We start from the raw sequence: 112211 nt of genomic DNA, 5'->3' as shown, positions 1-112211 counted from the left end.
CTCCGGGGTGCCGTTCGGCTGCTTCGCCACGACCGACGGCTCCGAGTGGAACAGCGCCTGCTCCGGCGGCACCGTGATCCACACCCCGCAGGAGTGGGGCGACCTGGTCCGCGGCGCCTACCCCGGGTACACCGGATCCCGGCCCCGGATGCAGCTGTGGCACGGCACCGAGGACGACGTGCTGCGCTACGCCAACTTCGGCGAGGAGATCAAGCAGTGGACCAATGCGCAGGGAGTGAGCCAGACCCCGGCCGCGACCGACTCGCCCGCCTCCGGCTGGACCCGCACCCGCTACGGCGGCACCGGTGACCAGGCCCCCGTGGAGGCCATCAGCCTCCAGGGCGTCGGCCACAACCTGTACGCCTGGGGCATGGCCGCCCGCGTGCTCACCTTCTTCGGCCTGGACACCGCCGGCCCCGGCGGCCCGCAGCCCCAGCCCGGCAGCTGCAAGGTGACCGCCTCCACCAACGCCTGGAACACCGGTCTGACCGGTTCCGTGACCCTCACCAACACCGGCACGGCCACGGTCAACGGCTGGCAGCTCGGCTTCACCCTGCCCGCCGGGCAGACCATCACCAACGGCTGGGGAGCCACGTACACCCCGGCTTCCGGCGCGGTGACCGCGACGAACGCGTCGTACAACGGCACGCTCGCGCCGAACGCGAGCGTGACGATCGGCTACCAGGCGAATCACACCGGGAACAGTGCGGCGCCGACCGCATTCACCCTCAACGGGGCGACCTGCAGCTAGATGTGATGGTTCGTCATCAACCCGCCGGTCCGGGGACGGTCGTGTCCCCGGCCGGTCGCGGAAAATGGTGAGCGGACAGCGAGGAGCGGAGAGTAGCGTCGGCGCGGCCGGGGCGGCCGCCGTCCGCCCTGCCCATGGACGGGACCGGGGACGGACAGGACGGGGGAGCGGGACATGACGTCCGACGACGTGGTCAGGCTGTTCGCCGAGGAGAACCGGGTGCGGGCCTTCGCCGCCGTGGCGCTCGGCGCCAGAAGCCCGGCGGAGGTCGTCGACCGGACCGGACTGTCCGCCAAGGACGCCGTCATCGCCCTGCGCCGCCTCGAGGACCGCGCGATCGTCGTCTCGGACGGCACAGGACTCGCGGTGGCGTACGACCGTCTCCGCGACCTCGCGCGCGAGACCTCCACGCCTCGGCCGGCGCGGGACCACGGCACCGGGGACGAGCGGACCGAGGCGGTGCTGCGGACCTTTCTGCGGGACGGGCGTCTGGTGCGGCTGCCGGCCCAGTGGGAGCGGAAGAAGCTGGTGCTGGCCCACCTCGCGGAGCGGACCTTCGAGGAGGGCCGGGACTACGCCGAACGCGAGGTCGACGACCTGCTGCGCCCCTGGTGCGAGGGCGGCGCCACCGACCACGTGACGCTGCGCCGCCTCCTCGTCGACCTGCACCGTCTGCACCGGCGGGACGGCGTCTACCGGCGGCCGGCCGAGGCCCGCTGACCAGCGTGCGCTCGGGTCACACGGAGCGGAGGTACTGCTCCGGCACCCGCACCTCGTCGCCCAGGGTGCGCGCCGCGTGCCGGGCCCACGAGGGGTTGCGCAGCAGCTCCCGGCCGAGCAGCACCGCGTCCGCCTCGCCGTTGGCGACGATCTTCTCGGCCTGCTCGACGTCGGTGAGGAGACCCACGGCGGCGACGGCCAGCGGCGTCTCGGCCTTCACCCGTGCGGCGAAGGCGACCTGGTAGCCGGGGCCGACCGGGATGCGCACGCCGGAGGCGTTGCCGCCGGTGGAGACGTCGAGCAGGTCGACGCCGTGGGTGTGCAGATCGCGTGCGAAGCGGACCGTGTCGTCCGCCGTCCAGCCGCCCTCCGCCAGCCAGTCGGTCGCCGAGACGCGGAAGAACAGCGGCTTGTCCTCGGGCCACACCGCCCGGACGGCGTCCACCACTTCGAGGGCGAAGCGGGTGCGGTTCTCGTACGAGCCGCCGTAGGCGTCCGTGCGGTGGTTGGAGTGGGGCGAGAGGAACTCGTTGATCAGATAGCCATGGGCGCCGTGGATCTCGACGATCTCGAAGCCGGCGGCGCGGGCCCGGCGGGCCGCGTCCGCGAACTGCCCCACGATCTCGGAGATCTGATCGGTCGTCAGCTCGGTGGGGATCGGGTGGACCTCGTCGAAGGCGAGCGCGCTCGGTGCGAGCGGCTGCCAGCCGTGTGCCTGCGGGCCGAGAGGCGCTCCGCCCTTCCAGGGGAGGTCGGTCGACGCCTTGCGGCCGGCATGGGCGAGCTGGATCGCCGGCACGGTGCCCTGCGCGGAGAGGAGGCGGGTGATCCGGCGGAACGCCTCGACCTGGGTGTCGTTCCAGATGCCGAGGTCCTGCGGCGAGATCCGGCCCTCGGGGGCGACGGCGGTGGCCTCGACGACGATCAGTCCCGTGCCGCCGGTCGCACGGGCCCCGTAGTGGGCGAGGTGCCAGTCGGTGGGCGCTCCGGCGTCCGGACCCTCGGGCGCGGCCGAGTACTGGCACATCGGCGGCATCCACACCCGGTTCGGGATCGTCACCTCGCGCAGGGTGCAGGGCTCGAACAACGCGCTCACGGCGGACTCCATTCGTCACGGGACCGATGGTCGACTCGTACGATAGGCATCGTAGTACGGTGTATGTCAAACTACGAAGAGTCTCGTACAATGGGATCCCGGACGGGACCCCGAAGGACGACGGGGCCCGACGCAACGACGAGGATTCCCGGAACTGGAGCCGCCGTGACCGCCCCCGCTCCCAGCAGTCGCGACCTGCCGCACCCGGCGCGCGCGGAGATCCGGCTGGAGGCCGTGCTGCACGCGCTCTCCGATCCGATGCGCCTGCGGATCGTGCGAGAGCTCGCCGCCGAGGGCGACGAGCTCTCCTGTTCGCACTTCGATCTGCCGGTCACCAAGTCGACCACCACGCACCACTTCCGCGTGCTGCGCGAGGCCGGGGTGGTCCGGCAGGTCTACCGGGGCACGGCCAAGATGAACGGCCTGCGCGGGGACGACCTAGACGACCTCTTCCCGGGGCTTCTCGACCGCGTCCTCGCCGCCGCCGGCCGGCAGGCCGACCGGCTCGGGAGCGGCTGAACCGCCCTTCGCGGCAAGGTGGTTGAACAGCAGGTTGAGGACGATCGCGGTCACGCAGCCCGCGCTGATCCCGCTGTTCATCACCGTCTGGAACCAGTCGGGGAACTTCGCGTAGATCGTGGGCACGCCCACCGGCAGCACGCCCATCGCGACCGACACGGCCACCACCGTCAGGTTGTGGTTGCCCTTGAAGTCGACCTCGGCCAGGGTCCGCAGACCGCTCGCCGCCACCGTCCCGAACATCACCAGCCCCGCTCCGCCGAGCACCGGCGCCGGCACGGCGGCCACGACCGCGCCCAGCTTGGGCAGCAGACCGAGCAGGACGAGGATGCCGCCCGCGGTCGCGACGACCCAGCGGCTGCGTACCCGCGTCATGCCGACCAGGCCCACGTTCTGCGCGTACGCCGTGTACGGGAAGGTGTTGAAGACGCCGCCCAGGACCGTTGAGAGGCCGTCGGCGCGCAGACCGTCCGAGAGCGTGCGCGGCTCGATCCTGCGACCGGTCATCTCGCCGACCGCGATCAGGTCGCCGGTCGTCTCGGTCATCGTCACCAGCGCCACGACCAGCATCGAGATGATCGCCGACGCCTCGAAGGAGGGCGCGCCGAAGTGGAACGGCGTGCTGATCCCGACCCAGCCGGCGTCCCCGACCCCGCCGAAGTCCGTGAACCCGAACGGCACCGCCACGGCCAGACCCACCGCGATCCCGATCAGCACCGCGATCCGGCTCAGGAAGACCGGCGCGAACCGCTGCACGCCCAGCACCACCACGAGGACGAACGCGGCGAGCGCGAGGTTCTTCGGCTCCCCGAAGTCCTTCGAACCGACGCCTCCGGCCGCCCAGTTGCCCGCGACCGGCAACAGCGAGATGCCGATGATCAGGATCACGGTGCCCGTGACGAGCGGCGGGAAGAAGCGCAGCAGCCTGCCGAACACCGGCGCGAGCAGCACGATCGCGAGGCCCGCGACGATCACTGATCCGTAGATCGCGGGCAGTCCGCCGCCCGTCGTCCCGATCAGCACCATCGGCGAGACGGCCGCGAACGTACAGCCCTGCATGATCGGCAGCCGGACGCCGAAGCGCCAGAAGCCGATGCACTGGATCAGCGTGGCCACGCCGCAGACCAGCAGATCGGCGGTGATCAGATACGCCAGGTCGGCGGGCGACAGCTTCATCGCACCGCCCACGATCAGCGGCACGGCCACCGCGCCGGCGTACATCGCGAGCACGTGCTGCAGGCCGAAGGCGGCCAACTGCCGTACGGGTGGCACCTCGTCGACGGGATGAACGGAAGCGGTCGCGGTCATGGACACTCCAGAGCGGCGGAGGGGTGAAGGGGGTGGCGAGAGGCGGCGGGGGGCGGCGACATCCCAACAGCACGAGACCGTACGACCGTTAAACAGTTTGTTGATTGCCGGGGTGTTGCCGCTGTGTGTACTGCCCACCGGGTTAGGTGCCGAGTCCTGCCCGGCCGGCCGCCGCCAGCAACGTCTCCCAGTCCGGCAGCTTGACCACGCCCCGCCCCAGCGAGGCCCCGAGCTCCGCCTCGGCCCGCTCGATCGCCAGCCATCCGGCCCACCCGACGGGCTCGGCCCCGGCGGCCCGCAACAGGGGCAGAGGATCGGCCGGCACCTGCCTGCGTACGAGTCCGGGCGCGTCCGCCAGCAAGGAGGTCACCGTCTCCTTGGCGCACGGCCGGTTGGTGCCGATGACCCCGGTCGGGCCCCGCTTGACCCAGCCCGCCACGTACTCGCCCGGCGCGGCCGCGCCCTCGCGCAGCACCCGGCCGGCGAGCTGCGGCACCGTGCCCCGTTCCGGGGCGAACGGCAGCCCCTCCAGCGGCACTCCGCGATAGCCCACCGACCGCAGCACCAACTGCGCCTCGACCTCCTCGAACCGGCCGGCGCCCGTCACTCCGCCGTGTCCGTCCGGAGCGGTCCGCTCGAAACGCACCGCGCCCACGCGGCCCTCGTCGCCGGGGAGCAGTGCGACGGGCCGCAGGAAGAACCGCAGCCGGATGCGGCGCCGCGCGCCTCGGGGCGGGGCCGCCGCCCAGCCGCGCAGCACCTCGACGTTACGGCGCTGGGCCGCCGGCAGTTCGGAGGGGTCGCCGTAGGCCGGATCCGCCGCCAGCTCGGCCTCGTCCACGACCACCTCGGTGTCCGGCAGTCCGCCGAGCTCCCGCAGCTCCTTGGTGGTGAAACGGGCCTGCGAGGGGCCGCGCCGACCCACCGTGCAGACCTCGCGCACCCCGCTCGCGGCCAGCGCGGTCAGCGCCGCCTGAGGCATGTCGGTGGGGCTCAGCTCGGCTGCGCCGCGCGCCAGGATGCGGGTGACGTCCACCGCCACGTTCCCCACGCCGATCACGACGGCCGAGCGGACGCCCCGCAGGAAGTCGTCGCCGGGCGCGTCCGGATGCGCGCTGTACCAGGACACGAACTCCGTCGCCGACCAGCTGCCCGGCAGCTCCTCCCCGGGGATCCCGAGGTGACGGTCGGCCGCCGCGCCGACGCAGTAGACGACCCCGTGGTACAGCTCGCGCAGCCGGGCCACGGACACCCCGCCCGCGCCGACCTCGACCCCGCCGAGGAAGCGCACCCGCTCGTGCTCCAGCACGGTCCGCAGATTCCGCTGAAGGGACTTGATCTTCTCGTGGTCCGGGGCCACGCCGTAGCGCACCAGGCCGAAGGGGCACGGCAGCCGGTCCAGGACGTCGACGCACACCTCGGGGTCCTGTTCGACCAGGCTCTGGGCGGTGTAGACCCCACTCGGCCCGGAGCCGACGACGGCGACACGCAGCACGGTCGGACTCCTTACCCCACGGGACGGAGGAGATCGCCGGCATCGCCGGCGTCGTACCGCTGTCTCCAGCATCGCACCGCCCGGGCTGCGCTGACAGGGTGCTGTGCGCCCTGGGTGCGCGCGTGTCCGTTCGTATGGAAAGTGATCATGCGGTTACTTTGCGTGTGTGCTAGAAGCATCGTTTCTTAATCTTTCTGATCGCTGCGCCGAGGACGGCACGGTGTCCGTGCGGCCCGCGTGGGAAGTGCAGGAGGGCGACGACGGTGCCACGACCTGGTTCGACGTCCGGCTGGCCTTCGCCGACGGGGCGTGCGTCGAACTGCTGGCGGTCGTGTCCGGGGGGTGCGTCTCCATCGAGGACGTGCGTGCTCAGCCGGCGCTCTCCCTCGTCGATCTGACGGTGCTCGCGGACTGGATCGAGGGCCCGCTGTTCGAGCGTTGCGACGCCCAGGCCCCCGGGGAGACGGACGGCGAGGACCGCCAGGACCTGGAGAGCGAGCCCTCCGGACCGCGCCGCGCCCGCCCGCCCTGGCCGCGGGGCGCCGAGGGACGCTGGCTGATCGCGCAGGAGTACCGCGCGGCCCAGGAGGAGGGCGTCGACCCCGTCCTCGCGGTGATGTGCGCGACCGGCCACAGCCGCCGCAGATCCCTGCGGCTGATCGCCCAGGCACGGGACGCGGGCTACCTGACGCCACGTCACGCCCGGCGCTGAGCAAGGCTTTCGCCCGACGGCCCCCTTGGCTCCTCGGTCACTGCATCCCGCGCATCCGGGTGATCTCGCTCGTCTGCTGCGCGACCACGTCGTCCGCCATCTCCTCGATCAGCAGGTTGTTGCCCTGCGCCTTGACGTCCGTGGCCATGGTGAGGGCGCCCTCGTGGTGGGTGATCATCAGGGTGAGGAAGAGCGCGTCGAACGCCTTGCCGCGCGCCGCGCGCAACGTCGTCAGCTGGGCCTCGGTCGCCATCCCGGGCATCGCGGCGTGCTCGTGCTTCTCGCTCGTCTCGTCCTCGCCGTTCGTCCTGAGCCACCCCTCCATGGCCTCGATCTCCGGTCCCTGAGCGGCGGAGATGCGCAGGGCGAGGCGTTTGACGTCCGCCGACTCGGCACGGTCCGGGACGAGTTCGGTCATCTCCAGGGCCTGGGTGTGGTGCTCGATCATCATCCGGGCGTACGCCACGTCCGCCGAGTTGGGCGTGTCGTCCTCGGCGCGCTGCTCGGCCGCGTCCTGCGCGGACAACGTCCGGTTCGCCTCACCGGGCTTGCCGGGCGCGATCACCGAAGGGCCGCTCGCCGCACCCGACTTGGTGTCCGGTCCGGAGTCGCAGCCCGCGAGGGTCAGCGCGAGCGCGAGCGCGGCCGCGGCGGCGAGGGATGCGCGGCGGATGGGCACAACGACCTCCTGTGGCAGGCGTGTTGAGGGTCTGTCGAGGGTTCCACTGCTGGATCTTCGCACTACTGATCGGAAAGACTCATTACGAGTGCGTTGCCAACCTTTGATCTGTGCATGATGAAGACGATACTTCGGAGCACCGTGAACCGTTCCCTTGCGAACGGCGACTAGGGAGGATGCAGTGACCCTGTTGAACGATCCCCGAACGCGGCGCAGACGCCTGGGCGTCGTCGCCGCGTGTACCGGACTCCTGGCCGCGCTCCTCACAGCGGTCCCGGCGGCCGCGACCCCCGACCCGGGGGACGGCCGGGCCGTGGAGCGTGGGGTCTCCCAAGGCGCGCAGGCCGAGGTGGCCGCTGCGATCGCCGACGGCGAGATACCCGGGCAGGACGAGATCGTCCACTCCGCCAACATCGAGCACCTCGCGAACATCCCCAAGGAAGCGCTGCCCGGCACCAATTCGGATCTGGCCTTCCAGGGCAAGTACGCCTTCGCCGGCAACTACGACGGCTTCCGCATCTTCGACATCAGCAAGCCGAAGGCCCCCAAGACCGTCGCCCAGGTGCTCTGCCCCGGCTCGCAGAACGACATCTCCGTCTCCGGGAACCTGCTCTTCCTGTCGACCGACTCCTCGCGCAGCGACAGCAGTTGCAACAGCACCACACAGCCCGTGACCGAGAAGTCCTCCTGGGAGGGCATGAAGGTCTTCGACATCAGCGACAAGGCGAACCCGAAGTACGTCGCCGCCGTCGAGACCGCCTGCGGCTCGCACACCCACACCCTGGTGCCCGAGCGCAGGAACGTCTACGTCTACGTCTCCTCGTACTCGCCCAACGCCGCCTACCCCGACTGCCAGCCCCCGCACGACGGCATCTCGGTCATCAAGGTGCCGCGCAGCGCCCCCGAGGAGGCGGCGGTCGTCAACTTCCCCGTCCTCTTCCCCGGTGAGGGTCCGGACGGCGGCGGCAACCCGGGCAGCCCCACCAACCCGGGCGTGTCCAAGACCACCGGCTGCCACGACATCACGGTGCTTCCGGAGAAGGACCTCGCGGCCGGCGCGTGCATGGGCGACGGCATCCTGTTCTCCATCAAGGACCCGGAGAACCCGAAGGTCATCGACCAGGTTCAGGACAACGTCAACTTCGCGTTCTGGCACTCGGCGACCTTCAACCAGAAGGCCAACAAGGTCGTCTTCACCGATGAGCTGGGCGGCGGCGGGGCGGCCACCTGCAACGCGGCGATCGGCCCGAACCGCGGCGCCGACGGCATCTACGACATCGTCGGCAAGGGCGACCAGCGCAAGCTCGTCTTCCGCAGCTACTACAAGATCCCCCGCTACCAGGCGGACACCGAGAACTGCGTGGCCCACAACGGCTCGCTGATCCCGGTCAAGGGCAAGGACCTCATGGTCCAGGCGTGGTACCAGGGCGGTGTCTCCGTCTGGGACTTCACCGACTCCTCGAACCCGCAGGAGATCGCGTACTTCGAGCGCGGCCCGGTGAGCACCAGCGGTCTCACGGTCGGCGGCTCGTGGTCGGCGTACTACTACAACGGTTACATCTACTCGAACGACATCGCCAAGGGCTTCGACGTCCTCAAGCTCAGCGACCGGCGCACGGATCCGGCCAAGCGGGTCCACCTGCGTGAGCTCAACGTCCAGTCCCAGCCGGACTACTTCGACTGATCCCCGGTCGACCGATCTCCGATCGGCTGCCCTCCGGTCCGCCGGTCCCCGATGGGCAGACCGGTGGAGAAGAAGCGTGACAGATCAGTCTCACAGGGCCCGTCGGACGCTCCGGCGTCCGGCGGGACCCCCTGCTCCCAGTCGAGCCGGTAGCGCTCGAACAGCTCGGCGCGCAGTGTCGGCAGCGGCAGCGGCACATGGGGCAGGACCAGCGCGTAGACGGCGCCCATGAGCTGGGAGCGCAGCATCGGGTAGTCGTGGTCGACGTCCTGCGACCCGTGCCGGGCCGCGGTGTCCCGCAGCAGCTCGGCCAGCCGCTGCTGCTCCGGGCACTGCACGAAGCCCTCCGCCTGCAGCAGCCCCGCCATGTGCTGGCGCATCAGCACCGTACGGTCCCGGGCCAGCCCCAGGATCGCGTCGATGGCCCGCGCCATCCGCTCCCGGCCGTCCTCGGTGCGCGGCTCCCGCTCCAGCGCCTCCTCCAGCGTGCGGTGCATCAGCCGGTGCACGGCCGACTGCACCAGCTGGCGCTTGCCGGGGAAGTAGTACGACACCAGACCGCGCGCCGAACCGGCCCGGTCCGCGATGTCGCCGAGCGTCGTCGCCTCGTAACCGCGCTCGCTCACCAGTTCCAGCGCAGCCTGAAGAAGCCGTTCCCGGGAACGCCGCCGCAATTCTTCATTGACCGAGGCGCTGCGCGGGGACATGCTGTAACTCCTGCGTTGACTGGCTATCAGCCAACTATACTCAGGGCATCCCGGTCGGCCCGGTGTTCGGAGCCGCTCCGGGCTGGCGCCTGCTCTGGGCGACGCGGGGGATCGTCCAGGGCGGGCGTGCTTCTCCCCTGATGGTGGCCTCGGGCTACCGTCCGGCCGGCGGCCGCGGCGCCGCCGTCACCGTCGCCCGTCGTCGTCGCAGCCGCTGTCGCAGCCGTCGTCGCTCTCAGTTCACCAGGTCCAGCACCGGCCGCAGCCCGTCGGGGCGTTCGGCCGCCGGCAGATGGTCCACGAAGTGCACCCCGCAGCCCAGCGCCGCCGCCCCGCCGTCCGCCCGCCGGTCGTCGCCGACCATCAGGGTCGTCCGGGGATCGGCCCCGAGCGCCTCGCAGGCGGCCGTGAAAAGCCGTGGATGCGGTTTCTGCACACCGTGCTCGTACGACAGCGCATAGGTGTCGACGAACGGGTCCAGGCCGTGCTCGCGGAACACCGGCCGCAGGTCCCAGCCGATGTTGCTGACCACACCGACCCCGATCCCGCGCTCGCGCAGCCCGCTCAGCACCTCGAGGGCGTCCGGGTAGGGGGTCCAGGCCTGCGGGGTCATGTGCCGGTCGTACAGCGCGTCGTGCAGGGCCGGATCGGGCAGCGTCACCTGACGGGAGAGCCCGGTGTACGCGGCCCGGTGCGCCTGCGCGCTCTCGTCCCGGACCTGCCAGGTGTCCGCCAGCTCCTCGGGCAGCCGCACCGGATTCGCCCCGCCCGCCAGCGCGCCGGCCGTCTCCAGCGCCCGCGCCTTCTCGGCCAACTCCGTCTCGGACAGAGCGACGCCCGCGTCCTCCAGCACGGCGCGCAGCCAGGACTCGGTGGACTCGATGCGGAACAGCGTCCCGGAGAAGTCGAACAGCACGGCGGTCATGCGGACGATCCTATGAGCCTCGCGGATCCCGCGCGGGCGGTTTTCCCGGGGCAGGTTCCATACGAGCGGAAGATCGCCGTCGCAGAACACGCAGACGAAGACCCCCTCGCGCACCACGTTGTTCTCCTCGCAGCGCTCGCAGCGCCGGAACACCAGGGCGTGCGTGAAGCCGTCGGGCCGGGCGACCCCGGCCCGGTCCAGGGCGGCGGCGACCGCGGGCCACGAGTCGGGGTCGGGGCAGTAGCCGGTGGACTGGTTGCTGATCTCGTGCACCTCCCAGCCGTCGGACGTGCGGCGGAACGCGATCTCGCCCGCGCCGAGCACCTCCTCGCCGCCCGCGCAGGCCACGTGCTCGCTGCGCCGGGGCGCCAGCCGCAGCAGACCGTCCAGCCCGACGACGTACGTGAACGGCTCCCCGTCCGCCGCCGCGCCCGCCTCCAGGTCGGCGGTACGGCGGATCACCCGGCCCCCGGCCCCGGGAAGGACCGCCAGCCGTATGTCCTGCGGCCCCACATAGCCGTACCGCCGCCCCGGCATGCTCACGGACGCCACCGCAGCTGGGCCGCGATCGCCAGTGCCACCAGGAGCGCGCCCAGGAGCCAGCCGCCGAGGACGTCCGAGGGCCAGTGCACGCCCAGCCAGATCCGGGTCAGCCCCACGCCCGCCACGGAGACCGCCGCCGCCGCCACCGCCGTGCCCCACACGGCGCGGCTCGTGCCGTGGCGGTGCAGCAGCCACAGCAGGAGGCCGCACATCACCGTGGCGGTCATGGCGTGACCGGAGGGGAACGCCGCGTAGTGGGCGGAGTCGACCGGGTCGGGCCAGTGCGGGCGGGCGCGGCCGATCGCGGCCTTGAGGCCCTGCTGGACCAGCGTGCCCAGCGTCACCGTGGCGATCAGCCACAGCGCCGTCCAGCGCGCTCTGCGCCGCCACACCAGCCACACCGCGACCGCCGCGCCGAGCAGGCGCATCGTCAGCGGGTCCCAGACCCAGTCGGTGAGGACGCGGCAGACGTGCGTGAGGTCGGGGTCGGCGACGGCCCAGCGGTGGGTGGTGCGGGCGACGTCGCCGTCGAGGGAGACGAGGGGGTCCCACTCCACCGCGACCAGGACCAGGAGCACGACGGAGCACACGGCGAGGACCAGGGCTGCGCGTACGGTCCTGCGGAGGGCCGGGGTGCGGGGCGGGGTGTCGACGAGCTGGGTGTGCATACGGCGATCCTCGCCGACTCCCGGCGCCGGAGGCCAACCCGGGGGGCGCCTGCGCCTGTACGGCCCGGTGCGCGCTCGGCCCACCCCGTACGCGGGGAACCCGCCCGGTGTGCGCCCGGCTCGCCCCGTCGTGCGCTCAGCCCAGCGCCCGCAGCCCCGGGACCAGTGCCACGAGCACCGGGATCACCGGCACCAGCGAGGCGGTCGCCGTCAGCCGCAGCCGACGGGCCGCCGTGAGCCGGTCCGGGGGCGTGAGCAACCGGTGGACCCGCTGGGGGACATGGGCCTGCGGGGTGGGTGCGGGGCCGAACACGCCCCGGTCCTCGTTGAGTTCGACCAGGGCGAGGGCGGTCGTGAGGCGGCCGAAGCGACGGGAGGCCATGTCGTCGGCGGCGAGTTCGACCAGCCGGTGCATCTCGTAGCGGAACGCGGCGAACACCGGCACCTGCGGAAACCCGACGGCCAGCGCGGCCGAGCAGTGCAGCAGCCAGTCGTGCCGCGCCTGGGCGTGTCCCTGCTCGTGCGCGAGCACGGCATCGAGCTGACGCCCCTTCAGACGCTGCAACGCGGCTGTGGTGACCACCAGTTGGGGTGCGGCTCCCGGCAGCCACCAGGCGTCGGGCCGCTTGCCCTCCAGTACCACGAGCCGCCCGGCCGCCGCCTCCTCGCCCGGCAACAGCGGGGCCCGCAACCGTAGTTCGGTCCGCCGGGTCCGACGCCGGGTCCTGGCCCGCACGATCTCGCGCACGAGCATCGCCCCGCTCCACAGCCCGGCGCAGGCGAGCGCCACCGCGGTCGCCGCCGCCCAAGGGCCGGTCGCCCCCAGCGCGTAGGCGTCCACGACCCCGCGCGGCGCGGGCGCGAAGACCGGCCCGCGCACCGCCTGCCAGGCCGCCGCCGCACTGAGCGTCATCGACAGTGCGCAGCACAGCAGCACCGCCGCCACCGCGCACTGCCACGCCCACAGGGCGACCACCGGTTCGCGGTCCGTCCAGTCGGCCCGGGCGATCAGCCGGGGAGCGGCCACAGCGGTCAGGACGCCGAGCATCAGCAGGACCGCGGGGACCATCATGAGCAGCACCCTATGAGCGGCGCACCGCTCGGGGGTACGGCTTGTTACGGCAAAGTGACGCAGACCACGGGCGAGTGACGTGGGCCACGGCCCCCGCCGGGTGTTCGGGCGTCACATGGTCAGCAGCATGGCGAGCATCCCGATCCCCATCGACAGCCGGCACGCCCGCGCCAGTTCGGGCCGGTCGCTCCAGCCGAGGGCGCCCACCCCTGTCCTGGTCCCGTCCCCGTCCCCGACCCCGGCGACCGGCACCAGCCGTATCCCGGACAGCAGGACGTACCCCGTGAAGTAGAGCAGCAACGCGCCTGTCAGCAGGGGGAGTCCGGAGCCGCCGTACCCGTGTGCGTGAGGGTGGGGCGCGGGCGACGCCGTCATGGCGACGGCCATGTAGACCATGGCCCCGGCCCCCACCAGATGGTGCAGATGGTGTGCGCTCGACCGGGTCGCCCACAGGGCCCACAAGGTCCGCAGCGCCGCCGCGCCGAAGACCGTCGCGTACACCGGCCAGGCCCATGAGGGCGGGCTGAGCGCGGCCGTCGGCACGGCCATCACCGCCATGCCGAACCCCATGAGCGCCTCACCGCCCGCGGCCCGGCGCTGCTCCTCGACATGGCTGCGCATCCGCAGCAGGCAGTAGGTCCCGGTCGCCGCACACAGCGCGACCAGCAGCCAGCCGGGCGAAGCCGGTCCGGGCATGCGCACCTCCCCGCTCGACGTTCGCGATCGATCGAGAGATGCGATGCCCAGGGCGCGCGGCCCCCACGCGAGCGCACGCAAGCGCAAGGGAGCACTTAACGGGGCGCGGAATTCATTTACAGATAAAACACCTGCTAAATTAATACCCATGCCCGGACGACCGCCCCCGCCACCCCTGTCCTCACGACCGGCCCTGCCCCTGGCCGGTGCGCTGCGCCTCGGCCGGCCTTCCGACATCTGGTTCAAGCCCGCCCTGAGCGTGGTCGCCGCCGGCGCCCCGCCGAACCTGATCCTGCTGGCGCTCGGCCGCCTCGACCTCGCCATGTACACGATGGCCGGATCCCTGTGCGCCCTGTACGCCCACCACCGCCCGTACGCCGCCCGCGCCCGGGTCCTGGCCTGGGTGGTGCTGGGCATGACCGCCGGACTGGCCGTAGCCCTGCTCGCGGCCTCGCTCACTGCGAACGCCGTCGTCCTCGTCACCGTCGGCGCGCTCCTCGCGGCCGCGCAGAAGACCCTCTGCGACGCGACCCGGCTGGGCCCGCCCGCGAACGTCGTCCTCACCTTCATCAGCTCCGCCGCGCTGTTCGCGCCGCAGACCCTCGGACAGATCCCCGGCCATCTCGGGCTGGCCCTCGCCGCCGGCGCCTGGGCCTGGCTGATCGGCATGGCGCCGGGGCTGCTGCGCCCGCACGGCCCGGAGCGCCGCGCCACCGCCCACGCCCTGAACACGGCCGCCGCGTACGCCTCCCCGGCCTCCCGCGCCACCGACTCCACGTCGGACGGCGTCGGCGTGGGCGACGGCGCCGGATCCGCCCGGACCCGAGCCGCCGCGGCCGCCGCCGTCCACGCCGCCTGGCAGACCCTGCTGTCCGCGCCCGCCGGCCCGTCGCGCCGCGCCCTGGAACGGCTGGTCGTGCGCGCCGAGGTCGCCCTCGCCGCCCCCGCCGACACCGACCCGGAGCGGCTGCGCGGCTGGGCCCGCGAGCTGCGCGGCGCGGGTCCCCTGCCGCACCCCGGCGACCTCGTGGACGACGGCGAACTCCTCGGCGTCGACGTCCAACGGGCCGCCGGACAGCCGCCGTTGCGGCGCAGGCTCGGCCCGCTCACCCCGATCGCCGTCCGCACCGCCCTGGGCTGCGCCCTCGCCGGATACGTCTCCCTCGTCCTCGGCGTCGGCCGTCCCTCCTGGGCCCTGGTCACCGCCGCCTCCCTCTACCAGGCGAACGTCACCCTCACCTGGAGCCGGGGCGTCCAGCGCGTCGTCGGCAACCTCGTCGGGGTCCTCGCCTTCGCCGCGCTCGTCCCGCTCGCCCATGTCCACCAGGCCGCCCTCGTCCTGGTCTGCCTCGCCCTCAACTTCGGCGCGGAGGCGCTGATCGGCCGCAACTACTGGCTCGGCAGCGTCTGCGTGACCCCGATGGCCCTGCTCATCACCGAGTTCGCCCAGTACCAGGACGCGGGCCGGCTGATCACCGAGCGGATCCTCGACACCCTGGTCGGCGCGGTCGTCGGCTTCGCCGCCGCGGTCGCCGTCACCAACCGCCGCGCCGGCGACCGCCTCGGAGACGCCCTGACGGCCGTCGAGCGCGCCCGCGAGCACGCCGCCCGCCTCCTGGCCGACCCCCGCCCGGCCCCCGGCGCCCTGGACTCCGCCCGCCGCTCCCTCGCCGCCGCGCTGGTCGACCTGCGCGCCACGGCCGACGCCGCCTCCGGCGAGTGGTGGCCGCGCGCCCTGCCCCAGGAGCGGGTCGTCGCAGCCGAGCGGACCGGACACCGTACGCTCGCCGCGACGGTACGGAGCCAGGGGCTGCTCCTGGACGGGGACGCGAGCGCGAGAGCGGAGGGCGTACGGCGATGACGTCGACGCAGGGACGACCGACGGCCGGAGACGGGACGAAGGACGGGGAGGTCGTCGACGGGGCGAGTGGCGAGGCGGGCGCCACGGGGGTCGGTGCGGCGCGAGCCGATGTCGTCGCTGCGGTCGCCGACCGGGGGAAGGCCGATGAGCCGGCGGCCGCGGCCGCCGCCGGGGAGAGGGCCGACACGGTCGCCGCGGTCGTGCGGCAGTGGCAGGCCGTGCGGCCCGACCTCGACACCGGCCCGATGGAGATCATCGGCCGGGTCAACCGCTGCGCCGCCCTCCTCCAGCAGGCCGAGGACGCGCCGCTGCGCCGGGCCGGGCTCAGCCGCCCGGAGTTCGACCTGCTCGGGGCGCTCCGCCGTACGGGACACGAACTCACCCCCGGGGAACTGGCCCGCGAGACCTTCTCCTCCGGGGCCGCCGTCACCAAGCGCCTCAAGCAGCTCACCGAGCGGGGGCTGGTGGAGCGCCGCGGCGACACCCGTGACCGCCGGGTCGCCCATGTCCGCCTCACGGACGCCGGACGCGAGCTCGTCGACGGCATCCTGCCGGAGCAACTCGCCTACGAGAGCGCTGTGCTGTCCGCCCTGGCCGGCGATCGGCAGGGCGAACTGGCGGATCTGCTCGGCGAGTTGCTGAGCCGCCTCGAAGGGCGCATGCGGACGCTCCGGGTCTGAGCACTGAGCACTGAGCACTGAGCACTGAGCACTGAGCACTGAGCACTGAGCACTGAACGCCGAACGCCGAACGCCGAACGCCGAGCTGCGAGTGCCGGGCGCTGCACGGCCGTTGACGCCGGCCAGTCGATCTCCTTACGTTCTAGCAGGTCGATTCGATGGACCGACCGCCGCTCGAAATCCCGAACGAAGGATGGTGCCGTGCCGGTCGAGACCCCCCACGAGGCCGCCCCCGAGACCCTCACCGTCGACCTCGGCGCGGACACGGGTCCCTTCCACGGCGGCGCGAGCGGCACGCTCTACGGCCTCTACGGCGAGGGCGTGCCCAGCCGCACCCTCATCGAGGGCATGGCTGTCCGCACGGTCGCGACCAAGGCCCAGGACGGTGTCCAGCACCCCGGCGCGGACGCCCTGGAGATCCTGCCGTCGTTCGTCGCCGCGGGCGGCCGGGACGTGTACGTCTACGTCCCCGACATCTACCGCGGCTTCCCCTACGAGTGGCCCGGCGCCACGGGCGAGGAGCGCCTCGCCGACCTGAAGGAACGCGTCCGCCGACAGGTCGCGCACGTCGGCACGCTCGGCGCGCTGCGCTCCCACGTCGTGTACGTGCCGTTCAACGAACCCGAGGGCAACATGTTCGGCGAGGGGGAGTGGAGCCACGACCGGGTCTCCTGGCGCACCGTACCCGGCCCCTACTTCACGGCCTGGCGGGACGTGCACCGCATGATCAAGAGCCTCGACCCCGAGGCGCGCATCGCGGGCCCGAACACCTGCCTCCTCTACCCGGAGGTCAGGGGATTCCTGGAGTTCGCCCGGGACCACGACGTCCTGCCCGACGTCGTCACCTGGCACGAGCTGTCCTCACCCGACGAGATCCGCACCAGCGTCGCCCGATACCGGGACCTGGAAAGGGAGTTGGGGATCGGCCCGCTCCCGGTGAACATCAACGAGTACGCGCACAACTACCACCTCTCCGTCCCCGGCCAGATGATCCAGTGGATCGCCGCGATCGAGGAGTCGAAGGTCGACGCCGACATGGCGTACTGGAACATCGCCGGCAACCTCAACGACTCGGCGGTGGGCTCGCACCACGGCAACGGGCAGTGGTGGCTCTTCAACGCCTACGGCCGGCTGACCGGGAACACGGTCCGGGTGACCGCACCCCACCCCAACGTGCAGTACACCCTCCAAGGCGTCGCCGCACTCGACCGGGACAAGCGCCAGGCCCGGGTACTGTTCGGCGGCTCGGGCGGCACGGCGCGGATCGTCGTCGAGCACGCCGACCTCCTCGGCGCAGTCGTGCGCGCACGACTGGAGGAGATCCCCTGGACCGGCCAACTCGGCGCGAGCGCACAGCCGTTGCTGCTCCAGGAGACCGAACTGCCCTTGACCGAGGGCACGGTGACGCTCCCCCTCGCCGACCTCGACGAGATGTCCGCCTACCAGCTCACCCTCTCGCCCGGCGGCCACGGCGCCGCTCTCCGACCGCCCTCCGTCCTCTGGCGGCGCGCCTACGAAGCGGAGGACGCCGTGCACACCGGAAGCGGTCGCGTGCTGCACGGGCCCGAGGGATCCCCGTCCGACGTGGGGAAGTTCGCCACCTCCGGCGGCCACCACGTGGGCGGTCTGCGCACCGGCTCCGACCTCGTCCTCGCCTTCGACGTCGAGGTCCCGCGGGACGGCGCGTACGACGTCTCCGTCTTCGCGGGCTCCCACAACGAGGCAGAGCTGGTCCGGGAGTCGGGCCCCGCCAACGTCTTCCTGCGCGTCGACGGCGAACGCCCGCAGGAGCTGCTGCTGCCCGTCGGCTACCAGTGGGCCGTATGGGGCCGCACCGACACCCGGATCGCCCTGACCGCGGGACGCCACACCCTCACCCTGGCCGCCCGCGACCCCGAACTCGGCGTCACCCGGGGCGACGCGGTCGTCGACCGTCTCACCCTGGCCCTGTACGAGGACTCCTGCGACGCCGTGTACGACGCCGTGCACGCCTCCCTCGGCGGCGACGCCCGCATCGACCACACCGGCCAGGGCGCGGTCGTTCCGGCGCACGGCGGCGATGTGACCTTCTGGGTGCACGCGGCCGACGACGGCGAGGCGAGCGTGACCGTCGACCGACTCGGCGTGGGGGAGGGCCGGTTGACGGTCAACGGCGAGGATGCAGGAAGCCTCGGCGAGGGGGCCGTACCCCTCTTCCTGAACGGCGGAGTCAACAAACTGACCGTCACCGGGACGTCGTCGGAACACCTGGTCGTACGGCGGCTGTCGGTGGGCCCCTCCCGTGGGCTGCTGCCGACGCGCACCTACCCGGCCGAGGACGGCGTCCTGACCGGCGCCGCCCGCGTGACCGGAGCCCTCTCGTACGCCACCGGCGGCAAGGCCGTCTACGGGGTCGGGGCCGGACCCGCGAACGCGCTCGCCCTCACGGTGACCGCCGAGCGCGACGGCCGGCACGCCCTCACGATCCGCTACTCCAACGGCGAGCAGGCGCCCGCCACCCACTACAACCCGGACCCCCTCTGCCGGCACGCGGACCTCCGGGTCGGCGCCGCAGCCCCGCAGCGCGTGCTGTTCCCCACCACCTTCCACTTCGACAACTTCGCCCAGCTGTCCGTCCCCGTCACCCTGCGCCGCGGTCCCAACACCCTCACCTTCACCGCCGACGAACTCACCGACTTCGACGGCGTCACCCGCAACCCGCACGGCCAACGCTCCGCGTACGCCCCCGTGTTGGACCAGGTGACGGTGACACCACTGGCCTGAGACCGGCCCGGGAACGCCGTACGAACCCGGCCCGCCCCCTCGTCACCCCTCGTCGCCCGCCCGGTACACGCCGAACACCGCGCCCGGCGGATCCCGCAGCACCGCGATCCGCGGGCCGTCCGGCACCGTGGCGGGCTCCATGAGCGCGGTCCCGCCCGCCTCCACCGCCGTCCGCGTGGTCGCGTCCACGTCGGCCACCGCGAAGTACGGCAGCCAGTGCGAAGGCACCTCCGGCGGGAACTTGTCGTCCATCGTGATCATGCCGCCGAAGTCCGCGCCGCCCACGCCCCACTGCGTGTAGTTCTCCGAAGGGCGCACGGTCCAGCCGAACACCGTGGTGTAGAAGGCCTCCGACCGTGCGGCGTCGCGGGTCAGCAGCTCCACCCAGCCCAGCGAGCCGGGCGCGTTGAACAGCCCGGCGCCCGGAAAGGCCCGCGCCTGCCACAGCTGGAACGCGGCGCCGCCCGGATCGAGGGCGACCACGAAACGGCCCACGTCGAACACGTCCATCGGCCCGACCAGCACCTTCCCGCCGGCCTCCGCGACCAGCCGGGCGCTGACATCGGCGTCGGTCACCGCGAAGGACACGTTCCAGGCGCACGGCTGCGCCTCCTGGTACAGGGGAGTCAGCGCGGCTACGGCCGCCTCGCCGAGGTGCGCGACGGTGTAGCCGCCCGCCTCCTGCCGCGGATCCGTCTCGGCCCGCCAGCCGAACAGTTCCGCGTAGAACCGCTTCGCCGCCTCCAGATCACTGGTGCCCAGCTCCGCCCAGCAGGGCCCGCCGGGCACCGGCGCGTCGAGCTTCATGGCGTTCCTTCCGAAAGGGAACAACCCCCTCCAGCACGCTAAGCCCGGCCCCGCGCCCCGGCATCCGGTGAGGTCACAGACCCGGCCGGTACCGGATCGGATGGTCAGCAGGGACCTCCACCAGCACGATCGGCGTCCCGTCCGGATCCTCGATCCACATCTCGAGAAGCCCCCACGGCTCCTTCACCGGCGCCCGCACGATCCCGACCCCCTTCGCCCGCAGCTCCTCGTGCGCCGCCGTCACGTCCGCGACCTGCAGCCACAGCCGTACGGCGGGATCCGGCGCCGTCGGCGACCGTCCCGACACCTCCAGGAAGCCCCCGCCGAGGAAGTAGACGACCCCGCGCTCCGGCCCCGTACCGAACTCGCGGTAGACGGCCAGGCCCAGCTGCTCGCCGTAGAAGGCACGCGAAAGCTCGGGGTCGGTGGGGCGGAGGAGGGTTCGACTGCTGAGTACATGCACCATGCAGCCGAGCCTAAGGACCTGTCCGGCCGATCATGCCGAAGACGCGGGGTCTGGCACGCACTCCCCCAGAGGGGGGACCCCCACGGCGTTGTCGTCGGTTGCCGACTCCCCCACTCTCGACTTCGCTCGAGCGGGGGGACCCCCATCGCGTCGACGTCCTCCTCCGCCTTGCAGCTGCACGCACCAGACCCCGCTCACCCTCGCTTCAAGGCCCCGCCCGTTTCCTGCGACTTGATCGGCCGGACAGGCCCTAGCCAGGGGGTTACCCTGACCGGTGCCCGAGCCGCACCGCAGACGCAGACACAGACGCCGTCGACGCAGAACCGGAGAACCGCCCATGGACACCGCCGCCACCGGACTCACCTTCCGCGACGCCACCGACGCCGACGTGGACGCGCTCGTCGCGCTCGTGGAGTCGGCGTACCGCGGGGACGACAGCCGGGTCGGGTGGACGACCGAGGCGGACATCCTGGAGGGGCAGCGGACCGACCCGGAGGGCGTTCTCGACGTCATCAAGTCGCCCGACAGCCGGCTGCTCATCGTGGAGCAGGAGCGCCGGATCGTGGCCTGCTGCCAGCTCGAACACCGCGGTGACCACGCCTACTTCGGCATGTTCGCGGTCAGCCCGACGGCACAGGGCGCAGGGCTCGGCAAGACGGTCATCGCTCAGGCCGAGCGCCAGGCCCGCGAGACCTGGGGCGTCAGCGAGATGCACATGACCGTGATCTCCGTACGCGACGACCTCATCGCCTGGTACGAGCGCCGCGGCTACCGCCGCACGGGACGCATGACCCCCTTCCCCTACGGCGACGAGCGGTTCGGCATTCCGCAGCGCGACGACCTCCAGTTCGAGCTGCTGGTCAAGCCGTTGGTCTGAGCCGCGTTCGGGAGCTCACGCCGTGAAGCGGCCCGTGCGCCGGATCTCGGGGTAGTCGGTGGTCGCGCCGTCCAGCTCCAGGGCGCGTACGAGCCGGAGCTGGTCCTGGGTGTTGACCACCCAGCCGATGATCCTCAGGTCCCGCTTGCGCGCCTCCTCGACGATCTCCAGGGTGAGCCGCCGCAGGTTCAGGCACAGGGTCGCGGCGCCCGCGTCCACGGCGCGGTCGACGATGTCGAGGCCGTAGCGGCTGCCGATGAGTGCGGTGCGCACCCCGGGCACCAGCCGGGCGATCTCGGCGACGGCCTCGTCGTGGAACGAGGACACCTCGACCCGTTCCGCCAGGTTGCGCACGCGCATCACCTCGGCCAGCGCCCGGGCCGCCTGCACGTCCTTGATCTCGGCCTGGATCGGCATCGTCACGGCATCCAGGACCTCCTCGAAGACCGGCACGCGCTCCCCGCGCCCCGCGTCGAGGGTGCGCAGCTCCGCGAGCGTCTGGTCCGCGACAGGGCCGGTCCCGTCGGTCGTGCGGTCCACGTCGGGATCGTGCATGACCACGAGGGCGCCGTCCTTGCTCAGATGCAGATCGAGCTCGACCACGTCGAGGCCGGCGTGCTCGGCGGCGACGAAGGAGCGCAGCGTGTTCTCGGGCTCGACGCCCATGACTCCGCGGTGACCGATGGTGAGGAAGTTCAAGTCCGGACTCGCTTCCGTCGACTGCGGGGGGTGGAGAAGCCCGCAGCCTAACCGTCCCGGGCCGTCATGGACACGTGTCCGCGCCATGGGGCGCCCGGCCGCGGGTCCGTTAGCGGAAGCGCTCGCCCCATCGATGTCCGACAGGAAAAAGTGCCGTGAATATGTGGGTGCACAGGATAATTTCCCGAGGGCCGCCTTGCAGGAGGAAACCCCGTATGCATACGGTGTCCATACGCGAGGTTCTCCCGTGGAGGATGGGACATGACAGAAATTCTTGTGCAGGCGGCTGTGGAGGAGCGGGTTCCTCCCGCGAACAGGGTGGTGGAGCACCCGGCGTGGCCCGTGCTCAAGGATGCCGTGGAGCGGATCCGGCCCTGGCAGTCGAAGGACGGGTCGATCGACTTCACGGCCGAGAACGCCCCCCGCCGGGTGGAGGCCGAGCAGACCGTCCGCCAGGTGATCGAGGCGGTCGAGGGCCTGTCCGGGCTGCTCCCGCACGACACCGGCTACCACGGGGCCCTGGTCGAGGACCTGCGGGCGTGGGCCGAGGGCGGCTTCGGGGTGCCGGACTTCCTGGACTCCCTGCTGGCCTTCCAGCCCGCCGCGAACCGCCGGGACGGCCTCCAGCACCTGGTCGTCTTCCCGATGTACACGCAGAACGGCAACCCGGACCGCAACCTCGAGGCGGTCGTCCTGCGCATGGTCTGGCCCGACTGGCTGGCCGAGCTGGAGGCGACCCGCTACGACAACCCGCTGTTCTGCGGCATCACCTTCGAGGACTTCACGGCCGGCTACGACACCAACTCGGCCGTGCTCTTCCCGGAGACCATCGCCGTCAGGGAAGCGCCGGAACGTTTCTCCTGGGGTGGCATCTTCTGCGACCGCGAGGCCGCGCGCTTCCGCCGGGTCACCGACGCCGCCGTCGGCATCCTGGGCCTCCAGCTCCCCGAGGACATCGCCGCCATGGTCCACGACCAGAAGCGCTGCGAGGAGGCCTTCGTCCTGTGGGACATGGTCCACGACCGCACCCACAGCCACGGCGACCTGCCCTTCGACCCGTTCATGATCAAGCAGCGCCAGCCGTTCTGGATGTACGGCCTGGAGGAGCTGCGCTGCGACCTCACCGCCTTCAAGGAGGCCGTGAAGCTGGAGGCCGACGGCGTCCCGCAGGCCCGTGACGTGCAGTACGCGGTCCTCTTCGACCGCATGTTCCGCTTCCCGGTCACCGGCGAGCGCGTCCGCAACTACGACGGACTCGGCGGCCAGCTCCTCTTCGCCTACCTGCACCGGCACGACGTCGTCCGCTGGACCGACAACAAGCTGCACATCGACTGGCAGCGCGCCCCGCAGGTCACCAACCAGCTGTGCGCCGACATCGAGCAGCTCTACCGCGACGGCATCGACCGCCCGAAGCTCGTCCACTGGTTCGCCGGCTACGAGCTGGTCTCCGGCTACCTCGCCCCGCACCCGGGATCCAAGTGGGCCAAGGGCCCCGACGCCCTGGACCTGACTCAGCCGCCGCGGAAACTCGTGGATGACGTGCTTCCGGACGAGTTTCCGCTGAGCATGTTCTATGAGGCACTGTCCAAGAAGCTGAAGAACGTGATCGCCTCCACCAAGGGCATCACGGCGGACGGCGCCGAGCGGATCGCCGCGTGAGCGACCTGCGTACCGAGAACACTGCTCAGGAGGCGAGGAACATGGGGAACGGGGCTCTCAGCGGTGCGGTGATCGCGGTGGCCGGCGCGGGCGGACCCGCAGGCCGTGCGGCACTGCTCAAGCTCGCTCAGGAAGGCGCGACCGTCGTCGGCTCGGACAACGACCCCGAGCGTCTGGCGGAGGCCGTCGACCACGCCCGCTACGAGGCCGGCGGCGCCACCGTCACCGGCGACACGGTCGACCTGCTCGACCTGAACTCGGCCCGTGACTGGGCCACCCGCATCGAGAAGGACTTCGGGCGCGTCGACGGCCTGGTCCACCTCGTCGGCGGCTGGCGCGGCGGCGAGACCTTCACCAAGACCAGCCTCGACGACTGGGACTTCCTGGAACTGCTGCTCGTCAAGACCGTGCAGCACACCTCCCTCGCCTTCCACGAGGCGCTCCAGCGCAGCGAGCGGGGCCGGTACGTCCTGATCAGCGCCGCCGGCGCCAGCAACCCCACCGCGGGCAACGCCGCCTACGCAGCCGCCAAGGCCGCCGCCGAGGCGTGGACGCTGTCGATGGCCGACTTCTTCCGCAAGGCCGGGGGCGCCGAGGGGCCGACCTCCGCGGCTGCGATCCTGGTGGTGAAGGCGCTGGTGCACGACGCGATGCGCGCCGACCGCCCCAACGCGAAGTTCGCGGGCTTCACGGACGTCAGCGACCTGGCCGAGGCCATCGCCGAAGTCTGGAACAAGCCCGCCGCCGAAGTGAACGGACAGCGTCTGTGGCTCACCGAGCAGCCGTGAACCCCGTACATCCCGTGAACCCCGTGAACCCCCCGAAAACCGACGCCCGCCGTCATCACGACCCGGAGGTCCGCGGTTTCGCCAGCGACAACTACGCCGGGGTCCACCCGGAGGTGATGGCCGCCCTGGCCCTGGCCAACGGCGGCCACCAGGTGGCGTACGGCGAGGACGACTACACGGAGAACCTCCAGCGGATCGTCCGCAGCCACTTCGGGCCCACGGCGGAGGCCTTCCCGGTCTTCAACGGCACCGGCGCCAACGTCGTCGCGCTCCAGGCGGTCACCGACCGCTGGGGCGCGGTGATCTGCGCCGAGAGCGCCCACATCAACGTGGACGAGGGCGGCGCGCCCGAGCGCATGGGCGGCCTGAAGCTGCTCACCGTGGCCACGCCCGACGGCAAGCTCACCCCCGAGCTGATCGACCGGCAGGCCTGGGGCTGGGAGGACGAGCACCGTGCGATGCCGCAGGTCGTCTCGATCACCCAGAGCACGGAACTGGGCACCCTCTACACGCCCGACGAGATCCGTGCGATCTGCGACCACGCCCACGCCCACGGCATGCGGGTCCATCTGGACGGCTCCCGGATAGCCAACGCGGCCGCGTCGCTCGACGTGCCGATGCGGACGTTCACCAACGCGGTCGGCGTGGACATCCTGTCGCTGGGCGGGACCAAGAACGGCGCGATGTTCGGCGAGGCGGTCGTCGTCATCGAGCAGGACGCGGTCCGCCGGATGAAGCACCTGCGCAAGCTGTCCATGCAGCTCGCCTCCAAGATGCGCTTCGTGTCGGTGCAGTTGGAGGCGCTGCTCGCCAAGGACCTGTGGCTGCGCAACGCCCGCCACGGCAACGCGATGGCGCAGCGGCTGGCGGAGGGCGTGCGGTCCGTGCACGGGGTGGAGATCCTCTACCCCGTGCAGGCCAACGGCGTCTTCGCCCGGTTGCCCCACGATGTGAGCGAGCGCCTGCAGAAGAGGTTCCGGTTCTACTTCTGGGACGAGGCGGCCGGCGTGGTGCGCTGGATGTGCGCCTTCGACACGACCGAGGACGACGTGGACGCGTTCGTCGCCGCGGTCAAGGAGGAGATGGCGCGCTAGCGGCGGGGCGTGGTCGCGGGCCCAGGCATTCATGCATAGGTATGCGATCATCTGGAAAGTCATTGACTCCCAGGTGATCGTTTTCCTATGCTCTCCCGACATGGAGCTGATCCAGGAGAACCCCGACCTGTCCGCCTATCTCTGCGCTGACGATGCCATCGACCACCACCACCCGCTCGTCCGACAGACGGCCGCCCGTCTCGCGCAGGACGCGCAGGACTCGTATGCCTATGCACGCCTGGCGTTCGAGTTCGTCCGCGACGCCATTCCCCACTCGCAGGACTCCGGAGACCTGCGCGTCACCTGGCGCGCCTCCGACGTGCTGGAGCAGGGGACGGGCGTCTGTTACGCCAAGGCCCACGCCTTGACCGCGCTGCTGCGGGCCGAGGACATCCCGACGGCCCTGTGCTACCAGCGGTTCGCGCACGACGGCGGCGAAGGACACGCCCTGCACGGGCTGGTCGCCGTGCGCTTCAACGGGGCCTGGCACCGCCAGGATCCGCGCGGCAACAAGCCCGGCGTCGACGCCCGGTTCTCGCTCGACGGCGAACAGCTGGCCTTCGTACCCGAGGCCGAGGCGGGCGAACGGGACTACCCCGGTCTGTACGCCGTACCGCACCCGGCCGTGCTGAACGCGCTGCAGGCCGCCGTGGACCGCCCGCACCTCTGGCAGACCCTCCCCGCCGCACTCTGAGCACCCCGCCGCCCGCCCGTCCGATCGCGGTCGCTAACCTCCCCGGCATGCGCGATGGGGGAGAGGCCCGCGAGGCCGATGCGGACGGAAACACGGACGGAAAATCTGACGGAAACGACGAGACGCAGGGGGCGGAACGGCCGCCGGAGCGCCAAGAGCATCCGGAACATCCGGAAGGCCGGTCCGAGGACGCCGCGGAGGCGGTCGAGGGTGCGGCACACCCCGGTGAGCGGCCGGCCTCCGTGCCCGCGCGCCTCGCCGCCCGGCTGCGCAAGCACTGGCTGATCGCCTCGGCCGTCGCCCTCGCGCTCCTCGCGACCGGCGCCGCCGTGCCGATCGTCCTCGCCGACTCCGGGGACGGCGCCCCCTGCCAGGAGATCCCCGCCGCCACCCGTGCCCTCGCCGAGGACCCGGCCGCCGCGACCCGCGCCCTGGACCCGGGCGACGACCTCGACCGGTTCGACGCGGTACGGGAGTTGCTGGTGCACGAGCATCCGTGCGGCGACGGCGCGAAGGCGCTCGGCGAGGTCGTGGACGCGGCCACCCGGGCCACCGGGAGCGGCAGGACGCACACCCTGGCCCAGGCCCGCGGCGCCTTCGCCGTCGCCGCCGCGCTCGACGGGGTCGAACTGCCCGAGGGCATGGCGCCGGGCGTGGCCCGCATGCTCGCCCAGTACGTCATCGACCAGAACCGTTTCCTGAGCGCCGACGACCACGCCGTACGCCCCGCCGTCCCCGCCGACCTGGCCGCGCTCGACGACCAGGGCTGGACGACGTACGGCCGCTTCCTCGCGCCCGGCGAGGCGCACGCCGACTTCGAGCACACGCAGCCCTACTCGGACGTCGAGGCGGACCCGGAGCGGCTGATCGGCGAACTCGCCAAGGACCCACGGGCGTTCGCGATCCTCTACGACTCCGAGCGGGCCTGGCTCGCCTACTGCCTGGAGCGGCTCGACGACCGGGGCGGCGACCCCGACTACCGTCCCGGGCCGGCCGAGAAGGGGCTCGATCCCGACTCCACCACCACCTGGGTCGACATCGACCTCGAGCACATGACCGACCGGATCGGCGTCCTGATGAAGTACCGCGCCCGCTACGCCCGCGACGGCACGATCCCCGACCTCGCCGCCTTCGACGCGACCGTGCGCCGGTCCACGCGCGGCAGCTTCCAGCCCGCGGCACGGCAGCTGAGCAGCCGACTGCCGATGGGCGACATCGCGCGGCGGCCCGTCTCCGGACCGGTGAAGGGCGATCTGATGGACGCCCGGCATCAGTTGCTCACGGTGGTCGACGCGTGGGCGACGGCGCGGAAGACGCCCAAGACGCGCGCGGCGGCGATGCGGCAGCTCATCGACGACCGGTACGTGCGGCAGCTCTGGCTGTCCGTCTACTGACCGCGCGGCGGCGAGAACCCGGCCGGGATCGGCGGGACTCGGCCGGGCTAGGGCCTGTTGCGAAAGCCACGGACGGCTGGGCTCGACTGCCCAAGCAAGCCTCTCGAGGGGAAGCCGACGGTCAGGGTCGGCGGGATGGTGAGCGCGGGCGTTCAAAAATGGCCGTCTTCCGCCGGAGCACGGAGATAGCGTCGGCGCTGCCATCATCCAACGGGAGGGGTAGAGGTATGCAAGGACAGGGCTGGATCGAACGTGCGGGAGAGCTGTTCGAAGCGGCGATGTTCGGCGGGGACACGTCCGCGCTGGACCGGTCCGATGACGTGCTGGACGCGGTCGAGGCGCCGCTTTCCATGGCGCGGGGCAAGGTACTGCACGTCCGCTTCCTGAACGACCGCGAGGAGAATAGCGAGGAACTGGTGCTGTTCGAGCGCGCGGCCGAGTTGTACGAGCGTCTGGGGGATGCGTCGGGTGAGGCGGACGCGCTGTTCTGGGTTGGCTGCTGGCACCAAGTGGTCAAGGGCGACGGTGCCACTGGCAGGCCATACTTCGAGCGGTCGTACGCGCTGGCGAAATCCGTCGACGACCGGATGACGATGTCGTATGCGATTCGCCACCTGGGCTTCGCCGACAAGGACGCAGGCCACTTCGATCAGGCGCGCGAGCGGCTGACCGAATCGGTGACATTGCGCCGGGAGATCGGTTTCAGGCCAGGGGAAGCGGCTGGTCTGGTGGCGCTGGCCTACCTCGCGGCCGAAACCGGCGACCCATCGGCGGCGTTCCACCACCTCGACGAGGCCCAGTTGGTCGCCGAGAGCTGTGGTGCCAAGGCCGTGTCGGGGTGGATCGACAAAGCCCGCACACTCATCCACTCCTAGCAACTGATGGGAAACTGCTGGTCACAGCCACTCGTTGAGGACTGCGACCAGCACGGTCGCCTCGTAGCGGACGGCGAGCTTGTCGTACCTCGTGGCCACGGCCCGATGTCGCTTTAGGCGATTGATCCCGCACTCGACGGCATGCCGCTCGCGGTAGTCGGTCTTGTCGAACGTCGGCGGCCGGCCGCCTCGGGAGCCGAGCTTCTGACGGTTGCGGACGCGATCCGCCGGGACTGGGATGGTCGCCTTGATTCCGCGCCTTCGCAGGTAGGCTCGGTTACTGTGGGAGTCGTACGCCTTGTCGGCCCGCACCCGGTCCGGGCGTCTGCGGGGTCGGCCCCGACCGAGCCGGGGCACCCGGATCGCTTCCAGGACCGGTTCGAACTGTGGCGAGTCACCCCGCTGACCGGCTGTGATCACGATGGACAGCGGCTTCTGTCCCTGCTCGACGGCAAGGTGGATCTTGGTGGTCAGCCCGCCCCGGGAGCGTCCGAGACCGTGGTCGGCCGGCTCGGCGGCGATGCCGCCGGGCGGCTCCTTTTGAAGGTCCCCCTTTTCGCCGCCCCGGCGGCGTGCTGGTGGGCCCGGCAGACGGTGGAGTCGACGTTCACGTCCCAGGTGATCAGGCCCTTCGCGTCGGCCTCAGCCTGGAGCTGGGTGACGATCCTGGCCCAGGTGCCATTGCGCTGCCAGCGGCGGAACAGGTCATAGACCCGGTCCCAGGGGCCGTAGCGTTCCGGCACGTCGCGCCAGGGGGCACCGGTCCGGATCCGCCACCGTATGCCGTCTATGAGCTGCCGCCGCGTCCACACCGGCGGGCGGCCCGGCTTGATGCCCTGCGCCAACAGCGGCTCCAGCCGGGCCCACTGCCCGTTCGTCAGATCACCACGTCCCACAGGACCTGATCATCTACGACCAAGATCCACTTTCGCAACAGCCCCTAGCCGTTCATCCGGAGATCCGAGCAGTCCCGCCGCTTCACCTGCTCCTCTGCGAACGCCTCCAGCAGGGCACGCCGTTTGTCCGCGTCGACGCCCGGCACCTCGTCGGGCGCGTCGACGGCGAAGTGGGCGGCCTCGCCGTCGCAGCGGGCGCTCGCGCTGAGGGGCGGTGCGTCGTCGTTGTCGCCGGAGACCAGACGGGTGCTCCAGTCGCCGAACCAGGCGGCGAAGTCCAGCCGTTGCTCGCCGTCGTCGGTCGACTCGTCCCCGGCGGAGGCGCTGCACGTGCCCGTCGGGGCCGCGTCGTCGAGGCCGACCGCGACCTTCCAGCGCGTCGGGTTCGGCAGCCCCGCCCCGGCCAGCCAGCCGCAGGCGGTGTCGCGGGCGGAGTCGAGCGGGACGGTCTTCGGGCTCTTCTCGGGATCCGCCGGACCCACCCCGCTCGGCGCGGTGAGCGGATCGGCGCCGCAACCCAGGCGCTTGGCGGCGGTGTTGACGAACGCGACGGCCGTCTCGTACGAAGCGGGACGGATCCAGGAGGCGTTGCGGCTGATCGAGGCACGCACCAGCATCTTGCGCGGCCGTCCGTCTTCGTCCTTGCCCAGGTCGGGGCACCGGAGCAGGAATTCCAGGACGCCCCGGCCCGTGACGAACCCGGGCAGGCCCGCGGACATGGGCGCCTGAGTCTCGAAACCGTTCCGGTTGAAGGCCCACATCAACTCGCGGTCCTGGTCGTCGCGTTGGGTGTAGGCCTCCAGGACCAGCATCTTCCAGTCCGCGCTGTGGTCGCCGCCGACGGTGACCGTGCACGCGTAGTCCCCGAGCTCGGGCACCGAGCCCGAGCCGGTGTCGGTGACATGGGAGCCGTCGGGGACCAGATCGCGCAGCGCGTCGTCGGGCAGCGCGCCGTCGCAGGCCGAGCGGATCAGCCACCACTCGTGGACGTACGGCTGGGCGATCCAGCCGCCCAGTCCCAGTACCGTCGCAGCCGCCACCGACACCTTGATCCAGCGCCGCATCTTCGCCCCCGTAGCGCGTTCGGCAGACAACAGCCGGGGACGACAGCGGGACGACGGTCACCCGAACGGCCCCGGACCCCCGGCTTGGTTATGGCCGGGACCCTATCGGCCGCCACAGCGCGCCCGGGGCGCGGGGTCGCACAAGCGAACGTCAGCCGGCGCGGACCGCCGGGCAGAGGTCAGCGGGCCTCGGCCGCGCGCACCTGCTCCGGCGTCGGGGCCGTACCGCCCAGATGGGCCGGCATCCACCAGGTGTCGTCGGCGTCCTTGGGGCGGACCGGGTAGGCGCGCTGAGCGGCCTCCAGCAGCTCCTGGACGCGCTCGCGCAGCTGCCGGGTGATGGCGCCCGCGTACTTGTCGCGGGAGGCCTCGATCGCCTCGCCGACCCGGATGGTGATCGGGGTGTGGCTGCGCTTGAAGTTGCGCGGGTGCCCCTTCGTCCACAGGCGCTGGGTGCCCCACACGGCCATCGGGATCAGCGGGACGCCCGCCTCCTGGGCCATCCGGGCGGCGCCCGACTTGAAGCTCTTCAGCGTGAACGACTCCGAGATCGTGGCCTCGGGGAAGACCCCGACGATCTCGCCCGAGCGCAGCGACTGCAGCGCGTGCGCGTACGCCGTCTCGCCCTGCTTGCGGTCCACGGGGATGTGCTTCATCCCGCGCATCAGGGGGCCGGAGATCTTGTGCCGGAAGACGGACTCCTTCGCCATGAAACGAACGAGACGTTTCTGCGGGAGCGCGGCCAGGCCGTCGAAGATGAAGTCGAGGTAGCTGATGTGGTTGCTCACGAGCACGGCTCCGCCCGAGCGCGGGATGTTCTCCGACCCCTTGCAGTCGATCTTGAGGTCCCAGACCTTGAACAGGGTCTGGGCGAGGCCGACGGCGGGACGGTAGACAAGCTCTGCCATGGGCGGGGCGGACCCTTCCTTCTCTCTGCCCGGGAGGCGAATCCCAATGGGCAAAGTTACGCAGCCGTAGGTTTACGGCATCTCGCAGATCGTGCCCGAAGAACGGCCGGGGAGCCAGCCCTGACGCTCCACAACGACGAGATCCTCGTCACTCGCCCCCTTGATCCACCTTGTGCTTTTAAGTCGCCTTTACTCCGCTCGTACCGTCACCCGCCGCGCGAGCAGGTACATCTCGCAGCCGAGGCAGTACCCGAAAGCGGCATTGAGGAAGGCCGCCGCCAGCGCCGCGCCGGTCGCCGCCAGCCCCAGCCAGTCGGGTCCCAGGGTGAAGCCGACCAGCCCGAGGGCCGCGAAGGCGAGTCCCACCGCCTGGGCGAACCGCGGGGGCTGCGGCGACTCGAACTCCGTCGGCGGCCCGATCCGCGGCCGCACCGCCGTCCGGAACACCCAGGCGTACGGGGAGCGCCCGACCCCGCCCGCCGCGCCGAGCGCGAACGCCAGCGTCTGCCAGGCCAGCAGCCAGGCGCTCCCGGTGACCAGCGCGACCGCGAGCACCAGGGTCGTCAGGGCCGCCGCGAAACGCGGGCCCCTCGCATCGATGTCCATGAATCAAGCATTCCGCAACCGTCACGCTTCCGGGGGCCGGGAATCTTTGCAGTCTCGTGAACGGTTGTGCGGGAGATGACCGGACTGATGGTGTGCGTGGCGGTGCTCGCGGCGGCGAGCGTGTACGGAGTGCTGCAACGGCGGCGGAGCGGGAGGGTACGGGTGGGCGGGCGCGACGACGGCAGACGACTCGGAGCGGACCGGCTGGGCGGTGAACTCGGCGAGCGCGCCACGCTCGTGCAGTTCTCCAGCGCCTTCTGCGCGCCCTGCCGGGCGACCCGCCGGGTCCTGGGCGAGGTGGCGGACGTGGTCCCCGGCGTCGCCCACATCGAGATCGACGCCGAGGCGCATCTGGACCTCGTTCGCGAACTCGACATCCTCAAGACGCCGACCGTGCTGGTCCTGGACGCCGACGGCCGGATCGTCCGGCGCGCCACCGGCCAGCCCCGCAAGGCCGACGTCATCGCCGCCCTGGGGGAGGCCGTGTGAGGTCCTTGCGTACGCGCGGCTTGGGTGCGGTGAGTCAGCTCCCAGATGCCGGAACGTACTTGACTGCGCGCACCACCTATCGTCAGCCTGACCGTATGTCTGAGGAACTTCTGGAGGAACTCCTTCTCCACGGACGGGTCCACGTCGACCTCGTCCGTACCGCGAGCGCGCGCTGTCCGGGCCGCTGAGCAGTCCCGCCCCCGCTCGTCGTCTCTCGCAGAAGGACAACTCCATGACGGCCACGCCCGACCTCGGCACCTCCCAGCTCGCCTCGCCCGACCTGCTGCGCTCCGTCTTCCGGCGGCACGCGGCGGGAGTCGCCGTGATCACCGCCGCCGGCGCGTCCGGTCCGGTCGGCTTCACCGCCACCTCCCTCTCCTCCGTCTCCGCCGAGCCCCCGCTGCTCTCCTTCGGCGTCGGCACCGGCGCCTCCAGCTGGCCGGCGCTCTCCGGGGCCGACCACGTCGGCGTGCACATACTCGGCGAGCACCAGCGGGAGCTCGCCGCCACCTTCGCCAGGAGCGGCGCCGACCGCTTCGGCGCGCCGACGGCCTGGCGCGAGGGCCCCGAGGGGGTCCCCGTGCTCGACGACGTGCTCGCCTGGCTGGTGTGCCGGGTGGTCGCGCGCGTGCCTGCGGGAGATCACCGCATCGTGCTGGCCGAGGTCGTCCTCGGAGACCCGGCCGGCACGGGCCGCCCGCTGCTCTACCACCAGGGGCGGTTCACCGCCTTGCGGGATTGATCACTGCCCGGCCCTCCTGCGAAGCCGTCGAGTTCCGATTACGCTGCGTTGCAAAGGTCACAGTTCAAAGCGCTTGCTTAGCGGGGAAGAACTGGGTGTACTGACGAGTAATATTTCGGTCGGAGCGCAGGCCGCCCCGATCGGGATCGGCCGCTTGTGACGCCTATGCTGCCTGGAAGAAGGCAGCCGAGAACTGACGATGCAGTAGGAGAGCCGGCGTGAGCTTGAGGATCGTTGTCACTGTGAAGTACGTGCCCGACGCCACTGGCGACCGGCACTTCGCCGATGACCTGACCGTCGACCGGGACGACGTGGACGGTCTGCTCTCCGAGCTCGACGAGTACGCGGTCGAGCAGGCGCTGCAGATCTCCGAGAACGCGGACGACGACGTGGAGATCACCGTCCTGACGGTGGGCCCGGAGGACGCCAAGGACGCGCTGCGCAAGGCGCTTTCCATGGGCGCCGACAAGGCGATCCACGTCGAGGACGACGACCTGCACGGCACCGACGTCATCGGCACCTCCCTGGTGCTGGCCAAGGCCATCGAGAAGGCCGGCTACGACCTGGTGATCTCCGGCATGGCCTCCACCGACGGCACCGCCGGTGTCATCCCGGCCCTGCTGGCCGAGCGTCTGGGCGTCCCGCAGGTCACCCTGCTGTCCGAGGTCTCGGTCGAGGACGGCGCGGTCAAGGGCCGCCGCGACGGCGACGCCGCGAGCGAGCAGCTCGAGGCCTCCCTCCCGGCGGTCGTGTCGGTCACCGACCAGTCGGGCGAGGCGCGTTACCCGTCCTTCAAGGGCATCATGGCCGCCAAGAAGAAGCCGGTTCAGTCCTGGGACCTGTCCGACCTCGACATCGAGGCGGAAGAGGTCGGCCTGGAGGGCTCCTGGACCGCGGTCGACTCCGCGGCCGCGCGTCCGGCCCGCACCGCGGGCACGATCGTCAAGGACGAGGGCGAGGGCGGCAAGCAGCTCGCCGAGTTCCTCGCGAGCCAGAAGTTCGTCTAAAGGCTCGACCCGCCGACCGCCTTCCCACCTCGTTTCGCAGGAGAGCAATCCCATGGCTGAAGTCCTCGTCTACGTCGACCACGTGGACGGCGCCGTCCGCAAGCCCACCCTGGAGCTGCTGACGCTGGCCCGCCGCATCGGCGAGCCGGTCGCCCTCGCCCTCGGCCCGGGCGCCGAGAACACCGCCGCCGCGCTGGCCGAGCACGGCGCGGTGAAGGTGCTGACCCACGACGCGTCCGAGTACGCCGACTACCTGGTCGTGCCGAAGGTGGACGCGCTGCAGGCCGCCGTCGAGTCGGTTTCTCCGGCCGCCGTCCTTGTCCCGTCCTCCGCGGAGGGCAAGGAGATCGCCGCCCGTCTCGCGCTGCGCATCGGCTCCGGCGTCATCACCGACGCGACCGACCTCGAGGCCGGCGACGAGGGCCCGGTGGCCACCCAGTCGGTGTTCGCCGCGTCCTTCACCACCAAGACCCGTGTCTCCAAGGGCACCCCGGTCATCACCGTCAAGCCCAACAGCGCCGCCGTGGAGGCCGCTCCGGCCGCCGGCGTCGTCGAGGCCCTCGCGGTGACCTTCTCCGCCCAGGCGACCGGCACCAGGGTCACCGGCCGCACGCCGCGTGAGTCGACCGGGCGTCCGGAGCTGACCGAGGCCGCGATCGTGGTCTCCGGCGGCCGTGGCGTCAACGGCGCCGAGAACTTCGGACTCATCGAGGCCCTCGCCGACTCCCTCGGCGCGGCCGTCGGCGCCTCGCGCGCCGCGGTGGACGCCGGCTGGTACCCGCACACCAACCAGGTCGGCCAGACCGGCAAGTCCGTCTCGCCGCAGCTGTACATCGCCAACGGCATCTCCGGCGCGATCCAGCACCGCGCGGGCATGCAGACCTCGAAGACCATCGTGGCCGTCAACAAGGACGCCGAGGCCCCGATCTTCGACCTCGTCGACTACGGCGTCGTCGGCGACCTCTTCGACGTCGTCCCCCAGCTCACCGAGGAGATCAACGCCCGCAAGGGCTGATCGCCGCCTCAGTCGCCACGAGGCCCCCGTGACCGTCTCGGTCACGGGGGCCTCGGTCGTTCATCCCAGGCTCACCGACGCCAGCACCGGCAGATGGTCGCTCGGATAGCGGCCCTCCACGGTGAACGTGTCGACCCACGCCCGGTGGACCGTGACGTCCGGCGTCGACAGGATCCAGTCGATGCGCTCGCCGTCGGGCTTCAGCGGCCGCCAGCTGTTGAAGGTCCCGAACACCGGTCCGGTCCGCTGTGCGGTGTCCCAGGTGTCGACGAGGCCGGAGTCCAGCAGGGTGGCGTAGGCCTGGTCCTGATGGGCGACGGCGTTGAAGTCGCCGGTCAGCAGCGCCGGGCGGGAGGTGCCCAGCCCCCTGATCCGCTCCGCGATCAGGGCGGCGGCACGCACGCGTGCGTACTCGCTGCGGTGGTCGAGGTGGGTGTTCAGGACGTGGAACTCCCGTCCCGTGCCCAGCCGGTCGCGGAAGAGCACCCGGGTCACCAGCCGGGGGAAGGCCGCGCCCCAGGTGTCGGAGTCGGGCACGTTCGGCGTGTCGGAGAGCCGGAACACGTCGTGCTCGAGGGGCTCGAGCCGGCGGACGTCGTAGTAGATCGCCACCGACTCCTCGCCACCGCCGCCAGGCGTGCCGATCCAGTCGTAGTGCCGGCCGAGGTCGGACCAGACGGCCTGGATCTGCGAGAACCGGCCCTCCTGGGTGCCCATGACGTGCGGGGCGGTCCGCTGTAACAGCGCCCGCATCACCGGGCGTCGGTGGACCCAGCTGTTGCCGCCCCGGTCGACCGGCACCCGGAGGTTGAACGTCATGATCTTCAGCGGAGGAACAGACCTCGGCTTCGGGGGCGGGGGAGGGCTCGCGCGGTGCGGCTGGTCGGCCCCGACCGCGCCCAGCAGGGGTAGGGCGACGGCTGCCGCGACCATCGTTCTCAGTCCCGCCCGCCGGGTCGGCCCCGCAGTGCCTGTCATGTGTCCCCTCTCGCCCCGTGAGCCAGGATGGAGGTGAGGCGGGGCGTGCGGAAGAGGAAACGGATGCGTAAGTGATCACACAGGACCAGGGCGTGGACAGGGTGTTGACCTCCGGGAAGACCGACGGATAGCTTCATTGGACGGATTACTTATTCCGTAAAGCGGAAAACAGGAGGGTGTGGGATGGGGCAAGGGCAGCAGGAGACGGTGGCGACGAGCCTCGCGGGCGCCGTCAGCGAGCAGATCAGCGCCTCCCTCGCGCCGGTCGACGCCGAACTCGACCGCCGCTACCCCGGAGACCCGGGCACCCGTCAGCCCGTCCACACCGTCTACGTCCCCGGCGACGCCTTCGACGCCGACACGATCCGCTCCTGGGGCGACAGGGCCCTCGCCGCCCTCGACGAACACGCCCCGGACGCCGCGTTCTTCGCCGCCGTCCTCGGCCTGTCCGACGACCTCGCCGAGCCCGTGTACGCGCGCGTGCGCGCCAAACTGGAGCGCGAGCCGATCGAGGACCTGCGCGTCGACTTCGAGGACGGCTACGGCCCCCGCCCGGACGCCGAGGAGGACGAGACGGCCGCGCGGGCGGCCCGGCTGATCGCCGAGGCGTACGCGAAGGGCACGGCGGCCCCGTACATGGGCATCCGCATGAAGTGCATGGAGGCCGCCGTGCGCGACCGGGGCATCCGCACCCTCGACGTCTTTCTCAGCGGCCTGATGGAGGCCGGCGGGCTGCCCGAGGGGCTGCTCCTCACCCTCCCGAAGGTGACCTACCCGGAGCAGGTCACCGCGATGGTCCGGCTCCTGGAGGCCTTCGAGGAGGCGCGCGGACTGCCGCCCGGCCGGCTCGGGTTCGAGATCCAGATCGAGACCAGCCAGTCCATCCTCGCCACCGACGGCACCGCGACGGTCGCCCGCATGATCCAGGCCGCCGAGGGCCGGGCCACCGGCCTGCACTACGGCACCTTCGACTACAGCGCCTGCCTGGGAGTCTCCGCCGCCTACCAGGCCAGCGACCACCCGGCCGCCGACCACGCCAAGGCGGTCATGCAGGTCGCGGCGGCCGGCACCGGCGTCCGCGTCTCGGACGGCTCCACGAACGTCCTGCCGGTCGGCCCGACCGCCCGGGTCCACGACGCCTGGCGGCTGCACTACGGCCTCACGCGCCGCGCGCTGTCCCGCGCCTACTACCAGGGCTGGGACATGCACCCCGGCCACATCCCCACCCGCTACGCGGCCGTCTTCGCCTTCTACCGCGAGGGCTTCGCCCAGGCCGCCGAGCGCCTGTCCCGGTACGCCAACCGGGCCGGCGGCGACGTCATGGACGAGCCGGCGACCGCGAAGGCCCTCAGCGGCTATCTGCTGCGCGGTCTGGACTGCGGCGCGCTGGACCTCGTCGAGGTCACCGGCGCGACCGGGCTGTCCCGGGAGGCCCTGGACGCCTTCGCGGCGCCCCGCCGGGGCGATCTGACGGCCTCGGCGGGGGCCGGCTCCGAGTAGGCGGTTAGTGCTGGGGAATCACGTACGGGTGGGTGATGATCTCCATGCCGTGGCCCGCGGGATCCATGAAGTACAGGCCACGGCCGCCGTGATGGCGGTTGATCTCACCCGGCTGCTTGCGGTGCGGGTCCGCGTAGTACGTGATCCCGGCCTGCTCGATCCGGTCGAACGCGGCGTCGAACTCCTCGTCGGAGACGAGGAACGCGTAGTGCTGCATGACGATGGACTCCGCCGGGACGGAGACGAAGTCCAGGGTGACCTTGTTGCTCGTGTCGACGGGGACGAACGGGCCCCACTCGGCCCCGACTTCGAGCCCCAGGACGTGTGCGAGGAACTCCGCGGACTCCCGGTTGTCGCGGGAGTGGACGATGGTGTGGTTCAACTCGACTGACATGTGTGGAATGCCTCCGTAAGGCAAACTCACGGGCACCTCCATGCCTCACCCGGTCGGTGACCGACACGCGATGCCGTCGCCTCGATCCTAACCGAGGCGTAGATGCTCCAGCCCGGACGCGGTCACCAGCTTCTCTTGTGCGAACAGCCGGGTGCCTTGCGCGCAGCGGCCTGCGTCGGCCCGGGCACGGGTCACGAACTCCTCCGGCGTCTCGCCGAACAGCTGCCTCAACGCCGGTGATCCCGCCAGGAGTTCGGTGATGAGGGCGCGCTGCCCCGGGTGGCCGCGCGGGGCGCCGGCGCCGTTGTGCAGGACCCCGTGGCGATTGACGTACGCGAACACGTCCGGGAGCGTCTCGCCGTTCGGCAGCTCGAACCGTGCCTGGGGTGCGGGCAGTCGGACCCGGTCGTAGTGGGGCTCGGTGCCGTCGACCCCGGCGAGTTGGTCGGCGTCCAGCCAGATCAGGAACAACTCCCGTGTGACGTCAGGGGCGTTGACCGGGGAGGCGGACACGTACCCCAGGCGGCTGACATGAGCGGAGACGCCGACGTCGATGCCCGTGACCCGGGTTCTGACCATCGGAACGGGGGAGCTGATTCCGAACTCGGCCATCTTGTAGCGCAGTTGGGCGGGGCTGGCGTTGGAGCCGACGGCCAGGACCGGCGTCCGGCCGGGGAACGTCAGACGGTCCAGCGGCAGGAAGCGGTCCCCGTCGAGCAGCCCCGACTCGGCCGGCCAGGCCCCGGGATAGAGCAGCGGACGGTCGCGGGGCGCGTCCGCCAGGCCCAGCTCCTCCAGCGTGCGGTGTTCATGGCGTTCGGGCACGACTCCCCGCCTCCCTCACTCCGCCGGGGGCAGCTCGCCCGAGCCGCGCATGATCAGCCGGGTCGGCAGCTCGATGCGCTCGGGGACGATCAGAGCGCCCTCCAGCTGCCCGAACAGGCGCTCCGCGGCGGTGCGGCCAAGTGTGGCCGCGTCCTGGGCGACCACGGTGACGCCCGGCTGGAGCAGGTCGGCCAGCTCCAGGTCGTCGAAGGCGACCAGGGCGATCCGGCGGGTCTGCTCCGCGAGCACCCGGATCACGGTGACCGTCACCCGGTTGTTGCCGGAGAAGACCGCCGTGACCGGGTCGGGCCCGGACAGCATCGTCTCGGCCGCCCGGCGCACCCGCAGGGGGTCGGTGGCGCCCAGGGACATCCAGGCGTCCTCGATCGGTATGCCCGCGTCCTCCATGGCGGTCCGGTAGCCGCGCAGGCGCTCCGCGGCCGTGTGGATGCGGGGCATGTCGCCGATGAACCCGATCCGGCGGTGCCCGTGCGCGATCAGATGGGCGACCCCCTCGCGGGACCCGCCGAAGTTGTCCGACAGCACGCAGTCGGCGTCGATCTGGCCGGCCGGCCGGTCGACGAAGACCGTGGCCACGCCCGCCTTGATCTCCGGCTCCAGATAACGGTGGTCGTCGCCGGCCGGGATCACCACCAGCCCGTCCACCCGGCGTGCGCACAGCGCCAGCGCCAACTCCTGTTCACGGTCGGGGTCCTCGGCGCTGGAGCCGTTGATGAGCAGCGCGCCGTGGGCGCGGGCCACCTCCTCCACCGCACGGCTGAGGGGGCCGTAGAACGGGTCGGCGAGGTCCTCCAGGACCAGGCCGATGCTGGCGGTACGGCCCTTGCGCAGGACCCGCGCGCTGTCGTTGCGGCGGAAGCCGAGCGCGTCGATGGCCTCCTGGACGCGGCGCTCTGTCTCCGGGGTGACGCCCGGCTCGCCGTTCACCACCCGGGAGACGGTCTTGAGTCCGACTCCGGCGCGTGCGGCGACGTCCTTCATGGTGGGACGGTTGCCGTAACGGCTTTCGGGGCGGCGCGGCATCTCGGGCACGAAGCGGGGTCCTGTCCTGTCGTCCACGAGGGGCGTCACGCGGTCCGTCCACAAAATGTTGCGCAACGGGGTGCGTGAGTCCCCGGGGTTGTATGAGGATGTGGCGTCGAGCATAGAGCCTGGACAACGTTGTCAGCTGCGCGAGAGACTGTCCACCGCAATCTCCGGCCCACGTCCCCACCGCTGGACCGGCCAGCCCTTTTTCCACTGGTTGACGGGGAGTACCGAGACTGATGCACACCGACTTCGTGGCCGCGCTCGACATCGGCGGCACCAAGATCGCCGGCGCGCTGGTGAACGGCGACGGCGCGATCCTGGTCCGCGCGCAGCGGCCCACGCCCGCACAGGAGAACGGCGACACCGTGATGCGGGCCGTCGAGGAGGTGCTGGCGGAGCTGACCGCGGCGCCGCTGTGGGCGCGCGTCCGCGCCGTCGGCATCGGCAGCGCGGGTCCGGTCGACGCCTCCGCGGGCACGGTCAGCCCGGTGAACGTGCCCGGCTGGCGCGACTATCCGCTGGTCGACCGGGTCCGGGCCGCGACCGGGGACCTGCCGGTCGAGCTGATCGGCGACGGCGTGGCGATCACGGCGGCCGAGCACTGGCAGGGCGCGGCGCGCGGCCATGACAACGCCCTGTGCATGGTGGTCTCCACCGGCGTCGGCGGCGGCCTGGTGCTGGGCGGTCGGCTGCACCCCGGCCCCACCGGCAACGCGGGGCACATCGGTCACATCAGCGTCGAGCTCGACGGCGACCTGTGCCCGTGCGGTGCGCGGGGCTGCGTGGAGCGGATCGCCAGCGGCCCCAACATCGCCCGCCGGGCCGTGGAGAACGGCTGGCTGCCCGGCCCGGACGGCGACGCCTCCGCCGCCGCGGTGGCCGCCGCCGCCCGGGCAGGCGATCCGGTCGCGGTGGCCTCCTTCGAACGGGCCGCGCAGGCCCTGGCGGCCGGCATCGCGGCCACCGCGACCCTCGTCGAGATCGACATCGCCGTGGTCGGCGGGGGCGTGGGCAAGGCGGGCGAGGTCCTCTTCGCCCCCCTGCGCCGGGCCCTCGGCGACTACGCGACCCTCTCCTTCGTCCAGCGCCTGACCGTCGTGCCCGCCCAGATGGGGACGGACGCGGGCCTGGTGGGGGCGGCGGCCGCGGCGCTGGCGGGAGGAAGGGCCGGGGCGAGTGCGGCTGGAGTGGCGGGCGTGGCGGGCGTGGCGGGGGTGTGAGGCGGTGTGAGACGGCTCTGAAGGAACGTTCCGGCATGGGTGGGTCGTAGGCACGCGGCGGGGCACCGCGAGGCCCTTGCGCCCCTTGCGCCCCTTGCAGCCGTTGCGGCCGATCCGGGGCGGAACGTCCTCGCGGCCCGCTCAGGACCCGACGCCACCCGTGCCCGCCCGGGTGGCGTGGCCGCCGAAGACCGGGAGGTCCTCGCGGGCCTGCCGCCAGGCGGCGGGGACGGCGCCCGTGCCGGTGCGGGCCGCGACGGTGCCGCCGACGATCGCACAGGTCGTGTCGCGGTCGCCCCACCCGGCCACGGTCTGCCACAGCGCCTCGGGCAGGTCGTCCAGGTGACCCGCCGCGGACCACAGGGCGAACGGCACCGTGTCCGCGGCCGAGATCAGCTTCCCCGAGCCCAGCACGGACGCGGCGTGGCGCACCGACGCGCGCTCGGGGAGGCCGGCGGCCACCAGCAGCCCGGACCGTACGTCGCCGTCCGGCACGTGTGCGGCGACCTCGCGCAGGAACCCGGCGCGCGGTGGGGCGTCGAGGCCCTCGCTCGCGGCTGCCAGCGCGGCGGCGACGGCCACGGCCACCGCCCCCGCGACGGCCTCCGGGTGGGCGTGGGTGGTCAGTGCGGACAGTCTGGCCTGCTCGACGGCGGCCGCCGGGTCGCCTCGGAACCAGGCCCCCAGCGGGGCGACCCGCATCGCGGCGCCGTTGCCGTGGGAGCCCTGCCCGCCGAACTGGCCCGTGGTGACCGTCCGCCAGTCCTCGCCGTCGTGGATGCGCCGCAGCACGCCGTGCATGGACGGGCCGTACTTGCGGGCCGGGTCGCGGTGGTACTCGGCGGCGAACTCCCGTGCCAGGTCGTCCGGGCGGATCTCCCCGTGCGCGGTGAGATGGGCGAACAGCACGAACGCCATGGCCGAGTCGTCCGTCCACGGCCACGGCGCAGGACGCAGCTCCCGCGCGGCCCACAGCTCCTCGGCGGGCTCGTCGGAGCGCGTGAACCAGGCGTCGCCGAAGGCGTCGCCCAGCGCCAGCCCGTCCAGGGCGGCGTGGGCCTGCTGCGGACTGCTCATGGCGAAACTCCTCCGAACCGTCGGTGACCACGGCATTCTCGCCGCAGCCAGGTGGGGAGGGCGAGCGGATTTGTCGGGGGCGCGTGACCCCGGGACCGGTCGTGCAGTTGTTCCGGGCATGAAGAAGCGCAGCATGCTCGCCATCGCCTCCCTGGCCACCGGGTTCGTCGTCGCGGCGATCACCCCCTCGCACGGCCTGGGTGGGGAGGACCTCGACGGGCTGAACGTGGGGGACACCCTCAGCACCCTCGACCACACCGTCATCGCCAGCGACAGCCTGGCCGTCGACGACAACGCCCTGGGCCAGGGCGACTGACGAGACGCGCGGGAGGCCGTGGCGCCTGCGCCCTCGTCCTGGGGCGTCGGTGGCACGGCCTTCGTGCGCCCTCAACGGGAACTGGTTTCCGTGGCAGGGTGGAGCGGGCAAGCCTCAGGGGGCCGACAGAAGAGGGGGAAACGTGACCGTCGTCTGGATCAACGGCGCGTTCGGTGCGGGCAAGACGACCACCGCACGGGAACTGATCGACCTGATCCCGAACAGCACGCTTTTCGACCCCGAGGTCATCGGCGGCGCGCTCCCGTACCTGCTGCCGCCCAAGCGCCTCGCCGAGGTCGGGGACTTCCAGGACCTGCCGATCTGGCGCCGGCTCGTGATCGACACCGCGGCCGCGCTCCTCGCCGAGCTCGGCGGCGTCCTCGTGGTGCCCATGACCCTGCTGCGCCAGGAGTACCGCGACGAGATCTTCGGCGGCCTCGCCGCCCGCCGGATCCCCGTCCGACATGTTCTCCTCGCTCCGGCGGAAACGATCCTGCGCGAGCGAATAGCCCACCGGGAGGTCCCCGCGGACCTCCCCGACGGCGAGATCCGGATCCGGCAGTGGTCCAACGACCACATCGAGCCCTACCGTGCGGCGCTCGCCTCCTGGCTCACCGTCGACGCCCACCTGATCGACAACGGCGTCCTCACCCCGTACGAGACCGCCGTGCGGATCGCGGGGGCGGTGAGCAGCGGGGCCGTCGCCCCCTGTGACATCGTGCAGACCCCCGAGCCCGGTGCGGAGACGGTGGCCGCCGGGGTGCTGCTCTTCGACGAGCGGGACCGGGTGCTGCTGGTCGACCCGACCTACAAGCCCGGCTGGGAGTTCCCCGGCGGAGTCGTGGAGCCGGGGGAGGCGCCCGCGCGCGCGGGCGTGCGCGAGGTGCAGGAGGAGACCGGCATTCGGTTGGACGACGTACCCCGGCTGCTCGTCGTCGACTGGGAGCGGCCCGCGCCGCCCGGCTACGGCGGGCTGCGCCTCCTCTTCGACGGCGGCCGACTCGACGCGGCGGCCGTCGCGGGGCTGCTGCTGCCCGGACCCGAACTGCGCGGCTGGCGCTTCGCCACGGAGGAGGAGGCGGCCGACCTCCTGCCGCCGGTCCGCTACGAGCGGCTGCGCTGGGCGCTGCGGGCCCGCGAGCGCGGGGCGGCGCTGTATCTCGAGGCCGGCACACCGGTCGGGTGACCGATGCTTCTCACCTTCTCGCGACCGCTCCTTGCCCTTTACGGCCGACTCTCGCCCTTTTGCGACCGGTCCGCGCGCCGCAGCGCGTCCGCCGGGAACGGCGTCGACCTGCTCTCCTCCCGGAACCGTCGCTCGAAGCGCTCCATCACGGCGGCGACCGGAGCGTGACGGCTCACCAGCGCGGCGGCCCCGGCCGGGACGCCCTGCGGCCGCAGACCTCCGGCGCAGGCGCGCACGAAGGCCGCGCGTTCCTCGCCGACATACCCGTACAGGTCCGTGACGAGCCACTTCACCAAGTAGGAGCCGACGTAGGCGCGGTCGTAGCCGCGATGCAGGTCGAGGAAGGCCCGTTCCGGCGGGGTGAGGTCGAAGCGGGCGGAGAGCGCGAGTCCGTGGTCGGCGAGGTAGAGCCGGCGTCCGTCGGTGAGGACGTTGCGGAAGTGGCCGTCGAAGTGGAGGAGCCGGCGGTCGTGGAGGAAGGAGACCAGGGCCGCCAGCTCCCGTTCCACCAGGGCGCAGGCGGCGTCCGCGCCGTCCGTGCGCAGGCGCGCGCCCAGCCAGTCGTGGAGCGTGAGCGGAAGGTGCTCCAGGAACACCGTCAGGCTCGCCGACGCCGAGCGCAGACCGTCGAGGCGCTCGCGCAGCCCCGGACGCTCCGGCCCGCCGCCCCAGTACGTCACCGCCCGGTCCACGTCGGCCAGTTCGACCGGGAGCGGGCGGGGCGCGTGGGGCAGTACCCGCCAGTGGTACGTCAGCGGAAACCCCGGGAACCGGCCGGAGAGCACCCACTTCGTGGTCATCGTGTGCACGGCCAGTTCCCGCCACGCCCCGAAGCCCGGGCTGCCGACGTCGCCGACGCCGTAGTGGCAGTAGGGCGGGAGCCCGAAGACGTTCGCCGTGGAGCCGAGGTGCTCCGTGCGCCGCTCGACGTCGGTGAGCCGGATCTGCTTCACGAACACCGGGCGGCCCGCCGCCTCGACCCGCGCCACCTGCCCGCCGATCCCGGCGCCGAGCGGCACGCCGGACTCCACCAGGTCCGCGAGTGCGCGGTCGCTCAGCCGGCCGAGGGCGGCGGCGACGGTTCGATGGGCGGCGAGGCGAGGGGACGCGATCCCCATCTTCAGCGTGGGGCCCGACAGTTGTCCGCCCCTTCGCGCAGGACCGTCGAGGCCCGCCCGGTCACCGGGTCGCCGTGACCGAAGCAGGCCAGGTCCGTGTCGAGGGCGGCCAGCCGGTGGAAGGAGGCGAGCGCCTGTGTCCGGTCCAGGTGGAACACGCCCGGCAGCACCGCGCCGTCGACGGGCGAGGCGGCGACGGCGTCCCCGGTGAACAGCACGCCGTGGCGCGGCAGATGAAGGGCGATGCTGCCGTGCGTATGGCCCGGGACATGGACCACGCGCGCACCGCCGCCGAAGTCGAGGAGGGTGTCGTCGTGCACCTCGGTGACCCGCGTGGGCCGCGCGAAGTCGCCCTGGGGCAGCCGTCGGAGCGCCGCGGCGTGCAGGGGACGCTCCCAGTCGGCCAACACCGGCGGCGGGCAGGGGACTTCACCCCGCACCACGGCGGCGTCCGCGGGGTGCGCCAGCACCTCGGCCCCGGTGCGCGCCGCCAACTCGGCCGCGCCGCCCGCGTGGTCCTCGTGGAAGTGGGTCAGCACGACCCGTCGTACGGCCTCGGGAGGATGGCCCAGGGCGGTGACCGCGTCGGTGATCGCCGCGGCGGAGCCCGCCGGGCCGGCGTCGACGAGCGTCAACTCGGCTCCGTCGCGCCAGAGATAGGCCTGGCCGACCGGGAAGCGCAGGAGGTGGAGGCGGGGCAGGAGGGCGACGACGTCCATGGGACGACCGTAGGCAGGGCCCCGCCCGAGCGGCGAGGCCCTCTGCCGACGGCAGAGCGGACGTCGGAGCGAATCGGCCGCGCGAATCCGCCGCGCGAAACGGCCGCGAGGCGGCCGAGCGGACGGCTCAGCTCGTCGCGTAGTTGCGCAGGAACAGCGCCTCGGCCACCGAGAGCCGCTCCAGCTCCTGCGGGGACACGCTCTCGTCGACCGCGTGGATCTGGGCCTCGGGCTCGCTCAGGCCGATGAGCAGGATCTCCGCCCGCGGGTAGAGGGCCGCGAGGGTGTTGCACAGCGGGATGGAGCCGCCCTGACCGGCGTACTGCATCTCCTGGCCGGGGTAGGCCACCGCCATCGCCTCGGCCATCGCCGCGTACGCCGGGCTGGTGGTGTCGGCGCTGAACGGCTGGCCCACGCCGATCTGCTCGGTGCTCACCCGGGCGCCCCACGGTGTGTGCGCCTCCAGATGGGCCTGGAGCAGCTTCGTCGCCTCGGCCGCGTCCACGCCCGGCGGCACCCGCAGGCTGATCAGCGCGCGGGCGCCCGCCTGCACGGACGGGGTGGCGCCGACGACCGGCGGGCAGTCGATGCCGAGGACGGTGACGGCGGGGCGGGCCCAGATCCGGTCGGCGACCGTGCCCGAGCCGATCAGACCGACCCCGTCGAGGACCTTGGCGTCCTGGCGGAACTGCTCCTCCTCGTACTGCAGCCCTTCCCAGCGCGCGTCGCCCGTCAGCCCGTCGACGGTCGTGGAGCCGTCCTCGGCGCGCAGCGAGTCCAGTACGCGGATCAGGGCGCCCAGCGCGTCCGGCGCGGCCCCGCCGAACTGGCCGGAGTGCAGATTGCCCTCCAGCGTGTCGACCCGCACCCGCATCATGGTCATGCCGCGCAGGGTGGCGGTGACGGTGGGCAGGCCGACGCGGAAGTTGCCCGCGTCGCCGATGACGATGGTGTCGGCCGCCAGCAGCTCCGGGTGCTCCTCGGCGTACCGCTCCAGACCGCCCGTGCCCTGCTCCTCCGAGCCCTCGACGATCACCTTCACGCTCACCGGGACGCCGCCGTCGGCCTTCAGGGCGCGCAGCGCGAGCAGGTGCATGAGGAAGCCGCCCTTGCAGTCGGCGCTGCCGCGGCCGTACCAGCGGCCGTCGCGCTCGGTCAGCTCGAACGGCGGACTGGTCCAGGCGGCCTCGTCCAGCGGGGGCTGCACGTCGTAGTGGGCGTAGAGCAGGACGGTCTTCGCACCGGCGGGTCCGGGCAGGAAGCCGTAGACCGACTGGGTGCCGTCGGGCGTGTCGAGGACGGCCACGTCCTGGAAGCCCTCGGCGCGCAGCGCGTCGGCGGCCCAGTTCGCGGCGGCCTCGCTCTCGCTTCTGGGGAACTGGTCGAAGTCCGCCACCGACTTGAAGGCCACCAGTTCGGTGAGCTCCGCCTTCGCCCTGGGCATCAGGGAGGCGACGGTCTCGGCGACCGGATTCGACGACATGGGCACGCTCCTGGTGGGTGCGACGTTGTACAGGGTGAAACTGGTTCGTACGGGTGACCGTGCGAGCGTACGCGCTGCCGGGATGGGGCTCGCGTACGCCGCCGATCTTCCCACAGCGGACCGTCATCGGACCGTGACGATCTCCGCCGTAGGATGCGGGGGACAGGTGCGGCAGGCGGCTTGATCGGGAGCAGTAGACCATCGTGAGCAGCGAGAACTCTTCGGCGGACGACGTGCGGCAGGTGTGGGACGTCGTCGTGGTGGGCGCGGGACCCGCGGGGGCTTCGGCCGCCTATGCGGCGGCGGTCACAGGACGGCGCGTGCTGTTGCTGGAGAAGGCGGAGCTGCCCCGCTACAAGACGTGCGGCGGCGGCATCATCGGCCCTTCGCGCGATGCGCTGCCCCCCGGCTTCGAGCTGCCCTTCCGGGACCGGGTGCACGCGGTGACCTTCTCCAACAACGGGCGCTTCACCCGTACGCGACGCTCCCGGCAGATGCTGTTCGGGCTGATCAACCGGCCCGAGTTCGACCAGCAGCTGGTCGAGCACGCCCAGAAGGCGGGCGCCGAGCTGCGGACCGGCGTCACCGTGCAGCGCGTCGAGCAGCACGGCTCGGCGGTGCCCGACCGGCGTACGGTCGCGGTGGTCTTGCAGGGCGGCGAGACGGTGCTGGCGCGATCGGTCGTGGGCGCGGACGGCAGCGCCAGCCGGATAGGGGCGCACGTCGGCGTCAAACTCGACCAGGTGGACCTCGGTCTGGAGGCGGAGATCCCGGTGCCGGAGACGGTCGCCGAGGACTGGAAGGGACGCGTCCTCATCGACTGGGGGCCGATGCCCGGCAGCTACGGCTGGGTGTTCCCCAAGGGGGACACGCTCACGGTCGGCGTGATCTCGGCGCGCGGCGAAGGCGCGGCCACCAAGCGGTATCTGGAGGACTTCATCGGGCGGCTCGGCCTGGCCGGCTTCGAGCCGAGCGTCTCCTCCGGCCATCTGACCCGCTGCCGCGCGGACGACTCGCCGCTCTCGCGCGGGCGGGTGCTCGTCTGCGGTGACGCGGCCGGCCTGCTGGAGCCGTGGACCCGCGAGGGCATCTCCTTCGCGCTGCGCTCGGGCCGGCTCGCCGGAGAGTGGGCGGTCCGCATCGCCGAGGCGCACGACGCGGTGGACACCCGACGGCAGGCGTTGAACTACGCGTTCGCGGTCAAGGCGGGCCTCGGCGTGGAGATGAGCGTCGGCAAGCGGCTGCTCACCCTCTTCGAACGCCGACCCGGGCTCTTCCACGCGGCGCTCACCGGCTTCCGCCCGGCCTGGCGGGCGTTCACGGACATCACACGCGGCCGGACGACCCTGGGCGAGCTGGTCCGCACCCATCCGCTCGCCCAGCGGGCGCTGGGCGCGGTGGACCTGCGGCCGGCGGCCGAGCCTTCGGCGGTCGAGGAGGACGGTTCCTGACCGTGGCCGGGCCCGTCATCGCCGGTCGGTGACGGTGATCCGGAACACCGGGTGGTCGGGGGCGATACGGCGCAGCTCGGCGTCGGGGGAGTCGGGACCGACCCCGCCGAAGAAGACGCCGACCTCGGCCTTCCAGCGCTTGAGGTAGGCGCGCAGCAGCGGGGTCTTGTCGTCGTCGGAGACCTCGCTCGCGCTGAACTCCTCCACGTGCTTGCCGAGGTGCAGCTCGCCGCCGCCCGCCGCCCGCATGTTGTGCGTCCACTGGACGTGGCCGCGCGGGGCGACCAGGTACTGCTGCCCGTCCACGGTCAGCAGGTTCACGGGGGTGGTGCGCCACTGACCGCTCTTGCGGCCGCGGACCGCCAGGACCCGGGATCCCCACACGCTGAGACCGCGGCGGGTCATCCAGGCGACGGCACGGTTGAAGACGTTGACGGTGAACCAGCCGGGCTTCTGGACGTGAGTGGACATGGCTACTGCCTCCTGTTGGCCGCGCGAGGGGGCGTGCCCCCCGAAAGTGTGAGCACTGCTCTCGCTTGAGAGCAGTCTGCACGAGATTGGCGATCCAAAGCAAGAGCGGTGCTCTCTAATTTAGGCACCGCTCTCCATTGTGTGCACCGCTCTGTTTTCGTGGAACACTGAGCCCCATGAGCAGTGCCACCCAAGGGGCCCGGGCCCGCGCCAGGATCGAAGTCACCGCCGCCATCAAGGACGAGGCGCGCAGACAGCTCGCGGCCGAGGGCGCCGCCAAGCTCTCGCTGCGGGCCGTCGCCCGGGAGCTCGGCATGGTCTCCTCCGCGCTCTACCGCTACTTCCCCAGCCGCGACGACCTGCTCACCGCACTCATCATCGACGCCTACGACTCCCTCGGCGAGCGGGCGGAGACGGCGCACGCTGCCGTCGCGGACGCCGACCCCGTACGGCGCTGGGTCGCCGTCTGCGAGGGGGTGCGCGGCTGGGCGCTGGCGAACCCGCACGAGTACGCGCTGATCTACGGCTCGCCGGTACCCGGCTACAGCGCGCCCCAGACGACCGTCCCGGCCGCCTCACGCGTCGGCCTCCTCCTCATCGCCATCGTGCGCGACGCGCAGCAGGGGCCCGGGCTCGCCGCACCGCCGCTCTGCGCCGCACTGCGCCCCGAGGCCGAGCGGATGGCCGCCGACCTCGCCCCCGACCTCCCGCCGGAGGCGGCCGTGGCGCTGGTCGCGGCCTGGGCGGAGCTGTACGGGCTGGTGGGCTTCGAGCTGTTCGGCCAGTTCCACCGGGTGGTGGAGGACCGCGAGCCGTTCTTCCACCATGCGGCGACCCGGCTCGCCCATGGGGTGGGGCTGCGGTAGGACAGGGACGGTGCGGAGGCGGTGCCGGCGGCCCGCCGACACCTCGCGCGCCTCACACGCGGCAGGGCACCTGTGCCTCACACACGGCAGGGCGCCCGTGCCTCACACACGGCAGGGCGCCCGTGCCTCACACACGGCAGGGCGCCCGTGCCTCACGCCCCGCGAACGGCGGCCCGCGTACTTCAGGGGGAGTACGGGTGATCACCTCGCCCGGCGGACGTCCCGTGTGGTCGACGGCGTCTAGCGTGGCGGGCATGGACGAACAGCGGGTGCGCGGGGGCGACGGCCCGGGGCGATGGCGGCCGCACGGGCCGCCGTGGCTGCGCCGCTGGGCGGGCGAGGAGCCGGGCGGGCGATGGCCCTGGCGATCCACCGCGCTGCTCGCCGTCCTCGTTCTCGTCGGCTCGAACTTCGCGGCCCATGCGCAGGACGGCGAACGGGCCGGCCTCGACCTCTTCGCCCACGTGCTGCTCCTCGTCGCCTGCGGTCTGCTGCTGTGGCGGCAACGGGCCCCGGTGGCCGTCGTGTTCGGCACGGCGGCCGCGACCGCGGTCTATCTGGGCGCCGGCTACCCGTACGGCCCGGTCTTCCTCACCGTGGCCGTGGCCTGCTTCGCCGCCGTCGTCGCGGGACGCCGACGGGCCGCCTGGACGGCGCTGGGGATGCTGTGGGCGGTGCATCTCCTGGTCGCGCACTGGCTGTACCGATGGCTGCCGCCGTCCGGGGACGCCCCCGCGTCCTTCGCCCAGGAGATCGTCGTCGCCGGCTGGGCGGTGGCGATCGTGGCGGTCGCCGAGCTGGCCCGGATCCGGCGCGAACAGTGGGCCCGCGAGCGGGCCGAACGCGCCCAGGCCGCCCACCGCCGCGCCGACGAGGAGCGGCTGCGCATCGCCCGCGAGCTGCACGACGTCCTCGCCCACAGCCTCTCCGTCATCAACGTCCAGGCGGGCGTCGGACTCGCGCTCCTCGATTCCGACCCCGAGCAGGCGCGCACGGCGCTCGGCGCCATCAAATCCGCCAGCAAGGAGGCGCTCGGCGAGGTGCGCCAGGTGCTCGACAGCCTCCGCACGCCCGGAGCCGCGCCGCGCGCTCCGGCCCCCGGCCTGGACCGACTGCCCGAGCTGGTGGAGCAGGCGGCGCACGCGGGCCTCGCCGTCGACGTGGAAGGAACCCCGCCCCGACTGTCCCCCGGCACGGACCTCGCCGCCTTCCGCATCGTCCAGGAGGCCCTCACCAACGTCGTACGGCATTCGGGCTCGCGCCACGCGCGTGTGCGGCTGGAGCGGGCGGCCGGGACGCTACGGCTCCGGATCGACGACGACGGGCCCGCGACCGGCGCCGACGCGGGCGGCGGGGGCAACGGGCTGGCCGGGATGCGGGAGCGGGCCGCGGCGCTGGGCGGCACGATCGAGGCCGGGGCCCGCCCCGACGGCGGCTTCCGGGTGCTCGCCGTCCTGCCGTCGAGGGCGGGGGAGGACCAGTGAACGAGGGAGAGCCGGTGGGCCGGGGAGGAGCGGTGGAGCAAGGTGGGTCGGTCGGTCGAGAGGGAGCGGCGGAGCAGGGAGAGCCGGTGGGGCGAGGCGGGGCGGTGATTCGTGTGGTGCTCGCCGACGATCAGTCGTTGGTCCGGGCGGGGTTTCGGGCGTTGCTCGACGCGCAGCCCGACATCGAGGTCGCGGGGGAGGCCGCCGACGGTGAGGAGGCGGTGCGCTCGGTGCGTGAACTGCGGCCGGACGTCGTCCTGATGGACATCCGCATGCCCCGGCTCGACGGACTCGCCGCCGCCCGCCGCCTCACCGACGACGACACGCTGGCCGCCGTCAAGGTGGTCATGCTCACCACCTTCGAACTCGACGAGTACGTCTTCGAGGCGATCCGGTCGGGAGCGTCAGGCTTCCTGGTGAAGGACACCGAACCCGAAGAACTCCTGCGCGCCGTACGGGCGGTGGTGGCCGGGGACGCGCTGCTCTCGCCGGGGGTGACGCGCCGGTTGATCGCCGAGTTCGCCGCCCGCTCCAAGGAGCCCGCGCCCGCCGACGCGTTGGGTCGGCTCACCGAACGGGAGCGGGAGGTGATGGCGCTCGTCGGGATCGGCCTGTCCAACGAGGAGATCGCCCGCCGACTGGTCGTCAGCCCGCTCACCGCCAAGACCCATGTCAGCCGCACGATGGTGAAGCTGGGCGCGCGGGACCGGGCCCAACTGGTCGTGCTGGCCTACGAGTCGGGGCTGGTGCGGCCGGGCTGGCTGGGCTGAGCCGCCCCGGGGAAACGCCGCAGCACACTCACCACGCGGACCGCGAACAGTGCAACGGCCAGCACCAGCCCGGTACGCGGCAGCAACCACTCGGCCGGCTCCGGGAGTCGGAAGAGCAGCGCCGGACCGGCGACCGCCCCGAGGATCACCACCGCCGCGAACACCGCGCTGAACAGCGCGTAACCGATCTCCACGGTGATCGCGTCCCGCTCCGCCTGTGTGCGTGGCCCCCCGTGTCCGTTCATCCGACGATTCTCCCAGCCGTGCGTCCGACGGGGCAACAGCCCCCGCCGGACGCACAAGTCACGGGTGTGCCGGACGACAGGCGCTAGTCGCGGGCCCCCACCACCTCGGCCGCCTTCTCCGCCGAGGATCTGGCGATCACGACCGAGCCGCCGCCACGCCGGGCGCGCAGGCCGGGCAGGGTGATGAGGAGTCCCGCGGCGGCGACCGCCGTCACGACCGCGAGCCCGGGCCGGTAGCTGTCGAGGACGGCCTGCGGAGTGGGGTCCGCCGGTGCGCCCGCGGTCACCACCGCGGTCACCACGGCCAGGAAGAGTGCGCCGCCCACCTGCACCGAAGTGTTGAGCAGGCCGGAGACCATGCCCTGTTCGTGGTCGGCGACGCCGTTGGTGGCCTGGATGTTGAGCGAGGGGAAGACCAGCGCGCAGGCCGCGCCGATCAGCAGCATGGTGGGCAGGATCACCGCCGCGTACACCGGGTCGAGGTCGACGCGCAGGAACAGCGCGTACCCGGTGACCATGAAGGCGAAGCCCGCCGCTATGAGCCGTGGGGTGCCGAAACGGTCCACGATCGCGCCCATCCTGGTCGAGGACACCGCCACCAGCGCGCCCGCCGGCAGGAAGGCGAGCGCCGTGTGCAGCGCCGACCAGCCCAGCAGCGACTGCATGTAGAGGGTCGCCAGGAACTGGAAGCCGACGTACGAGCCGAAGAACGCCATCGCGCCGAGCTGGGCGCGGATCTGGCTGCCGGAGCGCAGTACGCCGAGCCGGATCAGCGGGCCGGCCGAGCGTCGCTCGACGAGGACGAAGGCGGTCAGCAGGACGGCGACCGCGAGGAAGGACAGCAGGGTGCGGGCGGAGGTCCAGCCGGACTCGGGCGCCTGGACGACGGTGAAGACCAGCAGAAGCATCGACGCGGTGCCGAGGACGGCGCCGGGCACGTCGTAGCCGTTGTGGTCCTTCTCCCGCTCGCTGCGCGGGAGCAGCTTCAGGCCCGCCGCGAGGGCGACGAGGGCGATGGGCGCGGGGAGCAGCATGGTCAGGCGCCAACTGGCCTCGGTGAGCAGGCCGGAGAGGACCAGGCCCATGGAGAAGCCGGTGGCGGCGCAGGTGGTGTAGATGGAGAGCGCGCGGTTGCGCAGCGGGCCCTCCGGGAACGTCGTAGTGATGATCGACAGCCCGGCCGGGGCGGTGAAGGCCGCGCTCAGGCCCTTGATGAACCGGCTGGCGATCAGCAGCGGGCCCGAGTCGACGAGCCCGCCGAGCAGCGAGGCGACGGCGAACACGCCGAGGGCGACCAGGAAGACCTGACGGCGGCCCAGCAGGTCGGCGGTGCGGCCGCCGAGGAGCAGCAGGCCGCCGTAGCCCAGGATGTAGCCGCTGACGATCCATTGCAGCGTCGAGGTGGACAGACCGAGGTCGGAGCCGATGGACGGCAGGGCGACGCCGACCATCGACACGTCCAGCGCGTCCAGGAACATCGCGGCGCACAGCACCAGCAGGGTGCCCCAGAGCCGTGAGGTCCAGCGGCCCTCCGAGAGGGAGGACGCGGGGGAGGGGAGCGGAGAGGTCATGGCGGAGACACTACATGCGCATGCATCGAATGCAAGCGCATTTAATTCCGATGCAATGAAACTGTTTCTCTGCTACGGTGCGGGCCATGGCGGCGATGAAGGGCGACACGAAGGGCCGGGCGGAGGGCGAGGAAACGGCCGGGGAAACGGTTGCCGAAGCGGTCCGGCAGACGGCCGAGCAGGCGCTCGTGGGGCAGTGGCGGGACATGCTGGCCCTGCATGCGCGCACCCAGTGCGAACTCGACCGCGCTCTGCACCGACACGGCCTGTGCGCCAGCGACTTCGAGGTGCTGGACGTGCTCGCCGACTCCGCCGCCGCGGACGTCTCCTGCGGCTATCGCGTCCAGGAGATCGCCGAGCGGGTCCACCTCAGCCAGAGCGCCCTGTCCCGCCTGATCGCCCGGCTGGAGAAGGACGAACTCGTGGAGCGAGGCCTGTGCGCCGAGGACCGCAGAGGCGTCCGGGTGGCGCTCACCGGAAAGGGGCGCGCGCTGCACGGCGAGGTCCTGCCGGTGCAGCGCGCGGTGCTGACCAGGATGCTCAAGCTCAGGTGATGGCCGACTTCTCCCGCCACAGGGCAGCCAGCGAGGCGTCCCCGACGATGTCGGGGAACGGCGCCCGGTTCCACAACGACAGGTAGAGCAGCCCCGCAGGCCCGGCCACCTCGCAGTCGGCGCCCCCGTCGGCGTTCCGCTCCGTCACCGGCGCGCGCGAGGACAGTCGTACGGTCCACACGGCGTCGTCGGCGTCGGTCGCCCGCACCCGCAGGACCCGGGGCTTCTCGGTCCGCACCTTGCTCTTCTCGCGCGCGTGGAAGGCGCTCAGCAGTTCGTCGACGCCGTCCGCCGCGAAGGCGACGTCGAACTCCTGGGCGATCTCCTCGGGTGTACGACCACGGGCCGACTCCGCGTCGACGCGGTGCACGGCCGTTTCGTGCGCCTGCCGCCGGGCCCAGAACGCGAGCGGCGACGGCGCGGCCAGGAAGTGCCAGCACTGTACGTCCGGTGAGGCGGCGGACAGCGTGTCGACGAGCCGCCGGTGCCCCTCGCGGAACCAGGCCGAGAGGGCGTCGCCGTCGAGGTCCGGCAGTCCGTCGCCGGGGTGGAACGAGGTGCGGCCCTCGGCGACGAACGAGGTCGCCCAGCGATGCACCATCCCGGTGTGCCGCAGCAGATCCCTGACCTGCCAGTCCGGGCAGGTCGGCACCTTGGCGTCGGGTCCGGCCTCGGCTGCCGCGGCGGCGAGCGAGCCGCCCTCCCGGTCGAGGATGCGGATGTACTCGGCGGTCTCCATGCGGGTGAGTCTGCCGGATGGAGTGCGGTCCGGGCGAGGTGCCGTCGGTGACCGCGTTCGTCCGTGATGTCGACGGGTCGGGTGTGGGCGCCGGATACGGGCGCCGGTGTTCAGTCGGTGGTCGTCCGTCGGGTGGCGAGGCCGATCGCGGCGGCCACCGCGGCGAGTGCGGCCACGCTGGTCAGGGCGGTGGGCAGGGAGAACCAGTCGGCCATGAAGCCGATGGCGGGCGGGCCGAGGAGCATGCCGCCGTAGCCGAGCGTGGAGGCGATGGCGACTCCGCTGGGGCCGGCCAGGGCGCCCGCGCGTTCGACGGCCACCGGGAAGAGGTTGGCCAGGCCGAGGCCCGTGATCGCGTAGCCCAGGAGCGCCGCCCACAGGGTCGGGGCGAGGGAGCCCAGCAGCATCCCCGCCGACGCGACCGCGCCGCCGGCCACCACCGTGCGGGTGCGGCCGAGCCGTTCGAGGAGGGTGGTGCCGGTCAGCCGGCCGACCGTCATGGCGAGCGCGAAGCAGGAGTACCCCACGGCCGCGACCCCGGCCGAGGAGTCCAGGTCCTGCTGGAGGTGCAGGGCGCCCCAGTCGGCGAGGGCTCCTTCGCCGTAGGCCGTGCACAGGGCGATCAGGCCGAAGACGATGACGAGGCGGCGGGTGCGGGGAGCGCGGGGAGCGCGGGGGGTGCGGGGGGTGCGGGGGTTCCGGGTCCTGTCCGTCGGGGTTCCGGCGTCGGCGAGGAGCTGGTCCGGCGGGCGGGGCGAAGGCTGTCGTAGGAGCACCGGTCCTGTGAGTGCGGTGACCAGCAGGCCGATGAGCCCGAGGCCGAGGAGATGGCGGGCGGGGGACAGGGACCCCGCGACCAGGCCGCCGAGGCCGGCGCCGATCATGCCGCCGAGGCTGAAGGCCGCGTGGAACGTGGGCATGATCGGCCTGCGCAGTGCCGCGACGAGATCGACTGCGGCGCTGTTGAAGGCCACGTTGATCCCGCCGTACGCGGCGCCGAACAGCAGCAGGACCGCGCCGAGCGTGAGGGCGGAGTGGGTGAGCGGGGGCAGGGTGACGCTGAGGGACAGCAGGACCGCGCAGACGACGGTGACCGGATGGCTGCCGTAACGGTGGCAGAGGCGGCCGGTGAGCAGCATGGTGACCACGGCCCCGGCGGAGACGCCCAGCAGGGCGAGGCCGAGATCGCTGGCCGAGGCGTGGGTCTGCTCCTTGATCGCGGGGATGCGGACGACCCAGCCGGCGAAGACGAAGCCGTCGAGGGCGAAGAAGACGGTGAGGGCGAGCCGGAGCCTGCTGAGGGATTCGCCCTGCACCGCACTGTGCGAACGGGCTTTGTTTATTTGCGGCACAAAATCAGGCTAGGGGGAGGGCGGGGGCAGGACAAGGGCGGGATGCGGACGTCAGGAGTCGTCTGAACAGGGCCTCACGGCAGGAGTGACCGGTGCTGGGCCACGGTGGGAGTGATCGGTGCCACGCCCCCGAAAGGAGCGATCGGTGCCGGGCCTCACGGCAGCAGCCGTCTCTCCTTCGCCACCGCCACCGCGCCCGACCGCGTCTCCACCCCCAACTTGCCGTAGATCCGGCCGAGATGGGTCTTGACGGTCGCCTCGCTGATGAAGAGCGCCCGGGCGATCTCCCGGTTGCCGAGGCCGCGGGCCAGTTGGCCGAGGATGTCGTGCTCGCGCTCGGACAGGGTGGGGCGCGGGCTGCGCATCCGGGCCAGCAGTCGGTCGGCGACCGGGGGCGACAGCGTCGTACGGCCGGACGCGGCGCTGCGGATCGCCGCGAACAGTTCGTCGGGGCGCTCGGCCTTGAGGAGGTAGCCGGTCGCGCCCGCCTCGATGGCGCGGGTGACGTCGGCGTCGGTGTCGAACATGGTGAGGACCAGGACCCGGGGGCCGGCGGTGCCGTCCGCGCCGTCGGCGGTCAGACGTCGGGTGGCCGTCACGCCGTCCATGCCTCCGTCCGTGCCCCTGTCTGTGCCTCTGCCCGTGCCTCCGGTTGCGCCGCCGTCGAGCTGAAGGTCCATCAGGACCACGTCGGGACGCAATCGGGCGGCCAGGGCGAGCGCCTCCTCGCCGGTGCCCGCCTCGCCGACCACCTCGATGCCGTCGGCGCTGGACAACAGGGCGCGCAGACCGGCCCGTACGACGGCGTGGTCGTCGCACAGCAGCAGCCGGACGGGGGTCGGGGACGTGGACGCGCTCACTGGACGGGCTCCTTGTCGGATTTCTTGGCGGGTTCCTTGACGGGCTTCCTGGCGGGCTTCTTCACGGGGTCGAGAGTGAGCGGGACCGCTACCGAGACGACGGTGCCCTCGCCCGGGGTGGACTCCACGGTGAGGGCGCCGCCCGACTGTCGGGCCCGGATGCGCATGGCCGGCAGCCCGTGTCCACGGGCCCGGTCCGCAGGAGAGACCGTGGGCGAACGCGCGTCGAAGCCACGGCCGTTGTCGGCCACGTCCAGCGAGATCTGGTCGTCCAGACAGGTCAGGGTCAACGCGGCCCGGGTCGCCGCGGCGTGTTCGCGGACATTGGCCAACGCCCCCTGGGCGATGCGCAGCAGCGCCGCCTCGACCCGTTCCGGCAGCGGGCCCGGGTCGCCGTCGAGCCGGAACTCCACGGTCAGGCCCGGCCCGCTCTCCCGCGCCGCGAGGGCGGCGAGCGCGTCCGGGAGCGACTGCTCGGCGAGGTCGGCCGGCGCCAGGTCATGGACGAAACGCCGGGCCTCGGCGAGGCCCCGGGAGGTGATCTCGGCCGCTTCGCGCAGATGTGCGCGGGCCGCGTCCGGGTCCGACCGCCAGACGCGCTCGGCGGCCTGCAACAGCATCCCCTGGCTGGACAGGCCCTGGGCGAGGGTGTCGTGGATCTCCGTGGACAGCCGCTGGCGCTCCGCCAGGACGCCCGCCTGCCGTTCGGAGGCGGCGAGGTCGCGGCGGGTGCGGACAAGATCGTCGATCAGCACGCGCTGCCGGGCTCCCTGGCGCTGTAGATGGACGAGTACGGCGGTGGCGACCGCGGCGACGGCGGGCGGGGCCACGACCATGTTCGGGTTCAACGCCCCGTCGGCCGCCCGCACTTCGCAGGCCACCACCAGCGCGGTCAGCGCGCACGCGAGCGGTACCGAGAACCGGGGCGGCAGTGCGTGCAGTCCCGCGAACAGCAGGGGCATGACGCACCAGGTGGCGCTCGGCGCGAGGGCCAGAAGAACCACCCAGACGGCCGACGTCGAGCCCAGCCAGGCCAGATGACCCGAGGTGGGCGGCGAACCGGGGCGGGGCGCCGGGGCGAGGAAGGGCCCGAGGACGTAGAGCAGGCAGAAGACCGCGAACAGCGTCACCGTCCACCAGGTGTGCGCTGTCCACCCGGTGTGCGCCGCGCCCTGGTCCCGGCTCAGGAAGCGCGCGAAGGACGAGCCGAGCAGCAGGAAGAACGCGGCGTGCACGATCCCGGCAAGTCGACGCCCGTCCGCATCGGCGGTCGTCTCCGTCGTCGTCTGCGTCGTCGTCTCCGTCGTGCTCATCCTCCGTGTCTAACGCGACGGACGCGGGCGCGCATCAACCGATCGGCTGACATCGGGATCGCCCGAACCTCCCGCGGACCGGCTCCTGTCGACCGAGCCGGAACCGTCGCCCGCTCCCCGAGGCTGGGACCAGGACCTGCAGCAGCCCAGGAAAGGCGCCGACCCATGCCCGCCAGGAACCTCACCGCCAACCGCGCCACGCTCGGCCACCGCGTCGGCTACGCCCTGCGCCACCCCGACCGGGTGCCCCGTCATCTGGCCCGCGCCGCCCGGGACCTGTGGCTGAGCCGCCGCCACCCGGACCACGTCTCCTACTACCGTGCCGTGATGCGCTCCGACACCCGCGCCGACCCGGACGCGGCCGTCGGCAGCCGCAACCGGGAGCGGTGGCTGGCGCTGGGCGCGATGCAGTTCGACTACCTTCTCGGCCACGGGCTGCGCCCCGAGCACCGGATGCTGGAGATCGGCTGCGGCAACCTGCGGGGCGGCTGGCGGTTCATCCGGCACCTGGAACCCGGCCACTACCACGGCGTCGACATCTCCCCCGACATCCTCGTCGCCGCGCAGGACACCATCGTCGACATGGGGTTGCAGCAGCGGCTGCCGACCCTGACCCCGGTGCGCGACCTGACGCTGCGGTTCCTGCCCGACGCCCACTTCGACGTCGTCCACGCGCACAGCGTCTTCTCGCACTCGCCGCTCCCGGTCATCGAGGAGTGCCTGGCCCACGTAGGGCGGGTGCTCGCGCCGGGCGGCTGGTTCGACTTCACCTTCGACCGCACCGAGGGCGAGGAACACCACGTCCTGCGGGAGGACTTCTACTACCGCACCGAGACCCTCGTGGCCCTGGCGGAGAAGCACGGTCTGCGGGCCCGCTTCATGGACGACTGGGAGGCGCTCCCGCACGGTCAGTCGAAGATCCGCGTCACTCGCGCGGACGACCTCGGACAACGCTGACCCCCGCCCGACCCGCTGTTTGTAAAGTGGCCCTGATCAGTTCACCACCGTCGACGAGACCACGGAACCTGTGAGGGACACGCGAACCATGACGACCGAAACGTTTGAGTTCCAGGTTGAGGCCCGTCAGCTGCTCCAGTTGATGATCCACTCGGTCTACTCGAACAAGGACGTCTTCCTGCGAGAGCTCGTCTCCAACGCCTCGGACGCGCTGGACAAGCTGCGCCTGGCCGCGCTGCGGGACGACACGCTCGACGCCGACGTCTCCGACCTGCACATCGAGATCGAGACCGACGACGGCGCCCGCACCCTCACCGTGCGGGACAACGGCATCGGAATGTCGTACGAGGAGGTCGGCCGGCTCATCGGCACGATCGCCAACTCGGGGACCGCGCAGTTCGTCCGGGAGCTGCGGGAGGCCCGTGAGGCGAGCGAGGCGAGCGAGGCGGGCAAGGCGGGCAAGGCCGACAAGGGCGGCGCGGACGACCAGGCCGAGGGGCTCATCGGGCAGTTCGGGGTGGGCTTCTACTCCGGGTTCATGGTGGCGGACGAGATGACCCTGCTGACCCGGCGTGCCGGCGAGAGCCAGGGCACGCGCTGGTCGTCGCGCGGCGAGGGCACGTACACGCTGGAGCGGGTCGACGGCGCGCCGCAGGGCACCTCGGTCACCCTGCACCTCAAGCCCGCGGACTCCGACGACCAGCTGCACGACTACACCTCCGCCTGGACGATCAAGGAGATCGTCAAGCGGTACTCGGACTTCATCACCTGGCCGATCAGGACGGTCCCGAAGAAGGCCGACGGCGTCGACGGCACCGGCGACGGCGACGCCGCGCCCGAGCCCGAGACGCTGAACTCGATGAAGGCCCTGTGGGCGCGCTCGCGCGAGGAGGTGTCCGACGACGAGTACCACGAGCTGTACAAGCACATCAGCCACGACTGGCGGGAGCCGCTGGAGACCGTCCGGCTCCAGGCCGAGGGCACCTTCGAGTACCAGGCGCTGCTCTTCGTCCCCTCGCACGCCCCGCACGACCTGTACCAGCAGGGCTCCAAGCGCGGTGTGCAGCTGTATGTGAAGCGCGTCTTCATCATGGACGACTGCGAGGCGCTGCTGCCGCCCTACCTCCGCTTCGTCAAGGGCGTGGTCGACGCGGCGGACCTCTCGCTGAACGTCTCCCGGGAGATCCTGCAGCAGGACCGGCACATCAAGATGATGCAGCGTCGGCTGACCAAGAAGGTCGTGGCCACGGTCAAGGACCTGCTGACCAAGGACCCCGACCGCTACGCCACGTTCTGGCGGGAGTTCGGCGCGGTCCTGAAGGAAGGGCTCGTCACCGACAACGACAACCGCGACGCCCTGCTCGCCGTCGCGTCGTTCGCGAGCACGCACAGCGCGGACGAGCCGACCACGCTGCAGAGTTACGTGGAGCGGATGAAGGACGGCCAGGAGGACGTCTACTACCTGGCCGGCGAGTCCCGGGAGAGCATCGAGAACTCCCCGCACATGGAGGCCTTCCGGGCCAAGGGCATCGAGGTCCTGCTGCTCACCGACGCCGTCGACGAGGTGTGGGTCGACGTGGTCGGCGAGTTCGAGGGCAAGCGGCTGCGGTCCGTCGCCAAGGGAGAGGTCGATCTCGACGCGCAGGGCGACGAAGAGGCCGAGGGCGCGCGGGAGAAGCAGGGCGAGGAGTACGCCGGTCTGCTCGGCTGGATGACGGAGCAACTGGGCGACGACATCAAGGAAGTGCGCCTCTCCTCGCGCCTCACGGTGTCCCCGGCCTGCATCGTCTCGGACGCGAACGGCCTCACCCCGGCGCTGGAGAACATGTACCGCGCGATGGGTCAGGAGGTGCCCAAGGCCCAGCGGATCCTCGAGCTCAACCCGGACCACCTGCTCGTCAAGGGCCTGAACCAGGCCTACAAGGACCGGGAGGACCGCACCGAGCTCGCCGGGACCGCCGAACTGCTGCACGGTCTCGCGGTGCTGGCCGAGGGCGGCCGGCCCCAGGAGCCCGCACGGTTCGTGAAGCTGGTGGCCGACCACTTGGAGCGGGCGCTGTAGTCGCCCCTGTCGTGGGGACCGGAGGGCCTCTTCGGAGGCCCTCCGTGCGCGGAATCTTCACCTCTCGCCCACCGAACATTCTACTTGCTTAAGTTAATCAAGCGATCTAGATTGGTGGGCGTCGCGAAGGCCCGATCCCCCCACGGAGGCCCGACCATGTCCCATGCGCACCCCCGGTCCGTCACGACGGGGGAGTCCGCGCCGCCGCGGGCCGACCTCGTCGTAGCGGTCCTGGCCTTCGGCGGGATCGTGGTCTCGCTGATGCAGACCCTGGTGATCCCGATCGTCCCGGAGCTGCCGACGCTGCTCGACGCCCCGGCCTCGGACACGGCCTGGACCGTCACCGCCACCCTTCTCGCGGCCGCCGTCGCCACCCCCGTCATGGGACGGCTCGGCGACATGTACGGCAAGCGCCGCATGCTGCTGGTCAGCCTGGCCATGCTGGTCGCCGGATCGGTCACCGCCGCCCTCAGCGACGCGCTCACCCCGATGATCGTCGGCCGGGCCCTGCAGGGACTCGCCTCCGGCGTCATCCCGCTCGGCATCAGCATCATGCGCGACGAACTCCCCGCCGAGCGGCTCGGCTCGGCCACCGCGCTGATGAGCGCCTCCCTCGGCGTCGGCGGCGCGCTCGGGCTGCCCGCCGCCGCGCTCCTCGCGGACCACTTCGACTGGCATGTGCTGTTCTGGACGTCGGCCGCGCTCGGCGTCGTCGCCGCCGTGCTCGTCCCGCTGTTCGTGCCCGAGTCGAAGGTGCGCACCGGCGGCCGCTTCGACCTGGTCGGCGCGGTCGGCATGGCCGCCGGACTGATCTGTCTGCTGCTGGCGATCTCCAAGGGCGCCGACTGGGGCTGGGGCAGCGGCACCACCCTCGGGCTCTTCGCTGCCGCGGTGGTCGTGCTGCTCCTGTGGGGTCTGTTCGAACTGCGGGTCGAGGAACCGCTGGTGGACCTGCGGACCACCGCCCGCCGCCAGGTGCTGGTGACCAACCTCGCCTCGACGGCCTTCGGGTTCTCCATGTTCGCGATGTCCCTGGTCCTTCCCCAGCTTCTCCAGCTGCCCGAGGCGACGGGCTACGGGCTGGGCAAGTCGCTGCTGGCCGCGGGTCTGGTCATGGCCCCCACGGGCCTGGTGATGATGGCCACGGCGCCCGTGTCCGCGCTGATCTCGAAGGCGCGGGGCCCGAAGACGACCCTGATGATCGGCGCGGTCGTCGTCGCCGTCGGATACGGCCTCACCATCGTGCTGATGGACGCCGTGTGGGAGCTCGTCCTGGGCTCCTGTGTCATCGGCGCCGGCATCGGCTTCGCCTACGGCGCGATGCCCGCGCTCATCATGGGCGCCGTGGACGCCTCCGAGACGGCCGCCGCGAACAGCCTCAACACCCTGATGCGGTCGATCGGCACCTCCACCGCCAGCGCCGTCGCCGGGGTGATCCTGGCCCAGATGACCACGGTGTTCGGCGGCGCCGCCCTGCCCTCCGAGAACGGGTTCAAGGTGGTCATGGCGGTCGGCTCGGGAGCGGCGGTCCTCGCCTTCGTGGTCGCCGCGTTCATCCCGCGGCAGCGGACGGCGGCGGCAGGCGTGAGGGAGGAGGCGACGAAATCGGAGGCGAGGCCGGAGACGGGGACGTCCGTCGCGTCCGGCGCGGGCGTCGACGAGGAGGCTGTGGGTGCTGTGGGCGCCGCGGTCGCCGTTCCGCTGGCCCGCGCGGTCGCCGAGCTGGTCGCGACCGTTCCGGGGCTGAGCGGCGACGGACCGGCCGGCGGCGGGCACACCGTGTCCGGGCATGTGCGGGGCGCGGAGAGCGCGCCGGCGGGCGGGGCCGCGGTGACGCTGATCTCGCTGGGCGGGCGGCAGTTGAGCCGCGCGGTCGCCGGGGCCGACGGCTCCTACGCGGTCGAGGCGCCGGGGGAGGGCACGTACGTCCTCATCGCCGCCGCCGACGGCCATCAGCCGCAGGCGACGACCGTGGTCGTCGGGGCCGCCCCGGTGACGTACGACGTGCTGCTGTGCGGGAGCAGCGGGCTGGCCGGCGCGGTGCGGTCGACGGAGAGCGGGGCGCCGGTCGCCGGTGCGGTGGTCGTCGTGACCGATGTGCGCGGGGATGTGCTGGCCACCGTACAGACCGACGGGACTGGCGGATTCGTCCTGGCCGACCTGGTGCCGGGGCCGGTGACCCTTGCGGTCAGCTCGCCCAAGCACCGGCCGCTGGCGCTGCCCGTCGAGATCGGCGCCACCGGGGTCACCCGGGTCGACGTCGAGCTGCGGCCCGGCGCGCAGGTGCGGGGCACGGTCCGCGGCGCGGGCGCCGCGCTGGCCGACGCGCGGGTGACGCTGGTGGACGCGGCGGGCAACGTCGTCGCCACCGCCACGACCGGGAACGACGGGGCGTACGTCTTCTCCGACCTGGACGGCGGCCCGTACACGGTCATCGCGACCGGCTACCCGCCGCGGGCGACCGGGATCAGTCTCGCCAGCGGCGACGTGGACGACCACGACATCGAACTCGCCCACACCGGCGAGTAGTTCGGCCCGCAGGACGCAGAGAGCCAGGACGCAGAGAGCTCCGGTCCGTCCGGGCGGGACCCTGAGCGGAGGGTCCGCGCCCGGACGGGCCGGCTGAAGGGTCCGCGGGCACGGCGGAGCGGCAGGGGACGGCCGCGCACCCCGTCACCGCGGGCCCCGGGGGGCGGGGCGCACTTTCGGTGGTTCACCGGGGGTGCGCCCTGGAGCCTACCGCTGCCCTTGTGCCCGGCCGGCGCCGTCCGTCCGGGGGAGAATCCATACGTTGCGGTCCGGGAGGTGTACGCGGGGCCCCTGTGTCTGGCAGTACTGCAGTGAGTCCGCCCGCCGTCCGAGGGAGTCACGTCCATGTCCCGCTCCGAAGCCCGCGTCCCCACCGACCGCCCGCACCGCTACGCCAAACAGCTCGCCGCCCATCTCGGCCGCCGGATCGAGGCGACCTGGGACGAGGACAAGGGCGAGGGCCTGCTCACCTTCCCGCAGGGCAGCGGCACCCTCACCGCCGCCGAGGACGCCCTGTTGCTGACCATCGACACCGAGGCCGACGAACTCGACCGGCTCGAGGACGTGGTGGGCCGCCATCTGGTCCGCTTCGGGGCCCGCGACGAACTGGTCGTCGTCTGGCGGCGCGACACCGGCGAACCGGGCAGCACCCAGCGCGGCACCGGCGAACACGCCTGACGCCAGGGGCTGTTACCGGAGCCGTGCGTGGATTCGTACGCCGAAATCCTCGCCGCCCAGAAGAAGTCCGGCGTCTCCCCGTTCTCGGCGAGCTGGTCACGTGACATCGGCGGGCTCCCTCTCCCTGTCTGTTGCATGCCGATCGTGTGCTTGAAATTGCTCGAAAGATGGCTCTATCTTGCATGAACAATCATCTGCATGCATCGTCGGGAAGAGGTGGGGCATGACGTATGTCGAGGACGAGCTGATGAGCCAGCCGGAGTGCTGGTCACGGGCCGCCGCCGAGGCCGCCCGTCATGCGGGGGAGCTTCCGGCGCCGGGGGAGCGGGTCGCGATCGTCGGCTGCGGCACGTCCTGGTTCATGGCCCAGGCCGTGGCCGCCCTGCGCGAAGGTGCGGGGCAGGGCGAGACGGACGCGTTCCCCGCCTCCGAGTTCCCCTGGGGTCGTCGATACGACCGGATCCTCGCCCTCACCCGGTCCGGCACCACCACCGAGGTGCTCGACCTGCTCACCCGCCTTCAGGGACGTACGCCCACCGTGGCGGTCACGGCCGACCCCGACACCCCGGTGGCGCGGGCCGCGGACCGGCTCGTCGTCCTGGACTTCGCCGACGAACGCTCCGTCGTGCAGACCAGGTTCGCGACCACCGCACTCACCCTCCTGCGCGCCCATCTGGGCCTGCACACCGACGCCGTCCTCGCCGACGCCCGCACCGTGCTCGCCGAGCCGCTGCCCGAAGGGCTCGTGGAATGCGGGCAGTTCACGTTCCTGGGGCGTGGCTGGACGGTCGGTCTGGCGAACGAGGCCGCGCTGAAGATGCGCGAGGCCGCACTGTCCTGGACCGAGGCCTACCCGGCGATGGAGTACCGGCACGGCCCCATCAGCGTGAGCGGCGCCAGAACCGCCACCTGGATGCTCGGGCCGGAACCCGAGGGACTTGCCCAACAGGTGCGGGCCACAGGCGCGTTGTGGATATCCGGCCGACTGGACCCGCTGGCCGAACTCGTCCGCGCCCAGCGGCTCGCGGTGGCCGTCGCCGCCGCCCGCGGCCTCGACCCGGACCGCCCACGCCACCTCACCCGCTCGGTCGTCCTCCACTCGCGGCCGACCGGGAGCTGACATGCCCCTCACGACCACCGGCGAACTGGTCACCCGCGCCCGCACGGTCCGCAGGGTCCGCACGGCCCACACCGCCGTCACCGCCGTCACCGCCTTCAACGTCATCACGCTCGAACACGTCGAGGCCGTGATCGCCGGCGCCGAGGCCGCCGGAGCGCCCGTCGTCCTCCAAGTCAGCGAGAACGCCGTGAAGTTCCGCCAGGGACGGCTGCTCCCGCTCGCCCGCGCCGCCGTGGCCGCCGCCGAACGGGCCGCCGTACCCGTCGCGTTGCACCTGGACCACGTCCAGAGCGACCTGCTCCTCCGTCAGGCGGCCGACGCCGGCTTCGGTTCCGTGATGTACGACGCCTCCCGCCTTCCGTACGCCGAGAACCTTGCCGCGACCCGCGCGGCCGTCGACTGGGCGCACTCCCAAGGGCTCTGGATCGAGGGCGAGTTGGGGGAGATCGGCGGTAAGGGAGCCCATGCGCCCGGTGCCCGCACCGACCCGGCCGAGGCCCGTGCCTTCGTCGCCGAATCCGGCGTGGACGCCCTGGCCGTCGCCGTCGGCAGCGTCCACGCGATGACCACCCGCACCGCCGCCCTCGACCACGACCTGATCGAACGGCTCGCCGCCGTCCTCGACGTGCCCCTCGTCCTGCACGGCTCCTCGGGCGTTCCGGACGGCGAGCTGATCGCGGCCGTCGCGGGCGGCATCGCCAAGGTCAACATCGGGACCGCCCTGAACCAAGCCATGACCGGCGCGATCAGGGACTTCCTCGCCGACCACCCCGAGGCCGTCGACGCCCGCGCCTACCTGACCGCCGGCCGGGCGGCGATGGCGGCCACCGTCGAGCGGACGGTCCGCCTCCTCACCCGCGCTTGACGGCCCTCAGCACCACGAACTTCGGGTCCCCCGCAACCAGTTCACTGTTGCCGAACAGCCGCTTCAGCTTCACGTGGTACCCCAGGTGCCTATTGCCGACGACCCACAGCTCGCCGCCCGGCCGCAGCGCGCGCCGCGCATCCGTGAACATCCGCCACGCCGTCGCGTCCGTCGTGGCCTGGTGGGAGTGGAACGGCGGATTGTTCAGCACCACGTCCACACTCCCGCCCGGCACTCCCGCCAGCCCGTCCCCGACCCGGAACTCGGCGTGCCCCGGCACCCCGTTCGCCTTGTACGTCGCCTCCGCCGACGCCACCGCCTGGAACGACTCGTCGGTGAACAGCACCTCGGCCGCCGGGTCGGCCAGCGCCACCGCCGTGCCGACGACCCCGTTCCCGCACCCCAGGTCGACGACCCGGCCAACCCCGCGCGTGTCCGGCAGCTGCCGGAGGAAGAACCGGGTGCCGACGTCGAGCCGCTCGGCGCAGAACACACCGGCGTGGTTGACGACCGTACGACCGGAGAGCGTGCCGACGTCGTCGGGCAGCGCGTAGGAGTGCGGCCACGGATTGCCGGGGCGCGCCTGTGACGGATCCGGGGTGCAGAAGATCAGCCGGGCCTTCTGCTCGGCGAGGGAGGTCCTGGTCGGGCCCAGGATCCGCTCGAACAGGCGCAGTGTGGAGGTGTGGATCTCCTTCACCATGCCGGCGCCGACGACGACCGTGCCCTCGTGCACGGCGGGCGCCAGCCGCAGCAGCTGGTCCTCCAGCAGCGCGAGGCTCTTCGGCACCCGCACCAGCAGCACGTCGATCCGCTCGGGCGCCGGATCCTGGGTGGTGAGCAACCGGACGGAACCGGGTTCCACGCCGTTGCGGGCGAGGTTCGCCCGGGTCGCCTCCTGTCCCAGCCAGGAGTCGGTGATCTGCGTCGGCCGGTGCGCGGCGAGAGCCGTGACCAGCGCGCCCCAGCGGTCGCCGAGCACCACGACCGCGCCGGTGAGGGGGACGTCCCGCTCCGCGAGGTGCCGGAGCAGATACGCGTCGGAGGCGTCCCAGGCACGCAGCGTGTCGCGCGGATCCTCGGGGTAGCGGGCCAGGGCGGGCTCGCCCCAGGGCGTCGTCATACGGTCGTCCATGATGGCCCAAGGCTAACCGAGCCGCAGCTCAGACCGGGTGTCGGAGCCGGTGTCGAAGTGATGTCGGCCCCGATGTCGGACCCGTGGCGGAGGATGGACGCATGGACGCCGAACTGTTTCCGCGGGAGCGTACGCAGGTCGCGCCGGGTGCGGTGCACGTCCCCGACTGGCTGGATCCGGCCGCCGCGCGCGAGCTGATCGACGCCTGCCGGCTCTGGGCGCGCCCCCCGGCCGGGCTGCGCACGGTCCGCACCCCCGGCGGCGGCACGATGACCGCCCGCCAGGTCTGTCTGGGCCGGCACTGGTACCCGTACGCCTACGCCCGCACGGTCGTCGACGGCGACGGCGCGCCGGTGAAACCCTTCCCGGCCTGGCTGGGCGAGCTGGGCCGCCGCGCGGTGGCCGACGCGCTGGGACCGGTCCTCGGACCAGAAGCGGCCCGGTCGGCGGCGTACGGCTATGACGACGGCGGCTACAGCTACGGCTACGACGACCATGGCTACGACATCGCGCTGATCAACTTCTACGACGGCGACGCCCGTATGGGCATGCACCGTGACGCGGACGAGGAGTCCGACGCGCCCGTGGTCTCCCTCAGCCTCGGCGACAGCTGTGTCTTCCGCTTCGGCAACACCGAGAGCCGCACCCGGCCCTACACCGACGTCGAGCTGCGCAGCGGTGACCTCTTCGTGTTCGGCGGGCCGTCCCGGCTGGCCTACCACGGGGTGCCGCGCGTCCTGCCGGGCACGGCGCCGGCCGAGCTGGGTCTGACGGGACGGCTGAACATCACCCTGCGGGTGAGCGGCTTCCCCGACGCGGACTGACGAGCGGATCATGGGAGACTCGCCCTCATGAGCGGCAAGGCGGACCCCCGGCCGGCGGGGGAAGGGACCACCTCGAGAGCGCGGTTGGACCGGGGGCGCGGTGCGCTCGGACCCGCGTTGGAGCTCGTGCACACCGGGCGGGCGCCCACCCGCGCGGTGCTCACCGCCGAACTCGGCGTCACCCGTGCGACGGCCGGCGCGGTCGCCGCGGAACTGGAGGCGCTGGGCCTGATCCGGGTCGACGCGCGTCCCGGCGCCGCCGCCGGTTCGCAGGGCCGCCCTTCGCACCGGCTCGAGGTCGCCGAGGACGGGCCGGTCGTGCTGGCCGCCCAGGTCCACGCGGACGGCTTCCGGGCCGCACTGGTCGGACTGGGCGGGCGGATCGTCGCCACCACGCCCAGTTGCGAGGCCGTCGACGCCGACCCCGCCAAGGTGCTCGGGGCCGCGGTGGACGCCGGCGCCGACCTGCTCCGCCGGACCGGCCGACGCTGCGTGGGCGCGGGGCTCGCCGTGCCGTCCGCGGTCACCGAGCCCGAGGGCCTGGCGCTCAATCCGCTGCACCTGGCCTGGCCGGTGGGCTCGCCCGTGCGCGAGATCTTCGCCGAGCGGGTCCGGGCCGCCGGGATCGCCGGGCCCGCCTTCGCCGCCAACGACGTCAACCTCGCCGCCCTCGCCGAACACCGGCACGGCGCCGGACGCGGCGCGCGCGACCTGCTGTGCGTGGCCACCGGGCACCGGGGCGTCGGGGGCGCGCTGGTCCTCGACGGGCGGCTGCACACGGGCAGTTCGGGCCTCGCTCTCGAAGTCGGCCACCTCACGGTCAACCCCGAGGGCCGCCCGTGCCACTGCGGCAGCCGCGGCTGCCTCGACGTCGAGGCCGACCCGCTGGCCCTGCTCACCACGGCGGGCCGCGAGCCCGGCCCCGAGGGTTCACTGCTCCAGCAGGCCAACCAGCTGATCCGCGAGGAGTACGGCGACCCGGTCGTCCGCACCGCGGCCGAGGCCCTCATCGACCGACTCGGCCTGGGGCTGGCGGGCCTGGTGAACATCCTCAACCCCGACCGCATCATCCTCGGCGGTCTGCACCGCACCCTTCTCGACGCCGACCCCGGCCGGCTGCGCGCGGTCGTCGCCGACCGCAGCCTGTGGGGCCGCAGCGGCGGAGTCCCCCTCCTCGCCTGTTCCCTCGACCACAACAGCCTCGTCGGAGCAGCCGAGTTGGCGTGGCAGCCGGTGCTGGACGATCCGCTGGGGGCGTTGAGCGGGGGCTGAGCGCGAGCTCTGGGGGCGGGCTCTGGGCGCGAGCCTTGAGCGCGGGTTGCGGCGCAGATTCCGGGTGCGGATTCCGGGCGCGGGGTCCGGGCGCTACAGGGTGGCCCCGCCGTCGATCACCAGGTCGGCGCCGACGACGGACGCCGCGTCGTCGGACGCCAGATACAGCACCGCCCGCGCCACCTCGTCCGTCGACGAGACCCGGCCCAGCGGCGACTGCTCCTTCATCCGTACGGCACGCTCGGCCTCGGACTCGCCGGGCCGCAGCGACATGGACGTGTCGGACGGGCCGGGGCTGACGGCGTTGACGCGGACGCCGTCCCCGATGTGTTCGAGGGCGGCCCCGCGCGTGAGGGCGGTGACGGCGGCCTTGCTCGCGGCGTACGCGGTGGTGCCCGGCACCTGCCGGTGCACGCCGAGGTTGGACGACACGTTGACGATCGCGCCGCCGTTCGGCTGGGTGCGCATCTGCCGTATCTCGGCCCCGAGGGCGAGGAACACGCCCGTGAGGTTGGTGTCGAGGACCGTCCGCCAGTCGTCCTCGGAGAGGTCGGCGACCGGCAGGCCGCCCCGGAAGACGCCCGCGTTGTTGACGGCGACGTCGAGCGAGCCGAAGCGGTCGAGGGTCGCCCGGATGAGCCCGTCCACGTCGGAGGCCACTGCCACGTCGGCCGCGTGGGCGACCGCGGTCCCGCCGGCCGCCTCGACGAGCGCGACCGTCTCGTCGAGCGCCGCGCGGGTGCGTCCGGCGACGACCACCCGGGCGCCCTCGGCGGCGAACGCGAGGGCGAGGGCCCGTCCTATGCCGGAGCCGCCGCCGGTGATCAGGGCGGTGCGTCCCGAGAAACGAGAGTGGGGCATGTCAGTCCTTTCTGGACCGGTCGTTCCAGATTCGAGTCAGATGAACAGACCCACCGCGTCGCGGAGACGGGTCAGTCGAGCAGGGTCAGCGCCTGTTCCGCCGCGTCCCGTACCCGCGCGGGGTCCGGGGAGGCCTTGCCGACCACCCGCACCCCCTGGAGCAGGACCAGCAGCAGGCGGGCCAGCGCCCGCGGATCACGCTCGGCCGGCAGTTCGCCCTGCGCCTGCGCGCGCACCAGCGACGAGTGCAGCAGCGTCTCCAGGTGCTCCCAGCTCAGCTCGACGCGGCGGGCCGCGGAGGGGTCGTGCGCGGCCAGCTCCGCCGCCGTGTTGGTGACGAGACAGCCCAGGGTGCGCCGGGTGTCGTCGGTGGCCGTGGCCGCGAACCGCCGCACCACCGCGCGCACCCCGGGCAGTGCGGGCCCCGGCTGGGACAGCTCGTGCAGGAGGACCGGATCGTAGGTCTCCCCGTACCGGTCCAGCGCCTTGAGGTAGAGGTCGTGCTTGTTGCCGAAGGTCGCGTAGATGCTGGCGCGCCCGATGCCGAGGTGCTCGACGAGGTCCGCCATCGACGTGGCCTCGTAGCCGCGCCGCCAGAACAGCTCCAGGGCCGCGCGAAGTGCTGTGTCCGGGTCGAACTCCTTGGTCCTGGCCATGCCGTGAACGCTAGATCGAACTGGAACGCTCGGTCAAGTAAGTTACGGCGGACTCGTCAGGCTCCACAGAGCCGCCACCGCCGGGCGTCGCAGGTCCGCCCGTCGGACGCACAGGCCGATCGGCAACGGCTCGGGCGCGGGGTCGGCGGGCACCACCGTCAGCCGGTCGCGCACCGCGCTGTGCTCCAGGACGAGTCTCGGCACCACGCCGGTGCCGCAGCCGAGGGCGACCAGCGCCAACAGCCCCTCGTGGCCGTCCGGTTCGCAGACCGCCTCGGCCGTGTTGCCGTGCGCCCGCAGCCAGCGGTCGGCCGCCTCCCGCACCAGGCCGCGGTGCGGCAGCACGAACGGCCCGTCGAGCCGGACGTCGGGCCGGTCCCGCGCGGTGACGAACACCAGCTCCGTGACCGCGACGGTCCGGCTGACCAGCGACTCCGGCAGCCGCGCGGGGATCCCCGCGACCGCCGCGTCGACCTCGCCCTCGTCGAGCCGGGCCAGCGCCGCCGCCGCGTCCCCGGTCCGCAGATCGAGCCGCACCTGCGGGTGGGCGGACCGCAGCGGAGCCAACAGGTCGGGCAGCAGGGCCTGGCAGGCGGTCACCGTGGCGAACACCGTGAGGCGGCCGGTGAGTTCGGCCGGATCGGGGTGCTCCTCCCGGTAGGAGCGCCACAACTCCAGTGCATGCACGGCGTATTCACGGAACCGATGTCCTTCCGCCGTCAGCGCCACTCCGCGCGGCCCCCGGTCGAACAGCCGGTGCCCGAGATCGGCCTCCAGTCGCTGCACGGTCCGCGTCAGCGTCGCCGGACTGACGTGACAGTCCAGGCTGGTCCGGCCGAAGTTCAGCGTCTGCGCCAGATGCAGGAACAGTCGCAGCTCCCGATGGTCGTCCCGCACGCCCTCACCTCTGCCTTTCAGTTCCCGCAACGCATCGCTGCACAAGTTGCGCTTGCCGCAACATTCGACCGGACCCTACAACTCGACCATGACCGCGACCTCGAACCTCACTTCGACGACCTCGACCTCGACCTCGACCTCGACCCCGACTCCGACCCCGACTCCGACCCCGACCCCGACCTCGACTTTCACCTCCCACGTGTTCCCCCTCGAGACGATGGACGTGCCCGGCGGCGCCGAGACCGTCCTGCGCGGCGGACGCCATCTCTTCCCGCTGCTGCCGAAGGCCTTCGTCGGCGTCCGCCGCGTCGGCGTGCTCGGCTGGGGCCCGCAGGGCCGCGCCCAGGCCCGCAACCTGCGGGACTCCCTGGCCGGCACGGACATCCGGGTGGCCGTGGGACTGCGCCCCGGTTCCCGTTCGGCCGCCGACGCCCGCGCGCACGGCTTCACCGAGGAGGACGGCACGCTGGGCGACTGGCTCGCCGTCGCCGCCGACAGCGACCTGCTGATCCTGCTCATCGCGGACGCCGCGCTCGCCGCCCACCACGAGGAGATCTTCGCCGCGTTGAAACCCGGGGCCGTCATCGGACTGTCCCACGGCTTCCTGCTCGGCCATCTGCGGGAGATCGGCGGCGAGTTCCCGGCGGGCCACGGGGTGATCGCCGTCTGCCCCAAGGGCATGGGCGACTCCGTGCGCCGCCTCTACGAGCAGGGCGCCGAGACCAACGGCGCCGGGATCAACAGCAGTTTCGCCGTCCACGCCGACCCCGACGGCCGGGCCGCCGACCTCGCGCTCGGCTGGTCGGTCGCGCTGGGCTCGCCGTACACCTTCCGCACCACTCTGGAGGGCGAGTACCGCTCGGACGTCGTCGGCGAGCGCGCCGTCCTGCTCGGCGGCGTCCACGCCGTCGTCGAGAGCCTGTACGCGCGCTTCCGGCTGGCCGGGGACGACGAGGTCACCGCGTACGAGAGGTCCTGCGAGAACGTCACCGGCCCGATCGCCCGCACCATCTCGCGCGCCGGACTGCGGGCGGTGCGCGAGGGCCTCGACCCGGACGGCCGGGACGTCTTCGACCGCGCGTACACGGCGACGTACGGACCCGCCCGGGAGATCGTCGCGGAGATCTACGACGAGGTCGCCGACGGCACCGAGCTGCGCAGCGTCGTGCTGGCCGAACGGCGGCTCGCCGAGCGCCCGATGAGCAGGGTCGGCGGTTCCCCCATGTGGGCGGTGGCGCCGCGGGTGCACGCCCGCCGCGGTGAACGCGCCCTGCCCGTCGAGCCGTTCACCGCCGGGGTGTTCGTCGCCACGATGACCGCGCAGATCGACGAGTTCGCCGAGCGCGGCCACCCCTGGTCGGAGATCGTCAACGAGTCCGTCATCGAGGCGGTCGACTCCCTGCTGCCGTACATGCACGCCCGGGACGTCGCCCACATGGTCGACAACTGCTCCCGTACGGCCCGCCTCGGCGCCCGCCGCTGGGGCCCGCGTTTCCAGGCCGCCTACGAGCAGATCGCCTACCCCGCAGCCGAACTCCCGTCGGACAGTGCCCTGTTGAAGGCCTTCGACGCCCACCCCGTCCACCAGGCGCTGGCCTCGGCAGCCGCCCTGAGGCCGTCCGTGGACATCTTCGTGCCGTAGGCGGGGGGTGAGGGTCAGCTGTTCCGGCAGGCGTCGGCGCGGAAGTCCCCGACCGACGCCGTCCGGTAGCCGTCGCGATCGGAGTCCGACCCGTCCCCCGCGTGGTAGTAGCGCACCCGGCCCGGCGTGAGCGCGGCCAACTGGGCCAGGGTGAAGGTCACTTCGTTCGCCGACCAGGAGTTGTCCTCGGTCCATCCGTACAGGGTGTAGGTGCGCTGCCGTTCGAGGGTCGCGGGCATCGGCCTGTCGATGGTCCAGCCCCCGCCGCCGGTGGCCAGCGGCCAGGCGGTGAAGCCGGTGAGGGACTTCGGATGGCTCCAGGTCGCCACGTCTTCGGTGTCGTCACCGGTGTCGGTGTCGGTGTACAACGTGGCTCCGTCGAGGTGGTCGTGACAGACCATCAGCACGCCGACCGGCTGTCCGTCCGAGGTCACCGTGATGCCCATCGCGCCCGCCCCCGGCACCGTGCAGCCGGTCAACGAGCCCAGCACCGCGGCGCCTGCGCAGGCCGCGGCGGCGTACCGGATGCGCATGCACGACCCCCTTGAGAGGCTCATATCGTCGCGCGGCACGGGACACGGGACAAGGGGCGGTCGCCGTTGCGTCGAAGTGACGGCCGAGGGTGTGGAGCGAGAGGATGACGTCATGACCGACAAGCTGACCGTGAGTGTTCTGGGTACCGGCATCATGGGCGCCGCGATGGCCCGCAATCTGGCCCGGGCCGGCCATGCCGTCCGCGTGTGGAACCGGACCCGGGCGAAGGCCGAGCCGCTGACCGCCGACGGCGTGCAGGTCGCCGACACCCCCGCAGAGGCCGTCGAGGGCGCGGACGTGGTCCTGACGATGCTCTACGACGGTCCCGCCACCCTGGAGGCGATGGAGCAGGCCGCCGAAGGCCTGCGTCCGGGGGCGGCGTGGGTGCAGTCGACGACGGCCGGGATCGAGGCGGTCGGCGACCTGGCCGCGTTCGCCGGTGCGCACGGGCTGGTGTTCTTCGACGCGCCGGTGCTCGGGACACGGCAGCCCGCGGAGGCGGGGCAGCTGACCGTGCTGGCGGCCGGTCCGGCCGAGCACAGGCAGGCGGTGGCGCCGGTGCTGGAGGCGGTGGGCGCGCGGACGGTGTGGACGGGCGAGGACGGCGGCGCGGGAAGCGCGACCCGGCTGAAGCTGGTGGCGAACAGCTGGGTGCTCGCGGCCACCGCGGCGACCGGCGAGGTGCTGGCGCTGTCCCAGGCCCTGGGCGTGGATCCGGAGGCGTTCTTCGGGCTGATCGCGGGCGGCCCGCTGGACATGGGATATCTGCGGTCGAAGTCCGACATGCTGCTGAACGGCAAGCTGTCGCCCGCCCAGTTCGCGGTGGTGACGGCGGCGAAGGACGCGCGTCTGATCGTCGAGGCCGGGCGGAGCAACGGAGTGCGTCTGGACGTGGCGGCCGCGAGCGCGGAGCGGCTGGAACGGGCCGCCGCGCAGGGCCACGGCGACGAGGACATGGTCGCCGCCTATTACGCCAGCTTCGAGGACGGCCTTCCCCTAGAGTCGTGATCATGGAGATCAGGAAGCTGGGGCGGACGGGCCGGCAGGTCGGGGTGGTCGGGCTCGGGGCCTGGCAACTCGGCTCGGACTGGGGGCAGGTGGACGAGAAGGACGCCCTGCGCACCCTGCACGCGGCACTCGAGTCGGGCGTGAACTTCATCGACACGGCCGACGAGTACGGGGACGGGCGAAGCGAGCAGGTCATCGGTAAGCTCCTTCGTTCGCAGGTGCGTTCGCAGGCGGGCCCGGGAGCGGGAGAGCTCACCGTGGCGACCAAGATGGGCCGACGGCTGCCCCAGGAGCCCGAGAACTACAACGCCGCCAACTTCCGTGCCTGGACCGACCGTTCGCGCAAGAACCTCGGCGTCGACCGGCTCGACCTGGTGCAACTGCACTGCCCGCCCGGCCCGGTGTACGCGAGCGACGAGGTGTTCGACGCCCTCGACGTACTGGTCGAGGACGGGACCGTCGCGGCGTACGGAGTCAGCGTCCGCAGCTGCGAGGAGGCGCTGGCCGCCATCCGCCGCCCGCACGTCGCCACGGTCCAGCTCGTGCTGAACGCCTTCCGCTCCAAGCCGCTGGAGCGGGTGCTGCCGGCCGCGGCCGAGGCGGGGGTCGGCGTCATCGCGCGCGTGCCGCTGGCCAGCGGGCTGCTCTCGGGCCGGTACACGGCCGCGACCGTCTTCGGCCCGGACGACCACCGCGCCTACAACCGGAGCGGCGCGTCCTTCGACGTCGGCGAGACCTTCTCCGGCGTGGACTACGCGACCGGGCTCGAGGCGGTGGAGCGGCTGCGTCCGCTGGTGCCCGAGGGCGTGACGCCGGCGCAGTTCGCACTGCGCTGGATCGTCGACCAGACGGCGGTGAGCGTCGTCATCCCGGGCGCGCGCAACGCCGAACAGGCGCACGCGAACGCCTCGGCGGCCGCCCTGCCACCGCTGGACCAGGACACGCACGACGCCGTGCGGGAGATCTACGACGAGCTCATCCGCCCGCAGGTCCACCACCGTTGGTGAACCCCGACCCCACGCCCGCCCCCCGCCCCGGACCGGTCGGCCTCACCGCCACTCGACGCCGAAGGCCCGCCCAGGGTTCTCCGTGAGGATCCGCTCCACGAGCCCCTCGCCCACCGCGAGCGCCAGCCGCGGCCCGACCCGCCGCAGCAGATACGGCATCCCGGGGCCGCCGTCGACCGAACGGGCCGCGGCGGTCGTGGTGTCGCCGCCCAGCAGCAGCCGGTCGCCGAACCCGGCCTCGGCGAGGTCCCGTACGGCGTCGGGCATCCGCCAGTCGGTGGCGTGGTGGGCGCGGGACGGGCCGTCGAAGGCCAGCCAACAGCCCGCCTCGGCGGCCCGGCGGTGCACCGCGCCGTCGGGGAAGCGGTTGAGGTGCCCCAGGATCACCCGGTGCGCCGGCACGCCCAACTCCCCGCACAACAGGTCCAGTACGTCGAGCGCGCCGGTGCCGAGCTCCAGGTGTACGGCGATGGGCGCGCCGGTCGCGTGATGCGCCTCGGCCGCGGCGGTCATGGTCCTGCGGGCGTGCGCGTCGAGGGCGTGGAAGCCGCCCGCCACCTTGATCAACCCGGCCCGCACGCCCGAGGCGCCGATGCCCTCGGTCAGTTCGGCCACGAACACCTCGGCGAGCCGCCCGCGCAGCTCGGCGAGCGTCGCCTCGTCGTAGTGCACGTCCTGGTGCAGTCCCGTCGCGGCCACCATGTGCACCCCGGTCTCCCGCGACAGCGGCGGCAGATCGGCGGCGCGCCGCCCGAGCCCGTACGGCGTCCACTGCACGACGGCCCCGCCGCCCAGCGCGCGGAACGCGACCAGCTCGGCCCGCGCCGCGGACACGTCGTGCAGCTCTTGGCCGGGCAGCCGAGGGCTGGAGAAGAACAGGTGGTCGTGCGCGTCGCACACCCCGAGCCGCTCGGGCGGCAGGTCCCCGAGGACCGTCCGCACCGCGATCACCACTGCCGTCCCCCGGGCAGCGCGGCCCGCCCCGGCGCCGACAGGTGGAGCACCTGGAACAACTCCCCTTCGGCCTTCGGCGTGTCGTGCTCCCACAGCGAGAAGTGCACGGTCTCCCAGCGGCTCGTGTCCACGGCCGCCGCCGCGAGCACCGCGCCGTTCTCCCGGGCCAGCCGCGCGGCCTCCTCCACCGCGTCCTGGGCGGCCTCGCCGAGCGCCGCTCCGTCCGGCACCGGCTGCCGCCGTCGTACGGCGAAGCGGGCCGGGGACCCGGCGGCCACGCCCTCCTCGTGCGCCAGCCCGGTCCACTGCCGGGCCGTGGGGCGCCCGAAGTCGTCGCTCAGCACCTGGAAACCGCCGCCCCACAGGAAGGCGTTCATGCCCTCCACGGTGTTCCAGAGGTAGAACGGCGCGTACTGGTTGACCGGCGAGCCGTGCACCCCGCGCTCGCGCAGCAGGTAGGCCTTGACGCCGAGGCCGGGCCAGTCGTCGAGCAGGTGTCCGACGCGGGCCACGCGCGCGCGGACGACGTCCATGTCGTAGTCGGCGGGGAGGGTCAGCTCGTACTGCATCGCATGCATGAGGTCTCCTGGGAGGGGGGAGCAAGGAGCGCGAGCAGGCCCCGCACTCCCGCGTCGAACGCGGCCGGGGAGCCGGAGGCGCGGGCGAGGACATAGCCGCCCTGCACGGTCGCGACGACGGTGGCGGCGATGTCCTCGCCGTCCAGTTCGGGCGCGAACTGCCCCTGTTCCCGGCCCTCTTCGACGAGACGGGCGAGCCGCTCGCGGATCCAGTCGATCGTCTCGTCCACGGGCTCGCGCAGCGCGTCGCTCGCGATCACCTCGGGGTCCATCGTCAGCCGGCCGATCGGACAGCCGCGCAGCACCTCGCGCTCGCGCGTGAGATACGCCCGGATCCGGTCGTACGGCGTGCCCGGCCCGTCGAGCACCGCGCCCGCGGCGGCCCGCATCTCCTCGGCGGTCCGCCGGATCGCGGCCAGCGCCAGCTCGGGCTTGCCCGTGAAGTGGTGGTACATGCTGCCCTGCCCGGCGCCCGCGCGCTCCAGGATCGCCTTGGGGCTGGTGCCCACGTAACCGCGCTCCCACAGCAGCTCCCGGGTGGACTCGATCAGTCGGTCCGACGTGCTCATGCACGCACTGTACATACTAGTAGTTACAGAAATCGAGGGCGGGTGCGGGAGCAGCTCGGAAGCGCTCGCGTACTCCCCGGGAGGTACGCGCACTGCCGCTGGCCGTACGACGACCCGGACCCCTTCCCGGCGGGACTCTCGAGGCACCACAGGAAGACCCCACCGAGGAGATGACCCGAGATGAACACCCTGGCGAACTGGGACGGCGGCGGCCCCGGCCCCTGGATCCTGTTCTTCCCGCTGATCTGGGCGGCCGTCGTCGTGGGCGTCGTCACGCTCCTGCGCCGCACCGCGTGGCGCGGCCGTCGCGGCCCCTGGAGTGCGGGCCCGCGTCCCGCCGGCGACTCGCCGCTCGCCGTCCTCGGTCGGCGCTTCGCCTCCGGCGAGATCGACGAGGACGAGTACTGGCGCCGGCTGTCCGTCCTGGACGAGCAGTTCGGCCGGTCCGACCGGAAGGGCGGTGTGTGATGACGACCGCGACCGCCGTCCGGACGGCCGCCCGGGTCGTCGACGCCGTGAAGGTGTAGGGCGTCGGCGACACCGCCGTACGGGCCCTGGACGGGGTGAACGTGGCCTTCCCGGCCGGACGGTTCACCGCGATCACGGGCCCGTCGGGCTCCGGCGAGTCCACCCTGACGCACGGCGCGGCCGGCCTGGACACCCTCACCTCGGGGACCGCCCACATCGGCGACACCGAGCTCGGCGACCTGGACGACCGCCGGCTGACGCTGCTGCGGCACGACCGGGTCGGCTTCGTCTTCCAGGCGTACAACCTGGTCCCGACCCTGACCGTCGAGGAGAACGTCCGGCTGCCGCTGGACCTGGCGGGCCGCCGGGGCGACCCGGAGCGGAGGGACGCGCTCGACGCCCTGGACGCCCTCGTCGACGCCGTCGGCCTGCGCGACCGGCTCGCCTCGGCCGTGGCCGCCCTGCCCGAGCTGGACACGGTCGTCGGCCCGGGCCGGGGCGTCGCCGAAGTCGACGGCAGGGGAAGGGCGTTGGCCGTCGCCGACCCGGCCGCGCTCGCGCGCACCTTCGACCTCGGCACGGTCCGGGGCGATCTGCGCGACCTCGGCGCGGACGGCATCGCGATCGCCCTTCAGGAGGCCGACCGGCTGCGCCTGGCCACCGGCGATCAGGTCCGCCTCGTCTTCACCGACGGCGACCGGAGGACCTTCGCCGTCCGCGCCGTCCACGGCCGCTCCGAACTCCTCGGGGACCACCTCGTCACCCGCGCCGCCTGGGCCCCGCACCGCACCCGGGACGCCGACACCCTGCTCGCCGTCTCCTTCGAGGACGGCGTGGGCCCGGACGCGGGCAAGGCGGCGGTGGAGCAGGCCGCCGCCCGGTACGGCGACCCCGACGTGCAGACCCGCCACGAGTACGCGCAGTCCTCGGCGGCCGGCATCGACATGATGCTGACCCTCGGCTATGCCCTGCTCGCCCTCGCGGTGCTCATCGCGCTCCTCGGCACCGCCAACACGCTGACGCCGGCGATCCACGAACGCACCCGGGAACCAGGCCTGCTGCGGGCCGCCGGCCAGACCCGGTCCCCACTGCGGGCCATGGTCCGCTGGGAGCCGGTGCTGGTCGCCGCGTTCGGCACGACGGGCGGACTGGCCCTCGGCGCCTTCCTCGGCTGGGTGCTGGTACGGGCCTCCGACGGAGCGAGCGACAGCGCCTTCGCGGTCCCGCTCGCGCGACTCGCCGTGGTGGCTCTGGCGGGCGTCACCGCCGGAGCCCTCGCAGGCCGGCGCCCGGCCCGACGCGCGGCCCGCCTGGACGTACTGCGGGCCGTCGCGACGCAGTGACGTGCCCCGGGACAGGGTCCAGCGGACAGGTCACCGCCCGGTCAGCCGGGGACGGCGGACCGGGCGGGAGCGTGTACGGGCCTGCGCGCGTCGACGGAGACGACCTCCGTGAACCTGGGCGAGACCTGATCCTGCGGGGTACGGCGGGGTGGGCGGGCCGCCCTCTCCCGCGCGGAGACGGGCGCCGGCAGGGTGAACCACACGACCTTGCCGGACTCGCCGTCCGGCCGCGCGCCCCAGCTCTCGCTCACCGCGGCCACCATGGCCAGCCCGCGCCCGCAGGTGGCGAGCGCGGCGGTGTCCCTGATGTCTCCCACCTCGGGAAGCCGCGGATCGTGGTCGCGCACGGAGACGGTGAGCCGGTCGAGCAGCAGCTCCATCTCCACGACGCACGTCTTGTCGGGCTGCGCATGCAGATGGACGTTGGTCAACAGCTCCGTCACGCCGAGCGCGGCCCGGTCTATGAGCGGATCCATATGCCAGTAGCGCAACTGCGCCGATACGATTCTGCGGACCTGGCCGATCCGCGACGGCAGAGCTTGCAGCTCCACCGTGCAGTGCCTGCTTGGGTTGCTGATCACGGCTGCGACTCCCCGACTGAGGTCCGGAAGAACACGGAGTTCGGATCGATCCAGCAGTGCGTCTGCACGAGGCGGCCGCCTGCTGTCGTGGCCGGCGGGCTGGTTCGCAGCGTTATCGCCGGTAAACCCAGAGTGACGTGAGACCAGAGTGGCGCAGGGTCCGCGGTACCGCAACTCGCGCGGACACCCGTCGCCCACCCGGCGCGCTCAGCCGCCGCGCCGCGCCGCCCTGTGCACGGCCTCGATGAACCGGTGCGCCGTGGGCGGCCCCGGCTCTCCCGGCGCGGGGTCGTGTTCCCCGAGGGTCAGCAGATACCGGTTGCCGTTGAGGTCGGCCAGTGCCCGGCCCTCCGGGGCGAACCAGGGCTTCGACGCGCGGACCGCCTGCACCGGCGCGCTGTCGATCTCGCTGCCATAACTGGTGAGCAGCTCCAGCCTGCCGTCGCTGATCCGGACCTGTCCGGCCCGGGTGAGCGAACGCAGTCTCCGCCCGATCCGCACGCCCGTCGCCGTGAACTCCGGCTCCGCCATGCCGCCCCGCCCCCTTGCCCGCCGGGCGAGCCGGACCGTGCACCCGCGTGGGTCGTGATCCAGCCCGCGTCGTCTTCGCACCCGTTCCGGTGATCCAGTGTGCGCCCCCGTCCGGGACCCGCGTCCCGACTCGGTGCAGTCTGCCCGCGCCCGGCGTCGAGCACCAGTGCGTGAGACGCGCCGACAGCGGTCTCCCGGAGCACTCGCCCGAATGCGCCCCCCAGGTGCCCGCACTCACTCCCCAGGCCCGCCTTTGAGGGTCCCAAAGGTGTGTTTATGCAGGTGAGAAGCGTGTGGAAGGTGTTTATGATCGATGCGTCGGCTGCGCGACACGCCGTCGGCGCCCCCTCTGAAGGAGCCCGCCGTGACCACCCCCCAGCAGACCAGGACCGGCGCCACCCTCGACGTCGACCACAGCGACGGCATCTACCGGGACTGGCTGAAAGAAGCCGTCCGCAAGGTTCAGGCGGACGCCAATCGATCGGCCGACACCCACCTGCTGCGTTTCCCGCTCCCCGAGAAGTGGGGCATCGACCTGTACCTCAAGGACGAGTCGACCCACCCCACCGGCAGCCTCAAGCACCGACTCGCCCGCTCCCTCTTCCTCTACGGCCTGTGCAACGGCTGGATCCGGCCGGGCCGCCCGGTGATCGAGGCGTCCAGCGGCTCGACGGCCGTGTCCGAGGCGTACTTCGCCAAGCTGATCGGCGTGCCCTTCATCGCCGTCATGCCGCGCACGACCAGCCCCGAGAAGATCCGCCTGATCGAGTTCCACGGCGGACAGTGTCACTTCGTCGACGACTCGCGCACGATGTACGAGGAGTCGGCCCGCCTCGCGGCGGACGGCGGGGGCCACTACATGGACCAGTTCACCTACGCGGAACGGGCCACGGACTGGCGCGGCAACAACAACATCGCCGAGTCCATCTTCCGCCAGCTGGAGTTGGAGCGGTACCCGGAGCCCGCGTGGATCGTCGCCACGGCCGGCACCGGCGGCACCTCCGCGACCCTCGCCCGCTATGTCCACTACACCCAGCGCGACACCCGCGTCTGCGTCGCCGACCCCGAGAACTCCTGCTTCTTCGAGGGCTGGACCACCGGCGATCCGGACGTCACCTGCGACTGCGGCTCCCGTATCGAGGGCATCGGCCGACCTCGTATGGAGCCCAGCTTCGTGCCCGGGGCCGTCGACCGGATGATGAAGGTCCCCGACGCGGCCAGCATCGCCGCCGTACGCGCGCTGGAACAGGCCATCGGCCGCAAGGCGGGCGGCTCGACGGGCACCGGGCTGTGGAGCGCGCTCAAGATCGTCGCCGAGATGGTGGCCGACGGCCGCCAGGGCAGCGTGGTCACCCTGCTGTGCGACCCGGGCGACCGCTACCTCGACAAGTACTACTCCGACGCCTGGCTGGCCGAGCAGGGCCTGGACATCGCCCCGTACACCACGGCCATCGAGTCCCTGCTGGCCACGGGCGTGTGGCAGGACTGACCGGCCGACCCTAGGGAGCCAGCCGGCGGTCCAGGCGCGTCACCGCGTCCCGGAAGGCCCGCCCCAGGCCCGACCGGGCCAGCCGCAGCACGGCCCGCACCGCCCCTGACCCGTCCGCGGCGAACGTCCACTGCACCCGCGTCCCCGTACCGGCCGGCGTCAGCCGCCACTCCTCGACCAGGGCCCGCAGGCCCGGCGCGTTGGCGAGATCCACCCGGTAGGCGTACACCTCCGGCGCCTTCGCCGCGAGGACCGTCTCACGAAAGCGCCCACCGCCCTTGAGCCGTACGTCGCGCCCCGCGCCGCCGTCGAGCGGCTCGATGGAGGTCACGGCGGGGAACCACTCGGACCAGCCGGACACGTCCTCGGCGAGGGCACGGAAGACCTGCTCGGGGGAGGCGGAGACCTCCCGCGCGAAGACCAGCCGTACGGGAGCCGTCCCGACGAAGTCCAGCTCTTCGGGCCGCAGTCGGTGAGCCATGCGCGCTACCTCCTCAGGACGAGGAAAAACGGGGGCGCCACCCTAGCCGCCGACCCGTCAGATGTCTGCACCCAGGTCGGACTCGTCGGACTCGCCCGCGACCACCAGCCGCCGCAGATGCTCGGAGATCTCCGCGCGCGCCGCGCCCGGCAGCCCGGCGTCCGTCACCAGCGTGTCGACCTGCTCCAGCGTCGCGAACGAACTCAGGCCCACCACACCCCACTTGGTGTGGTCGGCGACCACCACGACCCGGCGCGCCGACTGCACGAGCCGCCGGTTGGTCTCGGCCTCCGCCAGGTTGGGCGTCGACAGCCCCGCCTCGGCCGATATCCCGTGCACGCCGAGAAACAGCAGGTCGAAGTGGAGCGCGGCGATCGCCTGGTCGGCGACCGGGCCCACCAGCGAGTCGGACGGCGTGCGCACCCCGCCGGTCAGCACGACCGTCGCCGCGCCCTGCCGCTGACCCGAGGTGCGCTGCGCCACGTGGAAGACGTCGGCCACCCGCACCGAGTTGGTCACCACGGTCAGGTCCGCCACGTCCACCAGGTGATGCGCCAGCGCGTACGTCGTCGTACCGCCCGACAGCGCGATCGCGCTGCCCGGGGCCACCAGCGCGGCCGCCGCCCGCGCGATGTCCTCCTTGGCGGTCAGCTCCAGCCCCGACTTCGCCTCGAAACCGGGCTCATGGGTGCTCGCCTCCACGACCGGCACCGCACCGCCGTGCACCTTCTCCAGGACGCCCTGGCGGGCCAGCGCGTCGAGGTCGCGGCGGACCGTCATGTCCGACACGCCGAGCTTGCGGGTCAGCTCGTTGACCCGGACGCCGCCACGACGCCGTACCTCGTCCAGGATCAGGGCGCGGCGCTGCTCCGCGAGGAGGTTCTGATTCTCACTCACGTACGCTCCGGTCCTTTCCCTCAACCGTCCGACAGGCCCGCTCACCTGCTCTGACGAGGATATTCCCACCGCGCGGCGGTGCGCGGGCGTCCCATCCTCGCACGACGGCCCGACCACCGTGCCACCGCCCCGACGCGTGCATGCCATCAGCGAGCTGTGCGGAGGCTGTGACACGGATCGGGGAGATTTCACGGCATCAGGGTTAGGACGCCCGCGCAGCGGAGATCCTGTGCCCGCGCGGACACATGACGACGGCGTGTCACGGGGGAAGTGCGAACGGTGGAACCTGCCTCTGCGGACAGAGCGGCCCTGGAACTCCGGGTGCACGGCGTGGGCGGGGCCACGCCGGAGAAGATGCTGAACGATCCGCGCACCGTGCGGATCACCGGCGACGACACGGCGGCCGTCTTCCGGCGCGCCGCCGACGTCACCGCGGACACCGCGGCCGACGCCGGCGCGACCGACGGCGACCGCGGCGCACCGGTGCCCGAGGCCTACGTCTGGTGCAACCTCACCTCCGGCAACGGCACCCGCGCCCTGTGGCTGCTGCTCCTGCCGTTCATGGTGGTCAACCTCGCCCACTGGATGCGCCCCGCCGCCCGCGAAGGCGCCCGCGGGGTCCGCCTGTACGGACTGCTCGTGCGGCTCGCGGGCCTGAGCCTGACCGTGCTGCTCGTCGCCGCGGCCTGCGAGGTCGCCCTCGACCTGACCGCCTGGCAGTGCGCGGGCACGGCCGCGTGCGCCGAGCGCCACTCCTGGCTCGGCTTCCTCTCGCCCACGGTCTCGGACGGCGGCTGGTGGAGCGCCCCCGGCCGCCGCCTCGCCCTCGCGGCCCTGGTCCCCACCGCCCTCACCGGCCTGCTCTGGTACCTCTCCCACCGCACCTGGCGGGCGTACGAGTCCCAGGAACCCCCGCGCCGCGCGCCCGAGCCCGAGAACCGGCCCGGCCAGACCGCGCTGAGCCGACCCGGCTTCTGGTTCGGGCGCCGGCTGGTGGCCCGGCTGCGCGCCGCGCACACCGCGGCGGGACTGCTGACGGTGGCCGCGGCCGTCGGCACCGCGGCAGCCCGCCAGGACCACAGGACCGGCGGCCCCGCCCTCCTCGACGGCCTCGGCCGGCTCCTGGAACTCGCGCTGGCCGGCAGTGCGCTCGCCGTGGTGTGGGTGGTCTGCCGCCGCGGCCGCAGCGACCGCCGCCTGGACCGCCGTATCGACGCCCGCCTCGTGCACCGCCTGCCGCTGACCGCCCTCGTCCTGCTCGCTCTCACCCTCGTGTACGCGGGATGGGAGCGCCCCGGCTGGCGCTCCGCCGGCCGGCTCCCGGGCGACACGACCTTCGGTGGAATCGCCCTGGCCCAGGGCGCGCTGGTGATCGCGCTCGCCGTGGTCGCGCATGTCCTGCACCGCACCTCTTCGGCATGCGCCGGCGCCGGCGAGGAGCGCTGTGCGCTGCGCGGTCTCGGGGGGCCCGCCGTCGCGATGCTGGCCTGCGCGCTCGGCGGGGTGATGTCCGGCGGGGTGTCCCAGCGGGTCTCGGACTGGCTGGACGGCACCGGGACCTCCCTCGACGGCCCGCCGGTCCTGCTGACCTGGCAGGCGTCCGTGATCCCGGTGCTGCTCGTCGTCCTGCTCGTGGTGTGCGGGCTGCTCGGCCGCCGCACCTGGCGACTGACCCGGGCCGAGCGCGCGGCGGTGGCCCGCGAGTACGACGCCGAGCCCGGCGATGCGGCCCGGACCGGCCGGATCGCCCGCGCCCGCGCGATGGCCGCGCTCACCGACCGGGGCCCGCTCCTCGTCGCCGTCACCGCCGCCGCGACCCTGCTGCTCGGCGCGGGCGCCCTCGTCGGCGCGTTCGCCGACGGGCAGACCCCGGTCGGAGCCACACGGGACGCCCCGGCACTGGTCCAGGGGGTCGCCCAGGCCGCACAGGCGCTCGGCTCCTGGCTGATCGGGCTCGGCTTCCTGCTCTTCGTCACCTGGGGACGGCGCGCCTACAAGGACGCCTCCGCCCGGCGCACCATCGGCATCCTCTGGGACGTCGGCACCTTCTGGCCACGCGCCGCCCACCCCTTCGCCCCGCCCTGCTACGCCGAGCGCGCGGTGCCCGACCTGACCTGGCGCATCGCCACCTGGACCCGCGCCACCGGCGGCCGTCTGATCATCTCCGGCCACTCCCAGGGCAGCGTCCTCGCGGCCGCCGCGGCCTGGCAGCTCAAACCCTCCGACCGCAGCCGGGTCGCCCTGCTCACCTACGGCTCCCCGATCGAGCGCCTCTACGGCCGCTGGTTCCCCGCCCACTTCGGCCCGGCCGCACTCGCCGCCCTCCACCAGGACATCGACTGCTGGCGCAACCTGTACCGGCTCACCGACCCGATCGGCGGACCCGTACGGGTGCCCGGCGACGAGCACGGCCCCGAGGTGGACCGCGCGCCCCTCGCCGACCCGCTGGCGTACGGCCGCACCGAGGAACACCCGCTGCCCGCGCCCGTCCTGGGCCACTCCGACTACCAGGCGGACCCGGCCTTCGCGGAGGAACGACGGCTGCTGCTGGCGCGGCTGAGAGCGGAGGTACCCCTCCAGCGCACCTGAGCGGAACAGGAGGCCAGCGGGCCAGCGGGTCAGGGCAGTTCGGGGAGGTCCTCCGCGTACAGCAGGGTCAGGTCGTCCGTGCTCGGCTCCACGACCTGGGCGACCCGGCTCGCATGCCGCTCCACCATCGCCTCGAACGTCTGGCGCGCGGTACGGCCGTTGCCGAAGGCGGGGCCCTTCGGCAACTCCGTGAAGTACTTCAGGAGAGCCTCGGCGACGCCCGGCGCGAGCCGGTACTCGTGCTCCTCGGCCTGCTGCTCCACGATCCGCAGCAGCTCCTCGGGACCGTAGTCGCCGAAGGTGATGGTCCGTGAGAAACGGGACGCCACACCGGGGTTGACCGACAGGAAGCGCTCCATCTCGGCCGTGTAGCCCGCGACGATCACGACTACGGCGTCCCGCTGGTCCTCCATCAGCTTCACGAGCGTGTCGATGGCCTCCTTGCCGAAGTCACGCCCCGCGTCCTCCGGCGACAGCGCGTACGCCTCGTCGATGAAGAGCACTCCGCCGTGAGCCCGCTGGAAGGCCTCCTGGGTGCGGATCGCCGTGGAGCCGATGTGCTCGCCGACCAGGTCGACGCGGGACACCTCGACGAGATGGCCCTTCTCCAGGACGTCGAGGGCGGCCAGGATCTCGCCGTAGAGCCGGGCGACCGTCGTCTTGCCGGTGCCGGGGGAGCCGGTGAAGACCAGATGCCGCTTGACGGAGGCGGCCTTGAGGCCCGCCTGCTGCCGGCGGCGGCCCACCTCGATCATGTCGATCAGCGCCCGCACCTCGCGCTTGACGCTCTCCAGGCCGACCAGCGTGTCCAGTTCGCCCAGCACGTCCTTCGACGTCCGCACCGATGTCTCCGCCTCCAAGGCGGAGGCGGGCTGCGGCTCCGGCAGCACGCGCTGCTCGGGGAGCGTGCCGAGCAGCCCCGGCGACTGGGCGCTCGTCAGCACGGCCGCCGTCGACGAGGCCGGCGTCCGTACGCCCGCGCTCTCGTCGCTCGTGCAGTCCTCGACCACGGGCCCCGATCCGGGCGTGGCGTCGGCGCCGGCGTCCGCGAACTCGTAGCCCCCGCGCGCGCAGCGCTCCGTACGGCATCTGCGCAGCGTCGTACGGCTGCCGTCTATCACGTGGAAGCCGTAGCCGCCGCTGTTGGTGACACGGCAGTTCAGGAAGCTGCCGCGGCCGCCGGCCGACACATAGAAGCCGGCCTCGGCGGGGGAGTCGACCGTGCAGCGCTCGACGGTGGGGTCGGCGCCCTTGGTGACGATCACGCCGGTCTGGGTGCCGTCCACGGTGCAGTTGTTGAGGGTGCCGCCGCTGCCGTGGTCGCGGAACCACGCGCCGGTCGCCGCGTCCCGGATCCGGCAGTCGTCGAGCTGGGCGGTCGCGCCGTCGCTCACCGACACGGCCGTGTTGCGCACCTGGGAGAGATCGCTGTCGACGACGTCCGCGCGGGAGCCGCGGTCGAGGACGAACAGGGCGTCCGGCACGTCGTGCACCCGGCAGGAGTCCAGCACCACGGTCGCGCCGTCGCTGACCCAGACGGCCGGATAGTCGCCGGTGCTGTCGAAGATCTCGCACTGGTTGGCGTCCACGCGCGTGCCCGGGTCCCACACCGACAGCCCGTTGCGCCCGAACTGACGCACCGTGGTGCGCGTGAGCGTCAGAACGGAGCGGGAGCGCAGGTCGATCGCGTTCTCCGGGATGTCGTGGATCCGGCAGTCGGCCAGCGTGACCACCGCGTCCGTGTCGAGCGTGACGCCGTCGGCGGTGGTGCGGTGGACGTCGCAGTCGGTGAGGTGCGCGCTGGCCCTGGCCGTGATCTGGACGCCGCTGCCGCGGACCTCGTAGACCTCGCAGCCCACCGCCTCCAGCGCGGAGTTGTCGCCGGTCGCGCTCAGCCCCGGCCCCGAGGCGTGGTGGATCCGGCAGCGCTCCAGCCGGGGATGCCCGCCGCCGCGCACGGCGACGCCGGCCTGACCTGCGGCGACGACCTCGCACTCCTCGAAGACCCCGCCGCCGCCCTCGACCACGGCGATGCCGATGCCCGCCGGATTGTCGACCGTGCACCGCCGGACCGTCGGGCGGGCGCGGTCGCGCACCTCGATGCCGGCCGCGGACCGTGTCACGATCCGCAGGTCCAGCAGCTCGGGCGTGCCCTCCTCGACGAGCACCGCGGGCGCGGCCGCGTCCTGGCCCTCCACGTGCAGGTCCTGCACCACCGCGGAGGCCCGAACGGTCAACGGCACCCCGTCCAGGGGCGCGATGCGCACGGAACCGGGGGAGCCCTCCGGGCCGCGCAGGGTCACCGACCGCTGCACGACGAGGTTCTCCCGATAGGTGCCGGGAGCGATGGTGAGGACGTCGCCCTCGGCCGCGGCCTCCAGGGCGGCGGCGAGCGATGCGTACTCACCCGTGCGGCGCCGCCACCTCGATGTGCCGGTGTGCGTCACCTGGACCGTGCCCTGTGCCATGGCGTTGCTGTGCCCCCACCTTGTCGTACACGGGTTGATGCCCGAATGCTTCGGCCGGTCCACCGTAGCGTGCGCGCGGGTGGTGGGTTGACCAGAGAGGGAAGGCCGTCAGCTGCCGGCGCCGGTGCGGCCCCAGTCCGGGCCCGCCCGGTCCCATGCCTGGTCCCAACGGGCGTACCGGCGGCGGACCATGCGCCAGACGATCACCCGTCGGGCGCCCTCGACCGCTCCGGCGGTGAGCAGGGCCGCGCCGAACCCGGCGAGGACGGCGTGCGTCGTCGCCGTGGCGGAGTCCAGCGGCCGGGCGGCCGGCCGGCCGTGCTCGTCCGTCCATATCGCGAAGTGGTCGCCGCGGTGCGGCACTCTGAGGCCGGCCAGGACCGTGCCGTGCTGCGCGGTGCCGTCCGGGGCGGTCCAGTCGGCGACGACACGGGCCCGCTCGTCCCGCCCGGAGGGTGTCTCGGGGTCCGCCTCCAGCGGTGAACCGCCCAGCGTGCGGACGACGCTGGCCGTGACCTCGTGGCGGGACTGGCGCTGTTCGCGGACCGTCCGTTGCAGGGTGTCCTGCGCGACCTCGCCGACCAGGGCGCCCACGACGGGCGCGACGAGCAGGATGAGCAGCAGGGCCGACAGCGCCACCCACGCCTCGACCAGATCCGTCGTACGACGCAGCGGGTTGTGCCGCCAGCGTCGGAGTCCGCCGATTGCTCGCACCGTCCCGCACCCCCTTCCCGCTCCGTGATAACCCCCGTCGGAGTCGTTCACGCGCGGGCCCGGTCAAAGAGAGAGCGAAATCACCTGTTGCCGGGACCTTTCATGAACTTCTCACGACAGCCCAACGCTTCGGGGCCGGGCGGAGGTTCCCGCGGCGTCGCGTCGCCGCGGAACACGGCCGGATCCACCGCACCCGCGACCGGATCCACTCGGTCACGATCTACTCGATCACGCGGACCGGATCGCCGACCCGGATCGTGCCGCGGGACAGGGGCACCAGATTCTGCCCGAAGACCAGCTTGCCGCCGATCCGGCGATGTCGGCCGAGGGTGTGCAGAGGCTCCTTGCCGCGCCCCGCGGTGGTCTGGTCGGTGGTGGTCACGACGCACCGCCCGCAGGGCTTGGCGACCCGGAAGGGCACCTCGCCGATCTCCAGACGGGACCAGCCGTCCTCGGCCCAGGGGCCGGTGCCCGCCACGACCGCGTTCGGCCGGAACCGGTCCATCGGCAGCGGGCCCTCCGCGGCGTGCTCGCCCTGCGCGATCAGCGAGTTGAGGGCGTCGAGCGAGGAGGCCGCGGCGACCAGCAGCGGATATCCGTCGGCGAAGGTCACGGTCTCGCCGGGCAGCGCGTGGTCCGGGTCGACGGGCCGGCGTGTCGCGGGGTCGTCCATGTGCACCAGACGCACCTCGGCGCCGACGTGGGCGCTGCACCAGGCGTGCGCGACGGAGTCCGCGAGAACCCCCTCCACCTTGTCGCGGAAGATCTCCACCGAGACCGTGCCCACCGGATCGGGCGCCGCCACGGACAGCGGCTCCAGACCGGGCGCGGACAGCCGGACGCCGCCGCCGGGCAGAGGCTCGGCGGCGGCCAGCGCGAGGCGCGGCTGCTGACGTTGTGTGACGACCTTTCCCCCGTCGTCGATCAACGCCCACCGTCGGTCTCCGGCCAGCCCCCAGGGCTCCACGACGGCCTTCCGGAGCGTCAGACCCCGGAACGCCTTGACCGGATGGACGTGAATCGACAGCAGCTGCGCGTTCCCCATGGAGTCATCCTGCCAGCCGGCACGGACGACCCCGGGTGGGCTCAGTAGCCGCGGTACTGCTGGTTGTACGGGTCCTGGTACTGCTGCGGCGCGGCGGGCCGGGGAGCCGCGGGGCGCATCGCCTCGTAGCCCGTGCCGGGACCCGCCGGGCGCGGCTGCTGCGCCTGGGGACCGGGGTAGCCGCGCGGCGCGGCGGCCTGCGGCGGGATGTACGCCGCGGGGGCCTGCTGCAGCGGGGCGGGCTGCTGCGCCTGCGGGTAGCCGCCGTAGAAGGGCTGGGACGGGGCCGCCGGGAGGGCGGGCAGCGCCGAGGGCAACGCGGGCAGGTTGCTGACGCCCATGTCGTACGCGGCGGGGACCCGGATCGGGGCGATCTGCGGGGTGCCCCGCTCGGCCACGAGCGAGTCGTAGATCGGAGTGTCCGGGAAGGAGGCGGAGTAGTAGCCGCCGCCATAGGTGGAGCGGGGGGAGGTCATGGCACATAAGTTAAGCCCACGATGTGCTGGTTGGGGAGACCGATAAGAGGGTTGATTTCCGTGTCGGCAGGGGCCTTGGAGCGCCAATGCGAGCGAACGTGGGAAAAAAGGACGACAATCATCGTTCAAATCGTGTAAAGGCCGAGTTCCGGGCGGGTTACCAGCGGTTGGACGAGGTCGGACGGGCGCGATCCTGTGCCGCCGGTGGGCGTTCGCCGTCCCGCGCAATAGGTTGGCGGGGTAGACAAACCCGAGAGGTACCGGGACGTGCGGCCTGGTGCACCGACAGACAGCTGATGGGGGCGGACATGTCAATGTCGAAAGGGGCCAATGTCCCTGTGCCGACGACGGCACTACGGGTCGAGCTCGGATGGCGCTCGGGCCCCGGCGTGCCCGACACGGACGCGTCGGCGCTGCTGCTCGTGGGCGGAAAGGTCCGCTCCGACGCCGACTTCGTCTTCTACAACCAGCCGGCGCACTCCTCCGGCGCGGTCCGCCACGAGGGCAAACGGGACGCCGGCGGCCGGGTGACCGACACCCTGCTCGTCGATCTCGCGCGCGTGGAGCCCGCGATCGAGACCGTCGTCCTGGCCGCCTCCGTCGACGGGGGCGCCTTCGCCCAGGTGCCGGACCTCTACATCGAGGTGCGGGACGCGGCGCAGGGCGCCTCCGTGGCCCGGTTCGACAGCACCGGCGCGACCGTCGAGACGGCCTTCGTGCTGGGCGAGTTCTACCGCCGCCAGGGCGCCTGGAAGTTCCGGGCCGTCGGACAGGGCTACGGCAGCGGCCTGGAAGGCCTGGCCACCGACTTCGGGATCACCGTCGACGAACCGCAGCAGACGGCGCCGCCGGCCGCACGGCCGGCCCCGGTCCCGCCGCCCCCGCCGATGCCGCAGGCCCCGCCGCCGCCCACGCAGCCGTGGCCCTCGACGCCGTACACCGCGCCCCCGCCCGTCCACCACGCCCCGCCCCAGCCCCCGCCGCCGGCCCAGCCCACCGCACCGGTCCGGCTGACCAAGGTGACGCTCACCAAGGCCGCCCCGTCGGTGTCGCTCGCCAAGCAGGGCGGCACCTCGGGCGCGATGCGCGTGAACCTCAACTGGGAGGTGCGCAAGCAGTTCTCGGGGTGGGGCAGCAAGCGCGGTCGCGCGGTCGCGCTGCACAACGACCTCGACCTCGACCTGTGCGCCCTGTTCGAGCTCGCCGACGGACGCAAGGGCGTCGTCCAGGCCCTCGGCAACGCCTTCGGCTCGCTGCACCAGCCGCCGTACATCCACCTCGACGGCGACGACCGCACCGGGGCCGTGTCGAGCGGCGAGAACCTCACCGTCAACCTCGACCACCTCAGAGACTTCCGGCGCATCCTCGTCTTCGTGACCGTCTACGAGGGTGCCCGCTCCTTCGCCGACCTGCACGCCACCGTGACCCTGCACCCGCAGTACGGCGCCCCGATCGACTTCTCCCTGGACGAGTGCACGGTCCCCTCGACGGTGTGCGCGCTCGCGCTGATCACCAACACCGGCGGCGACCTCGTCGTCCAGCGCGAGGCCCGCTATCTGGTGCCCGAGCGCGGGGTGAGCCCGCAGCGTACCGTCGACCACGCCTACGGGTGGGGCATGAACTGGACCCCGGGCCGCAAGTGAAGCAGGCCGGTGCTCACCAGGTCAGCTCTCCTCGGTGACCGTGTCCGGACGCGCGTAGGTGCGGCCCTTCCAGGCCGCACCTCGCCCCCGGTAGTGCTGCACCGCGGAGTCGACCGTCATCAGGAGATAGAGGAACGCGGTGAACGGCAGCAGCGGAGCGAGCCACAGCGGCTGCCGGTAGTAGCGGAGCATCGGGATGTACGTCCCCGTCATCACCAGCCACGCCAGGCCGCCCAGCACCGCCGTGACCCCACTGCCGACGGCGACACCGGCGAGCAGGGCGAGCGGCGGCGCCAGGTAGACCAGGGCGAGCCCCAGCACCGTGCCCGCCAGCACCAGCGGGTTGTGCCGCAGTTGCGCGTAGGCGCTGCGCGAGACCATCCGCCACAGGTCGGGCAGCCCCGGGTACGGGCGCACGCTGTCCACCCGGTCGGCCAGGCCCAGCCAGACACGGCCGCCCGCCCCCTGCACGGCCCGCGCGAGCGCCACGTCGTCGATGACGGCGTGCCGGATGGCGTCCGGGATCCGGGCCCGCTCGGCCGTCTCGGCGCTCAGCAGCACACAGCCGCCCGCCGCGGCCGTCGTACGCGACCCGCGCCGGCCGATCCGGCGGAACGGATAGAGCTGCGCGAAGAAGTAGACGAAGGCCGGGACGACCAGCCGCTCCCAGACGCTCTCCACGCGCAGCCGCGCCATCAGGGAGACGACGTCGAACCCGCCGGTGCGGGCCGCCGCCACCAGCTCGCGCAGACTGCCCGGCGCGTGCGCGATGTCGGCGTCCGTCAGGAGGAGATAGTCGGGCTCACGCACGCGTGCCAGCGCGATGCCGTGCCGCACCGCCCACAGCTTGCCGGTCCAGCCCGCGGGCGGCTCGCCCGGCGAGTCCACGGTGAGCGGCAGCCCGCCGTGGTGCCGCGCCAGCTCGCGCGCCAGCGCCCCGGTCCCGTCGCGGCTGCCGTCGTCGACGAGGAAGACCTCCGCCCGCCCCGGATAGTCCTGCGCCAGCAGCGAGGGCAGGCTCGCGGGCAGCACCGCCGCCTCGTCGCGCGCGGGGACCACGACGCAGACCGACGGCCACGCCTCGGGTTCGCTCCGCGGCGGCAGCCGTACGTCCGTGCGCCAGAAGAAGCCCTGACAGAGCAGCAGCCACAGCCAGGCGGCGAGAGACACGGCGGCGATCCACACGAAGACGCTCACGCGGGCAGTCTGCCCCACCCGGTCCGGCCGCAAGAGCACATCGTCTATGGTGGCCGGGTGAAGATCGCGCTCATGGACTCCGGAATCGGGCTGCTGGCGGCCACCGCCGCGGTACGGCGCCTGCGACCCGACGCCGATATCGTGCTCTCCCTGGACCCCGACGGCATGCCCTGGGGGCCGCGCACCCCGCAGGACCTCACCGCGCGCGCGGTGGCCGTCGCCGAGGCCGCCGCCGCCCACCGGCCCGACGTCCTCATCGTCGGCTGCAACACCGCGACCGTGCACGCCCTGCCCACCCTGCGGGCCCTCCTCGAACCGGGCATCCCGGTGATCGGCACCGTCCCGGCGATCAAGCCGGCCGCGGTCGGCGGCGGCCCCGTCGCCATCTGGGCCACGCCCGCCACCACCGGCAGCCCCTACCAGCGGGGCCTCATCCAGGACTTCGCCGGCGGCGTCGCCGTCACCGAGGTGCCCTGCTGGGGACTGGCCGAGGCCGTGGAGCACGCGGACGAGACGGCGATCGACGCGGCCGTCACCGCGGCCGCCGCCCTCACCCCGGACGAGGTGACGACCGTCGTCCTGGGCTGCACCCACTACGAACTGCTCGCCGACCGCATCCGCGCCGCCGTACAGCGCCCCGGCAACCCCCCGCTCGTGCTGTACGGATCGGCCGACGCCGTCGCCGCCCAGGCCCTGCGCCGGATCGGCGCCCGCCCCGAACCCGAGGCGACGACCCTCGGCAGCGTGACGATCCTGCTCAGCGGCCGCGAGGGCCCCCTCCCGACGCCGGCGCTCACCTATGAGGAAGGCCGCCTGCTCCAGGCCGTCAGCCGCGCCTAGGACCTGTGCTGGTGACCCACGGTCATCTGTCGGACGTCTCGGGTCCGTCCCCGGCCACCCGGCGCAGTCACCCTGCGCGACGCGCTACCGGCGCGGCGAAACCTGAGTAACCTCATAGACATGAGGGACCCCCACGGCGAGGACACCCCGCACCCCGACGTCTGGACCGGACGCGCCACCAACCGGTTCCAGTGGCTGCTCGCGCTGGTCGGCGCCGCCTGCATGGCGCTCGGCATCGAACTCGCCGTCGACTCCGCGTGGACGTCCGGCAGCGCCGCGCTCGTCATGTCCGTGGTCGGCTGCATCGCCGCCGGACTGCTGGTCCTCTTCGGCACCCTCGCCTTCGTCCACGTCGACCTGAAGCTCGACAGGGAGTCCCTCGAAGTGCGCTGCGGCCACATCGGCGTGCCGCGCCGGCGCATCCCGCTGGCCCATGTGGCCGGCGCCGAGTTCGAACCGCACGTCACCCCGCGCCACTGGGGCGGCTGGGGCTACCGCTGGCGGCCGGAGAAGGGCACAGCCGTCGTCGTACGCCGGGGCGAGGGCGTGGTGCTGCGGCTCTGGGACGGGCATACGTTCACGATCACCGTGGACGACGCCGAGTCGGCCGTACGGGTCATCAAGGACCGGCTGCGGGCGGGGACGCCCGGCGCGGCGCGCTGACGTCAGGCGGTGACGTCAGGCGGCCGGGCGGCCGCCGTGGCGCAGCCGCCTTCCAGGCTCCGAAGACGCCTCGGGGGCCGGAGCGTCCTCGGCCAGCGGCCGGGCCGTGGCCAGGCCGGCCAGCAGGCCCGCGCCGACCGGCACGACGGTGAAGCTGAGCGCGTTGCCGACCGCGGCGACGGCCGCGAGGGCCGTGAGCGCGGCGGCCGCGCCGAGCACGACCGGCGTGGGGCGCGGTGCGCGCCACAGCGCGAGGAGCACCCAGCAGTAGGCCGCCGCGAGCAGCAGCACGCCGACGACCCCCTGTTCCGCCGCCAGCTGCAGCGGCGCGGAGTGCGGCTTGCCGTCGGACAGGGTGGACTGCGCCGCCGTGGCGCTCAGCTCCCCGAAGCGCCCGGGGCCCACGCCGAGACCGGGGTCGCGGTGCGCCAGATCCAGGGCGTCCTGCCACAGGTCGACGCGGCGGGGAGTGAGCAGGCGCTCGAGGCGGTCGGCGGCCCCACCGGGCAGCGCGTTCCCGGCGACCGCCCAGGTCAGGCCCGTCACCAGGGCGGCGGACAGGGCCAGAGCGGCCAGCGCGGGACCGCGACGGCGCACCCGGCCGCCCGCCAGGGAGCACAGCAGGACGGCGCAGCACGTCACGACCGCCATCGTCGAGCCCACCAGCGCCCCGACCACCGGGACGCCCGCGGCCAGCAGCCACAGGGCGAGCCGCAGGACGGGCGAGGACGCGGCCCACGCGGCGCAGCACGCGGCCCCGGCCGCCAGCGTCAGCACCGCGGCGGTGGCCCCCGCGTGACCCAGGGGCGGGGCGGTCTCCGGTCCCGGAGCGAGGCGCGGCAGGGTCACCGTCAGGGCCAGCCCGGCCAGCGCCGCGGCGCAGGGCGCGGCCACCGGCAGCAGCACGCCGAAGATCCGGCCCGTCGCGTATCCGGCGGCCACGGCCAGCAGCGCGAGCAGGACGCCCTCGGGCCGCCCGCCGTGCAGGGCCGCGGTGACCAGGGACCAGACGGCGCAGGCCCCGAGCACGGCCATGCCCGCCGCGTCGGAAACGTTTCGTCTCTCTCCGTCGGCGTCCGAGCCGGCCGCCGACGCCCTCCCCCTGGAACCCGCGGAACCCGTGGAACCCACCCGTCCCCCCGAACCGGTCGCCCCCGACCTGTGACGGACCCCGGCCGCGGCCGCGCGACAGGAGCCCTGGCACACCGTAACGGCTGATGGGCGGTTTGTGGATGAGTCGCGACGGGCCGCGGGGAGCGGCCGCCGCTCCGTGGACCGCGCTGTCGGCCAAAAGGTCACGCGCCGTACACTCCCGGAGTGACCGTCACCGCAACTTCCGTGGGCCAGCCGGACCGGCTGGAGCCCCCGACCGCGCCGGCATCGCGCGGCGCGCGGCTCCTGCGCCGTCTCCTCCCGCCCGCCGCAGCGGCGCTCTCCGGAGTGCTGCTCTACGCCAGTTTCCCGCCCCGCACCCTGTGGTGGCTGGCCCTGCCGGCCTTCGCCGTGTTCGGCTGGGTGCTGCGCGGGCGCAGCTGGAAGGCGGCCCTCGGCCTCGGCTACCTCTTCGGACTGGGCTTTCTGCTCCCGCTCCTGGTGTGGACCGGCGTCGAGGTAGGCCCCGGTCCCTGGATCGCCCTGGTGGTCATCGAGGCGGTCTTCGTCGCGCTGGTCGGCGCGGGCGTCGCCGCGGTGTCCAAGCTGCCGGCCTGGCCGGTGTGGGCGGCCGCGCTGTGGATCGCCGGCGAGGCGGCACGCGCGCGTGTGCCCTTCCGCGGCTTCCCCTGGGGCAAGATCGCGTTCGGCCAGGCGGACGGCGTCTTCCTGCCGCTCGCCGCGCTCGGCGGCACCCCCGTACTCGGCTTCGCGGTCGTCCTCAGCGGCTTCGGCCTCTACGAGATCGTCCGCCTCGTGCTGGAGCGCCGGCGCACCGGCGAGGTACGGCGGTCGGCGGCCGCCGTGGCCCTGCTCAGCGTGGCCGTCCCCTTCGCGGCCGCCGCTGCCGCCCGCCCGCTGGTCAGCGACAAGGCGGAGGACGGCACCGCGACGGTCGCCGTCATCCAGGGCAACGTCCCCCGCCTGGGCCTGGAGTTCAACGCCCAGCGCCGGGCCGTCCTCGACTACCACGCGCGCGAGACGGAGCGGCTGGCCGCCGACGTCAAGGCGGGCAGGACGGCCAAGCCCGACTTCGTGCTGTGGCCGGAGAACTCCTCCGACATCGACCCCTACGTCAACGCCGACGCGGCCGCCGTCATCGACAAGGCGGCCAAGGCGATCGGCGCCCCCATCTCGGTCGGCGGGGTCGTCGAGCGCGGCGGCAAGCTCTACAACGAGCAGATCCTGTGGGACCCGGTGAAGGGACCGACGCAGACGTACGACAAGCGACAGGTCCAGCCGTTCGGCGAGTACCTTCCGCTGCGCTCGTTCATCGGGGCCGTCAACGAGAACTGGACCTCGATGGTCCGCCAGGACTTCAGCCGGGGCAGCAAGCCGGGCGTCTTCGACATGGACGGCGCCAAGGTCGGCCTCGCCACCTGCTACGAGGCGGCCTTCGACTGGGCGGTGCGCGACACGGTCACCCACGGCGCGCAGATCATCTCCGTCCCCAGCAACAACGCCACGTTCGACCGCAGCGAGATGACCTACCAGCAGCTCGCCATGTCGCGCATCCGGGCCGTCGAGCACAGCCGGACCGTCACGGTGCCGGTGACCAGCGGCGTCAGCGCGATCATCATGCCGGACGGGAAGATCACTCAGAAGACCGGCATGTTCGTCCCCGACTACCTGGTGCAGAAGGTGCCCCTACGCTCGTCGGAGACCCCGGCGACCCGGCTCGGCATCCTTCCGGAGATCGCCCTGGTGCTCGTCGCCGCGGGCGGTCTGGGCTGGGCGATCGGCACCCGGGTGCGCGCCCGGAGGGGCGCGACGCTCTAGCCGTACGCCGTTTGGTGCGCCGGTGGGAGCCGGGGAGCGGGGGCGTGGTCCGGATAGGGTCGGCGCATGCCAACTCCTGACTTCATCACCGAGATCCGGGCCTCCGCGGGGACGCAGTTGCTCTGGCTCCCCGGCGTCAGCGCCGTCGTGCTCGACGACGACGGCCGGGTGTTGCTGGGGCGCCGGGCGGACAACGGTGAGTGGACCGTGATCAGCGGTATCCCGGACCCCGGTGAGCAGCCCGCCGACAGCGTCGTGCGGGAGGTGCACGAGGAGACGGGCGTGCACTGCGTCCCCGAGCGGGTGGTCCTCGTCCGCTCCGGGAAGCGGGTCGAGTACCCCAACGGCGACCAGTGCCAGTTCATGGACATCACCTTCCGCTGCCGGGCCGTCGGCGGCGAGGCGCGGGTCAACGACGACGAGTCCGTCGACGTGGGCTGGTTCGCGGTGGACGCGCTGCCTCCGATGAGGGATCAGCAGCTGTTCCGCATCAAGCAGGCGCTCGCCGACGAACCCACGTGGTTCGAGACCACGCTCGCGGAGTGACACAACCGGCGTGAAGGACGGCGGTGCTCCCCCCTCCCTTACGCAGTACGGGTGAATGAGCCACCTTTCCTTTTGGTGCCGGCGGCGCGTCTTTTACGGTCTGCGAATGGACCGGCGGCAGCAGGCGAGGCCGCGCGGGCCGGGGGATCCGTGGAAGGGCGCACCTGATGGTGGGGTTGGGGAAGTCGCCGGACGTGTCGCGGGCGTGGGGCGCGGTCGGTGCGGCCGGTCTCGTGGGCACGGCGCTGACCGGCGGCGGATGGTGGGCGGCCGGGAGCCAGGCGACGCGGATGGCGGCCTACGGGCCGTCCGTCGGATGCTGGGCGCTGACGGTCTCCCTGGCGGTCCGTGCCTGGGGGACGCGCGGCCGGGTGCGGAAACGGCTGCTGCTGATGGCGGGCTCCGCGGCGGCCGGAGGCGTGTACCGGGGAGCGGTCAACGTACTGGCGGCGCGCCCTCCGGCAGGGGAACGCGACGCGCGGGCGCTGATCGGTGCGTTGGTGGCCGGCGGAGTGGCGACGGCCGTCGGACTGGGCATGGTCGGCCTGGTGCTCGCGGCCGACGCCGGCGCCGGCCGGCACGTCTTGCTGCGGCGCGTGCTGGACGGGGCCGTCATAGCCGGGTCCGTGTTCATGACGGGCTGGGTGCTGCTGCGGGGGACAGGCGGCGGCTGGCGGCTGGAGACGGGCATGGTCGGCTTCCTGTGGACCGCGGAAGTCGTCTTCCTCAGTTTCCTGTTCGCCCTGTGCCGTCTCGTCCGGGGCGACCAGCGGGCCACGCTGTGGGTCGGGATCGTCGGGCTGTCCCTGATGCTGATCGGGGAGACCCTGCGTCTGCGGACGGCCGGCTCGCACAGCCCCGAGGTGACGTCCTTCAAGCTGGTCGACGCCTGCGACACCGTGGGGCTGCTGGTGGTCGCGGTCGGCCCCTGGGTGCCCGGCGGGGCGAGCGTCCTGTGCCCGGGGAAGCGAGAGTTGCGCCTGGGGATGGAGGGCGCCGCGGCGTTCATCCCCCTGACCGTCTGCACGGTCGTCGCGCTGGGATGCGCGTTGGCCCCTCCGGCCCGCGACCCGGTGCCGCTGCTGGTCGGCGCGACGGTACTGCTGGCCCTCTGGGCACGCCGGACGTTCCTGCCGAGCGAGACCGTCAGAAGGGACGAGTGACCTCTCGCGCTCCGTCAGACGGGCGAGCGGCCGGTGGGTTCTCTCGCCGCGGTGAGGGTCGCGTAGACCACGACGTTGCCCTGGTAACCGGTGTTTCTGGCGTAGCCGCCGCCGCAGGTGATCAGCCGCAGTTCGGGCCGGCCGGAGCTGCCGTAGACCTTCTCGTTCGGGAAGCTCTTCTTGGCGTAGACCTCCACGGCGTCGACGGTGAACACGGCCGTGCGCTCGTCCGACCGCGTGATCTCGACGGCGTCGCCCTTGGTCACGGAGCCGAGGTCGTAGAAGACTCCGCGGCTGCCGGTGCGCAGGTCCACATGCCCGACGGCGACGGCTGTGCCCGTCGAGCCGGGGACCGGGCCCTTGCCGTACCAGCCGACGAGGTCGGGGACGTCGGCGGGCGGAGGGCGCAGTGCCCCCTTCGCGTCGAGGCCCAGTTCGGTCATGGGGGCGTTGACGCCGATGGCGGCGATCCGCAGCCGGACCGGCTCCGCGCGGGGCAACGGCCGGACGGAGGGGCCCGGTGCGGGGGCGCCGCGGCTGGGCTTCGGGCGCGCCGAGGGTCCTGTGGTGGGGATCGTCGAGGGTCCCGTGGTGGGGACAGTCGAGGATCCCTTGGTGGGGACCGTCGATGCAGCGAAGCGCTGGCCGGCCGAAGGCTGGGGCGGTCGCCCGTCGTGCAGCGCGCTGGTCACCAGGAGGGCGCCTGCCACCAGAGCGAAGGTCAGCTGCTTGGCCGAGGGGGTGAACGGGGTGGTCCGGTGGCTGGGTTCCATAGCGGGGCCTCTTGGGTGCGGCCGGGGGAGGGCGGGATGGCCCGGTCGGTCAGGTGGGGTCGCCGGGCGAGCGGCGCCGCATCCTCAGCATCCATCCGGCCCCGGCTACGGCGAGCAGCACTCCGCCCACGGCGAGCTGACGGTTCGTGTCCCTGGAGTCGCCGAAGCCGGCGTCGACGGCGCCGTTCGGGCGGGGCGCGGTGATCTCGTACGAATCCGTGATCTTGATGCGTGGCGGGCACTTGACGGTGACCGTGTCGGTGCCGGGCTCGGACTCCTCCGGGACCTGGAACTCGCCGGTGAGGACGCCCTTGCGGTCGCCTTCGAAGAGGTGGAACTGTCCGGCCGCCTCCGACTCGCCCTTGCCGTAGGTCACGTCCGGGCCGCAGGCCCTGGTGCTGACGGTGACCGTGGAGCCCGGGGCCGCCTTCCCCGAGCTGATGGTCAGTCCCGCGTCGCCGGCGGCGACGGCGACCGGGATCTGCAGAGCCAGGGCGCCGACGGCGAGCCCGAGGCCGACGCCAACATGTGTGATGCGCAAGGGAGTCCTCCAACGGAGCAGTGCCCGGCCTGGCTGCGAGGCGCCGCTGCGGCGCCTCTGTGGTGCTCCACTGACGAGGCAACCGACAGTCCGTCACCTCCGCAACCCGACGCCTCGGCGCCCGCGTCACCCGGGCAGCCGCAGGGACCGCTCGCGCGGCAGCGTTTGCGCAGGTCGTCGGAGCGGAGGCCGGGCAGAGACGGATGATCACTGACGGCAGCGAATGGGCTAACCCGCCGGTGCGCGGTGCGCGGCGGTCGGCGGGCTCCGGTGGTGGAGTCCGGGCGGCGGCGGTCGGGTGACGGCGCGTCAGTCGGCCGAGCCGTGCGGTGGGCGAGCGGAGCGGTCGCCTACCCCCTCAACGCCCTGCCCATGTCGCGCGCGGACTGGCGGGCCCACTACGGCGCCCGGTGGGAGTCGACGGCCGCCGCCAAGCGCCGCTACGACCCGCACGCCATCACCCATCTGCGAGCCGCGACCGAACCCGGCCGGGCCGTCGCCCAGGCAGGGCTCCGCCTCGTGGGTCCTGACCTGGTCGCAGCCGCGCCTGCACAGCAAGCCGTGCATCCTGCTCGACGGCGACGGCGACGGCGACGGCGACGGTTACCGCCGCCCGCCGCTCGCCTTCCTCGAACAGAACTGGGGCCCGGCGCCGGTGTGTTCACCGAAGCGATCCTGCGCCTCATGGGTTCCGGCACGCGCCTCGTCGCCGTCGAGTTCAACCCCGACCTCGCGCGAGCCCTGGCCCGCCCCCACCGCGACGCCCGGCTCACGTGGTGCACGGCCGCGGCGGCCGACCCGGCCGAGGCGGCGGTCGGCCGACGACCGGCCGGCGACGGCGTACGGAAGTGCGTCACCGCGTACAGCACGACAACCGCATACGCGCGTGGCCGGGGGGAAGCCGGTGCGCGTCCGGGGCTGACCGGCAACCGGGTGCGGCCTCCCGGGCCGCGAGTCGGGGCGCCCGGCACATGCCGAGTACGCGGCCGCGTCCGAGCCCGGCTGACCGGATACCGTCGAGTCCACCAGATCCTGGAAGGAACCGACGAGATCATGCACGTCATCGTGGCCCGCGGCCTGACGGAGGCACTCGGATGACCGGCGCCGGGCCGCATGTCCCGCCGCCCACCGAAGCCTCCGTCCTGCTGCACATCACCGGGCGGGCCGCCCGGCTCACGCTCAACCGGCCCAAGGCCCTCAACGCCCTGAACCACGCCATGGTGCGCTCCCTCGACGCGGCCCTCGCCGCCTGGGAGCACGACCCGGCTGTGGAGACCGTCGTGATCACCGGCGCGGGGGAGCGCGGACTGTGCGCGGGCGGCGACATCCGGGCCGTCCACGACGACGCCCGCGACGGCGACGGCACCGCCTCGGCCGCCTTCTGGCGCGACGAGTACCGGCTCAACGCCCGCATCGCCCGCTATCCCAAGCCGTACGTCGCCGTCATGGACGGGATCGTCATGGGCGGCGGCGTCGGCCTCTCCGCGCACGGCGGCGTCCGGATCGTCACCGAGCGGTCGCGGATAGCCATGCCCGAGACCGGCATCGGCTTCGTCCCCGACGTCGGCGGCACCCACCTCCTCGCCCGCGCCCCGGGCGAACTGGGCACCCACCTCGCGCTGACGGGCGCGCAGATCGGCGCCGGCGACGCCCTGCTGACCGGGCTCGCCGACCACTACGTACCCTCCGCCGCGCTGCGGCCGTTCCTCGACGACCTCGCCGAGCTGCCCGTCCGGGAGGCGCTCGCCCGGCATGTACAGCCCGTGCCCCAGGGGGAGTTGGCCGGGCAGCGGGAGTGGATCGACGCCTGCTACGCCGTCGGCACGGTCGAGGAGATCGTCCAGCGGCTGCTCGCCCACGGCGACCCGGCCGCGAAGGAGGCGGCGGAGACCCTGTTCGCCAAGTCGCCCACCACGCTGAAGGTCACCCTGGCCGCCATGCGCCGCGCCCGGCGACTGGGCTCGCTGGAACGGGTCCTGGACCAGGAGTACCGGGTCTCGTGCGCGGCCCTGGACGCCCCCGACCTGGTGGAGGGCATCCGCGCCCAGATCATCGACAAGGACCGCGACCCGCACTGGTCGCCGGCCACCCTCGCCGAGGTCGCCGACGCCGACGTCGAGCGCTTCTTCGCTCCCCTCGGCGAGCGGGAACTCGGACTGGGATCGGTGCCGGGGCGCTGACCTGCCCGCCAGACACCACGGCCGGGCGGATCTCAGGGCAGGCGGAGTGCGGACCAGTCCCCGTGGGCGAGGGCCAGGTGACGGTCGAGTTCGCGGCGCGGTGGGACGGCGGGGACGTCGCCGTGGGTGCGCAGCGACGCGGCGGCCATGAGGTGGCCCAGCCGCAGCCGCTGTATGGCGTCGCGGTCTTCGAGCAGGGCGGCCAGGTAGCCGGCGGCGAAGGCGTCGCCGGCGCCGATCCGTTCGACGACGCGGGACGCGGGCGTGGGGACGAAGGTCTCCTCGCCGTCCCGCGCGTACGACGTCGCTCCGTGCGCCGCGTCCTTGACGACGACGAGGGAGGCGGGGCGCAGCAGGTCGCGGATCTCCTCGGCCTTGCCGGCGCCCCACAGCGTCTCGGCCTCGTCCCGGCCGACGAAGACGACGTCGGCGCCGCGGGCCAGTTCCAGCAGCACGGGCGCGGCCTCGGCGGGGCGGTGGCGCCACAGGGCGGGGCGGTGGTTGACGTCGAAGGAGACCATCGGACCCGGCACGGCCCGCCGGGCGACGATCTCGGCGACCAGGTCGGCGCACCTGTCCGACAGGGCCGGGGTGATGCCGGACAGGTGCACCACCCGGGCCGACCGCAGGAACGGCAGGCCCGCCAGCTCCGGGCCCATGAGGGTGGCCGCGGAGTCCCGGCGGTAGTAGTAGGCGCCGGTGCGCTCGGGGCCGGGATCCTTGAAGTACACGCCGGTGGGCCGCCCGGGGTCGACCGCCACCCCCGACACGTCCACGCCGTGGGCCGTCAGCTCGTCCAGGACGCGTCGCCCGAGCGGATCGTCGCCGACCCGGCTCAGCCACGCCACTCGGTGCCCGAGGGCGGCCAGCCCGCAGGCCACGTTGGACTCCGCGCCGCCCACGGTCAGGGCCAGCGTCGTCTGGCGGGCCAGCGGGGCCGTGTCCGTCGGGCTGAGCACGGCCATCGTCTCGCCGATGCACACCACGGCGGGGCCGCTCACGTGTCCAGCACCCGGTGCAGGAACTGCTGGGTGCGCGCCTCGGACGGGCTGCCGAACACCTGCTGCGGCGGGCCCTGTTCGAGGACGACGCCGCCGTCCATGAAGACGACCCGGTCGGCGGTGTCCTTCGCGAAGCGCATCTCGTGGGTGACGACGACCATGGTCATGCCGTCCTCGGCGAGGGAGCGCATGACACCGGTCACCTCCCCGACCAGCTCTGGGTCGAGGGCGGAGGTCGGCTCGTCGAAGAACATGATGGCGGGGTCCATGGCGAGCGCCCGGGCGATCGCGACCCGCTGCTGCTGGCCGCCGGAGAGCTGCGCGGGGTAGGCGTCGGCCTTGTCGGCGAGCCCGACCCGGTCCAGCGCGGCGCGCCCGCGCTCCGCCGCCTCGGACCGGGTCAGCTTTCTGACCTTGAGCAGGGCGAGGGTGACGTTGCCGAGCGCGGTCTTGTGCGGGAAGAGGTTGAACTGCTGGAAGACCATGCCGACATGGCCGAAGATCTCGGGCGCCCGCTTGCGGTCGTGCAGCGGCACGCCGTTCACCCACACCTCGCCGCTGTCGGCCCGCTCCAGGTCGCACATGATCCGCAGCAGGGTGCTCTTGCCGGAGCCGCTGGCCCCGATGAGGACGACGACCTCGCCCGGCTCGACGTCGATGTCGACGCCCTTGAGAACGTCCAGCGCGCCGAAGCGCTTGTGCACGCCGGAGAGCGAGATCCGGGCGGCGACGGCCGCCTTCTGCATCTCGGTGGTCGTCATGCGGTGACAGCCTTTCGTTCCATCCGCCGCACGACGAGCGACAGCGGGTAGCAGATGACGAAGTACAGGACGGCCACGGCGAGATAGGTGGTGGCCGGGTCGCCCGCGCGGTCGATGACGGCCTGCCCCTGGCGCAGCAGCTCGGCGTAGCCGATCACGACGGCGATCGAGGTGTCCTTGATCAGTGAGAGGTACTGGCCGACCAGCGGCGGAAGGACGATCGCCCGGGTCTGGGGCAGGATCACGGTCGTGAAGGTCTGCACCCGGGTGAGACCGAGGACCCGCGCCGCCTCCCCCTGCCCCCGGGGCACGGCCTCGATGCCGGCCCGGAAGATCTCCGCGATGTAGGCCCCCTGATACAGGGTCAGCGCGAGCAGCGCCGCGCCGAAGACGGTGATCCCGGCGAGGTTCAGATAGGCCGCGCCGAAGTACAGGAACAGCATCTGGATCAGCAGCGGAGTCCCGCGGAAGACCTCCAGATAGATGCGGGCGAGCTGGGCCAGCACCGGGACGCGGCTGGTGCGCACGGCGGCGACGAGGAGCCCGGTGAGGGTGCCGGTGGCGATGGCGGCGAGGGACAGCAGCACGGTGGCCCACAGCCCGTCGGTGAACAGCTGACGGTTCGACCAGATGACCGACCAGTCCATGCTCACGCCTCCTTACGGACGGGACGGGGACGGGCGGGAAGCAGTCGGGCGGGGAGCAGCCGGCGTACGGCGTCGAGCGGCCGCGTCCGCACGGTCGTGGGCAGCGGCGGTTTGAAGACCGCCCGGCCGATCAGCCCGGCCGCCAGCGCCACCAGGTTGGTGAGGATCAGATAGAGGGCCGCGGCGATGCCGAAGACCTGGACGGTCAGCAGGGTGCGGGAGTTGACGACCATGGCCGTGCCGGTGAGTTCGGGCACGGAGACGGCGGACAGCAGCGACGAGCCCAGGATGATCTGGACGAGCTGGTTGACCACGGCCGGGTAGACGTTGCGCAGGGCCTGCGGGAGCACCACGTGGGCGAAGGTGCGGACCGGGCCGAGCGCCAGCACCCGGGCCGCCTCGACCTGGCCGCGGGGCACGGCCTGGATTCCGGCCCGGAAGATCTCGGTGAGGTACGCGCCCACGTTGACGCCGAGCGCGAGGACGCCGGCCTGGACGGGGCTCAGCCGGACGCCCGCCGACGGCAGGGCGAAGTAGGCGACGAACATCTGCAGCAGGACGGGGGTGTTGCGGACGACCTCGACGTAGACGGCGGCCGGTGCGCGCAGGACGCCGTACCGGGACCGGCGGGCGAGGGCGCCGAGCAGACCGAGGGCGAAGGCGAGGGCGAAGGCGGCGAGCGACAGCCTCAGGGACAGCCAGGCCGCGTCGACGTACGTCGTCCAGTCCTGGAGCGCATAGGTCCAGTCGCTGAGCATGGGGCTCCTTCCCGGGGGCGGCGACCGGGGCCGGCCGCCCCCCGACGGGACTCGGGTGACTCAGTAGGACGGGTTGAGCGGGAAGACGCGGTCGACGCCGAACCACTTCTTGTAGAGGGCGTCGGCCTGTCCCGAGGTGTTGAAGTCCCGCAGCCAGGTGTCGACCCACTGCAGCCAGGTCGCGTCGCCCAGCGGCACGCCGATGCCGTTGTACTCCAGCGGCACCACGGAGTCCTTGGTGACCTTGAGGGAGGAGTCCTGCTTGGCCTGGTAGTTGAGGAAGTTGGAGTCCTCGACCATGGCGTCGGCCTGTCCCTGCTTGACCGCGAGGACGGCGGCGGCCGAGGTGTCGTACTCCTGGATCTTGGCCTGGGGGTTGCCGGCCTTGACGGCGTCGCCGTTGGTGGAGCCCTTGGTGACGGCGACCGTCTTGCCCGTGAGGTCCTTGAGGGTGGCGATGCCGCTGGACTTCTTCACCAGCATCACCTCGCCCGCGACGATGTAGGGGTCGCTGAAGGAGACCTGCTTGGCGCGCTCGGGGGTGGTGGTGAAGTTGCACACCACCGCGTCGACCTTCTTGGTCTGCAGGTTCGGGATGCGGTTGGCGGAGGTCGTGTCCACGATCTTGACCTTGACGCCGAGCGCCGTGGCCATGGCGGTGGCGACGTCCACGTCGAAGCCCTGCGGCTTGTTGTCCTTGCTGAGCGAGCCGAACGGCGGGAACGTCAGACAGCTGGCGATGTTCAGGGTGCCGCGCTTGATGACGGTCTGGAGCGTCGAGGACTGGGCGCCGCCGCCGGTGGAACCGGCGGCGGAACTGCACGCGGTGAGGAGTGCGGCACTGGTCACACCGGCACAAATCAGCATCAGTGGGCGAGTACGGTGACGAAGTCTGCTCACGGGGGTTCCCTTCCGGGAGGAGGGGGCGAACGCCGACGGTCGCCAAAGGGGTTCTGCGCGAGGGGTTCTGTGCGGGGGTTCTGTGCGAGGGGTTCGCGCGGGGGGTCCGCACGACGGTTCCGCAAAGGTGTTCTGCAATGCAAAACGTCATTCCGAATTCCGCGTGACGTTGCGCAGAAGTTAGCCCCGGGGATTTGGGGCCGTCAATGGGCGATTTCAATATGTGACATACAGTTTTGCTATGCAGCACGCTAGGATGCCTGCGTGACTGACACCCCCGACGCCCCGGCGGTCGACGCGCCCGCCGCCCGTCGCAACGCCTCGTCCTCCCTGCGCCGCGCACTCGGCATCCTCATGTACCTCGCCGAGGACCGAGGCCACCCGCACGGCGTCACGCTGACCGACCTCGCCGCCGGGCTCGACCTGAGCAAGTCCACCGTGCTGCGGCTGGTCGCGCCGCTGCGCGAGGTACGGCTGGTGGACCAGGACCCCGAGTCGGGCCGATACCGCCTGGGCCCGCAGAACGCGCTGCTCGGCCAGGCCTACCTGGAGCGGCGCGACACCCGGCAGATCACCTCCCCGGTGCTGCACCGGCTCGCCGAGCAGAGCGGGGAGACCATCCACCTCGTGACCTTCGACTTCCCGGAGATCGTCTACATCGACAAGGTCGAGAGCCCCCGGGCGGTCCGGATGCACTCCCGCATCGGCGGCCGGCTGCCCGCCTACTGCACGGCCACCGGCAAAGTCTTCCTCGCCCATGCCGACGTCGACGTCGTCGACCAGGTGATCGCGGCGGGCCTGCCCGCCCGCACCCCGGCCACCATCACCTCCCCCGAGCGGCTGCGCGAGGAGCTCGCGCTCATCCGGGAGCGCGGCTACGCCGTCGACGACGTGGAGAACGAGCAGGACATCCGCTGCGTCGCCGCGCCCATCCACGACCACAGCGGCGCCGTCACCACGGCCGTCAGCATCTCCGGCCCGGCCTCCCGGGTGACCCGCGACCGCCTGCCCGAGATCGGCGGCCTGCTCATCGCGGCGACCAGGGACATCACCGAGAGCCTGGGAGGCGTGGTCGCGCCGACGCTCGGTTAGACCCGCCGGCGGCCGACGCTCTGGATCGGCGAGGTCCGGGACGCCGCTGGGCGCACATCCCGGCGGCTCGGCCGTTCCACGCAACCTTGTGACCCGTCGGACCCTCATACCAGGGGAACCCGCCCGGACACACGGAGAGGAGCGTCCGTTGGCCCGTCAGCTGTCGCGCCGGAAGTTCATGGTCCACTCGCTCGCGGCGTCCACCCTGACCGTCGCCGCGCCCCTCGGCTGCGACGCGCCGTCGGCGCACGGTGTCGAGCCCACCGCGCCGGACGTCCAGGGGGCGTCCGGCGGGGTCCTGGTCACCGGCGCCGACGAGGAGATGCTGGTCCTGGAGGTCACCGCGGCCAACCGGATCGTCGTACGGCTGCCGCGCGTCGAGGTCGGGCAGGGCATCACGACCGCGGTCGCCATGATGATCGCCGAGGAGCTGGACGCCCGGCTGGCCGACGTCGACATCCCGCTCGCGCAGGCCCGCACCCAGGGCAACCAGTACACCGGCGGCTCGAACTCCGTCAGTTCGCTGTACGGTCCCGCCCGCGCGCTCGCCGCCACCGCCCGGGCCCGTCTGGTGACCGCGGCGGCCCGGCGCTGGCACGTGCCCGCCTGGACCCTGCGGATCCAGGACACCAGGGTGGTCGCCCTCGACGGTCGTACGGCGACCTTCGGGTCGCTGACGGCGGCCGCCGCCAAGATCCGCAGGACCGCCGTGTCGAGCAAGCCCAAGCCCGCGTCCCGGCACAGGGTGATCGGCCGGCCGACCGGGCGGATCGACGCACGGGACATCGTCACCGGCAAGGCGCAGTACGCCGGGGACCTGACCGTCGCCGGGGCCAAGCCGACGGTGGTGGCCCGGCCGCCCACGCTCGGCGGGAAGCTCGTCTCGGTCGACGACCGGGCGGCCCGCGCCCTGCCCGGGGTCCACGCGGTGGTCAGGATCCCCGGCGGGGTGGCCGTGGTGGCGGAGACCTTCCACCACGCCTTCAAGGCCCGTGACGCCCTGCGCGTCACGTGGGCGCCGGGACCGCTGGCGGCGTTGTCCGACGCCGCCATCCGGTCCCGGCTGCGGGCCGCCGTCCCCGCGCTCGGCGCCGCACCGAGCGGATCGGCCCAGGTGGAGGGCGAGTTCGCGTTCGCGTTCGTCAGCCACGCCCCGATGGAGGTGCTGACCGCGGTGGCGGACGTACGCGCCGACCGCGCCGAGATCTGGTTCTCCTCCCAGACGCCGATGGACGCGCGGGAGAGCATCGCCTCGACGATCGGACTGCCCGTGTCCAAGGTCCGGGTCCATGTGGTGCGGGGCGGCGGCTCGTTCGGACGGCGGCTGAACTACGACGCCGCGATCGAGGCGGCGCTGATCTCGAAGGCGGCACGGCGGCCGGTGAAGCTGATGTGGAGCCGCGCCGACGACCTCCGGCACGGCAGGATGCGCGGCGCCTCCCACCACCGGATCCGGGCCAGCCACGCCCGGGGCAGGGTGGTGGCCTTCGGCCACGCGATGGCCTCGGTGAGCGAGGCCTACGAGCAGGGGCTGTCCGGCCTGGGCGGGGTGAAACCGGCCGTCGTCCGCGCCGCAGGCCCGCTGCCCAGCGACAGCGGCCTCTACGACTTCGGCCGCCTGTCGGGGGATTCGGGCTCCGTGGAGCTGGCGATGCCCCTGGGCGCCTGGCGGTCGGTGGACTCCGGCACGATGCGCACCGCGGAGGAGATCGTCGTCGACGAGGTCGCCGCGAGCCTGGGCCAGGACCCGGTGGCCTTCCGACGCGGCACGCTCAGGAACAAGACCGTCAAGGCCGTGCTCGACAAGGTCGCGACCGCCGGGGCCTGGGGCCGGTCCCTGCCGCCCGGCCACGGACAGGGGGTGGCCGTCCACGAGGAGTACGGCTCCTGTGTGGCCTGTCTGGTCGAGATCGACGCCGCCGACCCGAACAAGCCCCGGGTGACCCGGGTGGTGATGGCGGCCGACGTGGGAACGGCCGTCAACCCGCGCGGACTGGAGGCCCAGCTGATGGGCGCCTGCGTCGACGGCATCTCCACCGTGCTCCAGGCAGGACTGCACATCGACCGGGGCGCGGTGCGCGAGGGCAGCTTCGCCGACTTCCGCTACGCCCGTCAGCGGCACGCCCCGCTGCGCTTCGAGGCGCACATCATGCCGTCGCGGCGGGAGCCCGGCGGGGCCGGCGAACTCGGCGTGCCGGCCGCGGCCGGCGCCGTGGCGAACGCCTACGCCCGCGCGACCGGCACCAAGCCCCGCCGTTTCCCGATCGACTTCTGATCAAGTGTCCGGGACCGAGTCCTGATCAGCAGTCCGGGTCCGACTGCGATCACCGTCCGGGTCCGACTGCCGATCACTGTCCGGGTCCGACTGCCGATCACTGTCCGGGTCCGACTGCCGATCACCGTCCGATCACCCTCCGATCACCGTCCGAGAAGGTGCTGATGCCGTCCTACTCCTTCGTCCTCAACGGGAAGCCGGTCACCGTCGAGGCGCCCGCCGACATGCCGCTGCTGTGGGTGCTGCGCGATCTGCTGCACGTCACCGGCCCCAAGTACGGCTGTGGCGTGGGCGTCTGCCGGGCCTGCACCAGCCATCTCGACGGCGCGGAGATCCAGCCCTGCGTCGTCCCGGTCGCCGACTGCGTGGGTCGCGCGGTCACCACCATCGAGGGCCTGGCCGACGGCGACACCCTGCACCCCGTCCAGCAGGCCTGGCTCGACTGCGACGTGGCGCAGTGCGGCTTCTGCCAGCCGGGCCAGATCATGGCCGCGGCGGCCCTGCTGGAGAAGACGCCCCGGCCCACGGACGACGACATCGACCGCATCGAGAACGTCTGCCGCTGCGGC

Annotated in this window: 109 protein-coding genes and 2 pseudogenes (2 of these 111 only partly in view); 55 read left to right on the top strand and 56 right to left on the bottom strand. The window is 72.7% G+C overall.

The window, feature by feature from the left end; translation table 11 throughout:
- Both OG562_RS02525 and OG562_RS02520 read left to right on the top strand, forming a co-directional pair.
- Window positions 1-751 carry the 3' portion of a PHB depolymerase family esterase gene (locus OG562_RS02525; RefSeq protein ID WP_266393115.1) on the top strand. It extends 557 nt beyond the left edge of the window, so the window shows 751 of its 1308 coding nt (coding positions 558-1308); its start codon lies beyond the left edge, outside the window; it ends in the stop codon at window positions 749-751.
- Window positions 752-925: 174 nt separating this feature from the next.
- Window positions 926-1471: a DUF2087 domain-containing protein gene (locus OG562_RS02520; protein ID WP_266393114.1), complete on the top strand. Its 546-nt coding sequence runs from the start codon at window positions 926-928 to the stop codon at window positions 1469-1471.
- Between the two features lie 16 nt (window positions 1472-1487).
- Here the strand turns inward: OG562_RS02520 and OG562_RS02515 are convergent, their stop codons facing one another.
- The gene (locus OG562_RS02515) at window positions 1488-2567 is read right to left on the bottom strand and encodes an NADH:flavin oxidoreductase/NADH oxidase (protein ID WP_266393113.1); all 1080 of its coding nucleotides are present in this window, start codon (window positions 2565-2567) and stop codon (window positions 1488-1490) included.
- Between the two features lie 165 nt (window positions 2568-2732).
- On the opposite strand from OG562_RS02515, the gene OG562_RS02510 reads away from it, so the two are divergent.
- Window positions 2733-3086 carry a helix-turn-helix transcriptional regulator gene (locus tag OG562_RS02510; protein ID WP_266393112.1) on the top strand — a complete coding sequence of 118 codons (354 nt, stop codon included), beginning with the start codon at window positions 2733-2735 and terminating at the stop codon, window positions 3084-3086.
- On the opposite strand, the gene OG562_RS02505 is transcribed toward OG562_RS02510, so the two are convergent.
- Window positions 3006-4394, bottom strand: coding sequence for a nucleobase:cation symporter-2 family protein (locus OG562_RS02505; protein WP_266393111.1), 1389 nt, complete (start codon window positions 4392-4394; stop codon window positions 3006-3008). The genes OG562_RS02510 and OG562_RS02505 overlap by 81 nt on opposite strands.
- A gap of 142 nt (window positions 4395-4536) precedes the next feature.
- Window positions 4537-5889 (bottom strand): FAD-dependent oxidoreductase, encoded by a 1353-nt coding sequence (locus OG562_RS02500; RefSeq protein ID WP_266393110.1) that lies wholly within the window; start codon window positions 5887-5889, stop codon window positions 4537-4539.
- Between the two features lie 220 nt (window positions 5890-6109).
- On the opposite strand from OG562_RS02500, the gene OG562_RS02495 reads away from it, so the two are divergent.
- Window positions 6110-6601: a DUF6214 family protein gene (locus OG562_RS02495; RefSeq protein ID WP_266393109.1), complete on the top strand. Its 492-nt coding sequence runs from the start codon at window positions 6110-6112 to the stop codon at window positions 6599-6601.
- Between the two features lie 37 nt (window positions 6602-6638).
- On the opposite strand, the gene OG562_RS02490 is transcribed toward OG562_RS02495, so the two are convergent.
- Window positions 6639-7280: a DUF305 domain-containing protein gene (locus tag OG562_RS02490; RefSeq protein ID WP_266393108.1), complete on the bottom strand. Its 642-nt coding sequence runs from the start codon at window positions 7278-7280 to the stop codon at window positions 6639-6641.
- A gap of 181 nt (window positions 7281-7461) precedes the next feature.
- Here OG562_RS02490 and OG562_RS02485 point away from each other — a divergent pair, with 181 nt between their 5' ends.
- Window positions 7462-8964, top strand: coding sequence for an LVIVD repeat-containing protein (locus tag OG562_RS02485; RefSeq protein ID WP_266393106.1), 1503 nt, complete (start codon window positions 7462-7464; stop codon window positions 8962-8964).
- On the opposite strand, the gene OG562_RS02480 is transcribed toward OG562_RS02485, so the two are convergent.
- The 5 genes from OG562_RS02480 to OG562_RS02460 form a co-directional block, all read right to left on the bottom strand.
- Window positions 8952-9671 carry a TetR/AcrR family transcriptional regulator gene (locus OG562_RS02480; protein WP_266393104.1) on the bottom strand — a complete coding sequence of 240 codons (720 nt, stop codon included), beginning with the start codon at window positions 9669-9671 and terminating at the stop codon, window positions 8952-8954. The genes OG562_RS02485 and OG562_RS02480 overlap by 13 nt on opposite strands.
- Before the next feature lie 235 nt (window positions 9672-9906).
- The gene (locus OG562_RS02475; protein ID WP_266408974.1) at window positions 9907-10596 is read right to left on the bottom strand and encodes an HAD family hydrolase; all 690 of its coding nucleotides are present in this window, start codon (window positions 10594-10596) and stop codon (window positions 9907-9909) included.
- A gap of 539 nt (window positions 10597-11135) precedes the next feature.
- A complete protein-coding gene (locus OG562_RS02470) occupies window positions 11136-11807 on the bottom strand; it encodes a phosphatase PAP2 family protein (RefSeq protein ID WP_266393102.1) in 672 nt (223 codons plus the stop codon).
- A 136-nt stretch (window positions 11808-11943) separates the two neighbouring features.
- Window positions 11944-12879, bottom strand: a complete 936-nt coding sequence (locus OG562_RS02465; RefSeq protein ID WP_266393100.1) for a M56 family metallopeptidase — start codon at window positions 12877-12879, stop codon at window positions 11944-11946.
- A 111-nt stretch (window positions 12880-12990) separates the two neighbouring features.
- Window positions 12991-13575, bottom strand: a complete 585-nt coding sequence (locus OG562_RS02460; protein WP_266393098.1) for a DUF5134 domain-containing protein — start codon at window positions 13573-13575, stop codon at window positions 12991-12993.
- A gap of 148 nt (window positions 13576-13723) precedes the next feature.
- On the opposite strand from OG562_RS02460, the gene OG562_RS02455 reads away from it, so the two are divergent.
- The 3 genes from OG562_RS02455 (at window position 13724) to OG562_RS02445 (ending at window position 18879) form a co-directional block, all read left to right on the top strand.
- Window positions 13724-15436: an FUSC family protein gene (locus OG562_RS02455; RefSeq protein WP_266393097.1), complete on the top strand. Its 1713-nt coding sequence runs from the start codon at window positions 13724-13726 to the stop codon at window positions 15434-15436.
- On the top strand, window positions 15433-16116 hold the full coding sequence (locus OG562_RS02450; protein WP_323187469.1) for a MarR family transcriptional regulator: 684 nt from the start codon (window positions 15433-15435) through the stop codon (window positions 16114-16116). Before OG562_RS02455 ends, OG562_RS02450 begins: the two co-directional genes overlap by 4 nt.
- A 201-nt stretch (window positions 16117-16317) precedes the next feature.
- A complete protein-coding gene (locus OG562_RS02445) occupies window positions 16318-18879 on the top strand; it encodes a cellulosome protein (RefSeq protein ID WP_266393095.1) in 2562 nt (853 codons plus the stop codon).
- Between the two features lie 42 nt (window positions 18880-18921).
- On the opposite strand, the gene OG562_RS02440 is transcribed toward OG562_RS02445, so the two are convergent.
- Both OG562_RS02440 and OG562_RS02435 read right to left on the bottom strand, forming a co-directional pair.
- Window positions 18922-19686 carry a VOC family protein gene (locus OG562_RS02440; RefSeq protein WP_266393094.1) on the bottom strand — a complete coding sequence of 255 codons (765 nt, stop codon included), beginning with the start codon at window positions 19684-19686 and terminating at the stop codon, window positions 18922-18924.
- A gap of 73 nt (window positions 19687-19759) precedes the next feature.
- On the bottom strand, window positions 19760-20152 hold the full coding sequence (locus tag OG562_RS02435; RefSeq protein WP_266393091.1) for a VOC family protein: 393 nt from the start codon (window positions 20150-20152) through the stop codon (window positions 19760-19762).
- Between the two features lie 337 nt (window positions 20153-20489).
- On the opposite strand from OG562_RS02435, the gene OG562_RS02430 reads away from it, so the two are divergent.
- Window positions 20490-21029: a GNAT family N-acetyltransferase gene (locus OG562_RS02430; protein ID WP_266393088.1), complete on the top strand. Its 540-nt coding sequence runs from the start codon at window positions 20490-20492 to the stop codon at window positions 21027-21029.
- A 15-nt stretch (window positions 21030-21044) separates the two neighbouring features.
- Here OG562_RS02430 and OG562_RS02425 read toward each other — a convergent pair whose 3' ends face one another.
- Complete coding sequence (locus OG562_RS02425; RefSeq protein WP_266393085.1) at window positions 21045-21728, bottom strand: glycerophosphodiester phosphodiesterase family protein; 684 nt, start codon at window positions 21726-21728, stop codon at window positions 21045-21047.
- Between the two features lie 261 nt (window positions 21729-21989).
- Here OG562_RS02425 and OG562_RS02420 point away from each other — a divergent pair, with 261 nt between their 5' ends.
- From OG562_RS02420 to OG562_RS02395, 6 genes are all read left to right on the top strand, one after another.
- Window positions 21990-23387: a DUF6421 family protein gene (locus OG562_RS02420; RefSeq protein ID WP_266393076.1), complete on the top strand. Its 1398-nt coding sequence runs from the start codon at window positions 21990-21992 to the stop codon at window positions 23385-23387.
- Window positions 23388-23428: 41 nt separating this feature from the next.
- Complete coding sequence (locus tag OG562_RS02415; RefSeq protein WP_266393073.1) at window positions 23429-24175, top strand: SDR family oxidoreductase; 747 nt, start codon at window positions 23429-23431, stop codon at window positions 24173-24175.
- Window positions 24176-24198: 23 nt separating this feature from the next.
- Window positions 24199-25269 carry a low specificity L-threonine aldolase gene (locus OG562_RS02410; protein WP_266393070.1) on the top strand — a complete coding sequence of 357 codons (1071 nt, stop codon included), beginning with the start codon at window positions 24199-24201 and terminating at the stop codon, window positions 25267-25269.
- 100 nt (window positions 25270-25369) lie between these two features.
- Window positions 25370-25963 carry a transglutaminase family protein gene (locus tag OG562_RS02405; RefSeq protein ID WP_266393067.1) on the top strand — a complete coding sequence of 198 codons (594 nt, stop codon included), beginning with the start codon at window positions 25370-25372 and terminating at the stop codon, window positions 25961-25963.
- A 47-nt stretch (window positions 25964-26010) separates the two neighbouring features.
- A complete protein-coding gene (locus OG562_RS02400; protein ID WP_266393064.1) occupies window positions 26011-27357 on the top strand; it encodes a hypothetical protein in 1347 nt (448 codons plus the stop codon).
- Between the two features lie 227 nt (window positions 27358-27584).
- Entirely contained in the window at window positions 27585-28232 is a 648-nt protein-coding gene (locus OG562_RS02395; protein ID WP_266393062.1) for a tetratricopeptide repeat protein, read from the top strand.
- 21 nt (window positions 28233-28253) lie between these two features.
- On the opposite strand, the pseudogene OG562_RS02390 reads toward OG562_RS02395, so the two are convergent.
- The 4 genes and pseudogenes from OG562_RS02390 to OG562_RS02375 form a co-directional block, all read right to left on the bottom strand.
- Window positions 28254-29128, bottom strand: a pseudogene (locus tag OG562_RS02390) (IS5 family transposase).
- A gap of 44 nt (window positions 29129-29172) precedes the next feature.
- Entirely contained in the window at window positions 29173-30192 is a 1020-nt protein-coding gene (locus tag OG562_RS02385; RefSeq protein ID WP_266393060.1) for a hypothetical protein, read from the bottom strand.
- Window positions 30193-30371: 179 nt separating this feature from the next.
- Complete coding sequence (locus tag OG562_RS02380) at window positions 30372-31100, bottom strand: 1-acyl-sn-glycerol-3-phosphate acyltransferase (RefSeq protein WP_266393058.1); 729 nt, start codon at window positions 31098-31100, stop codon at window positions 30372-30374.
- Window positions 31101-31289: 189 nt separating this feature from the next.
- Entirely contained in the window at window positions 31290-31706 is a 417-nt protein-coding gene (locus tag OG562_RS02375; RefSeq protein WP_266393056.1) for a DUF4395 domain-containing protein, read from the bottom strand.
- 75 nt (window positions 31707-31781) lie between these two features.
- Here OG562_RS02375 and OG562_RS02370 point away from each other — a divergent pair, with 75 nt between their 5' ends.
- The 5 genes from OG562_RS02370 to OG562_RS02355 all read left to right on the top strand — a co-directional run bounded on the left by OG562_RS02370 (window position 31782) and on the right by OG562_RS02355 (window position 34959).
- A complete protein-coding gene (locus tag OG562_RS02370; RefSeq protein WP_266393055.1) occupies window positions 31782-32195 on the top strand; it encodes a thioredoxin family protein in 414 nt (137 codons plus the stop codon).
- Between the two features lie 95 nt (window positions 32196-32290).
- Window positions 32291-32383: a putative leader peptide gene (locus OG562_RS45945; protein WP_323187468.1), complete on the top strand. Its 93-nt coding sequence runs from the start codon at window positions 32291-32293 to the stop codon at window positions 32381-32383.
- Between the two features lie 44 nt (window positions 32384-32427).
- Window positions 32428-32937: a flavin reductase family protein gene (locus OG562_RS02365; RefSeq protein ID WP_266393054.1), complete on the top strand. Its 510-nt coding sequence runs from the start codon at window positions 32428-32430 to the stop codon at window positions 32935-32937.
- 218 nt (window positions 32938-33155) lie between these two features.
- The gene (locus OG562_RS02360) at window positions 33156-33944 is read left to right on the top strand and encodes an electron transfer flavoprotein subunit beta/FixA family protein (RefSeq protein ID WP_266393053.1); all 789 of its coding nucleotides are present in this window, start codon (window positions 33156-33158) and stop codon (window positions 33942-33944) included.
- A gap of 52 nt (window positions 33945-33996) precedes the next feature.
- Window positions 33997-34959 carry an electron transfer flavoprotein subunit alpha/FixB family protein gene (locus OG562_RS02355; RefSeq protein WP_266393052.1) on the top strand — a complete coding sequence of 321 codons (963 nt, stop codon included), beginning with the start codon at window positions 33997-33999 and terminating at the stop codon, window positions 34957-34959.
- A 60-nt stretch (window positions 34960-35019) separates the two neighbouring features.
- Here OG562_RS02355 and OG562_RS02350 read toward each other — a convergent pair whose 3' ends face one another.
- The gene (locus OG562_RS02350; protein WP_323187467.1) at window positions 35020-35778 is read right to left on the bottom strand and encodes an endonuclease/exonuclease/phosphatase family protein; all 759 of its coding nucleotides are present in this window, start codon (window positions 35776-35778) and stop codon (window positions 35020-35022) included.
- 342 nt (window positions 35779-36120) lie between these two features.
- Here OG562_RS02350 and OG562_RS02345 point away from each other — a divergent pair, with 342 nt between their 5' ends.
- Entirely contained in the window at window positions 36121-37437 is a 1317-nt protein-coding gene (locus OG562_RS02345) for an aldolase/citrate lyase family protein (RefSeq protein ID WP_266393046.1), read from the top strand.
- A 4-nt stretch (window positions 37438-37441) separates the two neighbouring features.
- Here the strand turns inward: OG562_RS02345 and OG562_RS02340 are convergent, their stop codons facing one another.
- The 3 genes from OG562_RS02340 to OG562_RS02330 all read right to left on the bottom strand — a co-directional run bounded on the left by OG562_RS02340 (window position 37442) and on the right by OG562_RS02330 (window position 39700).
- Window positions 37442-37831, bottom strand: coding sequence for a VOC family protein (locus tag OG562_RS02340; RefSeq protein WP_266393044.1), 390 nt, complete (start codon window positions 37829-37831; stop codon window positions 37442-37444).
- Window positions 37832-37918: 87 nt separating this feature from the next.
- The gene (locus tag OG562_RS02335) at window positions 37919-38656 is read right to left on the bottom strand and encodes a hypothetical protein (RefSeq protein WP_266393042.1); all 738 of its coding nucleotides are present in this window, start codon (window positions 38654-38656) and stop codon (window positions 37919-37921) included.
- A gap of 15 nt (window positions 38657-38671) precedes the next feature.
- Entirely contained in the window at window positions 38672-39700 is a 1029-nt protein-coding gene (locus OG562_RS02330) for a LacI family DNA-binding transcriptional regulator (protein WP_266408970.1), read from the bottom strand.
- Between the two features lie 242 nt (window positions 39701-39942).
- Between OG562_RS02330 and OG562_RS02325 the strand changes: the two genes are divergently transcribed.
- Window positions 39943-40926: an ROK family protein gene (locus tag OG562_RS02325; protein WP_266393040.1), complete on the top strand. Its 984-nt coding sequence runs from the start codon at window positions 39943-39945 to the stop codon at window positions 40924-40926.
- Between the two features lie 141 nt (window positions 40927-41067).
- On the opposite strand, the gene OG562_RS02320 is transcribed toward OG562_RS02325, so the two are convergent.
- A complete protein-coding gene (locus OG562_RS02320; RefSeq protein ID WP_266393038.1) occupies window positions 41068-42003 on the bottom strand; it encodes an ADP-ribosylglycohydrolase family protein in 936 nt (311 codons plus the stop codon).
- 118 nt (window positions 42004-42121) lie between these two features.
- Between OG562_RS02320 and OG562_RS02315 the strand changes: the two genes are divergently transcribed.
- Both OG562_RS02315 and OG562_RS02310 read left to right on the top strand, forming a co-directional pair.
- The gene (locus OG562_RS02315) at window positions 42122-42319 is read left to right on the top strand and encodes a hypothetical protein (protein WP_266393036.1); all 198 of its coding nucleotides are present in this window, start codon (window positions 42122-42124) and stop codon (window positions 42317-42319) included.
- A gap of 142 nt (window positions 42320-42461) precedes the next feature.
- Window positions 42462-43505 (top strand): NUDIX hydrolase, encoded by a 1044-nt coding sequence (locus tag OG562_RS02310; RefSeq protein WP_266393034.1) that lies wholly within the window; start codon window positions 42462-42464, stop codon window positions 43503-43505.
- Between the two features lie 38 nt (window positions 43506-43543).
- Here the strand turns inward: OG562_RS02310 and OG562_RS02305 are convergent, their stop codons facing one another.
- The 3 genes from OG562_RS02305 to OG562_RS02295 all read right to left on the bottom strand — a co-directional run bounded on the left by OG562_RS02305 (window position 43544) and on the right by OG562_RS02295 (window position 46825).
- On the bottom strand, window positions 43544-44623 hold the full coding sequence (locus OG562_RS02305) for a protein kinase family protein (protein ID WP_266393032.1): 1080 nt from the start codon (window positions 44621-44623) through the stop codon (window positions 43544-43546).
- A 2-nt stretch (window positions 44624-44625) separates the two neighbouring features.
- Window positions 44626-45342, bottom strand: coding sequence for an MBL fold metallo-hydrolase (locus OG562_RS02300; RefSeq protein ID WP_266393031.1), 717 nt, complete (start codon window positions 45340-45342; stop codon window positions 44626-44628).
- A gap of 127 nt (window positions 45343-45469) precedes the next feature.
- The gene (locus OG562_RS02295; protein ID WP_266393029.1) at window positions 45470-46825 is read right to left on the bottom strand and encodes a dipeptidase; all 1356 of its coding nucleotides are present in this window, start codon (window positions 46823-46825) and stop codon (window positions 45470-45472) included.
- Window positions 46826-47028: 203 nt separating this feature from the next.
- Between OG562_RS02295 and OG562_RS02290 the strand changes: the two genes are divergently transcribed.
- A complete protein-coding gene (locus OG562_RS02290; protein ID WP_266393027.1) occupies window positions 47029-48276 on the top strand; it encodes a geranylgeranyl reductase family protein in 1248 nt (415 codons plus the stop codon).
- Window positions 48277-48291: 15 nt separating this feature from the next.
- On the opposite strand, the gene OG562_RS02285 is transcribed toward OG562_RS02290, so the two are convergent.
- Window positions 48292-48747 (bottom strand): nitroreductase family deazaflavin-dependent oxidoreductase, encoded by a 456-nt coding sequence (locus tag OG562_RS02285; protein WP_266393025.1) that lies wholly within the window; start codon window positions 48745-48747, stop codon window positions 48292-48294.
- Window positions 48748-48923: 176 nt separating this feature from the next.
- Here OG562_RS02285 and OG562_RS02280 point away from each other — a divergent pair, with 176 nt between their 5' ends.
- The 3 genes from OG562_RS02280 (at window position 48924) to OG562_RS02270 (ending at window position 51867) form a co-directional block, all read left to right on the top strand.
- Window positions 48924-49613 (top strand): TetR/AcrR family transcriptional regulator, encoded by a 690-nt coding sequence (locus tag OG562_RS02280; RefSeq protein WP_266393023.1) that lies wholly within the window; start codon window positions 48924-48926, stop codon window positions 49611-49613.
- A 254-nt stretch (window positions 49614-49867) separates the two neighbouring features.
- Window positions 49868-51097 carry a sensor histidine kinase gene (locus OG562_RS02275; protein ID WP_266393021.1) on the top strand — a complete coding sequence of 410 codons (1230 nt, stop codon included), beginning with the start codon at window positions 49868-49870 and terminating at the stop codon, window positions 51095-51097.
- 104 nt (window positions 51098-51201) lie between these two features.
- The gene (locus OG562_RS02270; RefSeq protein ID WP_266393019.1) at window positions 51202-51867 is read left to right on the top strand and encodes a response regulator transcription factor; all 666 of its coding nucleotides are present in this window, start codon (window positions 51202-51204) and stop codon (window positions 51865-51867) included.
- On the opposite strand, the gene OG562_RS02265 is transcribed toward OG562_RS02270, so the two are convergent.
- Together OG562_RS02265 and OG562_RS02260 are read right to left on the bottom strand one after the other, a co-directional pair.
- On the bottom strand, window positions 51828-52112 hold the full coding sequence (locus tag OG562_RS02265; protein ID WP_266393012.1) for a DUF6332 family protein: 285 nt from the start codon (window positions 52110-52112) through the stop codon (window positions 51828-51830). The two genes, OG562_RS02270 and OG562_RS02265, sit on opposite strands and share 40 nt — an antisense overlap.
- Window positions 52113-52195: 83 nt before the next feature.
- Window positions 52196-53683 (bottom strand): MFS transporter, encoded by a 1488-nt coding sequence (locus OG562_RS02260; RefSeq protein WP_266393010.1) that lies wholly within the window; start codon window positions 53681-53683, stop codon window positions 52196-52198.
- A gap of 206 nt (window positions 53684-53889) precedes the next feature.
- Here OG562_RS02260 and OG562_RS02255 point away from each other — a divergent pair, with 206 nt between their 5' ends.
- Complete coding sequence (locus OG562_RS02255) at window positions 53890-54237, top strand: MarR family winged helix-turn-helix transcriptional regulator (protein ID WP_266408968.1); 348 nt, start codon at window positions 53890-53892, stop codon at window positions 54235-54237.
- Here OG562_RS02255 and OG562_RS02250 read toward each other — a convergent pair.
- From OG562_RS02250 to OG562_RS02235, 4 genes are all read right to left on the bottom strand, one after another.
- Complete coding sequence (locus tag OG562_RS02250) at window positions 54230-54976, bottom strand: maleylpyruvate isomerase family mycothiol-dependent enzyme (protein WP_266393008.1); 747 nt, start codon at window positions 54974-54976, stop codon at window positions 54230-54232. The two genes, OG562_RS02255 and OG562_RS02250, sit on opposite strands and share 8 nt — an antisense overlap.
- Before the next feature lie 110 nt (window positions 54977-55086).
- The gene (locus OG562_RS02245; protein ID WP_266393006.1) at window positions 55087-56292 is read right to left on the bottom strand and encodes an MFS transporter; all 1206 of its coding nucleotides are present in this window, start codon (window positions 56290-56292) and stop codon (window positions 55087-55089) included.
- A 191-nt stretch (window positions 56293-56483) separates the two neighbouring features.
- A complete protein-coding gene (locus OG562_RS02240; protein ID WP_266393004.1) occupies window positions 56484-57188 on the bottom strand; it encodes a response regulator transcription factor in 705 nt (234 codons plus the stop codon).
- Window positions 57185-58501 carry a sensor histidine kinase gene (locus OG562_RS02235; RefSeq protein WP_266393002.1) on the bottom strand — a complete coding sequence of 439 codons (1317 nt, stop codon included), beginning with the start codon at window positions 58499-58501 and terminating at the stop codon, window positions 57185-57187. Before OG562_RS02235 ends, OG562_RS02240 begins: the two co-directional genes overlap by 4 nt.
- Before the next feature lie 165 nt (window positions 58502-58666).
- Here OG562_RS02235 and OG562_RS02230 point away from each other — a divergent pair, with 165 nt between their 5' ends.
- The 6 genes from OG562_RS02230 (at window position 58667) to OG562_RS02205 (ending at window position 66712) form a co-directional block, all read left to right on the top strand.
- The gene (locus OG562_RS02230; protein WP_266393000.1) at window positions 58667-59458 is read left to right on the top strand and encodes a class I SAM-dependent methyltransferase; all 792 of its coding nucleotides are present in this window, start codon (window positions 58667-58669) and stop codon (window positions 59456-59458) included.
- An 88-nt stretch (window positions 59459-59546) separates the two neighbouring features.
- Complete coding sequence (gene htpG, locus OG562_RS02225; RefSeq protein ID WP_266392997.1) at window positions 59547-61520, top strand: molecular chaperone HtpG; 1974 nt, start codon at window positions 59547-59549, stop codon at window positions 61518-61520.
- Between the two features lie 156 nt (window positions 61521-61676).
- Window positions 61677-64049: an MFS transporter gene (locus tag OG562_RS02220; RefSeq protein ID WP_266392994.1), complete on the top strand. Its 2373-nt coding sequence runs from the start codon at window positions 61677-61679 to the stop codon at window positions 64047-64049.
- 345 nt (window positions 64050-64394) lie between these two features.
- Window positions 64395-64727, top strand: coding sequence for a DUF2218 domain-containing protein (locus OG562_RS02215; protein WP_266392990.1), 333 nt, complete (start codon window positions 64395-64397; stop codon window positions 64725-64727).
- 223 nt (window positions 64728-64950) lie between these two features.
- On the top strand, window positions 64951-65847 hold the full coding sequence (locus OG562_RS02210) for an SIS domain-containing protein (RefSeq protein ID WP_266392988.1): 897 nt from the start codon (window positions 64951-64953) through the stop codon (window positions 65845-65847).
- A gap of 1 nt (window position 65848) precedes the next feature.
- Window positions 65849-66712 (top strand): class II fructose-bisphosphate aldolase, encoded by an 864-nt coding sequence (locus OG562_RS02205; protein ID WP_266392985.1) that lies wholly within the window; start codon window positions 65849-65851, stop codon window positions 66710-66712.
- Here OG562_RS02205 and OG562_RS02200 read toward each other — a convergent pair.
- Window positions 66699-67835, bottom strand: a complete 1137-nt coding sequence (locus OG562_RS02200) for a methyltransferase (RefSeq protein WP_266408966.1) — start codon at window positions 67833-67835, stop codon at window positions 66699-66701. The two genes, OG562_RS02205 and OG562_RS02200, sit on opposite strands and share 14 nt — an antisense overlap.
- 113 nt (window positions 67836-67948) lie before the next feature.
- On the opposite strand from OG562_RS02200, the gene OG562_RS02195 reads away from it, so the two are divergent.
- Together OG562_RS02195 and OG562_RS02190 are read left to right on the top strand one after the other, a co-directional pair.
- The gene (locus OG562_RS02195; RefSeq protein WP_266392979.1) at window positions 67949-68671 is read left to right on the top strand and encodes an alpha-ketoglutarate-dependent dioxygenase AlkB; all 723 of its coding nucleotides are present in this window, start codon (window positions 67949-67951) and stop codon (window positions 68669-68671) included.
- A gap of 27 nt (window positions 68672-68698) precedes the next feature.
- Window positions 68699-69943, top strand: a complete 1245-nt coding sequence (locus OG562_RS02190) for an ROK family protein (protein ID WP_266392976.1) — start codon at window positions 68699-68701, stop codon at window positions 69941-69943.
- A gap of 93 nt (window positions 69944-70036) precedes the next feature.
- On the opposite strand, the gene OG562_RS02185 is transcribed toward OG562_RS02190, so the two are convergent.
- The 3 genes from OG562_RS02185 to ilvY all read right to left on the bottom strand — a co-directional run bounded on the left by OG562_RS02185 (window position 70037) and on the right by ilvY (window position 72357).
- Window positions 70037-70804: an SDR family NAD(P)-dependent oxidoreductase gene (locus OG562_RS02185; protein WP_266392973.1), complete on the bottom strand. Its 768-nt coding sequence runs from the start codon at window positions 70802-70804 to the stop codon at window positions 70037-70039.
- Window positions 70805-70875: 71 nt separating this feature from the next.
- On the bottom strand, window positions 70876-71460 hold the full coding sequence (locus OG562_RS02180; protein WP_266392969.1) for a TetR/AcrR family transcriptional regulator: 585 nt from the start codon (window positions 71458-71460) through the stop codon (window positions 70876-70878).
- Between the two features lie 42 nt (window positions 71461-71502).
- Entirely contained in the window at window positions 71503-72357 is an 855-nt protein-coding gene (ilvY, locus tag OG562_RS02175; RefSeq protein ID WP_266392967.1) for an HTH-type transcriptional activator IlvY, read from the bottom strand.
- 217 nt (window positions 72358-72574) lie between these two features.
- Here ilvY and OG562_RS02170 point away from each other — a divergent pair, with 217 nt between their 5' ends.
- Entirely contained in the window at window positions 72575-73999 is a 1425-nt protein-coding gene (locus tag OG562_RS02170; protein WP_266408964.1) for a ketol-acid reductoisomerase, read from the top strand.
- A 14-nt stretch (window positions 74000-74013) separates the two neighbouring features.
- Here the strand turns inward: OG562_RS02170 and OG562_RS02165 are convergent, their stop codons facing one another.
- Window positions 74014-74532: a hypothetical protein gene (locus tag OG562_RS02165; RefSeq protein ID WP_266392964.1), complete on the bottom strand. Its 519-nt coding sequence runs from the start codon at window positions 74530-74532 to the stop codon at window positions 74014-74016.
- A 112-nt stretch (window positions 74533-74644) separates the two neighbouring features.
- On the opposite strand from OG562_RS02165, the gene OG562_RS02160 reads away from it, so the two are divergent.
- Window positions 74645-75541, top strand: a complete 897-nt coding sequence (locus OG562_RS02160) for an NAD(P)-dependent oxidoreductase (protein ID WP_266392961.1) — start codon at window positions 74645-74647, stop codon at window positions 75539-75541.
- Between the two features lie 2 nt (window positions 75542-75543).
- Window positions 75544-76548: an aldo/keto reductase gene (locus OG562_RS02155; RefSeq protein WP_266392959.1), complete on the top strand. Its 1005-nt coding sequence runs from the start codon at window positions 75544-75546 to the stop codon at window positions 76546-76548.
- Window positions 76549-76590: 42 nt separating this feature from the next.
- Here OG562_RS02155 and OG562_RS02150 read toward each other — a convergent pair whose 3' ends face one another.
- The 3 genes from OG562_RS02150 to OG562_RS02140 are packed head-to-tail and all read right to left on the bottom strand — an operon-like array spanning window position 76591 to window position 78649.
- The gene (locus tag OG562_RS02150) at window positions 76591-77499 is read right to left on the bottom strand and encodes a phosphotriesterase (protein WP_266392957.1); all 909 of its coding nucleotides are present in this window, start codon (window positions 77497-77499) and stop codon (window positions 76591-76593) included.
- Window positions 77496-78080 (bottom strand): DUF4865 family protein, encoded by a 585-nt coding sequence (locus OG562_RS02145; protein ID WP_266392955.1) that lies wholly within the window; start codon window positions 78078-78080, stop codon window positions 77496-77498. Before OG562_RS02145 ends, OG562_RS02150 begins: the two co-directional genes overlap by 4 nt.
- Window positions 78056-78649: a TetR/AcrR family transcriptional regulator gene (locus OG562_RS02140; RefSeq protein WP_266392954.1), complete on the bottom strand. Its 594-nt coding sequence runs from the start codon at window positions 78647-78649 to the stop codon at window positions 78056-78058. Before OG562_RS02140 ends, OG562_RS02145 begins: the two co-directional genes overlap by 25 nt.
- Window positions 78650-78829: 180 nt before the next feature.
- Here OG562_RS02140 and OG562_RS02135 point away from each other — a divergent pair, with 180 nt between their 5' ends.
- The gene (locus OG562_RS02135) at window positions 78830-79117 is read left to right on the top strand and encodes an SHOCT domain-containing protein (protein WP_266392952.1); all 288 of its coding nucleotides are present in this window, start codon (window positions 78830-78832) and stop codon (window positions 79115-79117) included.
- A gap of 95 nt (window positions 79118-79212) precedes the next feature.
- Window positions 79213-80460, top strand: coding sequence for an FtsX-like permease family protein (locus OG562_RS02130; RefSeq protein WP_266392950.1), 1248 nt, complete (start codon window positions 79213-79215; stop codon window positions 80458-80460).
- 41 nt (window positions 80461-80501) lie between these two features.
- Here the strand turns inward: OG562_RS02130 and OG562_RS02125 are convergent, their stop codons facing one another.
- Window positions 80502-81041 carry an ATP-binding protein gene (locus OG562_RS02125; RefSeq protein ID WP_266392947.1) on the bottom strand — a complete coding sequence of 180 codons (540 nt, stop codon included), beginning with the start codon at window positions 81039-81041 and terminating at the stop codon, window positions 80502-80504.
- A gap of 207 nt (window positions 81042-81248) precedes the next feature.
- Window positions 81249-81572, bottom strand: coding sequence for a hypothetical protein (locus OG562_RS02120; RefSeq protein WP_266392944.1), 324 nt, complete (start codon window positions 81570-81572; stop codon window positions 81249-81251).
- A 364-nt stretch (window positions 81573-81936) separates the two neighbouring features.
- Between OG562_RS02120 and OG562_RS02115 the strand changes: the two genes are divergently transcribed.
- The gene (locus OG562_RS02115; protein ID WP_323187466.1) at window positions 81937-83061 is read left to right on the top strand and encodes a PLP-dependent cysteine synthase family protein; all 1125 of its coding nucleotides are present in this window, start codon (window positions 81937-81939) and stop codon (window positions 83059-83061) included.
- 10 nt (window positions 83062-83071) lie between these two features.
- On the opposite strand, the gene OG562_RS02110 is transcribed toward OG562_RS02115, so the two are convergent.
- On the bottom strand, window positions 83072-83542 hold the full coding sequence (locus tag OG562_RS02110) for an SRPBCC family protein (protein WP_266392941.1): 471 nt from the start codon (window positions 83540-83542) through the stop codon (window positions 83072-83074).
- Between the two features lie 57 nt (window positions 83543-83599).
- The gene (locus tag OG562_RS02105; protein ID WP_266392938.1) at window positions 83600-84439 is read right to left on the bottom strand and encodes a DeoR/GlpR family DNA-binding transcription regulator; all 840 of its coding nucleotides are present in this window, start codon (window positions 84437-84439) and stop codon (window positions 83600-83602) included.
- 354 nt (window positions 84440-84793) lie between these two features.
- Between OG562_RS02105 and OG562_RS02100 the strand changes: the two genes are divergently transcribed.
- Window positions 84794-87028: a hypothetical protein gene (locus tag OG562_RS02100; RefSeq protein WP_266408960.1), complete on the top strand. Its 2235-nt coding sequence runs from the start codon at window positions 84794-84796 to the stop codon at window positions 87026-87028.
- Window positions 87029-87057: 29 nt separating this feature from the next.
- On the opposite strand, the gene OG562_RS02095 is transcribed toward OG562_RS02100, so the two are convergent.
- From OG562_RS02095 to OG562_RS02080, 4 genes are all read right to left on the bottom strand, one after another.
- Window positions 87058-89496, bottom strand: coding sequence for a right-handed parallel beta-helix repeat-containing protein (locus OG562_RS02095; RefSeq protein WP_266392935.1), 2439 nt, complete (start codon window positions 89494-89496; stop codon window positions 87058-87060).
- Between the two features lie 108 nt (window positions 89497-89604).
- Entirely contained in the window at window positions 89605-90210 is a 606-nt protein-coding gene (locus OG562_RS02090; RefSeq protein ID WP_266392932.1) for a hypothetical protein, read from the bottom strand.
- Window positions 90211-90430: 220 nt separating this feature from the next.
- The gene (locus tag OG562_RS02085) at window positions 90431-91255 is read right to left on the bottom strand and encodes an MOSC domain-containing protein (RefSeq protein WP_266392930.1); all 825 of its coding nucleotides are present in this window, start codon (window positions 91253-91255) and stop codon (window positions 90431-90433) included.
- A 41-nt stretch (window positions 91256-91296) separates the two neighbouring features.
- On the bottom strand, window positions 91297-91731 hold the full coding sequence (locus OG562_RS02080) for a DUF6643 family protein (RefSeq protein WP_266392928.1): 435 nt from the start codon (window positions 91729-91731) through the stop codon (window positions 91297-91299).
- Window positions 91732-92045: 314 nt separating this feature from the next.
- Between OG562_RS02080 and OG562_RS02075 the strand changes: the two genes are divergently transcribed.
- On the top strand, window positions 92046-93374 hold the full coding sequence (locus OG562_RS02075) for a TerD family protein (protein ID WP_266408957.1): 1329 nt from the start codon (window positions 92046-92048) through the stop codon (window positions 93372-93374).
- A 21-nt stretch (window positions 93375-93395) separates the two neighbouring features.
- On the opposite strand, the gene OG562_RS02070 is transcribed toward OG562_RS02075, so the two are convergent.
- Window positions 93396-94589, bottom strand: coding sequence for a glycosyltransferase (locus OG562_RS02070; protein ID WP_266408954.1), 1194 nt, complete (start codon window positions 94587-94589; stop codon window positions 93396-93398).
- A 39-nt stretch (window positions 94590-94628) separates the two neighbouring features.
- Here OG562_RS02070 and OG562_RS02065 point away from each other — a divergent pair, with 39 nt between their 5' ends.
- Together OG562_RS02065 and OG562_RS02060 are read left to right on the top strand one after the other, a co-directional pair.
- Window positions 94629-95411: a glutamate racemase gene (locus OG562_RS02065; protein ID WP_266392926.1), complete on the top strand. Its 783-nt coding sequence runs from the start codon at window positions 94629-94631 to the stop codon at window positions 95409-95411.
- A gap of 120 nt (window positions 95412-95531) precedes the next feature.
- Complete coding sequence (locus tag OG562_RS02060) at window positions 95532-96074, top strand: hypothetical protein (protein WP_266392923.1); 543 nt, start codon at window positions 95532-95534, stop codon at window positions 96072-96074.
- A gap of 15 nt (window positions 96075-96089) precedes the next feature.
- Here the strand turns inward: OG562_RS02060 and OG562_RS02055 are convergent, their stop codons facing one another.
- Window positions 96090-97109: an O-antigen ligase gene (locus OG562_RS02055; RefSeq protein ID WP_266392920.1), complete on the bottom strand. Its 1020-nt coding sequence runs from the start codon at window positions 97107-97109 to the stop codon at window positions 96090-96092.
- Window positions 97110-97391: 282 nt separating this feature from the next.
- Here OG562_RS02055 and lnt point away from each other — a divergent pair, with 282 nt between their 5' ends.
- The 3 genes from lnt to OG562_RS02040 all read left to right on the top strand — a co-directional run bounded on the left by lnt (window position 97392) and on the right by OG562_RS02040 (window position 100714).
- On the top strand, window positions 97392-99005 hold the full coding sequence (lnt, locus tag OG562_RS02050) for an apolipoprotein N-acyltransferase (RefSeq protein ID WP_266392917.1): 1614 nt from the start codon (window positions 97392-97394) through the stop codon (window positions 99003-99005).
- Window positions 99006-99071: 66 nt separating this feature from the next.
- On the top strand, window positions 99072-99551 hold the full coding sequence (locus OG562_RS02045; protein ID WP_266392915.1) for an NUDIX domain-containing protein: 480 nt from the start codon (window positions 99072-99074) through the stop codon (window positions 99549-99551).
- Window positions 99552-99718: 167 nt separating this feature from the next.
- Entirely contained in the window at window positions 99719-100714 is a 996-nt protein-coding gene (locus tag OG562_RS02040; RefSeq protein ID WP_266392912.1) for a hypothetical protein, read from the top strand.
- Window positions 100715-100728: 14 nt separating this feature from the next.
- Here the strand turns inward: OG562_RS02040 and OG562_RS02035 are convergent, their stop codons facing one another.
- Window positions 100729-101487, bottom strand: coding sequence for a class F sortase (locus tag OG562_RS02035; protein ID WP_266392909.1), 759 nt, complete (start codon window positions 101485-101487; stop codon window positions 100729-100731).
- 49 nt (window positions 101488-101536) lie between these two features.
- Entirely contained in the window at window positions 101537-102028 is a 492-nt protein-coding gene (locus OG562_RS02030) for a sortase (protein ID WP_266392906.1), read from the bottom strand.
- A gap of 372 nt (window positions 102029-102400) precedes the next feature.
- Here OG562_RS02030 and OG562_RS02025 point away from each other — a divergent pair.
- Both OG562_RS02025 and OG562_RS02020 read left to right on the top strand, forming a co-directional pair.
- A pseudogene (locus tag OG562_RS02025) lies at window positions 102401-102475 on the top strand (hypothetical protein); the annotation flags it as partial.
- A 647-nt stretch (window positions 102476-103122) separates the two neighbouring features.
- Window positions 103123-104208 carry an enoyl-CoA hydratase/isomerase family protein gene (locus OG562_RS02020; protein WP_266392903.1) on the top strand — a complete coding sequence of 362 codons (1086 nt, stop codon included), beginning with the start codon at window positions 103123-103125 and terminating at the stop codon, window positions 104206-104208.
- A 32-nt stretch (window positions 104209-104240) separates the two neighbouring features.
- Here OG562_RS02020 and OG562_RS02015 read toward each other — a convergent pair whose 3' ends face one another.
- Genes OG562_RS02015 through OG562_RS01995 form a run of 5 tightly spaced genes read right to left on the bottom strand, consistent with a single transcriptional unit; the run spans window position 104241 to window position 108224 of the window.
- Window positions 104241-105209, bottom strand: a complete 969-nt coding sequence (locus tag OG562_RS02015) for a sugar kinase (RefSeq protein ID WP_266392900.1) — start codon at window positions 105207-105209, stop codon at window positions 104241-104243.
- On the bottom strand, window positions 105206-105970 hold the full coding sequence (locus OG562_RS02010) for an amino acid ABC transporter ATP-binding protein (RefSeq protein ID WP_323187465.1): 765 nt from the start codon (window positions 105968-105970) through the stop codon (window positions 105206-105208). Before OG562_RS02010 ends, OG562_RS02015 begins: the two co-directional genes overlap by 4 nt.
- On the bottom strand, window positions 105967-106617 hold the full coding sequence (locus OG562_RS02005; RefSeq protein WP_266392891.1) for an amino acid ABC transporter permease: 651 nt from the start codon (window positions 106615-106617) through the stop codon (window positions 105967-105969). Before OG562_RS02005 ends, OG562_RS02010 begins: the two co-directional genes overlap by 4 nt.
- Window positions 106618-106619: 2 nt before the next feature.
- The gene (locus tag OG562_RS02000) at window positions 106620-107375 is read right to left on the bottom strand and encodes an amino acid ABC transporter permease (protein ID WP_266392888.1); all 756 of its coding nucleotides are present in this window, start codon (window positions 107373-107375) and stop codon (window positions 106620-106622) included.
- Between the two features lie 60 nt (window positions 107376-107435).
- Window positions 107436-108224, bottom strand: coding sequence for a transporter substrate-binding domain-containing protein (locus OG562_RS01995; RefSeq protein ID WP_266392884.1), 789 nt, complete (start codon window positions 108222-108224; stop codon window positions 107436-107438).
- 315 nt (window positions 108225-108539) lie between these two features.
- On the opposite strand from OG562_RS01995, the gene OG562_RS01990 reads away from it, so the two are divergent.
- From OG562_RS01990 to OG562_RS01980, 3 genes are all read left to right on the top strand, one after another.
- On the top strand, window positions 108540-109367 hold the full coding sequence (locus tag OG562_RS01990) for an IclR family transcriptional regulator (protein WP_266392882.1): 828 nt from the start codon (window positions 108540-108542) through the stop codon (window positions 109365-109367).
- A 178-nt stretch (window positions 109368-109545) separates the two neighbouring features.
- Window positions 109546-111642, top strand: a complete 2097-nt coding sequence (locus OG562_RS01985) for a xanthine dehydrogenase family protein molybdopterin-binding subunit (RefSeq protein ID WP_266408950.1) — start codon at window positions 109546-109548, stop codon at window positions 111640-111642.
- Between the two features lie 164 nt (window positions 111643-111806).
- Window positions 111807-112211, top strand: partial view of a (2Fe-2S)-binding protein gene (locus OG562_RS01980; protein ID WP_266392880.1) — the 5' portion only. 63 nt of this gene lie beyond the right edge of the window; only the first 405 of its 468 coding nucleotides appear in the window; it begins with the start codon at window positions 111807-111809; its stop codon lies off the right edge, out of view.

Source organism: Streptomyces sp. NBC_01275 (assembly GCF_026340655.1).
Lineage (GTDB): Bacteria > Actinomycetota > Actinomycetes > Streptomycetales > Streptomycetaceae > Streptomyces.
This window is presented reverse-complemented; position numbering and strand designations above follow the sequence as displayed.

Excerpts from the sequence above, each read along its gene's own strand:
- OG562_RS02320 (WP_266393038.1), bottom strand. The coding sequence starts at position 42,003 with ATGAGCAGTCCGCAGCAGGCCCACGCCGCCCTGGACGGGCTGGCGCTG.
- OG562_RS02045 (WP_266392915.1), top strand. The coding sequence starts at position 99,072 with ATGCCAACTCCTGACTTCATCACCGAGATCCGGGCCTCCGCGGGGACG.
- OG562_RS02295 (WP_266393029.1), bottom strand. The coding sequence starts at position 46,825 with ATGTCGTCGAATCCGGTCGCCGAGACCGTCGCCTCCCTGATGCCCAGG.
- OG562_RS02405 (WP_266393067.1), top strand. The coding sequence starts at position 25,370 with ATGGAGCTGATCCAGGAGAACCCCGACCTGTCCGCCTATCTCTGCGCT.
- OG562_RS02170 (WP_266408964.1), top strand. The coding sequence starts at position 72,575 with ATGGACGTGCCCGGCGGCGCCGAGACCGTCCTGCGCGGCGGACGCCAT.
- OG562_RS02265 (WP_266393012.1), bottom strand. The coding sequence starts at position 52,112 with ATGAACGGACACGGGGGGCCACGCACACAGGCGGAGCGGGACGCGATC.
- OG562_RS01985 (WP_266408950.1), top strand. The coding sequence starts at position 109,546 with ATGGTCCACTCGCTCGCGGCGTCCACCCTGACCGTCGCCGCGCCCCTC.
- OG562_RS02120 (WP_266392944.1), bottom strand. The coding sequence starts at position 81,572 with ATGGCGGAGCCGGAGTTCACGGCGACGGGCGTGCGGATCGGGCGGAGA.
- OG562_RS02255 (WP_266408968.1), top strand. The coding sequence starts at position 53,890 with ATGCTGGCCCTGCATGCGCGCACCCAGTGCGAACTCGACCGCGCTCTG.
- OG562_RS02055 (WP_266392920.1), bottom strand. The coding sequence starts at position 97,109 with ATGGCCGTGCTCGGGGCCTGCGCCGTCTGGTCCCTGGTCACCGCGGCC.
- OG562_RS02380 (WP_266393058.1), bottom strand. The coding sequence starts at position 31,100 with ATGGCAGAGCTTGTCTACCGTCCCGCCGTCGGCCTCGCCCAGACCCTG.
- OG562_RS02080 (WP_266392928.1), bottom strand. The coding sequence starts at position 91,731 with ATGACCTCCCCCCGCTCCACCTATGGCGGCGGCTACTACTCCGCCTCC.
- OG562_RS02260 (WP_266393010.1), bottom strand. The coding sequence starts at position 53,683 with ATGACCTCTCCGCTCCCCTCCCCCGCGTCCTCCCTCTCGGAGGGCCGC.
- OG562_RS02200 (WP_266408966.1), bottom strand. The coding sequence starts at position 67,835 with ATGACGACGCCCTGGGGCGAGCCCGCCCTGGCCCGCTACCCCGAGGAT.
- OG562_RS02480 (WP_266393104.1), bottom strand. The coding sequence starts at position 9,671 with ATGTCCCCGCGCAGCGCCTCGGTCAATGAAGAATTGCGGCGGCGTTCC.
- OG562_RS02365 (WP_266393054.1), top strand. The coding sequence starts at position 32,428 with ATGACGGCCACGCCCGACCTCGGCACCTCCCAGCTCGCCTCGCCCGAC.
- OG562_RS02155 (WP_266392959.1), top strand. The coding sequence starts at position 75,544 with ATGGAGATCAGGAAGCTGGGGCGGACGGGCCGGCAGGTCGGGGTGGTC.
- OG562_RS02100 (WP_266408960.1), top strand. The coding sequence starts at position 84,794 with ATGCTGAACGATCCGCGCACCGTGCGGATCACCGGCGACGACACGGCG.
- OG562_RS02520 (WP_266393114.1), top strand. The coding sequence starts at position 926 with ATGACGTCCGACGACGTGGTCAGGCTGTTCGCCGAGGAGAACCGGGTG.
- OG562_RS02430 (WP_266393088.1), top strand. The coding sequence starts at position 20,490 with ATGGACACCGCCGCCACCGGACTCACCTTCCGCGACGCCACCGACGCC.
- OG562_RS02455 (WP_266393097.1), top strand. The coding sequence starts at position 13,724 with ATGCCCGGACGACCGCCCCCGCCACCCCTGTCCTCACGACCGGCCCTG.
- OG562_RS02205 (WP_266392985.1), top strand. The coding sequence starts at position 65,849 with ATGCCCCTCACGACCACCGGCGAACTGGTCACCCGCGCCCGCACGGTC.
- OG562_RS02415 (WP_266393073.1), top strand. The coding sequence starts at position 23,429 with ATGGGGAACGGGGCTCTCAGCGGTGCGGTGATCGCGGTGGCCGGCGCG.
- OG562_RS02165 (WP_266392964.1), bottom strand. The coding sequence starts at position 74,532 with ATGCGCATCCGGTACGCCGCCGCGGCCTGCGCAGGCGCCGCGGTGCTG.
- OG562_RS02210 (WP_266392988.1), top strand. The coding sequence starts at position 64,951 with ATGACGTATGTCGAGGACGAGCTGATGAGCCAGCCGGAGTGCTGGTCA.
- OG562_RS45945 (WP_323187468.1), top strand. The coding sequence starts at position 32,291 with ATGTCTGAGGAACTTCTGGAGGAACTCCTTCTCCACGGACGGGTCCAC.
- OG562_RS02305 (WP_266393032.1), bottom strand. The coding sequence starts at position 44,623 with ATGGGGATCGCGTCCCCTCGCCTCGCCGCCCATCGAACCGTCGCCGCC.
- OG562_RS02375 (WP_266393056.1), bottom strand. The coding sequence starts at position 31,706 with ATGGACATCGATGCGAGGGGCCCGCGTTTCGCGGCGGCCCTGACGACC.
- OG562_RS02190 (WP_266392976.1), top strand. The coding sequence starts at position 68,699 with ATGAGCGGCAAGGCGGACCCCCGGCCGGCGGGGGAAGGGACCACCTCG.
- OG562_RS02340 (WP_266393044.1), bottom strand. The coding sequence starts at position 37,831 with ATGTCAGTCGAGTTGAACCACACCATCGTCCACTCCCGCGACAACCGG.
- OG562_RS02140 (WP_266392954.1), bottom strand. The coding sequence starts at position 78,649 with ATGAGCACGTCGGACCGACTGATCGAGTCCACCCGGGAGCTGCTGTGG.
- OG562_RS02060 (WP_266392923.1), top strand. The coding sequence starts at position 95,532 with ATGAGGGACCCCCACGGCGAGGACACCCCGCACCCCGACGTCTGGACC.
- OG562_RS02095 (WP_266392935.1), bottom strand. The coding sequence starts at position 89,496 with ATGGCACAGGGCACGGTCCAGGTGACGCACACCGGCACATCGAGGTGG.
- OG562_RS02395 (WP_266393062.1), top strand. The coding sequence starts at position 27,585 with ATGCAAGGACAGGGCTGGATCGAACGTGCGGGAGAGCTGTTCGAAGCG.
- OG562_RS02505 (WP_266393111.1), bottom strand. The coding sequence starts at position 4,394 with ATGACCGCGACCGCTTCCGTTCATCCCGTCGACGAGGTGCCACCCGTA.
- OG562_RS02135 (WP_266392952.1), top strand. The coding sequence starts at position 78,830 with ATGAACACCCTGGCGAACTGGGACGGCGGCGGCCCCGGCCCCTGGATC.
- OG562_RS02475 (WP_266408974.1), bottom strand. The coding sequence starts at position 10,596 with ATGACCGCCGTGCTGTTCGACTTCTCCGGGACGCTGTTCCGCATCGAG.
- htpG (WP_266392997.1), top strand. The coding sequence starts at position 59,547 with ATGACGACCGAAACGTTTGAGTTCCAGGTTGAGGCCCGTCAGCTGCTC.
- OG562_RS02330 (WP_266408970.1), bottom strand. The coding sequence starts at position 39,700 with ATGCCGCGCCGCCCCGAAAGCCGTTACGGCAACCGTCCCACCATGAAG.
- OG562_RS02230 (WP_266393000.1), top strand. The coding sequence starts at position 58,667 with ATGCCCGCCAGGAACCTCACCGCCAACCGCGCCACGCTCGGCCACCGC.
- OG562_RS02385 (WP_266393060.1), bottom strand. The coding sequence starts at position 30,192 with ATGCGGCGCTGGATCAAGGTGTCGGTGGCGGCTGCGACGGTACTGGGA.
- OG562_RS02315 (WP_266393036.1), top strand. The coding sequence starts at position 42,122 with ATGAAGAAGCGCAGCATGCTCGCCATCGCCTCCCTGGCCACCGGGTTC.
- OG562_RS02215 (WP_266392990.1), top strand. The coding sequence starts at position 64,395 with ATGTCCCGCTCCGAAGCCCGCGTCCCCACCGACCGCCCGCACCGCTAC.
- OG562_RS02420 (WP_266393076.1), top strand. The coding sequence starts at position 21,990 with ATGACAGAAATTCTTGTGCAGGCGGCTGTGGAGGAGCGGGTTCCTCCC.
- OG562_RS02350 (WP_323187467.1), bottom strand. The coding sequence starts at position 35,778 with ATGACGTTCAACCTCCGGGTGCCGGTCGACCGGGGCGGCAACAGCTGG.
- OG562_RS02465 (WP_266393100.1), bottom strand. The coding sequence starts at position 12,879 with ATGATGGTCCCCGCGGTCCTGCTGATGCTCGGCGTCCTGACCGCTGTG.
- OG562_RS02040 (WP_266392912.1), top strand. The coding sequence starts at position 99,719 with ATGGTGGGGTTGGGGAAGTCGCCGGACGTGTCGCGGGCGTGGGGCGCG.
- OG562_RS02195 (WP_266392979.1), top strand. The coding sequence starts at position 67,949 with ATGGACGCCGAACTGTTTCCGCGGGAGCGTACGCAGGTCGCGCCGGGT.
- OG562_RS02235 (WP_266393002.1), bottom strand. The coding sequence starts at position 58,501 with ATGAGCACGACGGAGACGACGACGCAGACGACGACGGAGACGACCGCC.
- OG562_RS02180 (WP_266392969.1), bottom strand. The coding sequence starts at position 71,460 with ATGGCCAGGACCAAGGAGTTCGACCCGGACACAGCACTTCGCGCGGCC.
- OG562_RS02075 (WP_266408957.1), top strand. The coding sequence starts at position 92,046 with ATGTCGAAAGGGGCCAATGTCCCTGTGCCGACGACGGCACTACGGGTC.
- OG562_RS02020 (WP_266392903.1), top strand. The coding sequence starts at position 103,123 with ATGACCGGCGCCGGGCCGCATGTCCCGCCGCCCACCGAAGCCTCCGTC.
- OG562_RS02280 (WP_266393023.1), top strand. The coding sequence starts at position 48,924 with ATGAGCAGTGCCACCCAAGGGGCCCGGGCCCGCGCCAGGATCGAAGTC.
- OG562_RS02220 (WP_266392994.1), top strand. The coding sequence starts at position 61,677 with ATGTCCCATGCGCACCCCCGGTCCGTCACGACGGGGGAGTCCGCGCCG.
- OG562_RS02450 (WP_323187469.1), top strand. The coding sequence starts at position 15,433 with ATGACGTCGACGCAGGGACGACCGACGGCCGGAGACGGGACGAAGGAC.
- OG562_RS02085 (WP_266392930.1), bottom strand. The coding sequence starts at position 91,255 with ATGGGGAACGCGCAGCTGCTGTCGATTCACGTCCATCCGGTCAAGGCG.
- OG562_RS02010 (WP_323187465.1), bottom strand. The coding sequence starts at position 105,970 with ATGACGACCACCGAGATGCAGAAGGCGGCCGTCGCCGCCCGGATCTCG.
- OG562_RS02145 (WP_266392955.1), bottom strand. The coding sequence starts at position 78,080 with ATGCATGCGATGCAGTACGAGCTGACCCTCCCCGCCGACTACGACATG.
- OG562_RS02440 (WP_266393094.1), bottom strand. The coding sequence starts at position 19,686 with ATGAAGCTCGACGCGCCGGTGCCCGGCGGGCCCTGCTGGGCGGAGCTG.
- OG562_RS02005 (WP_266392891.1), bottom strand. The coding sequence starts at position 106,617 with ATGGACTGGTCGGTCATCTGGTCGAACCGTCAGCTGTTCACCGACGGG.
- OG562_RS02435 (WP_266393091.1), bottom strand. The coding sequence starts at position 20,152 with ATGGTGCATGTACTCAGCAGTCGAACCCTCCTCCGCCCCACCGACCCC.
- OG562_RS02345 (WP_266393046.1), top strand. The coding sequence starts at position 36,121 with ATGGGGCAAGGGCAGCAGGAGACGGTGGCGACGAGCCTCGCGGGCGCC.
- OG562_RS02355 (WP_266393052.1), top strand. The coding sequence starts at position 33,997 with ATGGCTGAAGTCCTCGTCTACGTCGACCACGTGGACGGCGCCGTCCGC.
- OG562_RS02470 (WP_266393102.1), bottom strand. The coding sequence starts at position 11,807 with ATGCACACCCAGCTCGTCGACACCCCGCCCCGCACCCCGGCCCTCCGC.
- OG562_RS02110 (WP_266392941.1), bottom strand. The coding sequence starts at position 83,542 with ATGGCTCACCGACTGCGGCCCGAAGAGCTGGACTTCGTCGGGACGGCT.
- OG562_RS02250 (WP_266393008.1), bottom strand. The coding sequence starts at position 54,976 with ATGGAGACCGCCGAGTACATCCGCATCCTCGACCGGGAGGGCGGCTCG.
- OG562_RS02460 (WP_266393098.1), bottom strand. The coding sequence starts at position 13,575 with ATGCCCGGACCGGCTTCGCCCGGCTGGCTGCTGGTCGCGCTGTGTGCG.
- OG562_RS02275 (WP_266393021.1), top strand. The coding sequence starts at position 49,868 with ATGGACGAACAGCGGGTGCGCGGGGGCGACGGCCCGGGGCGATGGCGG.
- OG562_RS02400 (WP_266393064.1), top strand. The coding sequence starts at position 26,011 with ATGCGCGATGGGGGAGAGGCCCGCGAGGCCGATGCGGACGGAAACACG.
- OG562_RS02325 (WP_266393040.1), top strand. The coding sequence starts at position 39,943 with ATGCACACCGACTTCGTGGCCGCGCTCGACATCGGCGGCACCAAGATC.
- OG562_RS02035 (WP_266392909.1), bottom strand. The coding sequence starts at position 101,487 with ATGGAACCCAGCCACCGGACCACCCCGTTCACCCCCTCGGCCAAGCAG.
- OG562_RS02160 (WP_266392961.1), top strand. The coding sequence starts at position 74,645 with ATGACCGACAAGCTGACCGTGAGTGTTCTGGGTACCGGCATCATGGGC.
- OG562_RS02285 (WP_266393025.1), bottom strand. The coding sequence starts at position 48,747 with ATGTCCACTCACGTCCAGAAGCCCGGCTGGTTCACCGTCAACGTCTTC.
- OG562_RS02185 (WP_266392973.1), bottom strand. The coding sequence starts at position 70,804 with ATGCCCCACTCTCGTTTCTCGGGACGCACCGCCCTGATCACCGGCGGC.
- OG562_RS02300 (WP_266393031.1), bottom strand. The coding sequence starts at position 45,342 with ATGGACGTCGTCGCCCTCCTGCCCCGCCTCCACCTCCTGCGCTTCCCG.
- OG562_RS02000 (WP_266392888.1), bottom strand. The coding sequence starts at position 107,375 with ATGCTCAGCGACTGGACCTATGCGCTCCAGGACTGGACGACGTACGTC.
- OG562_RS02370 (WP_266393055.1), top strand. The coding sequence starts at position 31,782 with ATGACCGGACTGATGGTGTGCGTGGCGGTGCTCGCGGCGGCGAGCGTG.